This window comes from Streptomyces chumphonensis, from assembly GCF_014779715.1.
Lineage (GTDB): Bacteria > Actinomycetota > Actinomycetes > Streptomycetales > Streptomycetaceae > Streptomyces > Streptomyces chumphonensis.
The window spans coordinates 227,137-342,479 of sequence record NZ_JACXYU010000003.1 but is presented as its reverse complement, the minus strand read 5'-3'; the positions used below and the strand labels follow the sequence as shown (position 1 = coordinate 342,479).

Below are 115,343 nucleotides of genomic sequence, written 5' to 3'. Positions count from 1 at the left end.
GGGTCAGCCCCCCGCGCGGCACGGTGAACTCCCACTCCGGCAGGTACTCCGCGAGGGCGGACACCAGCGCGTCGCGGTTGACGCGGGCCTGGGCGCGGCGCACGGCGACGGCCCGGTCCCAACCGCCGTCGGCCAGCAGCCGGGCCACCGCGAGCTGCTCCAGGACCGGGCTGCCGAGGTCGGCCCAGGCCCGGGCGGAGACGAGGCTGCGGACGACCTCGGGGGCGGCCCGCACCCAGCCGATCCGCAGGCCCGCCCAGACCGCCTTGCTGGCCGAGCCGACGGTGATCACGGTGGCGCCGCCCGGGTCGAAGGCCGCCACGGGACGGGGCTGGTCGGCCGCCGTGGCCTCGTCCAGGGCCAGGTCCGCCATCGTCTCGTCGACGACCAGGGTGGTGCCGGCGGTGCGGGCGGCCGACACCAGGTCCCGGCGGCGTCCCTCGTCGGCCAGGGCTCCGGTCGGGTTGTGGAAGTCCGCGACGACGTAGGCCAGGCGTGGTGCGGCCGCGCGGAGCGTCTGGCGCCAGGCGGGCAGTTCCCAGCCGGCGAGCCGGTCGGCCATGGCCACGGGGACCAGCCGGGCGCCCGCGTCGCGCATGAGCTGGAGGACGTTGGCGTAGGAGGGGTGCTCGACGGCCACGCGCTCACCGCGCGGCACGAGCAGCTTGCAGATCGCGGCCACGGCGCCCATCGCCCCGGTGGTGACCATGATCTGCTCGGGCATGGTCGGCAGCCCCCGGGCGGTGCAGCGGTCGGCGATCGCCTGGCGCAGGGCGGGCAGCCCGGCCGGGTAGTCCCCGTGCGTCCGCGCGTAGGGCGGCAGGTCCTCCAGGGCGGTCCGCAGAGCCTGGCTCAGGTGCGGCTCGGGGGCCGGGAGGGCGGCGCAGGCCAGGTCGATGACGCCCCCGGCGGCCTCGGGGGGAAGCGGGTCCAGGCTGCGGGTGGGCAGCGGGTCGCCGGCCGGGACGGCCGTCCAGCTTCCGGCGCCCCGACGTGAGGCGAGGAACCCGTCGACGCGCAGCGCCTCGAAGGCCGCCGCCACCGTCGTGCGGCTCACGCCGAGGGCGGACGCCAGCTCCCGCTCCGCCGGCAGCCGCGCCCCGACGGGCACCCGGCCCTCCAGGACGAGCAGCCGGACGCCGTCGGCCAGGGCGCGGTAGGCGGGGGGACCGCCCCGGCCGGTACGGTCGGCCGCACGTTGGGAGCCGAGGAGCCGGACGAGTTGCGGGGCGCCGACGGCTGAGGTCCACTCGGGCATGATGCGGTCCACCTCTTGCACATTGGACATCGAATTGGCCTTGCCTTCCGGTCAGCATGTCATGCATTCGGCGATCAGTGCAGGGAGGGCCATCAGTGACGGCGACGGGGACGCGGGGCGGGGAACGACGACTGGGACGCCGCGTGGCGCAGCTGTACGGGGGGCTCCTGCTCTACGGCGTCAGCGCGGGTCTCATGGTGCGCGCGGAGCTGGGCCTCAGCCCGTGGGAGGTCTTCCACCAGGGCGTGTCCGAAAGGATCGGGCTCTCCATCGGGATCGTCTCCGTGCTCACGGGTGCGCTGGTGCTGCTGCTGTGGCTGCCCCTGCGGGAGAGGCCCGGCCTCGGGACGGTCTCCAACGTCGTCCTGGTCGGGCTCTCGCTGGACGCCACACTGGTGCTGACGCCGCAGTGGGAGGCCCTGGCGGTGCGGTGGCCGCTGCTGCTGTCCGGCATCGTGCTGAACGGGGTGGCGACGGGCCTGTACATCGCGGCCCGGTTCGGTGCCGGACCCCGGGACGGGCTGATGACCGGGCTGCACCGGCGCACCGGCGTCTCCCTCCGGGTGGCGCGGACGGGCGTCGAGCTGGTCGTCCTGGTGAGCGGCTACCTCCTCGGTGGTGGCGTGGGGGCGGGCACGGCGCTGTACGCGCTGTCCATCGGCCCCCTGGCGCAGCGGTTCCTGCGGGTCTTCGCCGTGGACGGGCCGCCGCCGGGGCCGCCCGCCGCACCCGGTGTTCCGGTGGCACCGGACGTCCGGTAGGGGTGCCGAGTCGGGCGGGTCGGCGGCGGCACGCGATACTGCGGCGGTGACGACTGCGGCCCACCCCTACTTCGACCACCCCCGCCCCTTCGCGTTCGCCCACCGGGGCGGCGTCGCCGGGGGCCTGGAGAACACCGAACGGGCGTTCCGCCGTGCCGTGGACCTCGGCTACCGGTACCTGGAGACGGACGTGCACGTCACGGCCGACGGGCGGCTGGTGGCCTTCCACGACGCGACCCTGGACCGGGTGACCGACGCCCGGGGCGCCATCGCCGACCTCCCGTGGTCGGAGGTGGCGCGGGCGCGCGTCGGCGGGCGGGAACCCGTCCCGCTCTTCGCGGACCTGCTCCGGGCCTTCCCCGGCACCCGGTGGAACGTCGACGTCAAGGCCGAGGGGGCGCTGCTGCCGCTGCTGCGCGTCCTCCAGGAGCAGGACGCCTGGGGCCGGGTGTGCGTGGGCTCCTTCGACGAGCGCCGCGTGGCCCGGGCCCAGGCGCTGGCGGGCAACCGGCTGGCCACGTCTCTGGGCACCCGCGGCGTCGTGGCTCTGCGGCTGCGTTCGTGGGGGCTGCCCGCCCGGCCGCGCCCGGACGCCCGGGCGGCGCAGGTCCCGGTGCGGCAGGCGGGGATACCGGTCGTCGACGGGGCCTTCGTCCGCTGTGCGCACCGGCTCGGGCTCCAGGTGCACGTCTGGACGGTCAACGAGGCGGACGCCATGCGGGCGCTGCTCGATCTGGGGGTGGATGGCATCATGACCGACCACGTGGAGCTGCTGCGCGGGGTGCTGGAGGAACGCGGCGCCTGGCCGGCGTGAGCACCACCGGTGCGTGCGGACGCTCCGCGCGGCGGGAACGAGGGGGACACAGGTGGACGCCAAGGTCGTGACCGAGCCGGCGGGCTCGGACGACGCGGGGAGCCGGCGCAGGGAGCAGCGCGGCTGGTACTGGTACGACTGGGCCAACTCGGTCTTCCAGACCAGCGTGCTGACCGTGTTCCTCGGCCCGTACCTCACCGAGATCGCGGAGGCCGCGGCGGACGCGGAGGGCTACATCCACCCGCTGGGCATCCCGGTGCGTGACGGCTCCTACTTCGCCTACGTCATCTCCGCGTCGGTGCTGCTGTCCGTCCTGGTGATGCCCGTGGTGGGCGCGCTGGCCGACCGCACGGGACGCAAGAAGCCCCTGCTGGGCGTCTTCGCCTACACGGGGGCGGCGGCCACGACGGGCATGTTCTTCCTGGACGGCGACCGCTACCTGCTCGGCGGGCTGCTGCTGATCCTGGCGAACGTGGCCTACGCCGCGTCGATCGTCGTCTACAACGCCTACCTGCCGCAGATCGCCGAGCCGCACGAGCGGGACGCGGTGTCCTCACGGGGGTGGGCCTTCGGCTACGGGGCCGGTTCGCTGGTCCTGGTGGCGAACCTCGCGCTCTTCCTCGGCCACGAGTCGCTGGGGGTCGAGGAGGGCACGGCCGTGCGGATCTGCCTGGCCTCGGCCGGGCTGTGGTGGGCGGTGTTCACCCTGGTGCCCCTGCGACGGCTGCGGGAGCGCCCGGGGACGGTGCGCGGGGCGCGGCTGTCGCTCGGCGGCGGGTTCCGGCAGCTCGGGCAGACGGTGCGGGAGCTGCGCCGCTACCCGCTGACGCTGATGTTCCTGCTGGCCTACCTGCTGTACAACGACGGCGTGCAGACGGTGATCACCCAGGCGTCCGTGTTCGGCTCCGAGGAACTCGGGATGGAGCAGGAGTCCCTGATCGGGGCGATCCTGCTGGTGCAGGTCCTGGCGATCTTCGGTGCTCTCGGCCTGGGCCGTCTGGCGGAGCGCTACGGGGCGAAACGGACGATCCTGGGTTCCCTGGTGGCCTGGACCGGGACGGTCGCCGCCGGCTACTTCCTGCCCTCGGGCGAGCCGCTGTGGTTCTTCGTGCTGGCCGCCGCGATCGGCATGGTGCTGGGCGGGACGCAGGCCCTGTCGCGGTCGCTGTTCGCCCAGCTCGTACCGCGCGGCAAGGAGGCGGAGTACTTCTCCCTGTACGAGGTGAGCGACCGGGGTACGAGCTGGCTCGGACCGCTGGTCTTCGGGCTGACGTACCAGTTGACCGGCAGCTACCGGGACGCGATCATCTCGCTCGTCGTCTTCTTCGTGCTCGGGTTCGTGCTGCTGCTGAGGGTGCCGGTGCGTCGGGCGGCGGCGGCCGTGGGCAACACGGACCCCGGCCGGATTTAGCCCGCCCGTGGCGGGAGCGGTAGTGTACGCCTTCGGCCCGCCCGGAGGGAGCGTTACTGCGCGTCCAGCGGAGAAGGACACCGGGTGACATCCATCCCCAGATGTGACAAAGCGGGCAACGGCGGGTACAACAAGGGGCGGCACGACGGGCGACGCATGTCCCGATACGGGAATCTTCACCGCCGACCGGACGTTGACCGGATGACGACGACAGCGACACCTGTCCTGTGGGCGACAAGCCCGGGAGGCACGATTCATGAGTGAGCGAGCTCTTCGCGGCACGCGACTCGTGGTGACCAGCTACGAGACGGACCGCGGCATCGACCTGGCCCCGCGCCAGGCCGTGGAGTACGCATGCCAGAACGGACATCGGTTCGAGATGCCGTTCTCGGTCGAGGCGGAGATCCCGCCGGAGTGGGAGTGCAAGGTATGCGGCTCTCAGGCCCTGCTGGTCGACGGCGAGGGCCCGGAAGAGAAGAAGACCAAGCCGGCGAGGACGCACTGGGACATGCTCATGGAGCGACGTACCCGTGAGGAACTGGAGGAGGTGCTGGCCGAGCGGCTGGCGGTCCTGCGTTCCGGTGCGATGAACATCGCGGTGCATCCGCGCGACAGCCGCAAGTCCGCGTAGGCGGACCGGCGCCGGGGCAGAACGGCCGACGGCCGGACACCTCTCGACGGCGCGGGGGCCTGGAGCGTCATCCACGGATGGCGGCCCAGGCTCCCGCGCCGTTGTCGTGCGCCCGCCCCCGGCGTGCACTCCCCCCGCCGGTGCGCGGTCCCCGTCCGGTGCGGGAGCCGTGCCACCGCCTCAACGGCGCGGACCGTCCTCGTCGGGCTCTTCCTCGGGGGTGACGACCTCGCCCGGGACGACCTTGCCGTCCGGGCGGTGCATGCGGGCCTGCTCGCCCGCGCGCTGGGCCTGGTGCAGCGCGTCGCCCAGGGTCCCGGGTCGGGAGTTGCGGGCCTGCCGGTCGAGCCAGCGGTCGGTGCGGCGGCGCAGCAGCTCGGCCGTCGGCGGGAAGACGCAGAGCAGCCCCGCCACGTCCGACAGCAGACCGGGCAGCATCAGCAGCAGGCCGCCGAGCATCGCCAGCGCGTTGCCGCCCCCGGAGCGCGACGGCGCCGACCGCCCGGCGCCGGGCTGCTGGAGGGTCTCGGCCAAGGAGCTCCACGCCCGTCGCCCCGCCCGCTTGATGACGACGGAACCGAGCACGAAGCCGGCCGCCAGCAGCAGGAAGACGGTGAGGCCGCCCGCCGCGTCCCCGACCAGGAGCAGCAGCCACAGTTCCAGCACGGCCCACAGGGCCACGGTCAGCGGCAGGAAGGTGCGCGGCCGGGAGCGGCGGCGGTCCGGGCCCGGGGGCCGGGGACCGCCGGGTCCCCGCCCGGGGGGCTCGTAGCGGCTGGGGTCACGACGGCTGGTCATGGGTTCCAGTGTGCCTGCGTTCGGCCAGCCGGGTCAGCCGGGACCGCACACCCCACGCCGTGACCCGCCACAGCGCCTCCACCACGATGTCGCGGCTCATCTTGCTGTCGCCCAGCTCCCGCTCCACGAAGGTGATCGGGACCTCGACGACGTGGTATCCCGCCCGCACGGACCGGTGCGCCAGGTCGACCTGGAAGCAGTACCCCTGGGAGGAGACGCCGTCGATGCCCAGCCCGCGCAGGGTCTCCGCGCGGAAGGCCCGGAAGCCGCCGGTGACGTCGCGGACGGGGATGCCGAGGACCATGCGCGAGTAGGTGCTGCCACCCCTTGAGAGGAACTTGCGGCCGGCCGGCCAGTTGACCACGCGGCCGCCGGGGACCCAGCGGGAGCCGAGGACGAGGTCGGCGTGGCGCAGCGCGGTGAGCAGCCGGGGCAGCTCCTCCGGTTGGTGGGAGCCGTCGGCGTCCATCTCGACGAGGACGCCGAAGCCGTGTTCCATGCCCCACTCGAAGCCCGCCAGGTAGGCGGCGCCGAGGCCCTCCTTGCCCCGCCGGTGCAGGACGCGCACCCGCTCGTCCTCGGCGGCCAGCTCGTCGGCCAGCTTGCCGGTGCCGTCGGGGCTGTTGTCGTCGGCGACGAGCACGTGGGCGTCGGGCACGGCGGCCCGGGTGCGGCTCACGACGGAGCGGAGGTTCTCGACCTCGTTGTAGGTCGGGATGATCACGAGCACGGTACCGAGCGGCGCGAAGCGGCGCACCTCTTCCTGATCGGTCACGGCCTGTTCCCCTTCTCGTCCGTACGGCTCCGGCGGCCGTGGAGGATGGCGGCGGCCCAGGAGAGGAGGCCCACCATAGCGAGAGTCCACTCCGGTGCCGAACCGACGCGGTCGGCGAGAGTGAGGCCGTCGCGCAGCGGCAGCCGCGCGGTGAGCACCTCCTGCGTGAACTCCTCGGTGCGCTGCTCGACCGTCCCGTCGGGGGCGACGACGGCGCTGATGCCGCTCGGAGCGGCGGTCACGACGGCCCGGCCGTGCTCGATGGCCCGCAGTCGGGACATGGCCAGCTGCTGCTCGGGCTGGCCGGTGTTGCCGTAGGTGGCGTTGTTCGTCTGGATCACCAGGGCGCGGGCGCCGGCCCGGACGGTGTCGCGCACGATCTCGTCGTAGGCCACCTCGAAGCAGATGACGTCGCCGAGGCGCGCGGGGCCCACCTGGAGGACCCCGGGCTCGTCCCCCGGCCAGAAGTCGCGCGGCACCCGTTCCAGGCGGCTGATGACCTTGCTGAGCTGCTCCCGGAAGGGCACGTACTCGCCGAACGGCACGGGGTGCTGCTTGGTGTAGGAGTCGCCGGGGCCGCTGACGGGGTCCCACACGATGCCCTGGTTCTCGACGTAGCCCTCCCGGGTCGGGTGGTCCACGAGGGCGCCCACGAGGATGGGGACGCCGATGGCCTTCGCCGCCCGGTCGATGGCCGCGTACGCCTCCGGGTAGCGGTACGGGTCGAGATCCGAGGCGTTCTCCGGCCAGATGACGAGGTCGGGGCGCTCCGCGCGGCCGGCGGCGACGTCCTCGGCGAGTTCCACGGTGGGCTCGACGTGGTTCTCCAGGATCATCATCGGGCGGCCGAGGAAGTCCATGCCCGGCTGCTGCACGTCGCCCTGGACGACCGCGATGTCCACGTGCTCGTCGGCGTCGGTCGGCACCGGCACGGCGTACCCGGCGAGCGTGACGGCCGTGGCGAGCCCCGCCGCCGCTGCGGCGGGCCGCAGCGCGCGGTGCGCCGGCCGGGCGGGGGTGTCCCCGGTGCCGGGGGCTTCCCGAGGTGCGGAGCGCCACCGCCACAGGGCGACGGCGGACGCGGCCGCCAGGGTGCCGGCCAGCGCGACGGCGAAGGTGACCAGCGGGGCCCCGCCCAGGGCCGCCAGGGGCGTGAAGGGCGATCCGGTGTTGGCGAAGGCGAGCCGGCCCCAGGGGAAGCCGCCCAGCGGCACGCGGTCGCGCGCCCACTCCTCGGCGACCCACAGACAGGCTCCCCACAGGGGCCACAGCGGCAGCCGGGAGGTCGCCGCGAGACCGCCGCCGAGCAGGGCGAGGAAGAGCGCCTGCAGGAGGGACAGACCGAACACGGTGTCCCAGCCGATGACGCGCAGCCACTGCAGCAGGCCGACGAAGAAGCCCAGGCCGAACAGGAGCCCCGCCCAGGCGCCCTGCCGGACGGTGCGCCCGCGCGTCAGGAGGCTCAGCGCGGCGACGGCGGCCAGGGACAGGGGCCAGGCGTCGACCGGGGGGAAGGCACCGGCCAGGGCCAGTCCGCCGAGGACGGCCAGACCCGGCCCGCGCAGCCGCCCGACGGGCCCCGGGCGGGCGGGGCCCGGGGCGGCCGCGTCGGCGCCGCCCGTCGTCCCGGAGCCGTGGGACGGCTCCGGGTCCCGTGCGCGCGCGGAGGACCCGGGTCCGGGCACGTCGGCGTGGGGCCCGGGGCGGGCCGCTTCGGCGGAGGTGTCGGAGCCCGGTGCCACGCTGGCGCCTTCCTGCAGATGGGCGGTCTGAGGTGACCGTACATCGGCACCCGGGGCAGTGGGCGCTCCGGGTGGAGGGGAACGGACGGGACCGGGGGGGGCGAGCCGCCGTCCGCGTCAGCGGATCGGGCCCGGCGCCCTTCGGGCCGACCCCGGGCCCGCTGGCTGCGGATCGACCGAGAGCCGTTGTCTACTGAGCGTCCGGGCCCCACCCGGGTCACACCTGCCGGCCGGACGAAACCTTCCGTCCCCGTACCGCGGGCGCTGGACCTGGCTCCCGGTGGTGGTGTGCCGGTGCGACGCACCACCCGTGGCCCAACGGCTCCAGGCGGTTGCGTGGGCGGACCCCCGACCGGACGTCCTGTGGTGGACTCGGCCGAACCTACCCGCCCGTGACAGCTGCCTGTCAACAGGCGTTTGACCTGCGTTTCTCGCGGTGCTGTCCTCGAACCAGCAGGTCAGTGGCGGAAATTCGGCGGTCGTGCGGGGCGCGTACGCCGCAACTTTCGGCCGTACCACCACGCCCGGGTATCACTCGTTCGGACGCTCGTGGACCGTGCGTCCGCCCACCACCGTCCGCAGGCACAGGGGCAGTTGACCGCCGGGGGTCAGGTCCGGCAGTCCGGGTGTGCCGGAGCGCGGGTCGGTGGACCAGTTCGCCACCCGGGTGTCGGGGGCCTGGACGAGCAGCTCACCGGCCCGCCAGACCGCGTAGTCGGCCGGCGCCCCGGGCACGAGGACCCCGGCGTCGTCCCGGCCGAGGGCCCGCCAGCCGCCTCGCGTGTGCGCGGTGAAGGCCGCACGGGCGGAGACGCGGTGGCCGGGGGTGCGGTGGAAGGCGGCGGCCCGCACGGCCGCCCAGGGGCCGAGCGGGGTGACGGGACTGTCCGAGCCGAAGGCGAGCGGCACCCCGGCGCGCAGGAGGTCCGCGAAGGGGTTGAGGGTGCGGGCCCGCTCCACGCCCAGCCGCTCCGCGTACATGCCCTCCTCCCCGCCCCAGGCGGCGTCGAAGCCCGGCTGCACGGAGGCGATGAGGGCCAGTTCGGCGAAGGCGTCGATGTGGCCGGGGGTGAGCATCTCGGCGTGCTCGACCCGGTGGCGCAGCGCCCGCACCCGTTCGGTGCCCAGACGTGCGGCCGCGGTGCGGACGCCGTCGGTGACGGCGGTCAGGGCGGCGTCGCCGATGGCGTGGAAACCGGCCTGGAGCCCGGCCTCGGTACAGGCGGTCACGTGCGCCGCGACCGCCGCCGCGTCCAGGTGGGCCGTGCCGGTGTGCGGCGCGTCGGCGTAGGGGGCGTGCAGGTGCGCGGTGTGTGAGCCGAGCGATCCGTCGGCGAACAGGTCCCCGGCGGCGCCCACGGCCCCGAGCTCGCGCACCCGTCGCGCGTCCTTCGCGTTCGTGACGGCTTCGGCCCAGTAGCCGAAGACCCGGGGGCCCGGTTCGTCGGCGGCCAGGGCCAGCAGTGCGGTCAGGTCCTCGGGGCTGGAGATCTCCGGGCCGGCGCACTCGTGCAGCGAGCCCACGCCCAGTTCGGCGGCGCGGCGCAGCGTGGCCCGCTGCGCCGCGGCGCGCTGGGCGGGCGTGACGGAGGCGTACGCGGCGGCACGGACGGCGTGGTGGGCGGCGGCGGTCAACGGGCCGTCGCCGGTGAAGCCGGCCAGCTCGCGCACTCCGGGCACGGCCTCCAGCAGCGCGGTGGTGACCAGCGCGGAGTGGACGTCGATGCGGGTGAGGTACAGGGGGCGTCCACCGGCGGCCGCGTCCAGTTCCGCGCGGGACGGCGGCCGACGCTCGGGCCAGCCCCCGGCGTCCCAGCCGTGGCCGAGCAGGACGCGGTCGCCGGGCCGGTCGCGCGCGTGGGCGCGGACGCGGGCGAGGGCGTCGCCGAGGTCGGCGGCGCCGCTGAGGTCGAGGCCGGTGAGGGCCAGGCCGGTCGGGGTCGCGTGGACGTGGGCGTCGGTGAAGGCGGGGGTGACCAGGGCGCCCTCCAGGTCGACGACGTCGTCGACACCGTCGGCGAAGGAGTCGGCGGCGCCTTCGGAGCCGACCCAGGCCACCCGGTCGCCCTCGGTGACCATCGCGGTGGCGAACGGATCGGCCGGGCTGTACACCTCCCCGCCGCGCAGGAGGACGGTACGGGGCTCGTCGCCGGACGCGGTGCGCTCGCTCATGGCTCCCAGTCTCGCGCCAGGTGCCGGTAGGGCTTCACCCGGGGTGGGCGGCACCGCGGGTCACAGACGCGGCGGGCGGGCCTCGTACGGCGTGGAGAGCACGACGGTGGTCCGGGTGGAGACGCCCGCGAGGCTGCGGATGCGGGCCAGCAGGTGCTCGAGCTCGATCGGTGTGGCCACCCGCACCTTGAGGATGTAGTTCTCGTCGCCGGCGACGCTGTGGCACGCCTCGATCTCGGGGACGTCGGCGAGTCGGTCGGCGATGTCGTCGGGCGCGCTGGGGTCGAAGGGCGCGACGGAGATGAACGCCGTCATGGGCAGCCCGACGGACCCCGCGTCCACGACGGCCGCGTACCCCTTGATGACACCGCGCTGCTCCAGCCGGCGGACACGCTGGTGCACCGCCGAGGTGGACAGGCCCGTGGCCTTGCCCAGGTCGGTGTAACTCATCCGCCCGTCCTCGACGAGCAACTGCACGATCTGCCGGTCCAGCTCCTCCACACCACGCAACCTACTGCGCCGGGCGTGCTCCGGCACAGCGGGGCGGGTGAAGAGCGCACTGTGGGCCTCTCGTGTGACGAAGGCCACAGGAATGCTCCCGCGCTCCCGGGAGTGGCGGAGATTACGCGCCCGTGTGGACGGGAAATGCTTGCTGTGGCCGAGACCGGCTTGTCGAAGGCGTCCGGCCGACCCATTTCGAGGGGGATGTATGCGCAAGGTGCAGTCGCTCCGTCCTGACGTCCCGGCCATGCGGGACGCGGGGAGCGCCGAGGACACCCCGGAGTCCGACGAACAGTACGACTCCGTGGAGATCTACCGCGTGCTGTGCCCGCAGTGCGCACAGCCCATCGCGTTGCTGGCCGACGAGGAGCGGCTCCCCGAGCACGCGCTGTGCGCCTCGCCGTGGAACCCGTTCGGACTGACGGTGTGCGACGGTTCCGGTCTGTCGGCCGCCGCCGCCCGCGACGCGGCCGACGGTGAGCCGCAGGAGGAGGACGCGGCGGCCCTGCTGACGCTTCCTGCCGGGCTGGACTGGCGGACGCAGCCGTTCTCCCACGCGGGAGGCCCCGTCGCGAGGCCGGCGCGGCCCGAGCGGACGGCCGCCGCCGCCCGCCGATGAGTGCTCGGGGATTCTTTGTCGGGGTGTGACTAACCTTCGACCTCCCCTCCGCACGGCGCACTAGCGTCCCCGACACCAAGGGTCGCCGGCGTGCCGAGGAGGGCTCATGCGCCATGTCAACGGAACGCCGGTCGCCTCCGCGAGGACGCTCGGCACCGCTTCGGTGGTGGCGGCGCTCGCCGCCACCCTCGTGGCGCTGCTGGTCCCGGTCCGGATGTTCGACGGCGCCGCCACGGCAGCCGCCGCGCGGGGCTGGGAGGACGACGGCCGGGGCACGGTGAGCACCGAGTACGGACCGCTCACCGCGCTCGACCGCGACTTCGTGCGCACGGTCCGGCTCGCCGGTCTGTGGGAGCTGCCCGCGGGGCGGCAGGCGCAGGAGCGCAGCGGTCGCGCGTCGGTCCGGTTGGCCGGTGACCACCTCGTCGAGGGGCACACGGAGCTGGACGGGCTGGCGATCGGGACCGCCCGGGCGCTCGGCATCGAGCTGGCCAACCAGCCGAACGCGCGGCAGCGGGAGTGGCTGGCCCGGCTGGACGGCGCGCGCGGAGACGCGTTCGACCGGCTCTTCGCGAACCTGCTGCGCGAGGCGCACGGCACGGTCTTCGCACGGGTCGCGGAGGTGCGCGCCACCACGCGCAACTCCATGGTGCGCTCCCTCGCCACCCGTGCCAACGCCGTCGTGCTCGACCACATCACGGTGCTGGAGAACACCGGTCTGGTGGACTTCGAAGCGCTGGCCGCACAGCCGACGGCCGCCGCGCGTCGGGCCCTTGGTCCTGCCCGGAGCGACGAAGTGGAGTCACCCGATGAGGAAACAAGGTCATCAGCGCAGCCGCCGGACCCTCCGAACGGTCGCCGGCGTCTGCGCCCTGGTGCTGGGCGGCGGCGGAACGGCCGTCGTGGCGGGCCACGCCGTCGCCGGGTTCGGCCCGGGGGACGGCGGGGACCGGCGGGACGGCGGGCGCGGGGAGGCCCGTCAGGTCGCCCGCACGATCGACTGCCCCGACGTGGGCATGGCGCTGCGCGAGGTGCCCGAGAGCGCCAAGCGCCCGGTGGGCCGGGAGCTGGCCGCCCTGGACGCGCAGATCGCCCACGCCTACGAACGGCTCAACTCGTCCCGTTGGAGGGCGGGTTCGGTGCTGGCCGGGCTGGAACGCGAGCGCGGGCGGACCATCGGGCTCATCACCTCGGACATCGAGCGTGCGGGGGGACGGGCCGGGGACCTGGAGCGGATGAGCCGCTGCGGTGTCCAGCGCGACGACACGGCCGAGCCGGTATCCGACGGAGCGCGCATGGCGCCGTGGAAGGGCGTCGAGAAGCCGGGCGGACCCGTGCCCGAGGACTTCGTCGACATCCGCACCGTGCGGCCGTCCGACCCGCCGCCGCGGCCCGGGGACGACGCCTCCACCGGGACGTTCACCACCGAGTGCGGCACCAACGGGGAGGAGCACTTCAACTCGGACAACGTCATCGCCAACCCCGGGGTGGCCAACGGCGCGCACCACGTGCACGACTACGTCGGCAACCTCGCCACCGACGCGTTCAGCGACGACGAGGAGCTGGCCCGGGCCGACACGACCTGCGAGAACGGTGACCGCTCCAGCCACTACTGGCCCGTGCTGCGGCAGTTGGACGGCCGCCGGGACGACCGCGGGACCCGGGACGGCGGCGCCGGCGGCCACCTGGACGGCAACCTCGGCAGCATCCTCCGGCCGGCCGACGTCGACCTCACCTTCCGCGGCAGCCCGGTCTCCGAGGTCACCGGCATGCCGCGCTTCCTGCGCGTCATCACCGGGGACGCGAAGGCCTTCACGAACGGCACGGACAACGCCAACGCCTCCTGGAGCTGCACCGGCTTCGAGGACCGGCAGCTGACCGACCGGTACCCGATCTGTCCCGACGGCAGCCGGGTGGTGCGGACCTTCGCGTTCCAGAGCTGCTGGGACGGCGAGAACACCGACAGCGCGAACCACCGCACGCACGTCGCGTTCGCCGAGGACGACGGCGGCTGCCCGGACGGGTTCCGGGCGATCCCTCAGCTCGTCCAGCGCATCGTGTACGACGTGCCGCCCGGTGCGGCGTTCGCGGTGGACAGCTTCCCCGAGCAGCTGCACAAACCCGTCACCGACCACAGCGACTTCATCAACGTCATGGACGAGGACCTGATGCGGAAGGTGGTGGCGTGCGTCAACGGCGGCCGTGACTGCGGCTGACGCGCCGCGCGCCGACCGGGCCCGTTCGCCGGCTCCCCCACCGGAGCGGGCGGGCGGGCCGAGGCGTGCGAAGCGGCGGCGGGAGGACGTCTCCCGCCGCCGCCGTGGCGCAGCACCCGCGGAGTGCTACAGCCCGTTCACGCGTGCCTCCCGGGCGATGCCGAGGGGACGCATGCCCGCCGCCACCGCCCGGGCCCGTCGCCCGGCCCGGGCCTGGCTGCGGCGCAGCTGCGCGAGGAGCCGTCGGCTGCGCAGCGTCATCTCCAGCTCGAAGCGGGTGCGCGGGTCGCGCAGCGCGGGGCCGAACAGCTTCTCGATCTGCCGCAGCCGGTAGCGGACCGTCTGCGGGTGGACCTGGAGGGTACGCGCGGCCTCCGGCGCGCCCCCGCTCTCCAGCCACGCCAGGAGCGTGACCTCCAGCCGCTCGCTCTGCCGGGGCGTCAGGTCGTCCAGCGGGCTGAGCCAGCGCCCGCTGAGGGCCCGGGTGAGCGACTCGTCCTGGAGCAGCAGGAGCAGGGTCAGGTGGTCGTCGACGAAGACGGGTTCGGGCGTGTGGGCGCCGCGCTGCGCGCGCAGCGGCAGCAGCCGCCGGGCCCAGTGCAGCGACGAGGCGGTCTCGGCCAGCGGCACGGCGTGGCCGACGGCCGCCGGTCGGCCACGCAGGACGTTCTCCAGGGTGTGACGCGTGCCCTGGCCCTCGTCGGCGACGAGCAGACAGGTCTCGCCGTCCGCCAGGCTCAGGAGGGTGTCGCCGAGGGCCGACGCGAGTTGCCCGGCCTCACCGGGAGAGGTGAGGACGACGGCCCGCACCGCGTCGGGCAGCGTCCACCGGGCCGAGCGGGCCAGCTCCACGAGGGAGTGCTCCGGGGCGCACGGGTCGCCGGTCAGGGCGGCGAACAGCTGGCGCCTGGCGCGGTCGATGGGCACGGCCGCCGGGAGGCGTCCGGGGCGCGGCGCGGGTTCCTCCGCACCCTCCTCGCGGTACCCGAGTGCGATCAACAGGGCGTTTTCCACGAACGATTTCGCGTCGTCCCGGTCGATTACCGATGGAAGGGTGGCAAACTCCGGAATACTGCGCTGAAGCACATCGACGACCTGGTCGGCGATGGCGGGCAGTTCCTTTCGCAGAACGCGCGTCCATTCGCCGCGCGGGCGGGCCCAGATGCGATGGGTCAGTTCACACATCTCTACCTCGTTCCTGCCGGGGTGGAGGCCGCCCGCTGCCGTGCCGGGCGGCCCGTGGATGTCCGAAGCCGTGCCGATTCCCCGAGTTGGCACGGGATTTAACCATCCGTCGGCGCCCTCACGGGAGGGGCGGCCACCTCCTGGCCGCGTCCCGGCCGCCGTGCACGGATCCGGCCAGGACCGCCTTGGAGGGGCATCATCCGCAGCCCCGCGCAGCGGTGCGACGCCGCGACCGGAATTTGTCACAGCGCGATAAATCCGACGAGTGGTGAACGGCGTTCAGCGATGCTCTTGGCGCCCGTCCCCGCGGCAATTGACCCCGCAAAGCGGCGACAGCGGAACCGGCGATCCCGGGTTAACTCCGGTAACACCATCTCGCGATTGCTGTCGAATTCGCTCACGAACGGCGGCGCGCGCGACCGGTGGCGCACAGGCGGCCGGTGCACCGCCCGGCGGGCCGCTCGCAACCGGATCGTACGGAGGTTCCGTTGACGCCCGACCCCCCGACCCCGAGGCAGCCGACCCGCGCTTCCTCCCCCGGCACGGCCCCGACTCGGCCCCGAGCCCGCCCGCGCGCCCGCTCCCACCGGCCGAGGACCGGCCCCGCGCGCGGGACGCCCCGCGGCGGTGCCCGCCGGGGGCCGCGCGGCCGGATCGACCACCGACGGCACGCCGGCGTCAGGCCGGTGCTCACCCGGTCTCGGCTCACACCCGGTCTGGGGCTCTCGGGCGTGCTGTCCCTGGCGGTCGCGGCGAGCGCCGGGGCGTTCCACCGCACCGTCGCGTTCCTGGACTTCGGGGCCGGTGTGCTCTCCCTGGTCGCGCTGACCGCCACGGTGCTGTGGGGCCTGGCGGCGACCGACCGGCTCGTCCTGTCCTCCGCGCACCGACTGCTGGCGCAGGGCGTGCACCGGGGCACGGCCGTGGCGGGGCTGGGCTTCCTCGCCCTGCACATCTGGGTGAAGGTGGCGGAGGGGCGGATCAGTCCTCTCGCCGCCGGTGTGCCGTTCGCCGACGGCACCCGGCCGGTGCTCCTCGGCCTGGGCACGCTCGCCGGCTACCTCTTCCTCGCCGTCGCGATCACCGGTGCGGTGCGCAGCGTGTTCGCCTCCGGGAGCGGGTCGCGCCGGTGGCGGGCGCTGCACATGTGCGCCTACCCCGCCTGGGGCGCCGCCCTGGTGCACGGCCTCAAGGCCGGACGGGCGGCGGACGGCTGGGTGACGGCGGCGTACGTCCTGTGCCTGCTCGGTGTCGCCGCCGCACTGGGGCTGCGGCTGTGGCCGCCCGGCGGCCGGGGTCCGGGGCCGGGCGGCCGGGCCGGAGGCGGGGCGGGCAGGTGGGCGCCGTGGCGGAGGTGACCCCCTCGGTGCTGTCCATCGGTCCGCCGCGGCTGCTCGCCGGCCTCGACCGGGTGGCCCGTCTGGACCGGGTGGCGCACCTGACCGTGCACGGCTCCCCGCCCCGGCTGCGGGCCGACGAACTGGTCGAGCTGGCCGCGAACATCGATCTGCGCGGAAAGGGCGGGGCCGGCTTCCCGTTCGCGCGCAAGGTGCGGGCCGTCGCCGACTCGGCCCGGCGGCGCGGCGGACGCTGCGTGGTCGTGGTCAACGGCAGCGAGGGGGAGCCGAGTTGCCTCAAGGACACGGCGCTGCTCCGGCACGCGCCGCACCTGGTGCTCGACGGTGCGGCCCTGTGCGCGCAGGCGCTGGGCGCCGAGGAGGTGTGGGTCGGCGTGACGCGCGTCGACGTCGAGCGGTCGGTGCGCGCGGCCGTCGCCGAGCGCGGTCCGCAGCCGCCGCGACCGCACGTGACCCGGCTGCCCGAGCGCTTCGTCACCGGGGAGGGCACGGCGCTGGTGAACGGCATCGCCCACGGGCGCGCCCTGCCCGCCGGACGCCGGGTGCGGTCGAGCGAGAGCGGACTGGGCGGACTGCCGACGCTGCTGTCGAACACCGAGACGTACGCCCAGATCGCCGTCGCCGCGCGGCTGGGGGCGCTGGAGTACCGGTCGGTGGGGCTGCCCGGCGAGCCGGGCACCGTCCTGCTGACCGTCGGCGGCACCCGGGTGGTGGAGACGCCCAGCGGCGTCCCGCTGCCGTACGTCCTGAAGGTCTGCGGCACCGATCCCGGTCAGGGCGTGCTGGTGGGCGGCTACCACGGCGGCTGGCTGGCCCCGCGGGCGGCGCGGACGGCGCTCGTCTCCCGGGAGTCCCTCGCGGACGCCGGGGCGGGGCTGGGGGCGGGCGCGGTCCTGCCACTGCCCGCGTCGACGTGCCCGGCCGGGGAGGCGGCCCGGGTGGCGCGCTGGATGGCGCGGGAGTCGGCCGGCCAGTGCGGGCCGTGCTTCGCCGGCCTCCCCGGCCTCGCCGACGACCTGGACCGGGTGGTGCGCGGCGGCGGCGAGCGGGCACTGGCGGACGTCGCCGCGCGCATGGACGCGGTGACCGGGCGGGGGGCCTGCGGTCACCCCGACGGCACCGTGCGGTTCGTCACCTCGGCGCTGACGGTCTTCGCCGGGCACTTCCGCGCGCACGCGCTGGGCGGGCCGTGCGGGCTGCCGGTGAGCGGGGTGCTGCCGCTCGGCGAGGAGGAGGCCCGCTCCCCCGGCTCCCCCCGAACCGGCGGCCGGTCGGACGGCGGGCGGGCGGACACCGAGCGACTCGTCGTGGACTGGACGCTGTGCCGGGGGCACGGCCTGTGCGCGGACATCGCCCCCGGAGTGCTGCGCCTGGGGCCCGACGGTTATCCGGAGCGGGCCGTCTCACACGTCCCCGGCCGCCTCCGACAGGACGCGCTGCGGGCCGTGCGCCGCTGCCCGGCGCTGGCGCTGCGCATCCAGGAGTGAACGGACCAGGCGTGCCCGAGGAGTTGTCACCCGCGCACAACTTCCGCGCACGCTGAGCCGGACGGCCGCCACCGGCCGTATGCCCACCACGACGGAGCCCGGAGGGGCTCGGTCCGGCCCCCGGGGCCGCAGTACAGGTCAGCCGAGGTGAAGGAGCGGTCATGAGGAATCGGCGGCAGCGGGTCGCGACGGGTACGGCGGTGGCGGCGGTCCTGGCGGTGACGTCGGCCTGCGGCGGGGAGGCGGGGACGACGGAGGACCGGGTGCGGCCCGCCGGGGACAGCTCCTCCCTCTCCCCCGGCTACGGCACCGGTGGAGGCTACGGGGACGACGGCTCCCGGCCGACCGGTGCCGAGGACCGCTCCGGCCCGGCGAAGACCCTCGCCCTGCGTGCCGACGCCGAACTGGGCGAGGTCGTCACGGACGGCGCCGGCTGGACGCTGTACCGCTTCGAGGAGGACTCGGCGAAGCCCCCGGCCGCCACCTGCGAAGGCGACTGCGCCGCCGCCTGGCCCCCGGTCCCCGCCGACGACGCCGAGGCGGCGGCCGGCATGGACGCGGAGCTGCTCGGCTCCGTGGACCGCGCCGACGGCACCCGGCAGCTCACGCTGGGCGGCTGGCCCGTCTACCGCTACGTGAAGGACGCCCGGCCGGGGGACGTCAGCGGCCACGGCGTCGGCGGCACGTGGAACGCGCTGGCCGCCGACGGCGGCAGGGCGGGCGCGGGAGCGCGGCCGGAGGACGGCGGTGAGGCCGCTCCGCCGGCCGGCGGAGCGCAGGAGTCGCGAGGACCGGAGCCCGGCGGCGACGCCGCGCTGAGCGCGGCGGAGGACCCGGAGCTCGGGCGGATCGTGCGGGACGCCGAGGGCCGCACCCTGTACCGCTTCGACCAGGACACCGCCTGGCCGATGGCGTCGAACTGCACCGGGTCCTGCCTGGAGACCTGGAAGCCGGCCGCGCCGGTGGACGTGCGGGCCCTGGAGGGCGTCGACCCGGAGCTGGTGACGACGTTGGAGCGGCCGGACGGGAGCGAGCAGCTGTCCATCGACTGCTGGCCCGTGTACTGGTACACGGGCGACGCGGAGCCGGGCGACACCGCCGGGCACGGCGTCGGCGGCACGTGGCACGCCGTCACGCCGGACGGCGGGCGGGCCCGGGCGGCGTCCTGACCGGCGCTCGCCGGGTGGGGCGGGGCCGACGCCGGGGCCCCGCCCCACCGCGCGTCAGCGGCTCTCCGGGCCGAGGAGCTGACGGGCGATGACGACCCGCTGGATCTGGTTGGTGCCCTCGACGATCTGCAGCATCTTCGCCTCCCGCAGGAAGCGCTCGACGGGGAAGTCCGTCGTGTAGCCGTAGCCGCCCAGGACCTGCACGGCGTCGGTGGTCACCTGCATCGCCGTGTCGGTGCAGGTCAGCTTCGCCATGGCGGCCTGGCGGGTGAAGGGCAGTCCCTCGTCGCGGCGGCGGGCGGCGGCCAGGTACAGCGCGCGGCCGGCCTCGATCCGGGTGGCCATGTCGGCGATGAGGAAGCGCAGCCCCTGGAAGTCGGCGAGGGGACGGCCGAACTGCCGCCGCTCGGCGGCGTAGGCGACGGCCTGGTCCAGCGCGGCCTGGGCCAGGCCGACGGCGCAGGCCGCGATCCCGAGCCGGCCGGCGTCCAGGGCCGCGAGGGCGACGGCGAAGCCCTGCCCCTCGTCCCCGATGCGGCGGGCGTCGGGGACCCGTACGTCGTCGAGGTTGATCTGCGCGGTGGGCGAGCCCTTCATGCCCATCTTCCGCTCGGGCGCGCCCGCGCTGAGGCCGGCGGCGTCACCCGGCACGAGGAAGGCGGTGATGCCGCGCGGGCCCTCGCCGCCGGTGCGGGCGAGCACCGTGTAGAAGTCGGCGATGCCGCCGTGGGTGATCCAGGCCTTGGTCCCGGTGAGCACCCAGTCGTCGCCGTCGCGCACGGCGCGGGTGCGCAGGGAGGCGGCGTCGGAACCGGACGAGGGCTCGGAGAGGCAATACGCGCCCAGCAGTCCGCCCCCGAGCATCGCGGGCAGGTGCTCGGAGCGCTGCTCCTTGCTGCCGAAGGAGGCCAGTGCGTGGCAGGCGAGGCTGTGCACGCTGACACCGAGGCCGACGGTCAGGCGGGCGGCCGCGAGCTCCTCCAGCACCTGGAGGTAGACCTCGTAGGGCTGGTCCCCGCCGCCGTACTCGGCCGGGTAGGGCAGCCCGAGCAGGCCGGAGCGAGAGAGCAGGGCGAACGTCTCCCGGGGGAAGCGGCCGGCTTCCTCCTCCTCCGCCGCGACCGGCTCGATCTCGCGCTGCACCAGGTCACGCACCAGGCTCAGCAGATCCTGGGCTTCCTCGGTGGGCAGCCGACGCTCCACCGGCTGGGGGCCGTATTCGGACATCGCGGCGCTCTCCTCCCTGTCGGGCGCTACGGCGACGGGCGCCGGGTGTGTGGCGGCGCCGCCAGAGGGATGTTGTGGCCCGGCCGATAGTGCCCCCTCGGGTCTCGAAGGTGGCTGACCAGCGGCTGTGGCGCAATGGAGTATGCCCGATCGGCGGCTTCCCGTCACGGTCCGAGCCTCACTCGTGAGGCGATCGTTGCTGGTGAGGACGGTCGACACGGGCAGCGGGGCGACGGGAGGTGGACCGGGGCGGGTCAGAGGCGGCGGAGCACGGCCCGCTTGGCGGCGGTGAACTCCTCGGCCGTCAGGACGCCGGACGTGTGCGGCTCTCCCCGCTCGCGCAGGCGTCCGCCAGGTGGCTCCGCTCCTCCCGCCGCTCCGGTGGCCGGATTAGGCCGGGCCGTCCACGGGAACCCGTGGACGGCCCGGCCGGCGCGGTCCGCGTCGGCCCGTGCGGTTGTTGAGGTCCGAGCGCCAGGAGAGCCGATGCACGCCCTGACCGTAGCCCCGCAGCAGCAGGACTCCCTGCGGCTGGAGACGCTGCCCGACCCGGCCCCGGCCGACCACGAGCTGCTCGTGGAAGGGCTGATGCTCGGGGTGTGCGGCACCGACCGGGAGATCGTCGCCGGGGACTACGGCTGGGCCCCGCCCGGCCGGGAGCGGCTGGTCCTCGGGCACGAGTCGCTGGGCCGGGTGCGGCAGGCGCCGCCGGGCAGCGGGTTCGCCGAGGGCGACCTGGTGGCCGGGATCGTGCGGCGCCCCGATCCGGTGCCGTGCGGCGCGTGCGCGCACGGCGAGTTCGACATGTGCCGCAACGGGCGGTACACCGAGCGCGGCATCAAGGAGATCGACGGATACGCGGCCACGCTGTGGACGGTCGAGGCCGACTACGCCGTGCGGGTCGACCCGTCGCTGGAACGTGTGGGGGCCCTGCTGGAGCCGACGACCGTCGTGGCCAAGGCGTGGGAGCAGGTGATGCGGATCGGGGGCCGGGCCTGGTTCGCGCCGGGTTCGGTGCTCGTCACCGGCGCCGGGCCCGTCGGCCTGCTGGCGGCGCTGCTCGGCCGCCAGCGGGGTCTGGAGGTGCACGTCCTGGACCGGGTCACCGGCGGGGTCAAGCCGGAGCTCGTCCGGGATCTGGGCGGCACCTACCACACCGGGGACGTCGAGGAGGTGCTGCGCGCGGTCCGGCCGGACGTCGTCATCGAGGCGACGGGCGCCCCCTCGGTGGCCTTCGGCGCGATGTGCGGGCTGTCGGCGTACGGTCTGCTGTGCCTGACCGGTGTCTCCGCGACGGGACGCACCCTGCGGCTGGACGCCGGGGCCCTCAACCGCGACCTGGTGCTGGAGAACTCGGCGGTGGTGGGCTCGGTGAACGCGGGCCGGGGGCACTACGCGGCGGCGGCCGAGGCGCTCGCCGCCGCCGACGTGGCGTGGCTGAACCGGATGATCACCCGCCGGGTGCCGCTGGCGGACTTCGCGCGGGCGTTCGAGCCGGACCCGGAGGGCGTCAAGACCGTGCTGGAGCTGGGCGGTTAGCCGGTCCGCGGGCAGTTCCGCCGCACGGCCGCGAGCGTCGTCGGGCACCCCGCGGCGCCGGGAACGCGGCGCCGGGAACGCGGCGTCGGGAACGCGGCGTCGGGAACGCGGGGCCGGTCGGTCAGGGCGCGGCGGCGAGCCGGACGGCGTTCTCCAGGAGCAGCGCGTGGACGAACGCCTGGGGCAGGTTCCCGCGCAGCTGGCGCTGGACGACGTCGTACTCCTCGGCGTACAGGCCCGGGGAGCCGCAGGCGCCGCGGGTGCGTTCGAACCACCGTCCGGCCGCGGCGGTGCGCCCCTCGGCGAGGCACGCGGCGGTCATGAAGTGCCCGCACAGCAGGAAGGCGCCCTCGGCCCGACCGAGCGGGTGGTCGCCGTGCTGGAAGCGGTAGACGTACCCCTCGCTGGTCAGGTCCCGTTCCACGGCCTCCCGGGTCGCGGTCAGGGCGGGGCCGTCGGCGAGGCGGCGGTCCATCGACAGCGGTCGGAGCAGGGCGGCGTCCAGGCGTGCGTCCTGCGGGGAGCGCTGCCAGCGGCCCGTGGGGTGCTTGCAGGTGCGCTCGGTCTCCCGCAGGACGGCGTCCGCGAGCTCCTCCCAGCGCCGGGCCGACGGTCCGGGCAGGGCCTCGGCCGCCGCCCGCAGCCCGGCGACGGCGGAGAGCCGGGAGTGGGTCCACCAGGCCGGCTCGATCTCCCACAGGCCGGCGTCGGGACGCCGCCAGGTCTCCTCGACGGCACGGGCGGCGATGTCCACCGCGCGGCGGGCGTCGTCGTCGAGCCGGTCCAGGCGCGCGGCGGCGGCGAACAGGGACAGGGCCTCACCGAAGACGTCGAGCTGGAACTGCGCGCCCGCCCGGTTGCCGATCCGGTTGCCGCCGCCGGGATACCCGGGCAGCGGCAGCGTCCTCTCGCGCGGGAGGGGGCCGCCGTCGACCCGGTAGGCCGGCCGCAGGTGGGGACCGTCCTCGTGCAGGCGGCGCGCCGTGAAGCGCACGGCGTCGTCGACGAGCCGGTGCGGGCCGTGCCGGGCGACGGCCGTGCCCGCGTAGGCCTGGTCGCGCAGCCACGCGTAGCGGTAGTCGTAGTCCCGGCCCGTGGCGGCCCGCTCGGGCAGCGAGGTGGTGGCGGCGGCGACCATCCCCCCGGATCGGCTGGTCAGGCCGGTCAGGACGGCGTACGCCTGGCGGACGTCGGCTGCGGCGGGCAGCTCCCGGCACTCCGGGACGGCCTGTGCCCACGCGCGTTCCGTCCGCTCCCACAGCCGCGCGGGGTCGAGCGGATCGTCGCGGGGGCCTGCGGAGATCTCCAGGACGAGGTCGTGGCCACCGCCCGCCGGGACGGCGACGGGAGCGGCGAGAGCGCCGTCCGGGCCGACCGCGGCGTGGGCGAGGCCGTGCAGCCGGACGTGCAGGGACCCGCTGCGGGCGTGCCAGACCCCGTCCCGGAGTCTGAGGTCCGTCATCGGACGCGTCCCGAAGTCGGCGCGCACGGCCAGCCGGACCTGCACCCGTGCCGCGCCCCGCACGGCGCGCACCCGGCGCAGGAGGACCGCCCGGTCCGCGTCGCCGGGCAGGGCGAGGGCCTCGCGGCACTCGGTCTGGGAGCCGGTCAGCGTCCACCGGCTGACCCGGATGAGGCTGCCGTCCTCGTAGCGGCCGCCCCACACCTGCCACGGGTCGTCGGGCCGGACGGTGAAGTCGCCGCTGCCGCCGATCAGGGCGGAGAAGACGGCGGCGTCGTGCCAGCGCGGTGCGCACATCCACACCACGGCGCCGTGCGGATCGATGAGGGCGCCCCGTTCGCCGTCGGCGAGCAGCGCGTAGCTCCGCAGCGTCCAGGGCACGTGGGTGCCCCGCAGCGCGGTGCCCCCGGCGTCCCTCGGCTGGTCGACGAAGGGCGGGTCAGCCATGGCCGCGACCGGGGAGGCGGCCGGCGAACTCGGTGAGCTTCTGACGCACGCCCCGGGCCGCGATCGCCGTGCGGTCGGGATCGCGGACCATCGCCTTCGCGGCCTTCTTTCCCTGGTCGACCCTGATGTGCGGCGGGATCGGGGCGATCTCGGCGTCCACCGTGAACTCCAGGACGACGGGCACCTCGCTGGCCAGCGCCGCGTCCCAGGCGGCCCCGACCTTCCTCGGCGTGTCGCAGCGGATGCCCTTGAGCCCGAGGAGCTCGGCGTACGCGGCGTAGGGCACGTCGGGGATGTCCTGCGAGCCGGGGTACTTCGGGTCGCCGCCCATGGCCCGCTGCTCCCAGGTGACCTGGTTGAGGTCCTGGTTGTTGAGCACGCAGAAGACCAGCGGCTGCTCGCCCGACAGGCGGTCCAGGTACCGCTTGACGGTGATCATCTCGTTCATGCCGTTCATCTGGAACGCGCCGTCCCCGATGAAGGCCACCACCGGGCGGTCGGGGTGGGCGAAGCGGGCCGCGATGGCGTAGGGCACGGCCGCGCCCATGGTGGCGAGCGTGCCGGACAGGGACGCCCGCATCCCCTCGCGCAGCAGGAGGTGGCGGGCCCACCAGTTCGTGCCGGAGCCGGAGTCCGCGGTCACGATGGCGTGGTCGGGCAGCCGGGGCGAGAGTTCGCTCGCCACCGCCTGCGGGTTGACGGTGCCGTCGAAGTGCTGGTCCGCGCGGCGTTCGCAGACGCGGTGCCACTCCACCACGTCCTTCTCGATCTGCTTGCGCCAGCTCCGGTCCTCCTTGCGGTGGAGCATCGGGATGAGCGCGCGCAGCGTCTCCTTGGAGTCGCCGACGAGGTGGGCGTCCATCGGGTAGCGCATCCCGATCATGCGCCCGTCGATGTCGATCTCCACGCCCCGGGCCTGTCCCTCGTCGGGGAGCCACTCCGCGTACGGGAAGCTCGTGCCGATCATGAACAGTGTGTCGCAGTGCTGCATCATCTCGTCGCTGGCCCTGCTGCCCAGCAGGCCGATGGGGCCGGTGACGTAGGGCAGGGAGTCGGGCAGCACCTCGCGGCCGAGGAGCGCCTTGGCGACGCCGGCGCCCAGCAGCTCGGCGACCTCCTTGACCTCGTCCTCGGCCTCGGCCGCGCCCTGCCCGATGAGGATGGCCACGCGCTCGCCCTCGTTGAGGACGCCGGCGGCCCTGCGCAGCTCCCGCTCGTCGGGCAGCATGCGCGGCCTGCTCCAGCCGACGCTGGAGAAGACCGAACCGTGCGCCTTGGGGGGCGAGGGCTGGGCCTCCTCCTCCTGCACGTCGTCCGGAATGATGATCGTGGCCACGCCTCGGCGGGTGAGTGCCGTCTTGTAGGCGCGGTCGATGACGTGCCGGGCCTGCCCGGGGTGCGTCACCATCTGGCAGAACTCGGAGACGTCGGCGAAGAGGTTCTCCAGCGCGATCTCCTGCTGGTAGTGCGAGCCGAGGCACAACCGCTTCTGCTGGCCGACGACGGCGACCACGGGCTGGTGGTCGAGCTTGGCGTCGTAGAGACCGTTGAGCAGGTGGACGCCCCCGGGGCCCGAGGTGGCGACGCAGACACCGACCTCACCGGTGAACTTGGCGTGGCCGCAGGCCATGAAGGCGGCCATCTCCTCGTGGCGGGCCTGGATGAACTCCGGGTCGCCCTGCGCCCGGTCGAAGGCTCCCAGGAGGCCGTTGATGCCGTCGCCGGGATAGCCGTACACACGGTGCGTGCCCCACGCCTTCAGGCGTTCGAGCACGTGGTCGGCGACCTGAGTCACGTCGTCCTCCGCAATCCTCGTCTCCACCGGGCGTGGGGCGGGTTACCCGGCAGTGGACGGTCAAACGGCCCGTCGGGCGGGGTGGGGCGGGCGGGTGACGCCGGTCGGACGCCGTGGCGCCCCACTGCCGCGACCATGTCCCCCGCCGCGCGTGACGGCCGGTCAGCGGGTGGACCCGGCGGTCGCACGTCCGGGCACGGCGGAGGACGGAGGGCGGAGGAGTGAGCGTTCAGGCGACGCCGAGGGAGCGCAGGACGTGGCGCTGACGGGGGGTGAGGCGGGTGGGGAAGTAGAGGTAGCACACGCCTCCGGTGCCGCCCCTGACGCGGCCGTCGGCGTCGAGGCGCTTGGTGCGCAGCCAGATGTTCTCGAACGCCCGCCGGGGGTAGACGCGGCGGACCTCGGCGTTGCCGTCGGCGTTCGGGTCGTTGGCGATGACGTCGCCGTCCCGGGTGAAGCCGACCACGGTCATCAGGTGGCCGGCGGTGCCGTACCCGGCGCCGGGCAGCTCCTCCTCCCGGAAGGACTGCGACGTGATCAGCGGGATGCCGGCGCGGACGAGCCGTTCGGCGTCGAGGAGGGAGTCCAGCCGGGTGACGACGGCCTGCAGGTCGTCGTAGGTGGCGGCGTAGGCCGCGTTGAAGGGCCAGTTCCCGCAGCCTTCGTACTGGTAGTCGTAGGTGCCCCGGGCCGCGTGGCACACCTGGGGGTCGTCGTAGGCGGGGTCGACCCAGGTGTAGTCGGCGGGGTCCGGCACCCGGCCCCAGGACTCGATGATCATCTGGGAGGACGTCGGGCTGCACCAGGCCTCGCCGCCGTTGTCGTACTCGGGGTAGCGGCCGATGTGGATGTTCTGCGAGTAGCGCGGCGCGTCCAGCTCGACACCGGCCGCCTCGCCGGGCGCGGTGGCGGGCACCTCGAACCGGTCGGGCACGTCGGAGGTCATGGCGCCCAGCCGCCACAGCGTCGGCGTCTCCCGGCTGCCCGGGGCGCGCAGCAGGGTGGCGCGGAGCTGGAACGCGGTGAGCTTCAGGCCCTCCTCGGTGACGGCCAGGGTGTCGGTCCACACCGTGCTGCGTCCGTCGCCCTGGCCGCTCACCGACGTGCGGCGGGGCACGTCGTCGCCGTCGCCGGAGGTCCACACGCCGAGCGTGTACCAGGGCGAGGACGTGCCGTCCGGGTAGGTCCCGCGGGCCTCGACCCGCAGCCAGGTGCCCTCGGGGGTGTCGGCGTTCCAGGAGGCGATGAGCTCACCGGCGGGGTGGTGCGGGCGCTGGACCGGGGAGAGCCACGTGCCGTACTCCCACCGCTCGCGCGCGGTGCCGCCGTGCGGGTCGCGGTAGGTCGACGTCCCGGCGGGGGTGCCGATGCGGAGGCCGGGGCGCGCACCCCGGTGCACGCGAAGACCGTCGGACGTGCCGTGCCGCCAGTCGCGGACCCCGCTCCACGCCCGGTGGGCGACGGTGGACGCGGTCCGTCCGCCACCGCCGGCCGGGGGCCGCGCGGGTACGGCGGCGGCCGGCACCGTGCTCGCCGCCGCGGTGGCGGCGACGGCCACGGAGGCCGCCAGGAGGGCTCGACGGGTCGGGACGGGTCGGCTCATGCGGGTGGTCCCCCAAGTCGCTCGGAGTCGGTCGCCGCGGTGGCGGCTGCGTCAACTATCGCCGGGAGGGGGGCGCCGGGCCAGAGGCCGCGCCCGGTGGGCGCCGGCCGTCATGGGCCTGGACCACTGACGGTCCAGCGGGCCGTAGGCTGGCCGGGTGACGTCCCCCTCCCCCGCCCTGGTCGCCCTCGCGGCGCGGCTGCGGGCGCTCCCGGCCTCCTGCGGGGCGGTGCGCCTGGTGGCCGTCGACGGGCACGCGGGGTCGGGCAAGAGCACGCTGGCCCGGAGCCTGGCGGCGGCGCTGGGCGACGCCCCGGTCCTGCACCTGGACGATCTGGCCTCGCACGCCTCGTTCTTCGGCTGGACGGCGCGGCTCGCCGACGACGTCCTCACCCCCTTCGCGCACGGGGCCACGGCCCGGCCTGCGGCGTACGACTGGGAGCGGCGGGCCTGGGGGCGGCGGCTCGCCCTGCCGCCCGCGCCCGTGGTGCTGCTGGAGGGGGTGGGCGCCGGCCGGCGGGCGGTGCGGCCCGCGCTGGCGGCGGTGGTGTGGCTCGACGTCGATCGCGAGATCGCCTGGGAGCGCGGGCGGCGCCGCGACGGCCCCGGGCTGGCGGCGTTCTGGGACGCGTGGACGGCGGCCGAACGCGCGCACTTCGCCGCCGACCCGACCCGTCCGTACGCGGATCTGCTCGTGCGGCAGGTGCCGCGCGGCTACGCGGCGCTGCCGGGGGCGAGGGCGTCCCGGCTCCACGACGGCCGTGACCCGGAGTAGTCACACGGGTCCGGTGTGCGGCCGGTACGGGCGGGGCCGGGCGAGCCCGGGGGCGGGTCGCTGACCGCGCCGGGCCACCGGCGGCGCGCACGGCGTGACGGGGTCACCGCGGGCGCGGGGACGTGCGTCCTCCTCGGTGCGCATATGCCTTGACCTGCGACGGGGTGAAGGATTACGTTCGCGGTACACGGTCCGTTCGGATCGTCTGCACACGCGGAGCCCTCGGTCGTTCCCCCGTGACCGGGGGCTCCGTCCTGCCCGGGGCGCGGCGCGGCCGGGCCGGTCGCCGAACGTCGGCTGCGGTCACCCTGAGTGAAATTCGCCCGGCGCCGGCGCCGGGCGTGCGCATACCGTCCGTACCGCGGCCTTCGACGCAGCGTGCGGCACGGGTACGATGCGAGACGTTGCGAGGCGCCGGGCGATCCCCGACCATGATTCTTCAGCGAGCTTCAACCGCCGTCCGTGATACGGCAGTTGGCCGGGCAGGGTGAGGCCCGGCGAGACCCGACGGGATCGGCCCTGGGGGACGGGATGGACTTCGGCACGCGGGACGCGGGAGAGCCGCGCGCACCGGCCGACCTGGCCTGGCTGCGCGGCGTGGACTCCTACACCGTGGGCAACTACCCCCGGGCCGAGGAGGAGTTCCGTGCTGCGGTGCGGCTGGACGTCGGCATGGCCGACGCCTGGCTGGGGCTGCACGCGCTGCGCGTGGACACCGTCACGGCGCTGCTGCGGATGTTCGAGTACCGCGACCGCTTCGGGGAGCAGCGCTCCCGGCACGGGCGGAAGCTCAACTCCTGGTACTGGCTCGGCTGGTGGGTCCAGCCGGTCCTGGAGAACGGCCGCGACCTGCTGCTCGCGCACGCCTCGCACTGGCTGGACGGCCGGCACCTGGCCGAGCTCGACCGCGCGCTGGCCGGGTGTCCGCCGCCGGACTCCGATCCACACGTCCGCTTCCTCCACGCCTGCCGCGCCTACCTCGCCAAGGACTGGGAGGGCCTGGTGGTCCACACCGAGCCGCTGGTCGACGATCCCCTGCTGGGGATAGAGGCCGGTCTGTTCGCGGGCATGGCCCGGGTGCGGCTGGAGATGTACGGGCAGGCCGAACCGCTCCTGGCCACCGCCCTGATGCGGTGCCGCAGCGAGCAGCCGCAGCGCAAGGAGCTGCGGTACTGGCTGGCACGGGCGCGGGAGGGCACCGGCCGCAGCGCGGCGGCCCTGCCGCTGTACCGCGCCGTGCACCGGGTGGACCCGGCCTTCATGGACACCGCCGCCCGGCTCACCGCCATCGCCGAGTCGGACGGTACGGCCGACGCGCTCACCTCCTCCTGGGCCGCTCCGCTGCGGACGGCCGGTGGCGGCATGCCGGACGGCACGGTGCCGGACGGCGGCGGCCCCCGCGAGACGGGGACCGAACCGGGCGGCCCGGACGGCGGCGGGGCCCCGGACGCCGTGCCGGAGGAGCTGTGGGACACGGCGCCGGGCGCCCCGATGGGGGTCGGTGCGGTACGGGACGGCGCCGCGCGGCGGACGGGCCGGGGGCCGGCCGAGCGCTGGCCCCGGGGACCGGCCGACCCGGACCTGCTGGCCCGGGCGCTGGACGAGCTGGCGGGCATGGTGGGGCTGGAGCCGGTCAAACGCCAGGTCCGGGCGCTCTCGGCGCAGCTGCACATGGCCCGGCTGCGGTCCCGTCAGGGGCTGCCGGTGCAGCCCCCCAAGCGGCACTTCGTCTTCTCCGGCCCGTCGGGCACGGGCAAGACGACGGTGGCGCGGATACTCGGGCGGGTGTTCTACGCCCTGGGCCTGCTGGGCGGGGACCACCTGGTGGAGGCCCAGCGCTCGGACCTGGTCGGGGAGTTCCTCGGCCAGACGGCCGTGAAGGCGAACGAGCTGATCGACTCCGCGCTCGGCGGGGTCCTCTTCGTGGACGAGGCCTACAGCCTGTCCAACTCCGGGTACGCCAAGGGAGACGCCTACGGTGACGAGGCCCTGCAGGTGCTCCTCAAGCGTGCGGAGGACAACCGGGACCGGCTGGTCGTCATCCTCGCCGGATACCCCGAGGGGATGGACCGGCTGCTCGCCGTCAATCCCGGGCTCGGCTCCCGCTTCACCACCCGCATCGACTTCCCGAGCTACCGACCGCCCGAGCTGACGGCGATCGGCGAGGTGCTGGCGGCGTCGAACGGCGACCGGTGGGACGAGGAGGCCCTGGAGGAGCTGCGCAGCATCAGCGGCCACGTCGTGGACGAGGGCTGGATCGACGAGCTCGGCAACGGCCGGTTCCTGCGCACGCTGTACGAGAAGAGCTGCGCCTACCGCGACCTGCGGCTGACCTCCTGGCCGGGCACCCCCTCGCGCGAGGACCTCGCGACGCTGCGGCTGCCCGACCTCATGCAGGCCTACGGCGAGGTGCTGTCGGGCCGGGGGGCCGCCGGCCCGCGCCCCGAGCCGCCGCCGGAGTGACGGGCCGGGTCAGCCGGCCTCGGGTCCGCCGGCCCGTCCGGTGCCGTACCGCTCGGTCAGCGACCGCAGCGCGGCGGCGTCCCGCACGGCCTGGGCGCGTGCGATGCCGGGCTGGATGCCCATGGCGGGCAGGCTCGTGCCGTCGGCGAGGTCGAGGTAGACCCACGGGTCGCCCGAGCGCAGGTTGACGGCGACGATCTCCGCCCACTCCAGCCGCCTGCTGCGGGTGAGGTTGACGACGGTGACCCCGTCGGCGTCCGCCGTGACGTGCGGGCGCGCCAGCAGCCACATCACCGCGAGGGCGAGCAGCCCGGTGGCGATGAAGCTGGCCCGCTCCCCCGCCGCCAGCCGGTCCAGGATCAGCGCGATGACCGTCAGGGTGACGAGCATCGCGACGCCGACCGCGAGCAGGACGACGCGGCTGCGGCGGGGGCGGAAGGTCACCGGCAGGCCGGGTACGTCGGCGGGGGGCACGGGCGGGTTCTCCCTCGAAGGTGGTGCGAGCCGTGGAGCGAGCCGTGGGCGGCGCCTAGACGCGGCAGGCGTGGATGTTCGTGGTGAGGATGGCGCGGGCGCCGAGGTCGTAGAGGTCGTCCATGATCCGCTGGGCCTCCCGCGCGGGAACCATGGAGCGCACGGCCACCCAGCCCTTGTCGTGCAGCGGGGAGACGGTGGGCGACTCCAGCCCCGGGGTCAGCTCGACGGCCTTCTCCACGTGCTCGGCGCGGATGTCGTAGTCCATCATCACGTACTTGCGGGCGACCAGGACGCCCTGCATGCGGCGCAGGAACTGCTGTACCTTGGGGTCGTCGGTCGCGGTGCCCCGGCCCCGGATGACGACGGCCTCGGAGAGCAGGATGGGCTCGCTGATGATCTCCAGTCCCGCGTTGCGCAGCGTGGTGCCCGTCTCCACGACGTCGGCGATGACCTGCGCCACCCCGAGCTTGATGGCCGTCTCCACCGCGCCGTCGAGCCGGACCACGGAGGCGTCGACGCCGTGGTCGGCCAGGTGCCGCGTGACCAGGCCGGGGAAGGACGTGGCGACCGTCATGCCACAGAACTCGGTGACGTCCGTCGCCGTGCCCGGCAGCGTGGCGTAGCGGAACGTGGAGCCGGCGAAGCCGAGTTGGAGGATCTCCTCGGCCTGCGCGCCCGAGTCCAGCAGGAGGTCGCGTCCGGTGATGCCGATGTCGAGCTTCCCGGAGCCGACGTAGACGGCGATGTCGCGGGGACGCAGGAAGAAGAACTCCACGTCGTTGGCCGAGTCCACCAGGACCAGTTCACGGCGGTCCTTGCGCTGGCGGTAGCCCGCCTCATGGAGCATCGCCGACGCAGGCTCGGACAGTGAACCCTTGTTGGGGACGGCGATGCGCAGCATGGTGCGGGGTTCCTTCACTCGTGGGGTGGGGACGGCGGTGGACGGGTGCGGTTCAGAGGTGAGCGTATACGTCGTCGAGCGTGACGCCGCGCGCGACCATCATCACCTGGAGGTGGTAGAGGAGCTGGGAGATCTCCTCGGCGGTGCGCTCGGCGCCCTCGTGCTCGGCGGCCATCCACACCTCGGCCGCCTCTTCGACGACCTTCTTGCCGATGGTGTGGACTCCGGCGGAGACCAGCTCGGCGGTGCGGGAGGTGGAGGGGTCGCCGGTGGCGGCCTTCTGCTGCAGCTCGGCGAAGAGCTCGTCGAATGTCTTGTTCGCCATGGTGGTGCTCACCCTACGGGGTGCGCCGGTGCGCGGGCGCACCGTGTCCGGGTTCTGGATGTGCGCACAGGTGCGGGCGGGCGTCAGGACCCGGCCTCCAGGGTGTCGAAGGGACGGCCCGTCGCGTCGTAGGCGGTGACGGTGTAGGAGGTGAAGCGGGGCAGGGAGCGGGTGTCGACGACGTACACGCCCCAGCCCGGCTCGCCGGGGAGGGTGTACAGGTCGGCCTCGACGGTGTGGCCGCCCGCCGTCAGCTCGATCCGGTCCGGCGGCTCGGGCAGCCGCCAGGCGCCGTGCACGCGGTGGATGCCGTCGGCCGCCGAGGAGGCGTGGCCCCCGCTGATGCCGCGTGGGCGGATGCTCGTGCCCATGTGCTCCGAACGGGCCGATTCCAGAGCCGCGGCGAAGGACCCGGGGCTCGTCAGCACGTAGTTCTGCCGGCCCTCCGGGAGGAGCGCCAGGCGCAGGCCCCCGGCGACGGGGACGGGCTCGTGGGGCGCCACGGTGTGCAGCCGGGGGACGGGGGCCGGCGGGGACGGTGCGGAGGCGGCCGGGGCCGGCCGGGCCGGGCCCGGAGAGGCGGGCCAGGCGGACAGCAGCGCGGGCACCGCCAGGACGGCGAGCACCGCGCCACCTGCCGCGGCCCGGCGGCGGGCCCGCCGGGCGCGTCCCGCACGGACGACGGCCTCCACCGGGGCCGGCCCGGTCGGCGCTTCGTGCGCCTCGCGGCGCAGTGCGGCGGCCAGCTCGCGGGCCGTGGACTCCTCGTGCGTCGGATGGTGCGTCATACGCGCTCGCTCGCTGTCAGTCGGGGCAGTTCGGCACGCAGTCTGCGCAGCGCCCGGGCCGTCTGGCTGCGGACGGTGCCCACGCCGGTGCCCAGGAGCGCGGCGACCTCCGCCTCACTGCGGTCCTCCAGGTAGCGCAGGACGACGGTCGCACGCTGCCGGGCGGGCAGGGCGCGCAGGGCGTCCAGCAGGACGCTGCGCTCGACCACCTGGTCCGCGCGGTCGGCCGCGGGCCGCTCGGGCAGCCAGTGGGTGAGCCACTCGCCGATCCGGCGGCGGCGCAGCCGGTCGGCGTTGGTGTTGATCAGGATGCGCCACACGTAGGCGTCCTGGTCGTGGGCGCCGCACACCTTCTCCCAGCGGGTGTAGGCCCGCGCCAGCGCGGCCTGGACGAGGTCCTCGGCGTCCTGGTGGTGCCCGGTGAGCAGGTAGGCGGTCCGCAGCAGACGTGGCCAGCGGCTGTGGACGAACCTGCGGAAGTCGTCCTCCGCGCTCTTCTTCACTCGTGTCCCATGGGTCGTCGCGGACCGGCCGGGCGCCCCCCAGCGCCCGGCCGGCGGGAGGAACCGTCAGCCCTGCGGCCAGGGCCGGTGCTCCACGACGTCGAAGACCTCTCCGTCGGCGTCGACGCCCTCGACGGTGAAGGCCGTCTTCGACAGCCCCCAGCCCTCGGCGTCGAAGTAGTACGTGCCCCAGCCGGGCCGGCCCGGCAGCCGCACGATCTGCGCGAGGTGGGAGAACGTATCGCCCTCGAAGGTCACCCGGATCTCGCGCGGGGCCTCGGCCAGCCGCCAGGCGCCGGTGATCAGGCGGACCTCGCCGTACTCGGACTGCACGCCGAGGCTCATGCTGTCGGGCCGGATGTCGTCACCGACGTAGCCCTTGGCGGTCTCGATGTCCGCCGCGTACCGCTCGGGCCGGGTGACGACGTGGTTCTGCCGGCCTTCCGGGAGCAGACCCATGTGCCAGGTGTCGGAGATCTCCACCGGCTCGTACGGCTGGACGACCTCGACCTCCAGGCCGCCGAGGACGGAGACGTCGCCGCTCGCGGCGGCCGGGGCGGGGCGCGCCTCCCCGGTGGCGGGGGCGGCCGCGGTGGCCGCCCCCGTCGCGGTCCCGGCGAGCAGGAGGGCGGCGACGGCCGCGAGGGCGGCGCGCTGTCCGGTGCGGGTCATGTGAGGACTCCTCGAAGGGGTGGGCGGCCGGCCGTTGTTCGTCACCGGCTACGGCCGCACGGTGTGCCGTGGTCACCCCTTCAGACGGCACCGGGTGTGCGGATCTATGTCACCGCCCGCACGTTCGGCGCACTTTTCCTCCCCACGGACCGCGTCAGCGCCAGGGCTCGGAGACCGTGCGGAGCGTCGCGGCGGTCGCGACGGCGGCGGTGACGGCCTCGTGGCCCTTGTCCTCCCGGGAGCCGGGCAGGCCCGCGCGGTCCAGGGCCTGCTCCTCGGTGTCGCAGGTCAGCACGCCGAAGCCGATGGGCACACCCGTCTCCACGGAGACCTGGGTGAGGCCCACCGTCACGCCCTGGCAGACGTAGTCGAAGTGCGGGGTGCCGCCGCGGACGACCACGCCGAGCGCCACGACCGCGTCGTAGCCCCGGGAGGCCAGCACCTTGGCGACGACGGGGAGTTCGAAGCTGCCCGGCACCCGCAGCAGCGTCGGCTCGTCGATGCCCAGCTCGCGGAGGGCGCGCAGGGCGCCCTCGACGAGACCGCCCATGACCTGCTCGTGCCACTGCGCGGCCACGACGGCCACCCGCAGGTCCTCGCAGTTCTTGACGGTCAGCTGGGGTGCGCCCTTGCCGCTCACGTGGTGCTCCTCGGTTGTTCGGTCCGCGCGGAACCGGTGGTCGTCTTCACGGGGTGGTACCGGATGGTGGGGGGGGTCGGTGGTGCCGGGGCGGGCCCCGGGCTACTGGGTGCCGCAGGCGGAGATGGCCGGCTCCTCCAGCCACGGAAGGTCGTGGCCCATGCGGTCGCGCTTGGTGCGCAGGTAGCGGATGTTGTGCTCACCGGCCTGGACGGGCATGGGTTCGCGCCCGGTGACGGCGACCCCGTGCCGGGTGAGCGCCTCGCTCTTGGCCGGGTTGTTGGTGAGCAGCCGCACCGAGCGGACGCCGAGGTCGGCCAGCATCCGGGCCCCGGCGGCGTAGTCCCGGGCGTCGGCGGGCAGCCCCAGTTCGAGGTTGGCGTCGAGGGTGTCGCGGCCGCGTTCCTGGAGCTCGTAGGCGCGCAGCTTGGAGAGCAGGCCGATGCCCCGGCCCTCGTGGCCGCGCAGGTAGACGACCACGCCCCGGCCCTCCTCCTGCACCCGGCGCAGGGAGGCGTCCAACTGCGGCCCGCAGTCGCACCGTTGGGAGCCGAAGATGTCGCCGGTCAGGCACTCGGAGTGCATGCGCACCAGGACGTCCTCGCCGTCGCCCAGCTCCCCGGCGACGAGGGCGATGTGCTCGACGCCGTCGAGCGTGGAGCGGTAGCCGTGCGCGCGGAAGGGGCCGTGGGCGGTGGGAAGCCGGGTCACGGCCTCCCGGGTGACGGCCGGCGGCGTCCCGACGGGCGCGGCGGCGTCGGTGCGGGACCGGCGGTAGGCGATCAGCGCCTCGATGGAGATGATCGACAGGGAGTGCTTGCGGGCGAACGGCACCAGCTCGGGCAGCCGCAGCATCGTGCCGTCCTCACCGGCGATCTCGACGATGGCCGCGGCGGGGCGCAGTCCGGCGAGCCGGGCGAGGTCGACCCCGGCCTCGGTGTGACCGGGGCGGGTGAGGACGCCCCCGGTGCGGGCGCGCAGCGGGAAGACGTGGCCGGGACGGACGAAGTCGTCCGCGTCGGCGGCCGGGTCGGTGAGCAGCCGGATCGTGGTGGCCCGGTCGGCGGCGCTGATGCCGGTGGTGACGCCGTGCCGGGGGGCCGCGTCGACGGAGACGGTGAAGGCCGTGCTCATGGACTCGGTGTTGCGCGCGACCATCTGCGGCAGGTCGAGGCGGTCCAGCTCCGGCTCCTCCATGGGCACGCAGATCAGGCCGCGGCACTCGTTCATCATGAAGGCGACGAGTTCGGGGGTGACCCTCTCGGCGGCGACGACGAGGTCGCCCTCGTTCTCCCGGTCCTCGTCGTCGACGACGACGACCGGGCGGCCCGCCGCGATGTCGGCGACGGCCCTCTCGACCGGGTCGAGCGCGAGGTCGTCGACGAGGGCCCCGGGGCCCGCCGCGTCGGACCAGCTCCACGTTGCGGTCATACGGCCACTCCTTCCGTTGCCCGCGCCGCCCGGGCGGCCGGCGCGGTCTGGTCGCGGGAACGCAGCCACCAGGCGCGCAGCCCCCACAGGACCAGGACGAGATAGACGAGGTAGACGAAGCCGGAGAAGGCGAGGCCGCTGGCGAAGGCGAGCGGCACGCCGACGATGTCGACCAGCAGCCAGGCGAACCAGAACTCGACCAGTCCGCGGGCCTGGGCGACCATGGCGGCGAGGGTGCCGACGAAGATGTAGGCGTCCGGCCAGGGGTTCCAGGACAGTTCGGGCACGGCCGAGAACAGCGCGCCGACGGCGGCGGTGCCCAGCGCCGTTCCGGCGAGGAGCAGCAGGCGCTCGCGGCCCGTGGCGAAGCGGACGGCGATGTGGCCGTCCGCCGTCTCCCGGCGGCCGTCCCGCCACCGCTGCCACCCCCACAGGCCCACCACGACGACCAGCATCTGCTTGCCGACGCCCCCGGCCAGGGAGGCCGAGAGGTAGGCCGCGACGAGCACGACGCCGGAGAGCACCTGCACGGGCCAGGTCCACACCGAGCGGCGCCAGCCCAGGGCGAGGGCGGTCAGCCCGAGCACGTTGCCGGTCATGTCCGACCAGATGACGTCCTGGCCGAGGACGGTGAAGGCCGTGTCGTCGAGGGCGCCGAGCACGCCGGTGAGGCTCACCGTGGATCCCCCGCCCCGGCCGGCCCCCCGCCGGCGGTCATCAGCCGCTCGACGTACTTGGCCAGCACGTCGACCTCCAGGTTCACCGGCTCGCCGGGCTGTTTGAACCCGAGCGTGGTGAGGTCGAGCGTGGTGGGGATGAGGCTGATGGTGAACCAGTCGGCTCCGGCCTCGACGACGGTGAGGCTGACGCCGTCGACCGTGATCGAGCCCTTGTCCACGACGTAGCGCGCGAGCGGGGCCGGCAGGGTGACGCGCACGAGTTCCCAGTGCTCGCCGGGGGTGCGGGCGGCGATGGTGCCGGTGCCGTCGACGTGGCCCTGGACGAGGTGGCCGCCGAGTCGGCCGCCGAGGGCCATCGGCCGCTCCAGGTTGACCCGGGAGCCGACGTCGAGCGCTCCGAGACCGGAGCGCCGCAGCGTCTCGGCCATGACGTCGGCGGTGAACTCGCCGTCGAGCACGGTGACCACGGTCAGGCACACGCCGTTGACGGCGATCGAGTCCCCGTGCGCGGCGTCCTTGGTGACGAGCGGTCCGCGCAGGGTGAGCCGGGAGGAGTCGCCCAGGTTCTCGATGGCGGTGACCTCGCCCAGTTCTTCGACGATTCCGGTGAACACTCAGCGCTCCTCGGTGCGGCGTGCGGTGGCGGGTGGGGTGGTCGTTTCCGTGGTGGTGGTGACGGGTGGGGCGGAGGCGGCGGGCTGCTCCGTCCGGGTGACGGCGGCGGTCACGCGCAGGTCCGGGCCGAGCCGGGCGGTGTCCGTCACCGTCAGCCTCAGCGCCTGCGCGATCGTCGTGATTCCCGCGTCGGACAGCGCCTGCGGGCCCGCGCCGAGCAGCGCGGGGGCGAGGTAGCCGGTCACCCGGTCCAGGAGGCCGGCGGCGACGAAGGCGCCGGCCAGGGTGGCGCCGCCCTCCAGCAGGACGGAGCGGACGTCGCGGGCGTGCAGGGCCGCCAGGAGGGCGGCCGGGTCCAGCCCGCGCCCGTCCCGGCCGCGCGGCAGCCGCAGGATCTCGGTGAGCGGCTCCAGTCCGGTCGTGTCGGCGTCCGGGGCGACGGCGACGAGCGTGGGGGCGGCGTCGTCGAGCACGCGGGCGCCGGGCCGCACGGCGCGGGCCTCGGTGTCCACGACGACGCGCAGCGGCTGGACGGCGCCGGGGACGCCGCGCACCGCGAGGTGGGGGTCGTCGGTGGCGGCCGTGCCGGAGCCGACGAGCACGGCGTCGGACTCGGCGCGCAGCCGGTGCACGTCGGCCCGCGCCTCGGGGGAGGTGATCCAGCGGCTGGTGCCGTCGGCGGCGGCGATGCGGCCGTCGAGCGTGGCGGCGTACTTCCAGTGCACGAGGGGGCGGCCGAGGCGCACGGAGGTGAGCCAGGCGCCGTTGACGTCCGCGGCCGCGTCGGCCAGCAGCCCGTCGTCCACCTCGACCCCGGCGGCGGCCAGCGTGGCGCCCCCGCCGCGCGCCACGGGGTTCGGGTCGGCGACGGCGTAGACGACGCGGGCGACGCCGGCGCGCAGGAGCGCCTGTGCGCAGGGGCCCGTGCGGCCGGTGTGGTCGCACGGTTCCAGGGTCACGACGGCGGTTCCGCCGCGCGCGTCGTCCCCCGCCTCGGCCAGGGCGTGTACCTCGGCGTGCGGGCCGCCGGCCCGCTTGTGCCAGCCCTCTCCGACGATGCGCCCGGCGGCGTCCAGGACGACGCAGCCGACGACGGGGTTCGGGCTGGTGGCACCGAGACCGCGGCGAGAGAGGTCGATCGCGCGGTGCATCGCGTCGCGTTCACGGCGCGCGGCTGCTGCGGTGGCCACCGGGTCTCTCCTGCCTCTGCGGGCGGACTCCGGGGCGTGGGAGGGAACAGGCGGGACGGCCGGTCCGGCGGACGCCCGACGCCCGCACGCCACCCCCCTCACAGGGGCGGGTACGACGCGGCGATCCGCTGCACCTCTGCCCGCCGCGCACTGCCTCCCATCCGGACTTTCACCGTCGGTCCAGGAGTTTCACCTGGTCAACCGGCCGCTGGCGGCGGACGGGTCGCGGACTGTAACCGCCGGTTCGGAATTGCACCGACCCCGGAGTGCGCTGACGTCACGTGTACGCGTCCAGTCTGCCACGCATCCCCTCGCGGCAGACTCGGCGCCCGCTGTGGAGTGACTCACAGCGGACGCCCGGTCCGCCGCCAGGACGGGTCCCGGCGATCCCAACGGGCGTGCCGCCGACCAGATTTCACTGATTGGTACAGACCTATTGACGCACTGGTCTAGTCCTCTTACGTTTGCGACACCTCCGAGGAGCGGTCCGGAGTGTGCGCACGCCCCGGACCAGGCACCACTCACCCCCCGCCTCCCATCCGCCTGCCCTCACCAGGAGGACACACCGTGTTGCCCAGAACCCGCGCGAGAGTGACACTCGCGGCCGCCGCGACGGCGGTCGCCGGGCTGTTGTTCGGGACGCTCTCCGCAACCCCCGCTCAGGCCCAGGACCAGCAGTCCTGCCGACCGGACGGCCTCTACACCACACCCGGTGTCGACGTCCCCTACTGCACCGTCTACGACAGCGCCGGCCGCGAGAAGATGGGCGCCGACCACCAGCGCCGCGTCATCGGCTACTTCACCAGCTGGCGCACCGGCGAGAACGGCCGCGACGCCTACCTCGCCGACGACATCCCGTGGGACAAGGTCACCCACCTGAACTACGCCTTCGCGCACGTCGACAGCGCCAACAAGCTGTCGGTGGGCCCCGACAGCCCCGGGAACCCGGCCACCGGCATGACCTGGCCGGGCGTCGACGGCGCCGAGATGGACCCCGCGTTCCCCTACAAGGGCCACTTCAACCAGCTCAACAAGTTCAAGAAGCAGCACCCGCAGGTCAAGACCCTGGTCTCGGTGGGCGGCTGGGCCGAGACCGGCGGCTACTTCGGCCCCGACGGCACGCGGGTGGACTCCGGCGGCTTCTACTCGATGGCCACCAACGCCGACGGCTCCGTCAACCAGGCGGGCATCAACACCTTCGCCGACTCCGCGGTGTCCTTCATCCGCGAGTACGGCTTCAACGGCGTGGACATCGACTACGAGTACGCGACCTCCATGAAGGACGCCGGCAACCCGCTGGACTGGTCGATCGCCAACCCGCGCCGCGCGGGCCTGAACGCCGGGTACGCGGCCCTGATGAAGACGCTGCGCGAGAAGCTCGACCGCGCCGGCGCCGCCGACGGCAAGCACTACCTCCTCACCGTGGCCGCGCCCTCCTCCGGCTACCTGCTGCGCGGCATGGAGACGTACCAGACGGCGAAGTACCTGGACTACGTCAACATCATGTCCTACGACCTGCACGGCGCCTGGAACGAGTACGTGGGCCCGAACGCCGCCCTGTACGACGACGGCAAGGACGGCGAGCTGGCGGCGGCCGGGGTCTACACCACCGGTCAGTACGGCGGCATCGGCTACCTCAACACCGACTGGGCCTACCACTACTTCCGCGGGTCCATGCCCGCCGGCCGCATCAACATCGGTCTGCCCTACTACACGCGGGGCTGGAAGAACGTCACCGGCGGCACCGACGGTCTGTGGGGCAAGGCGCCCAGCTCGAACTGCCCGGCCGGCTCCGGACTCACCAAGTGCGGTGACGGCGCCTCCGGCATCGACAACCTGTGGCACGACCTGGACACCGAGGGCGTCGAGTCGCCCGCCGGCTCCAACCCGATGTGGCACGCCAAGAACCTCGAAGAGGGCATCGTCGGCGACTACGTCACCCAGTACGGCTTCCCCGCCGACTTCAGCCTGACGGGCTCCTACGCGCGCAAGTACAGCAACACGATGGAGTCGCCCTGGCTGTGGAACGCCCAGAAGCGCGTCTTCCTGGCCACCGAGGACGAGCAGTCCGTGCGCGCCAAGGCGCAGTACGTCGTGGACCAGGGCATCGGCGGCACCATGATGTGGGAGCTCGCCGGCGACTACGCCTGGAACGCCGCCAAGGGCCAGTACGAGACGGGCGACACGCTCACCACGATCATGTACGACGCCTTCAAGGCGGCCACCCCCTACGGCGCCGAGCGCGCCACCCGGGCCATGCCGACGGAGACGATCGACGTGGACGTCGCCTTCACGGACTTCCCCCTCGGCGACTCCAACTACCCGATCAGCCCGAAGATGCGCATCACGAACAACTCCGACGTCACCCTGCCGGGCGGCACGGAGTTCCAGTTCGACTACGCGACCTCCGCACCCGGCAACGCCAAGGACCAGTCCGGGTTCGGCACCTCCATCGTGAGCAGTGACCACACCCGCAACGGCAACGTGGGCGGCCTCGACGGCAAGTACCACCGCGTCTCGCTCAAGCTGCCGGGCTGGCAGTCCGTGGCCCCGGGGGCGACCGTGACCGTCGACTTCGTCTACTACCTGCCGGTGTCCACGCCGTCCAACTGGACCGTGAAGGTCAACGGCACCGACTACGCCATCCCCGGCGACCACGCCCGCGGCACCACGCCCGGCAACCCGGGCGGCGGAACGGGCGGTGGTGACGGCGGCGGCGACAACGGCGGCGGTGGCGGCGGCGAGTGCACCGTCCCGGCGTGGGCCTCCGGCGAGACCTACGGCGGCGGCGACACCGTCTCGCACGCCGGCCACACCTGGCGGGCCAAGTGGTGGACGCAGGGCGACGAGCCCGGCACCACCGGCCAGTGGGGCGTCTGGGAGGACCTGGGCGCCTGCTGACACCCCTCCCCGACAGCGGTCCGGTGCCGCGCGACGTACGGTCGCGCGCCACCGGACCGCGCCATGCGTTCGACGTGCGGGCACTTTGTCCGGGAGGCTGTCCCCCATGGCGGGAGCGAACGGAGCGGACACGGTGAACGACCCCGGGGACGTCGGCCCCCGAGGGCCCGGCGGCCGGGACGACCGGCTGCGCCGGGCGCGCCTGGCCGTGGCGGCCGTCTTCGCCGTGCACGGCGCGGTGACCGGCAGCTTCGCCACGCGCGTGCCGTGGATCCAGGACCACGCGGGCCTCACCGCCGGACAACTCGGCCTCGCCCTGGCCTTCCCCGCGATCGGGGCGTCGGTCGCGATGCCCCTGGCCGGACGGATCAGCCACCGGTTCGGGTCCCGGAACGCGCTGCGCGGCCTGCTGGCCCTGTGGACGGCCTCCCTCGTCCTCCCGGCCCTCTCCCCCGGCCTTCTCACGCTGTGTGCCGCGCTCTTCTGCTACGGCGCGACGGCCGGCATGTCGGACGTGGCCATGAACGCCCTCGGCGTGGAGGTCGAGCGGCGCCTTCACCGGTCGGTCATGTCCGGCCTGCACGGCATGTGGAGCGCGGGCGCCCTGCTCGGGTCGGCGGCCGGCACCCTCGCGGCCACCGCCGGCACGGACGCCCGGGTGCACCTCGGTCTGGCGGCCGTCGTGCTGACGGCGCTCGGCACACTCGCCTGCCAGGGCGTGCTGGACGTCCGCAGCACCCCGGACGAGCACCCCCCGCCGCGCTTCACGCTGCCGCCGCGCTCCGCGCTCGTCATCGGCGCCGTCGGCTTCTGCGCCGTCTTCGCCGAGGCGGCCAGCCTCGACTGGTCCGCCGTCTACCTGCGGGACGTGCTCGGCACCTCCGCCGGCGTCGCCGCCGCCTCCACGACGGCGTTCGCCTGCACGATGGCGGTGGCCCGGTTCGCCGGGGACGCGGTCGTGGAGCGCTTCGGCCCGGTGCGCACCGTGCGGGCGGGCGGGGTGCTGGCCACGCTGGGCGGCGCCCTGGTCGTCACCGCCCCCGGACCCGCGGCGGCGCTGGGCGGCTTCGGGCTGCTCGGGCTCGGCATCGCCGTCGTCGTGCCGCTGGCCTTCGCCGCCGCGGCCCGTAGCGGCCCCGCCCCGAGCCAGTCCATCGCCGGAGTGGCGACGATCACCTACACCTCGGGCCTGATCGCGCCCTCGGCGATCGGTTCCGTCGCCGAGGTCAGCTCCCTCACCGTCTCCTTCGGCCTGGTCACCCTGCTGGCGTTCGGCCTGGTCCTCGGCGCGGGCGTGCTCCGCTCGGCCTCCGCCACCCCCAAGACCGCCCCCGTGCCCGTCGACGGAGCGCCCGCCCGCATCAGCGGACCCGACCCGAGGTGAGCAACCCGGTTCTGCGGAACCGGGTGTTCCGGGTCCGCCCCGAAGGGCGTGGGTGATGCCGGGTGGGAGCGCCGGCGTCGGCGCCCCCACCTCACGTCGCCACAGGACCTCTTCCCGCCCTGCTCTGCGCCGGGCCCCCGCGGGGGACGCCCGGTGCGGTCACGGGCACACGGCGCCCGACCGTTCAGTCGGCGGCGTTGCCGTAGGCGTACCGGGCGCGGAGGGTGCCGCTCGCGTCGCGCAGCTCGGCGACGTCGCCCTTGTCGTTCCAGATGGGGCGGTTGCTGTTGAAGGTGAGGCCGTACCAGCCGGGCGGCTGCTGCTGGTCGGAGGTGTAGACCCGGACGGTCCGTGCGGGGGCGAGGTAGCCGGTGGGGAAGGTGTAGTCCTGGCCGGTGTCGCCGGCGTTGATCGTCCATCCCGCGACGGGGACCATCGCTCCGCTGCGGTTGACGATCTCGATGTACTCGCCGTCCTGGGGGCGTCCGGTCTCGCCCTTGTGGTGCACCGAGCGGATGGCGATGTCCGGCCGGTCCCGGCGCACCAGCATGCCGAGCAGATCGACCGTGGTGGTCCGGCCCTCGGGGCCGCTGGTCGTGTTGGCCGGTGGTCCGTCGTCCGTCGCCGGGAAGCCCGCGAGGACGAGAGTGTAGGGGACGCCGCCGAGCGTGAGGGTCTCACCGCCGGGAAAGGGCAACGGCAGGTTCAGCGTGTCGGGGACGTCGCGTTCGTCGTCCCCGAAGGAGTAGTGCGTGAGGGCGAAGGTGAACTCGGCCTCCGGGCCTCCCTGCACGGACAGCCGCACCGTCAGGCGCAGGGTGCACGTGTGATACCGCTGACCGCCGCCCGGCTCGCGCAGGTAGTTGTCGTAGGTGATCGTGCCCACCGTGAACTCGTGGCCGTCCAGGAGCGCTTCGGTGGTGTGTCCGGTGAAGCCGTAACCGGTCTCGCGGTTCTCGCCGTCGGGCGCTCCCCAGGCGACGCGGTCGGTCCCCGCCCCCCTCATACCGTCGAACACCCGGTCCCGGGGCTCGGGCTGCCAGGTCGCCGACGTCGTCACAGTGGCCATGGATCTCCTTGTTCTCCTTGGGGCACACACCGCGGCACCCACCGCGGCGGACCGGTACCTACCCCCGGGCGAACCGATCGTGCGCGGACACCACCGGAGGGCCGGTACCCGCTGTTGTGTGTCCGACGGAGCCTTCTTGCGTACGATGCGGTAGCGCTTCTCGTGCACACGCACACCTCGGAAGCCGTCGTCCCTCCGGGCTCGGCATGCCGGTCGGCCTCCCGCCATGGCATCGGCCGTGGCCGTGCACCGCCCTTGCCGACTCCTCCGATCCGGCGCGAGGGGGCGTCCGGTCAGGAGCGGGAGGGCGGGCTCTCCGGGCCGGAGGCGCCGGGGGCCGTGGCGTCGAACAGGGCTCCGCCCTCGCGCAGGTGGGGTGGGGCGAGCCGGCGCAGGGCGTGGTAGCCGATCAGGACGATCAGCGTGCCGAGGGCGATGCCGCTGAGGGAGAAGGCGTCGGTGAACTCCAGCGTGACGTTCCCGATGCCCACGATGACGCCGGCCGCGACCGGGACGAGGTTGACGGGGTTGCCGAGGTCGACGCCGTTCTCGATCCAGATCTTCGCCCCGAGCAGGCCGATCATGCCGTAGAGGATGACCGTGATGCCCCCGAGGACCCCGCCGGGGACGGCCGCGACCACGGCGCCGAACTTGGGGCAGAGGCCGAAGAGGATCGCGAAGCCCGCCGCCGCCCAGTAGGCGGCCGTGGAGTAGACGCGGGAGGCGGCCATGACGCCGATGTTCTCGGCGTACGTCGTGGTGGCCGGGCCGCCCACCGAGGTGGACAGCACGGTGGCCGCGCCGTCGGCGGCGATGGCGGTGCCCATGCGGTCGTCCAGCGGGTCGCCGGTCATCTCCCCCACGGCCTTGACGTGCCCGGCGTTCTCCGCGATGAGCGCGACGACGACGGGCAGCGCCACGAGTACGGCCGAGAGCTCGAACCCCGGCGCGTGCAGCGTCGGCAGGCCGATCCATTCGGCCTCCGCCACGGCGGAGAGGTCGAGTCGCCAGTGCGCGGTGGTCTCGCCGGAGCCGGTCGGGGAGGTGATGCGGCCGAGGACGCGGTCCAGCCCCCAGGACAGGACGTACCCGAAGACGAGTCCGAGGAAGATGGCGACGCGGCTCCAGAAGCCCCGGAGCGCGACCAGGGCGAACCCGGTGAACAGCAGGGTGGCCAGGGCCGTCCACTGGTCCTGGGGCCAGTACGTCCCGGCCGCGACGGGGGCGAGGTTGAATCCGATCAGCATCACCACGGCGCCGGTCACGACCGGGGGGAGGACGGCGTGCACGACCCGCGCGCCCAGGGCCCGGACGACGAGTCCGGCGGCGAGCAGCACCACGCCGACGACCAGCAGCGCGCCGGTCAGTGTGGCGGGTGTGCCGCCCTCGGCGGCGATGATCGCCGCGACGCCGACGAACGACAGGCTGCTGCCCAGGTAGCTCGGGACCGCGCCCCGGGTGACCAGCAGGAAGAAGATCGTCGCCACGCCCGAGACCATGACGGCCAGGTTCGGGTCCAGGCCCATCAGGACGGGGGCGACGAACGTGGCGCCGAACATCGCCACGACGTGCTGCGCGCCGAGCCCGAGGGTGCGCCACCACGACAGCCGCTCGTCCGGCCGTACGACGGCGCCCGGCGCCGGGCTGCGCCCGTCTCCGTGCAGTGTCCAACCCACTCCGAGGCGCATCGTGCGTGCTCCACCCACCGACCGAACAAAACGAGCCAAGGGTAGTACCCGCCGGTAGGCGGAGCCGTGCCGGGGTCCCCACCCGCCGGCGGGACCCCGGCACGCGGGGCCGCTCAGTCCTCCGGCAGCTCCACCGGGGCGATCGCGTCGTAGACGTCGCCCGGGCCCGGGTTGGTGGGGTCGGTGGCACCGCCGAGCTGGTGCATGACGCCCCAGACGGCGTTGAGCGCGGTCTGCACGGCGCCCTCGGCCCAGCCGGCCGTCCAGGAGATGTCGTCCCCGGCGAGGAAGAGGCCCCGCTTGTCGGCGGGAAGGCGGTCCTGCATGAAGTGGGTGAACAACCGCCGCTGGTACCGGTAGTGGCCCGGCAGGTTGGCCTTGAACGCGCCCATGAAGTACGGCTCGTTCTCCCAGGAGACGGTGATCGGACTGCCGGTGATGTGCTTGCGGATGTCGACCTTCGGGTAGATCTCGCGCAGCGACTTGAGCATCACCTCCATGCGTTCGTTCGCGTCGAGCGGGAGCCACTTCAGGCTGTCGTCGCACCAGGTGTAGGACAGGCAGATGACGGCGGGCCGGTCCGGCCCGTTGTCCAGCAGGTAGGTGCCCCGGGTCATGCGGTCGGTGAGCGTCATGCTCATCACGTCCCGGCCGGTCTGCTCGTCGGTGTCCAGCCAGAACGGCCGGTCGACGGGGACGAACAGCTTGGACGACTCCATGTAGTGCGTGCGCTCGACGGCCGTCCAGTGGTCGATGGGCAGCAGGGCGTCGTCGCAGTCGATCTTCGACAGCATCATCCAGGACTGGGCGGTGAAGACGGCCGCCTTGTAGGTGCGGATGTCGCCGTGCGCGTCGGTGACGGTGATGCGGTTGCCGGCGGTGCGGTACAGCCGGGTGACGGCGGGCCGGGGGTCACCGCCGTGCAGCGAGGCGAGCGAGGTGCCCTTCGGCCAGTGCACCGGCTTGTCCGGTTCGCGCTCCCACAGCCGCAGGGGCAGCTGCTGGCTGCCGCCGACGATGCCGCGGTGGTCGTCGTCGGCCCCGGTGTAGACGACGCGGAGGATCTCCAGGATGGAGTTGGGGAAGTCGGTGTCCCAGCCGCCGGTGCCGAAGCCGACCTGGCCGAAGATCTCCCGGTGCCGGAAGGAGCCGAACGCCTCCGAGTCGCACAGGAAGCCGTAGAACGTCTGGTTGTCCAGCTTCTCCACGAGCCGGGACCAGATCTCCCGGATGCGCGGCACGTCGCGCTCCCGGATGGCGCGCTGCATGTCGGAGAAGTCGGCGCCCTCCTCCAGGCAGGCGTTCCAGGCGTCCATGACCTGGTGGTAGACCTCGGGCAGGTCGTCCACGGTGCGGGCGTAGTGGCTCTCGCCCTTGAGGTCCACGACGGTCGAGGGGGTGTCGGGGGCGAGCGGGTTGGGGAACGGTGTGGTCCGGAGCCCGACGAGGTCGACGTAGTGCTGGAAGGCCGTCGAGGACGGCGGGAAGCGCATGGCGCCCATCTCGGCGTTGAGCGGCGTGCCGGTGCCGTCGTCGGAGCCCGCGAAGTCGGTGGTGCGCAGCCGCCCGCCGATCTGGTCGGCCTCGTAGACGACGGGCCGCAGCCCCATCTTCATCAGCTCGTAGGCGGTGACGATCCCGGACAGGCCGCCGCCGACGACGGCGACCTCGGTGCCGTGCTCGGTGGCCGGGACCTGTCCCAGCCCGGCGGGCCCGGCCAGGTAGTCGTCGTAGGCGAAGGGGAAGTCCGGGCCGAACATGGTGATGGGCGGCGTGGACTGGGCCTCGGCGTGCTGCTCGTCGTGGACGGCGGCGGGCACGGTGGAGGTCATCGGCGCGGTTCTCCTTGCGGGGACAGGGACGTGTACAGCTCGGGGCGGCGGTCGGCGAGGTAGGTGTTCTCGGCCCGGGAGGCCCCCAGGAAGGCGGTGTCGACGTCCGCCACGATCAGGTCCTCTCCGCTTCCGGCGCGGGCGCGGACGGTGCCGTCGGGGGCCGCCAGGCAGCTCATCCCGGCGAAGGCGAAGTCGCCCTCGACGCCGTGGCGGTTGGCGTAGGCGATGTAGATCTGGTTCTCCCAGGCCCGTACGGGCACCACGGACCGCGGCACGATCTCGTAGGGGCGCATCAGGGCGGTGGGGACGAGCAGCAGCTCGCTCCCGGCCAGGGCGTGCGCCCGTACGGGTTCGGGGAACTCGACGTCGTAGCACGTCAGCAGTCCGATGCGGACGCCGTCGAGCTCGGCCTGGACGACGGCGTCCGCGACCGGGCCGGGCCGGAAGCACGCCTTCTCGTAGGCGCCGAACAGGTGCGTCTTGCGGTAGCCGGCCAGCGGGGCACCGTCGGGGGCGACGAGGCGCACGGCGTTGTAGACGGCGTCGCCGTCGCGCTCGGGGTAGCCGTAGTGGATGGCCAGGCCGTGCTCGGCGGCGATCGCGCCGACCGCCTCGGCGGAGGGACCGTCGGCGGGCTCGGCCGCTTCGGCGACGTCGTTCCCGAGGGCGTAGCCGGTCAGGGACAGTTCGGGGGTGACGAGCAGACGGGCCCCGGCCGCCGCCGCGCGCCCGGCCGCCCGGGCGAACGCGGCAAGGCTCTCCCCGGGGGCGGGGATGCCGCCGGGGCCTTGGTACAGCGCGATGCGCAGGGACGTCATGGGACCTCACGGGCGTGCGACGGGGCCTTGCAGGGGGTCGCTTCGACGGTACGGTCGCGGGCGTGGAGCGGACAAGGCGCCGTCCTTGCGCATCCACGGTGACTTCGTTGCGCCTTCCCGGCTATCGACGGCGATCTGTTGCGCTCGCCGTCGATCCGAAGGCGCGTGGCTGCGCGGGCGACCGTTGTTCAGCGGGCGACACCGGCCGCCTCCGGGGCACGGCGGGTGAGGAAGAAGGCCCGGACGTCCGCCGCGAGCAGTTCGGGGACCTCCATGGCGGCGAAGTGTCCGCCGCGCTCGAACTCCGACCAGTGCCTGATGTCGTAGAGCCGCTCGGCCAGCGGTCGCACCGACCGGGCGCCGCCGAGCGCTTCGTGACCGGGCGCCTGGCCACCGAGGGCGCGCACAAGTGGCACTTCGCCGTGCTGGTCGCCGACGCGCAGCGCGAGCTGCTCGCCCCCCCTCACGGACGTCCAGCGGGACGAGCTCACCCGCCTCCTCACGATCCTCTCCGAGCACCACGGGCCACCCCACCGGCGCGGCCCCGACGCGTCCTGAGCCGCGGGAAGGGGGACGGTGCCGCCCGAGGTGGCCGGCCGTCCCCCTCGTACCCGCCTCAGGTCGGGGAGCCGGCCGAGTAGCGGCGCAGCAGGGGCGAGAGCACCAGCACGGACTTCGTGCGCTCCACGAAGTGCTCCCCCGCGATGCGCTCCAGCACGCGTTCGAAGTGGCGCATGTCGGAGGCGAAGACCTGGACGACGGCGTCCGCGTCGCCGGTGACCGTGGACGCGGACGCCACCTCCGGGTAGCGCGACAGGCCCCGCCGGATGTCCTCGGGTGAGGTGTTGTGGCGGCAGTACATCTCGATGAACCCCTCCGTCTCCCAGCCGAGCGCGGCCGGGTCCACCCGCACCGTGAAGCCGGTGATGGCGCCGTCGGCGCGGAGCCGGTCCACCCGCCGCTTCACGGCCGGGGCGGAGAGCCCGACCTCCGCGCCGATGTCGGCGTAGGAGCGGCGGGCGTCCTCGGCGAGGGCGTGGACGATACGTTCGTCGAGTTCGTTCAGTCGCACGGGGGTCGGGTCACTTCTCACTCGGCACGGGAGGCGTGGCGGGCTCGTTCGCCAGCGTGGCGCGGCGCTGCCCGTAGAGGAAGTAGAACACGAGGCCGGCGGCCATCCAGAGACCGAAGACGAGCCAGGTGACGGCGGGCAGGTTCAGCATGTTGTACAGGCAGAAGCCGAGGCCCAGCAGCGGGACGAGCGGCGAGAGCGGGACCCGGAAGCCGCGCGGCATGTCGGGGCGGGTGCGGCGCAGCACGATGACGGCGACGTTGACCAGGCCGAAGGCGAACAGCGTGCCGATGCTCGTCGCGTTGGCCAGCTCCCCGAGCGGGATCGCGGCGGCCAGGATTCCGCAGAAGGCGGAGACCAGGAAGGTGTTGGCGCGCGGCGTGCCGGTGCGGGGGTGCACCTTGGAGAAGACCCGGGGCACCAGGCCGTCCCGGGACATGGCGAAGAGGATGCGGGTCTGGCCGTAGAGGACGGCGAGGACGACGCTGGCGATGGCGACGACGGCCCCCGCGGCGAGGATCGTGGCCCAGAAGTCCTGACCGGTGACGTCGCTGAGGACGCCGGCGAGCGCGGCCTCGGAGCCTTCGAAGCTCTCCCACGGGACGGCGCCCACGGCGACGGCGGCGACCATCACGTACAGCGCGGTGACGATGAGCAGGGACAGCATGATCGCGCGGGGCAGGTCGCGCTGCGGGTTCTTCGCCTCCTCACCGGCGGTCGAGGCGGCGTCGAAGCCGATGTAGGAGAAGAACAGGGAGGCGCCGGCGGCACTGACACCGGCCATGCCGAGCGGCATGAAGGGCTCGTAGTTGCCGGCGCGGATGCCGGTGAAGGCGACGGCGCAGAAGAGCAGGAGCGCGCCGATCTTCACGACCACCATGATCGAGTTGACCCGGGCGCTCTCCCGGGCGCCGCCCATGAGGAACGCCATGGCCAGGACCACGACGAAGAGGGCGGGGAGGTTGAAGTAGCCGCCGTCGCCGGGCGGGTTCGACAGCGCCGCCGGGATGGTGACACCGATCGTGCCGTCGAGCAGTTCGTTGAGGTACTGGCCCCAGCCGACGGCCACGGCCGCCACGGAGACGCCGTACTCCAGGATCAGGCACAGGCCGCAGATCCAGGCCACCAGCTCGCCCATGGTGGCGTAGGAGTAGGAGTACGAGGAGCCGGAGGCGGGGATCGTGCCGGCCAGCTCGGCGTAGGACAGAGCGGAGAACAGGGCCGTCAGGCCCGCGATGACGAAGGAGATCGTCACGGCGGGCCCGGCGTCGGGGACGGCCTCGCCGAGCACGACGAAGATGCCCGTGCCGAGCGTGGCACCGATGCTGATCATGGTGAGCTGCCACATGGTCAGCGTGCGGCGCAGCTCTCCGCCACTCCCGCGGCCGGTCTCGGCGACCAGTCGTTCCACGGGCTTGCGCCGCATGAACCGGGACATCCCGGTCGGTGGTGCGGAGGACGCTGCGGATCGGTCCAGCACGGGTGGGCTCCTTGCCATGTGATGCGGGTTCGCGGCGGGAGACCGGCACGGCTCAGGCCCGCACCCGGTGGGGGCGCGTCACACAGCGACTGAGACCGTCGAGCAGGCGGTCTCCGCCACTCCTCGTACAGCGCCCGACTCTAGGACCGGGACATGTCGGCACGTAATGCGTGATCCTTGCGCACCCGTGCCGATTCGTTGCGCGGGAACACCCTACCTCGTGCGTTCGTTTACTTCCCCTGCGCGGATTCTTGTGGTAACGGAGCGCCTCGGGGCCGGGAGCCGCGCGGCTCCCGGCCCCGAGGCACCGGTCCGGATCAACTCCAGCTGGCGTGCAGGGGCTTGCCCTCGGCGTACCCCGCGGCGCTCTGGACGCCGACGACCGCCCGCTCGGCGAACTCCGCCAGGGAGTCGGCGCCCGCGTAGGTGCAGGACGACCGCACACCCGCGATGATCGAGTCGATCAGGTCCTCCACGCCCGGCCGCGCGGGGTCGAGGAACATGCGCGAGTGCGAGATGCCCTCCTCGAAGAGGCCCTTGCGCGCCCGGTCGTAGGCGGACTCCTCCGCCGTGCGGTTGCGGACCGCCCGCGCGGAGGCCATGCCGAAGGACTCCTTGTACAGCCGACCGTCGGCGGCCTGCTGGAGGTCGCCCGGGGACTCGTACGTCCCGGCGAACCAGGAGCCGATCATGACGTTCGAGGCCCCGGCCGCCAAGGCCATGGCCACGTCACGCGGATGCCGGACGCCGCCGTCGGCCCAGACGTGCTTGCCCAGCCTGCGCGCCTCCGCGGCGCACTCCAGCACGGCCGAGAACTGCGGGCGTCCCACGCCCGTCATCATGCGGGTCGTGCACATCGCCCCCGGCCCGACGCCGACCTTGACGATGTCCGCCCCGGCCTCGACGAGGTCGCGCACGCCCTCCGCCGCGACGACGTTGCCCGCCACCACCGGAACCCGGGGAGCGAGCGCGCGGACCGAGCGCAGCGCCTCCAGCATGCCCTCCTGGTGCCCGTGGGCGGTGTCCACCACGAGCGTGTCCACCCCGGCGTCCAGCAGGGCCCGGGCGCGCCCGGCCACGTCCCCGTTGATGCCGACGGCGGCGGCGACGCGCAGCCGCCCCTGGTCGTCGGTGGCGGGCGTGTAGAGCGTGGCGCGCAGGGCGCCCTTGCGGCTGAGCACGCCGACGAGTCGGCCGTCCGCGTCCACGGCGGGGGCGAGCCGGCGGTGGGCCGCGTCCAGGCGGTTGAACGCGTCGCGCGGGTCGAGGCCGGCGTCCAGGAGCAGCAGGTCACGGGTCATGACCTGGCTGAGCTGGGTGAACCGGTCCACGCCGGCGAGGTCCGCCTCGGTGACCACGCCGACGGGACGCCTCTCGGCGTCGACGACGACGCCCGCGCCGTGCGCCCGCTTGGGCAGCAGCGAGAGCGCGTCGGCCACGGTCGCGTTGGGCGCGAGCACGATGGGCGTGTCCAGGACGAGGTGGCGCCGCTTGACCCAGGAGATCACCTCGGTCACGACGTCCAGGGGGATGTCCTGCGGGATGACGACGAGGCCGCCGCGCCGGGCGACCGTCTCCGCCATCCGCCGCCCCGCGATGGCCGTCATGTTGGCGACGACGAGGGGGACGGTCGTCCCGCTGCCGTCGGGGCTGGAGAGGTCCACGGCCTGCCGGGAGCCGACCGCCGAGCGGCTCGGGACCATGAAGACGTCGTCATACGTCAGGTCGTACGGGGGCCGCTGGTCGTTGAGAAATCGCACGTGCTGTACACCCAGTCGATCGGAGGAGGGCCTCGGGCCGCGTCGGCCGAGGAAAACGCACGTACTTCATTGTCCCACGGCGCCTTCCGGGCGGACCCCCGGACGATCCACCACACCGCGCGGCCCGCCCTCGGCGGAAGCTACGAACGCCCCGCCCCCACCTCGGCGCCGCCGCCCCCGGCCGGCGGCGGGAGGGGCCCGGCGGGAGGACCACCGCGCCCCAGCCCCCGCAGCCCGCGGACCACCGGCTCCGTCCAGCGGGCGGTGAGCGGCCCGGCGATGACCAGGATCAGGACGTAGGCCGTCGCCACCGGACGCAGCCCCGGCTGGGCCCCCGCCGCCAGCCCGGCGATGACGATGGAGAACTCCCCCCGCGCCACCAGCGCGCCCCCGGCCCTGAGCCGTCCCTTGGTACCGATCCCGGCCCGCCGGGCGGCGTACCACCCGGTGAGGATCTTCGTCGCGACGGACACCGCCGCCAGCGCCAGCGCGGGCAGCAGGACGGGCGGGATGTTCGCCGGAACGGTGGAGAGGCCGAAGAAGACGAAGAAGACGGCCGCGAAGAGGTCGCGCAGCGGCGTGAGGAGCGACCGCGCGCTGTGCGCCACCTCGCCGGAGATCGCGATGCCCACGAGGAACGCGCCGACCGCCGCCGAGACCTGGAGCCGCTGGGCGACCCCGGCCACGAGCAGGGTCAGCCCGAGGACGACCAGCAGCAGCATCTCCGGGTTCTCCGAGGAGACGGCGCGGCTGATGAGGCGGCCGTGGCGCAGCGCGAGGAAGAGCACGAGCGCGGCGGTGCCCAGCGCGATCGTCAGGGACAGGCTGGCCCCGGCCAGGCTCAGACCGGCCAGGAGGGCCGTCAGCAGCGGCAGGTACACCGCCATCGCCAGGTCCTCCATCACCAGCACGCCGAGGACCACCGGCGTCTCGCGGTTGCCCAGCCGCCCGAGGTCGGCGAGGACCTTGGCGATGACGCCCGAGGAGGAGATCCAGGTGATCCCCGCCAGGGCGATGATGCCGACCGGCCCCCAGCCCAGCGCCCACCCGGCGACCGCGCCCGGGGTGGCGTTCAGGACGAGGTCGACGATCCCGGTCGGGTACTGGGTGCGCAGGCTGGTGACGAGCTCCGAGGCCGTGTACTCCAGCCCCAGCATGAGCAGCAGGAGGATGACGCCGATCTCGGCGCCGACCTCGATGAACTCCTCACTGGTGCTGAGCGGCAGCAGACCGCCGTGGCCGAAGGCGAGCCCCACGAGGAGGTAGAGCGGGATCGGGGACATCCCGATCCGCCCGGCGAAGCGCGCCAGCAGCCCCAGACCGAGGATGACGGCGCCCAGCTCGATGAGCAGGACGGTGGTGTGGTGCACGGGTCAGGCCTCGTCCTCGTCGGCGCCCAGGGTCCCGGCGATCAGCTCGGCGGCGGCGTCCACACCCTGCCGCGTCCCGACGACGAGCAGCACGTCCCCGGCCTCCAGGCGGAAGTCCGGGCGCGGGGAGGGCACGGCCCCGGTCCGCCGCAGCACGGCGACGACGGACGCGCCGGTGCGGCGGCGGGCCCTGGTGTCGGCCAGGAGCCGGCCGCGATAGGGGGACTGGGGCCCGACGGTGATGCGCTCGCTGACCAGGTCCAGCTCGATGTCGCCGTGCTGGACCGTGGTGGACGCCGCCGCCTCGGGCGAGATCAGCTCCGCCAGCGCGCCGGCCTCGTCCGGATCCAGCGGGATGGTGGCCTGGCAGGCGTCCGGGTCGTCGGGACGGTAGAAGCCGAGGAAGCGCCGGCCGTCCTGGTGGGCGACGACGGAGATGTGCCGTCCGTCGCGCGTGCTGAGGTCGTACTGGACGCCGACTCCCGGCAGTGGGGTGCGTCGCGTGGTCATGGCCTACTCCGTTTCCGGTCGCTCACGCCTCGTCGGGGTCCGCGCGCTCCAGTGCCGGACGCCGCACGGGACGCCGGTCCTCCAGCAGCGCGTCGGCGGCCGCCGTGTCCGTCACCAGGCTGGTGACCAGGCCCGAGCGCAGGACGGCACCGATGGCGGCGGCCTTGCGGCGTCCGCCCGCGATGGCCACCACCTCCGGCACCCGGCGCAGCCGGGCCGCCTCGACGGTGATGCACCGCTCGCCCAGGTCCCGCCCGATGCGGCGGCCGTCCCCGTCGAACAGGTGGGCGGACATCTCGGCGGCGACGCCGAGGGAGGCGTAGTGCGCGCGCTCCCGTTCGGACAGCATGTCGTGGACGGTGGAGATTCCCGGCTCCCAGGAACCGATGGACACGGCCGCCACCGTCACCTTGTCGAAGTACTCGAAGGCGGCGGCGATGCCCGTCTGGTGGCGCAGCGCGGCCGCCGTGGCCGAGTCCGGCAGGAGCATCGGGGCGTAGATCGGGTGCGCCTCTCCCCCGGCGACCTCGGCGGCCCGCCGCACGGCCTCCACCGAGCCCCGGTCGGCCGTGCCCGCGTCGTACACGCCGGTGAGCTGGACGACCGTGCACGGCGGGAGCCGGCGCAGCGCGGTGGCCATGTGGATGGTCGAGCGCCCCCAGGCCAGACCGAGCACGTCCCCCTCGGTGACCAGCTCGCCGAGGAGGTCGGCGGCGACCTCGCCCAGGTTCTCCGGGTCGGCCACGTTCTCCACCGTCTCGGCGGTGTCGGCGGGGGACTCGGCGACGACGGCGTGCCGCAGGCCGAAGCGGGCCCGCAGCGCGTCGGAGCGCTCGGCGTCCAGCTCGGCGGGGACGCGGATCTCGATGCGGACCAGGTCGTGCTCCAGCGCCGTCTCCAGGACACGGGCCACCTTGAAGCGGCTGACGCCGAACTCGTCAGCGATCTGGATCTTGGACTTGCCCTCCAGGTAGAAGCGGCGTGCCATCGCCGCAGCCTGCATCAGCTCGGCGGGCCCCATCCTCGCTGCTGCCCGACCCGTCGACACCGCAACTCACCTCACTGTCAGCCATCATCACCTTCACGCCGCGGGTTCATCCTCGCAGATCGAACGGCGTCCTCGATCCGTCGCGTGCACGGCGCACCCACCGGGGACGGCGCAGCGCCGGTGCGCGGGGACGGCTTCAGTGGGCGCAGGCGCGCGCCGTCGCCTCCTCGGCCTGGCGGCGCAGCGCCCGGACGGCCGCGGCCGGGTCGTCGGTGCCGTAGACGGCGGAACCGGCGACGAAGACGTCGGCACCGGCCTCGGCGCACTGCTCGATGGTGGACGCGGACACGCCGCCGTCGACCTGCAGCCACATCTGCAGTCCGTGCTTCTCGATGAGCCGCCGGGTGCGCCGGATCTTGGGCAGCATGATGTCGAGGAACGCCTGACCGCCGAAGCCGGGCTCCACCGTCATCACCAGGAGCATGTCCAGCTCCGGCAGCAGGTCCTCGTACGGCTCGATCGGCGTGGCGGGCTTCAGCGCCATGGACGCGCGGGCGCCCTTGGCCCGGATCTCGCGCGCGAGGCGGACGGGGGCGGCGGCCGCCTCGGCGTGGAAGGTCACGGAACCGGCTCCCGCCTCGACGTACTGCGGGGCCCAGCGGTCCGGGTCCTCGATCATGAGGTGGCAGTCCAGGGGCGTGCCCGTGGCCTTGCCGAGGGCCTCGACGACGGGGACGCCGAGCGTGAGGTTCGGGACGAAGTGGGCGTCCATGACGTCCACGTGGAGCCAGTCGGCCCCTTCGACCGCCTTGGCCTCGTCGGCCAGGCGGGCGAAGTCGGCGGAGAGGATGCTGGGGTTGATCTGAGCCATGGCCCCAGTATGGCGCTCGGTACCGACGGGCCCTCGGGCGCCTCTCCCCGGCCCGCCGGGCCGCCCGGGCCTCAGCCCGTCCTGCGCAGCAGGGCGAGGTACATCGCGTCGGTGCCGTGGCGGTGCGGCCACAGCTGGACGTCGGGGCCCTCCCCCAGCGCGGGCACGCCGGGGAGCAGCGGGCGGGCGTCGATCCACTCCGCGCCCCCGGCCCGGGGTCCGCGCAGGACGTCCTCCACCACCGCGCGGGTCTCCGCCGGGTGGGGGGAGCACGTCGCGTAGCCGACGACGCCGCCGGGGCGGGCGGCGTCCAGGGCCTCCGCCAGCAGGGCCCGCTGGAGCGGCGCGAAGCCGTCCAGGTCCTCGGGGCGGCGGCGCCAGCGGGCCTCGGGGCGGCGGCGCAGCGCGCCCAGCCCGGTGCAGGGCACGTCGACGAGGACCCGGTCGAAGGTCCCGGGGCGCCACGCCGGACGCGTGCCGTCGGCGGTGACCACCTGGTAGGGGCCCGGGTTGCCCGCCAGGGCGCGGGCGACCAGGCGGGCCCGGTGCTGCTGCTTCTCGGCGGCCACCAGGGCGGCGCCCCGCCCGGCCGCCAGCGCGGCCAGGAGGGCCGCCTTGCCGCCCGGTCCTGCGCAGCCGTCCAGCCAGCGGGCGTCGCCGCCCGCCAGCGGCGCGTTCGCCAGCGCGAGGGCCACCAGCTGGCTGCCCTCGTCCTGCACTCCGGCACGTCCCTCGCGGACGGCCGGCACGGCCCCCGGTTCCCCGCCCTCGGTGAACCGGGCGGCGTAGGGCGACCAGTGGCCGGGCCGGGCCTGCTGCCCGTCCGGGCCCAGCAGCTCCTCGACGGTGGACCGGCCGGGGCGGGCGACCAGGGTGACCTCGGGGCGTTCGTTGTCGGCGGCCAGCAGGGCCTCGATCTCCTCCCGCCCGGCCCGGGGCCCGAGCGCGTCCCACAGCGCCGAGACGATCCAGCGCGGGTGGGCGTGGACGAGGGACAGGTGCTCGACCGGGTCGTCCTCGAAGGGCGGGGCGACGCGCGTCAGCCAGCCGTCCAGGTCGTGGGCGGCGATCCGGCGCAGGACGGCGTTGACGAACTTCGCCCGCCCGTCGCTCAGCACGAAGCGGGCGAGGTCGACGCTGGCGCTGACGGCGGCGTGCGGCGGGGTGCGGGTGCCGAGCAGCTGGTGGGCGCCCAGGGACAGCACGTCGAGCACCGGCGGGTCGACCTCCCGCAGGGGGCGGTCCACACAGGCGGCGATGACGGCGTCGTAGGTGCCCTGGCGGCGCAGGGTGCCGTAGACCAGTTCGGTGGCGAAGGCGGCGTCGCGCGCGTCGAGCTCCCCGGCGTCCCGGGCCCTGCGCAGCAGCGGGGGCAGGACCAGGTTGGCGTAGGCGTCCCGTTCGTCCACCGCGCGCAGCGCCTCGAAGGCCAGGACGCGCACCGGGTCCTTGCGCGGGCGGCGCCGGGGCGCGGGCGGACGCGGGGGGCGGCGACGGGTCGGGTCACTCACGTGGAAGGTGCTCCGGGGGTCGGGAACGGCTCGATCGGCGAAAGGTCCCAGCTTACGCGGGGCGGTGGGCCGCCCGTCCCGGTACCGGGGGGGGTGCGGCACCGGGGGCACGGGGGTGGCGCGCGGGTCGTCAGTCCCCGAGGTGCTCGCCCGCACTGGTGCGGGCGCCGCGGGCCCAGTCGGCGGCCTGCATGGGCTTCTTGCCCTGCGGCTGGACCCACCGCAGCTCGACGGCGTGGGAGCCGGTGCCGACGTGGACGCTGTGCTTGCCCGCACGCAGCTCGCCCGGCGCCAGGTCGGTGACCCGCGGGTCGGGCGCGGCCTGCACGAGCTTGAGCCGCTCGCCGCGGAAGACCGTCCAGGCGCCGGGCGCCGGGGAGCAGCCGCGTACGACGCGGTCCACGCGCAGGGCCGGGGCGCTCCAGTCGACCCGGGCGTCGGCCACGGTGAGCTTCGGGGCGTGGCTGACGCCCTCGGCGGGCTGCGGCACGGCGTGCAGCGTGCCGTCCTCGATGCCGTCCATCGTCGCGGCGAGCAGGCCCGCGCCGGCGAGCGCGAGCCGGGTCAGCAGGTCGCCGCTGGTGTCCGTGGGGCGGACCTCCTCGGTGACCACGCCGTAGACCGGCCCGGAGTCCAGTCCCCGCTCGATCTGGAAGGTGGACGCGCCCGTCAGCTCGTCCCCGGCGAGCACGGCGTGCTGGACGGGCGCCGCGCCGCGCCAGGCCGGCAGGAGCGAGAAGTGCAGATTGACCCAGCCGTGCGCCGGGATCTCCAACGCCGGCTCCGGCAGCAGCGCGCCGTAGGCGACGACGGGGCAGCAGTCCGGGGCGATCCGCCGCAGCCGCTCCTGGAAGGCGGGGTCGCGCGGGCTCGCCGGGCGCAGGATCTCGATGCCCTCCTCCTCGGCCCGCTCGGCGACCGGGCTCGCCACCAGCCGGCGGCCGCGTCCGGCCGGCGCGTCGGGCCGGGTGACGACGGCGGCGACCTCGTGCCGCTCGGAGGCGATCAGGGCGTCCAGAGCGGGCACGGCGACCTCGGGGGTGCCGGCGAAGACGAGCTTCATCGGTGGGGACTACCTCTCCGGGCTGCCTCTCCGGGCCGCGCCAGGACGAAGACGGGACGCGGGACGCGTCGTCGGACGGCGCATCAGTCTACGGCCGTCACGGACCGCGGCCCGGTGGGGCGTGCCCGGCCGCTGCGCGCCCCGTGGGACCCCCGCTCGCGCCCCGGCCGTGACCCCCGGCCCGGATCCGGCGTTGGGCAAGGCGATGTGACCGTAGGGGGCGCTGGACGGCCGGTCGTTCGGCGGCCCCTTCCACGCCGGTTCGAGAGGCTTGTCCATGGCCGACCACGCCACCCACGACGCCCAGGCACGCGCCAGCCTGCACCTCCTGGTACGGGACATCGAGCGGGTCCGCCGGCAGGTGGACGCGCTGCGCACCCTCACCGCCCAGTTGGGGAACGTCTACCGCCCGCGCCGCACCGGCCCGTCGGCCGGCTTCGTCGTCTACGGCCGGGCCCCCGCGCCGACCGTGCGGCTGGCGCAGGAGCTGCGCGAGAGCGTGGAGAGCCTGGTGACGGCCGCCGTCGAGTTCGACCGCTCGCTCGGGTTCTCCTGGGACGCGGTGGGCTCCGCGCTCGGCGTCACCAAGCAGGCGGTGCACCGGCGCTACGGAGGTTCGCGGCGTGCCGGTGACGCGGCGCCGGGGTCGGCCGACCGGTCGGCCGCGGCCGTGGGGGCGGCCCAGGACGTCATCGGGCCGGGCGCTCCGAGCGGGTCGGGCGGGCCGGGCGCGGCCCCGGTGACGCCGACGGTGCCGGCGGCCCGCAGCGTGCCGGGGGCGCGGCCGGGCGCCTTCCCCGGGCCGCGGGGCGGCTGAGCCCGGTGCCCGCGCGGCCGCCTCGGGGCGTGCGGCCGCTGTGCCGCGGCTCAGCCGAGGTCCGTCGGGTCGATCAGGATGCGGACGGGGGGGCCTTCACGGCGACTGAGCCGGGCCGCCTGCGCCGTGCGCAGCGCGGCGGCCAGCGCCGCGCCACTGCCGGGCGGGACGCGTACGAGCGCGCGCTCCCACGCCTCCCCCGGCGGCGGGTCGCCGGTGCGGCGGGGCTGTCCGGGCTCCCGGCGCGGCAGGGGCACCGGGCCCAGGATCTCGGCGTCGGGGGGCAGGCGGGCGGCCGCGAGGAACGCGGCGACGGCCTCCGGCAGCCCGCTGACGGCGGCCATGCGCGACACCGGCGGGTAGCCGAGCTCGGCCCGTTCGGCCAGCTCGCGCGCGGCGTGGCCCTCCGGGTTCCAGCGGACCAGCGCCTGCACCGGACGCAGGGTCGGCTCGGCGACGGCGACCACGGTGCCGCCCTCGGTGTGCGGGCGGACCAGGGCGGACGCCGCCAGCCAGCGGCGCAGGGCGTCCTCCTCGGCCCGCAGGTCGGCGCGGCCGAGCAGCGCCCACGCGTCCAGCAGGAGGGCGGCCGCGTAACCCGGCCCGTCGGCCACGGGCTCGGCCCCGGGCGTGCTCACGACCAGGGCCGCTCGGTCCTCGACGGTGGGGACGGCCTGGTCGCCCCCGCAGACGCGGACCGGTACCCCCTGGAAGGCCCGGCCCAGCTCCTCCGCCGTACGGTGCGCGCCCACCACGCTGGCCCGCAGCCGCGCGCCGCCGCAGGCCGGGCAGCGCCAGTGCGGTGAGGCCCGGCCGCACCAGCCGCAGGTGAGCTCCCGGGCGGCCCCGGGCGAGGTCAGCGGGCCGTGGCAGTGGGGGCAGCGCGCCGGTTCGCGGCAGCGCTCGCAGGCCAGCCGGGGGACGTAGCCCCGGCGCGGAACCTGCACCAGGACGGGCCCGAGCCGTAGGGCGTCCCGCGCGGCCCGCCAGGCGAGGCTGGGCAGCCGGGCGGTGCGGGCCGCGACGTCGCGGGCCTCGTCGAGGTCTCCCACGGTGCGCACGAGGGGGGCGGTCGCCCGCACGGTGGCCCGGTCGGCCGCCAGCGGACGGGCCCAGCCGGCGTCCACGAGGCGCTCGCCCTCCACCGTGCGGGTGTGGCCGCCGACCAGGAGCGCCGCGCGTTCGTGCACGGCGCGCAGCATCAGCACCTCCCGCGCGTGCGGCCGGGGCGCGTGCTCGTCCCGCAGCGCCTGGTCGCCGTCGTCCCACACGGCCACCAGGCCCAGGTCGCGCACGGGGGCGAACATGGCCGCCCGGGTGCCCACGACGACGCGGGCGCGGCCCCGGCTCACGGCGAGCCAGCGGCGGTAGCGGGCCTCGGGCCCGGCGTCGGCGGTGAGGAGGACGTGGAGGGGGTCGCGGCCGGGGTGCAGCGCGGCGAGGGCGGCGTTGACGCGGGCGGCGGCGCGGCCGTCGGGGACGACGGCGAGGGCGCCCCGGCCGGACGCGGCGGTCGTCAGCAGGGCGCGGGCCAGCTCCTCGGGCCACCGCGGGCCGGGCAGCGCCGTCCACACCGCCCTCGGCACGCCGCCCTCGCGGAGCGCGGTCAGGAAGGCGGGGCCGTCGGGGTACCGGGCCCAGCCGCCGGGTTCGGGCGCGGTCGGCGGCGGGGCGGGTGCGTCCGGCGGCGGCGGCGCGGTGCGTTCGGCCCGGGCCATCCGGGGCGGGACGGCGAGCTGGACGACGTCGGCGAGCGCACCGGCGTAGCGGTCGGCGACGGCCCGGCACAGGGCGAGCAGGGCGGGCGTGAGGACCGGCTCCGGGGAGAGCACCTGGGCGAGGGGCGCGAGGGCCCCGGGGTAGTCGCTCTCGGCCACCCGCTCGACGATGAACCCGTTGATGAGACCGCCGCCCTCGCGTCGGCCGCCCCGCTCCCCGGCGCCGAAGCGGACCCGGACCCGGACCCCGGGCCGTGCCTCGGCGTCCATGGCGGCGGGCACGGCGTAGTCGAAGTAGCGGTCCAGGTGGACGAGGCCCTTGTCGACGAGGACGCGGGCGACGGGGAGGTTCTCCGCGAGGGCCGCGCCGCGCCAGGTGCGGGGGCGCGCCCGTGGCGCCGTGCGCCGCACGGACTCGCGGATGAGGGCGAGCTGCTCGGCGGGCGGGGCCTGCCCGTCGCCGTCGGTGCCGTTGCCGCTGCTCACGCCCTCAGTCTTAGCAGACGGCGCCGACACCTCCGGGGGCCGGAACGTGCCGGGAGGTGGGCCGAGGACGCCGGACGCGGCTCCCCGACGGCGGGCCCGGGACCCGGCGCAGGGTGGGGCCCGCCACGGGCGGCGGGCCCCACCGTCAGGCGGTGCTCAGCGGCTCACAGGCCGGCGGCCGCGCGCAGGGCCGGCACGCGGTCGGTGCGCTCCCAGGTGAAGTCCGGCAGCTCACGTCCGAAGTGCCCGTAGGCGGCCGTCTGCGCGTAGATGGGACGCAGCAGGTCCAGGTCGCGGATGATGGCGGCCGGGCGCAGGTCGAAGACCTCGGAGATGGCCTCCTCGATCTTCGTGACGTCCACCGTGGCGGTGCCGAAGGTCTCCACGAACAGACCGACCGGCTCCGCCTTGCCGATCGCGTAGGCGACCTGCACCTCGCAGCGGGAGGCCAGTCCGGCGGCGACGACGTTCTTCGCCACCCACCGCATGGCGTAGGCCGCCGAGCGGTCCACCTTGGAGGGGTCCTTGCCCGAGAAGGCGCCACCGCCGTGCCGGGCCATGCCGCCGTAGGTGTCGATGATGATCTTGCGGCCGGTCAGCCCGGCGTCACCCATCGGGCCGCCGATCTCGAAGCGGCCGGTCGGGTTGACCAGGAGCCGGTAGCCCTCGGTGTCGAGCTTGAGGCCGTCCTCGACGAGCTGCTTCAGCACGTGGTCGACGACGAACTCGCGGATGTCGGGGGCGAGCAGCGAGTCGAGGTCGATGTCGGAGGCGTGCTGGCTGGAGACGACGATGGTGTCCAGGCGGACGGCCTTGTCGCCGTCGTACTCGATGGTGACCTGGGTCTTGCCGTCGGGACGCAGGTAGGGGATCGTCCCGTTCTTGCGGACCTCGGTGAGCCGCCGGGAGAGCCGGTGCGCCAGGGTGATCGGCAGCGGCATCAGCTCGGGGGTCTCGTCGCAGGCGTAGCCGAACATCAGGCCCTGGTCGCCGGCGCCCTGCTTGTCGAGCTCGTCCTCGGTCCCGCCCTCGGCGGCGCCCCCGACGCGCTTCTCGTAGGCGCTGTCGACGCCCTGGGCGATGTCGGGCGACTGGGCTCCGATGGACACCGAGACGCCGCAGGAGGCGCCGTCGAAGCCCTTCTTGGACGAGTCGTAGCCGATGTCGAGGATCTTGCCGCGGACGAGGGAGGCGATGGGGGCGTACGCCTTGGTGGTGACCTCTCCGGCGACGTGCACCAGACCGGTGGTGATGAGCGTCTCCACGGCCACACGCGAGGAGGGGTCCTCCCGCAGGAGGGCGTCGAGGATGGTGTCGCTGATCTGGTCAGCGATCTTGTCAGGGTGGCCCTCGGTCACGGACTCCGAGGTGAACAGGCGGCGGGACACATCGCTCCCTGGGGTTGCAGCGGCTGCTGGCTGATCTGTGGTGGCCCGGTCGGGGAGCTGCGCCCCGCGCGGGTCCGCTGACAGTTTATCCGCAGGCCCGGGTGGACGGGTCAAGGTGTCTCACCCACTGAGTTGCCCTCATCACTCCCCGGCGGGCGGTGCGCCTTGCCCCAGCCGCGCGGCGACGAGGTCCCACACGGTGTCGGCGAGGGCCTCCTTCGGGCCGTGCGGCACGGGTGTGCTGCCGCCGTCCGCCGCCAGGACCACGGCCTCGTTGTCCGGGGAGCCGAACGTCCGGTCCTCGCCGACCTCGTTGACGACGAGCAGGTCACAGCCCTTACGGGCGAGTTTGGCCCGACCGGCCGCCAGGACGTCGTCGGTCTCGGCGGCGAAGCCGACCACGACCTGCCCGGGGCGGGCGCGCTCCGCCGCGACCTCGGCGAGGACGTCGGGGTTGCGGACCAGGGCGACGGGCTCGGGGTCCTGGCCGTCCCGCTTCTTGATCTTGCCGCTCGCGTAGTGGGCGGGCCGGAAGTCGGCCACGGCGGCGGCCATGACGACGGCGTCCGCGTCGGGGGCGGCCTTCAGCACGGCCTCCCGCAACTGCCGGGCCGTGCCCACCGGGACGACGGTGACGCCCCCGGGGTCGGGCAGCGCGGTGTTGGCGGCCACGAGCGTGACCCGCGCACCCCGCGCGGCGGCGGTCGCGGCGAGCGCGTAGCCCTGCCGCCCGGAGGAGCGGTTGCCGAGGTACCGGACGGGGTCCAGCGGCTCGCGGGTCCCGCCGGCGCTGACGACCACGTGGCGGCCGGTCAGGTCCCGGGCGGGGACACCGCGGGCCAGGACCCGGCGGCACAGGGCGTAGATCTCCTCCGGCTCGGGCAGGCGTCCCTTGCCGGTGTCGGCTCCGGTGAGCCGGCCGGTGGCGGGCTCGATCACCACGGCCCCCCGGCGGCGCAGCGTCGCCACGTTCTCCCGGGTCGCCGGGTGCTCCCACATCTCGGTGTGCATGGCGGGCGCGAAGACGACGGGACAGCGGGCGGTGAGGAGCGTGTTGGTGAGCAGGTCGTCGGCGAGTCCGTGGGCGGCCCTGGCGAGGGTGTCGGCCGTCGCGGGGGCGACGACGACGAGGTCGGCGGCGCGGCCGATCGCCACGTGCGGCACCTCGTGGACGTCCGCCCAGACCTCGGTCGCCGCCGGACGGCCGGAGAGGGCGGCCCAGGTGGCCTCGCCGACGAAGTGGAGGGCGGAGGCCGTGGGCACGACGCGGACGTCGTGGCCGGACTCGGTGAACCGCCGCAGCAGCTCGCAGGCCTTGTAGGCGGCGATGCCGCCGCTCACGCCGAGGACCACCGTGGGCCGGTCCGTGGGGTCAGCCGTCTTCTGCGTACCGGCCGTGTCAGCCATGCTCGTGTCCGCCTCTGCTCGGGAAGGGGCCGTGGCACGGCGTGTCCGTGCGCTCTCCCCATGACACACCACCGGCCCGGCAGGGTGTCTGCCGGGCCGGTGAACGTGGTGCTCGCGACCTCCTGGCCGCCGGTGCCGCCGGTCTCAGCTGGGGGAGTCCACGGCCTCGGAGGTCAGCAGGCCGGCGTTGATCTCGCGGAGTGCGATCGACAGCGGCTTCTCGTGGACGTGGGTGTCCACCAGCGGGCCGACGTACTCCAGGAGGCCCTCACCGAGCTGCGAGTAGTACGCGTTGATCTGACGGGCGCGCTTGGCGGCGTAGATCACCAGGCTGTACTTCGAGTCAGTGGCCTCGAGCAGCTCGTCAATCGGCGGATTGATGATGCCCTCGGGCGTGGCGATGGAAGAGGACACGCTCTGCCTTCCGGAGTGGATGAGACGTTCGGACGGCCGACGGCGGAGCACGGGGCGGGCCGGCCTCGGGGCTCGGCCTCCGGCTGTGCCGTGTGACCCGACCCTCGGCTCGGCGTTCCGGCCCGGCCCTTCGGCCGGGCCGCCCGGGCGCACCGCCCACCGGACCAATCAGAGCAAGGCTAGCAGCTCCGCGGCGACGTCCTCGACGGAGGTGTTGACCAACGTGACGTCGAACTCCTCCTCGGCGGCCAGTTCCGTCCTGGCCGCCGAGAGCCGGCGTTCGATCACCTCCGGGGCCTCCGTGCCCCGCCCGGTCAGCCGTCGGACCAGTTCGTCCCAGCTCGGCGGGGCGAGGAAGACCAGCTGCGCCTCGGGCATCGAGGAGCGCACCAGCCGGGCGCCCTGGAGGTCGATCTCCAGCAGCACCGGCTCACCGGCCTCCAACTTGTCCAGCACGGCCCGCCGGGGGGTGCCGTAGCGGTTGCCCGCGAACTCGGCCCATTCGAGCAGTTCGCCGTTGGCGATCAGCTTGTCGAACTCCTCGTCGTCGACGAAGAAGTAGTGCACGCCGTGCTGCTCGCCCGGTCTGGGCCTGCGGGTGGTCGCCGACACGGACAGCCACACCTCGGGATGCACGGACCGCAGATGCGCGACGACCGTACTCTTGCCGACCCCGGAAGGGCCGGAGAGCACGGTCAGCCGGGGGTGTCTTTCCGGGGGAGCCGGGGTTTCCCCCCGGGAGACGGGAGTAGTCATGCAGTGATTATCCCGGTTTCCGGGAGTGCCCGGGCCACGGGGGCGGTCCGCCCGCCCGGTCCGTGACCCGGCACCCCCTCGGATCAGGAGGCGTTGCCGCCGAACTCGCGCTCCAGCGCGGCGATCTGGTTGGAGCCGAGCCCACGGACGCGACGGCTCTCGGAGATGCCGAGCCGCTCCATGATCTGACGGGCGCGGACCTTGCCGACGCCGGGCAGCGACTCCAGGAGCGCGCTGACCTTCATCTTGCCGATGACGTCGTTCTTCTGGCCCTGCTCGATGACGTCGTGGAGGGATGCGCCGGAGTGCTTGAGCCGGTTCTTGACCTCGGCGCGCTCCCGGCGAGCCGCGGCGGCCTTCTCAAGCGCGGCTGCGCGCTGTTCAGGGGTAAGGGGCGGAAGAGCCACGCCTTCGTCACCTCGGATGTCGAACTGGTCGGATACGGATCGCTGTGGAACCTAGTTGCCCCGCATCCGCGGAGCAACGAGCAACGCGCCTGTTCACGCCGCTCTGCTCGGAGACTAGCGGCCTGCGGCGTCACAGTCAGCGAGAACAGCGGAAAAGTCCTGGTCAGACTCAAGCTGAACAGGACTTTTCCGGACATTACCCAGGAGTAGCCGAGCTGCGCCACCTCGGGACACCCCCCGCGCGGCGCCGGGCGGCGTCCGGGTTCACCGCAGGACGGCGACCAGCGCCTCCGTCTCGGCACGGACCGCGGCCCGCAACGCCGACCCGTCCGGACCGTGCCGCAGCACGCCCCGGCTGACGGTGGGCAGGACGTTCGGCAGGGCGTCCCCGAAGACGCGCGGCAGGTCCGCCGCGCCCGCGCCCTGGGCGCCGAGGCCCGGGGCCAGCAGCGGGCCGTTGATCGCCAGGTCGGCGTCGGTGCGGCCGAGGGTGGCGCCCACGACGGCCCCGCACGAGCCGAGCGGCTCGGCCCCCGCGTTCTCGGCCGCGAGGTGGTCCAGGACCACCTGGGCCAGCGTGCGACCGTCCGCCACCGTCGCGTGCTGTACTTCGGGGCCCTCGGGGTTGGAGGTCAGGGCCAGGACGAAGACCCCGGCCCCGTTGGCGCGGGCCGTCTCAAGGGCCGGCCGCAGGGAGCCGAAGCCGAGGTAGGGGCTGAGCGTGACGGCGTCCGAGAACAGCGGGCTCGTGCGGTCCAGGTACGCGGCGGCGTACGCGCCCATGGTCGAGCCGATGTCGCCGCGCTTGGCGTCCATGAGCACCAGCGCCCCGGCCGCCCGCGCGTCGGCGACGGCGCGCTCCAGCACCGCCACGCCCCGCGAGCCGAACCGCTCGAAGAACGCCGACTGCGGCTTGAAGACGGCCACCTCCTCGGCCAGGGCGTCCACCACCGTGCGCGTGAAGCGCTCCAGCCCGGCGACGTCGTCACCCAGCCCCCAGGCGTCCAGCAGGGCGGCGTGCGGATCGATGCCCACGCACAGCGGCCCACGCGCGTCCGTGACGCGGCGCAGCCGCGCGCCGAAGGGCTCGGGCGGCTGGACCGTGGCGGGGCCCTCGGTCGGCTCGGCGGCGGCGCTCACGCGGTCTCCCGGTTTCCGGACGTACGGGTGTCGGCGCCGACGGCCTCGGCGAGCGTCGCGTACGGGCTGGCGGCCAGGTGGGCGGCCAGTCCCCGGTGGATGCGGCGCGGCCACAGCGGCCCCTGGTAGACGAACGCGCTGTAGCCCTGGATCAGGGTGGCGCCCGCGAGGATGCGCTCCCAGGCGTCGTCGGCGTTCTCGACGCCGCCGACGCCGACGAGGGTCAGCCGGTCCCCCACGCGTGCGTAGAGGCGGCGCAGCACCTCCAGCGAGCGTTCCCGCAGCGGCGCGCCGGAGAGGCCGCCGGCCTCGCCGGTGAGCCGCTCCGGGGAGGTGAGGCCGAGCCCCTCGCGGGCGACGGTGGTGTTGGTGGCGATGATCCCGTCCAGGCCCAGCTCGACGGCCAGGTCGGCGACGGCGTCGACGTCCGCGTCGGCCAGGTCGGGGGCGATCTTGACCAGCAGCGGCACCCGGCGGCCGCGCGTCACGCGGTCGGCGGCGGCGCGGACCGCCGTCAGCAGCGGGCGCAGCTGCTCGGTGGCCTGGAGGTCGCGCAGCCCCGGCGTGTTGGGCGAGGAGACGTTCACGACGAGGTAGCCGGCGTGGGGGGCCAGCCGCTCGGTGGAGGTCACGTAGTCCGCGACGGCCTCCTCCTCGGGCACGGCCTTCGTCTTGCCGATGTTGACGCCGACGAGCGCGCGGAAGGGCGGGCGCGCCGCGGCGCGGGCGGCCAGCCGCTCCGCCACGGCTGCCGAGCCCTCGTTGTTGAACCCCATGCGGTTGATCAGCGCCCGGTCCGGCACGAGCCGGAAGAGCCGCCGGGGCGGGTTGCCGGGCTGCGGCTCCGCCGTGACGGTGCCGATCTCCACGTGGTCGAAGCCGAGCATCGTCAGCCCGTCGACGCCGACGGCGTTCTTGTCGAATCCGGCGGCGAGCCCGAAGGGGCCGTGCATGCGGCGGCCGAGCGCGACGAGACGCAGGTCGCGGTGGCGGGGCGCGAGGTACGCGGCGGCGAACGTGCGCAGGACGGGAACGCGGGCGAGGGCCCGGATCCAGCCGAAGGCCAGGTGGTGGGCCTTCTCCGGGTCGAGGCGGCGGAAGAGGAGGTCGAACAGGAGGCGGTACATGCCGGTGGGTGCCTTCAGGTGGCGGGGGGCGGGTGGCGGGGATCGGACTGCGGGCGGGGGTGGGCGCCGGGACGGTCGCGGGTGCGGGGGACCTCGCCCGCGCACCCGCGACCGTCGCGCGGCTCTCAGCGGGTGCCGCGGGCCGCGTGCAGGTGCTCGGCGTGCTCCTGGAGCGAGCGGACGCCGACCTCGCCCCGGCCGAGGGCCTCGATGCCCTGGACGGCGGCGGCGAGGGCCTGGACCGTGGTCAGGCAGGGCACCGCACGGGCGACGGCGGCGGTGCGGATGTCGTAGCCGTCGAGCCGCCCGCCGGTCCCGTAGGGCGTGTTGACGATGAGGTCCACCTCGCCGTCGTGGATGAGCTGCACGATCGTCCGCTCCCCGTTCGGGCCCTCGCCCTCGCTCTGCTTGCGCACCACGGTGGCGCTGATGCCGTTGCGGCGCAGGACCTCGGCGGTGCCGGAGGTGGCGAGCAGCTCGAAGCCGTGGGCCACGAGCTCGCGGGCGGGGAAGATCATCGAACGCTTGTCGCGGTTGGCGACCGAGACGAACGCGCGCCCCTTGGTGGGCAGCGCGCCGTAGGCGCCCGCCTGGCTCTTGGCATAGGCGGACCCGAAGACGGTGTCGATGCCCATGACCTCGCCCGTGGAGCGCATCTCCGGGCCGAGGACGGTGTCCACGCCCCGGCCGTGCACGTCCCGGAAGCGGGTCCAGGGCATGACGGCCTCCTTGACGGAGATCGGCGCGTCCAGCGGCAGGGTGCCGCCGTCGCCCTCGGCGGGCAGCAGGCCCTCGGCCCGCAGCTCGGCGACGGTCGCGCCCAGCGAGATGCGGGCGGCCGCCTTGGCGAGCGGTACGGCGGTCGCCTTGGAGGTGAAGGGCACCGTGCGCGAGGCGCGGGGGTTGGCCTCCAGGACGTAGAGGATGTCCCCGGCCATCGCGAACTGGATGTTGATCAGCCCGCGGACGCCCACACCCCGGGCGATGGCCTCGGTGGAGGCCCGCAGCCGCTTGATGTCGTGGCCGCCCAGGGTGATCGGGGGAAGGGCGCAGGCGGAGTCGCCGGAGTGGATGCCGGCTTCCTCGATGTGCTCCATGACGCCGCCGAGGTAGAGCTCGTGGCCGTCGTAGAGGGCGTCGACGTCGATCTCGATCGCGTCGTCGAGGAAGCGGTCGATCAGCACCGGGTGCTCGGAGATGAGGCCCGCGTGCCGCTCCAGGTAGGCGCCGAGGGAGGGCTCGTCGTAGACGATCTCCATGCCCCGCCCGCCCAGCACGTAGGACGGCCGGACCATCACGGGGTAGCCGATCCCGGCGGCGATGGCCTTGGCCTCGTCGAAGGAGTAGGCGGTGCCGTACTTCGGCGCGGGCAGCCCGGCCTCGGTCAGCACCCGGCCGAAGGCGCCCCGGTCCTCGGCCGCGTGGATCGCCTCGGGCGGGGTGCCCACCACGGTGACGCCGTTGTCCTTGAGCGCCTGGGCCAGGCCGAGCGGCGTCTGGCCGCCGAGCTGCACGATGACCCCGGCCACCGGCCCGGCCTGCGTCTCGGCGTGCACGATCTCCAGGACGTCCTCCAGGGTGAGCGGCTCGAAGTAGAGCCGGTCGGAGGTGTCGTAGTCGGTGGAGACCGTCTCCGGGTTGCAGTTGACCATCACGGTCTCGTAGCCGGCCTCGCCGAGGGCGAAGGAGGCGTGGACGCAGGAGTAGTCGAACTCGATCCCCTGGCCGATGCGGTTCGGGCCGGAGCCGAGGATGATCACGGCCGGCTTCTCGCGCGGGGCGACCTCGGTCTCCTCGTCGTAGGAGGAGTAGAAGTACGGGGTGCGGGCGGCGAACTCGGCGGCGCAGGTGTCGACGGTCTTGTAGACGGGCCGGACGCCGAGCGCGTGCCGGACCTCGCGCACGACGTCCTCCCGCAGGCCGCGGATCGCCGCGATCTGGGCGTCGGAGAAGCCGTAGCGCTTGGCCTCGGCCAGCACCCCGGGGGTGAGCAGCGGGGCCTGCGCCACCTCGTCGGCGATCTCCTTGATCAGGAAGAGCTGGTCGGTGAACCAGGGGTCGATCTTCGTCGCGTCGAAGACCTCCTGCGGGCTCGCCCCGGCCCGGATGGCGAGCATGACGGTGTTGATCCGCCCGTCGGTCGGCCGGCCGGACTCGGCGAGGAGCGCGTCCTTGTCGCCCACCGGGGAGGTGAAGTCGAACTGGCTGCCCTTCTTCTCCAGCGAGCGCAGCGCCTTCTGGAGCGCCTCGGGGAAGTTCCGGCCGATCGCCATGGCCTCGCCGACGGACTTCATGGTCGTCGTCAGCGTGGAGTCGGCCAGCGGGAACTTCTCGAACGCGAACCGGGGCGCCTTCACCACGACGTAGTCGAGCGTCGGCTCGAAGGACGCCGGGGTCTGCTCGGTGATGTCGTTGGGAATCTCGTCCAGGGTGTACCCGACGGCCAGCTTGGCGGCGATCTTCGCGATCGGGAATCCGGTGGCCTTGGAGGCGAGTGCGGAGGAGCGCGAGACGCGCGGGTTCATCTCGATGACGATGACCCGGCCGTCCTCCGGGTTGACGGCGAACTGGATGTTGCAGCCGCCGGTGTCCACGCCGACCTCGCGGATGACGGCGATGCCGATGTTCCGCAGGACCTGGTACTCGCGGTCGGTGAGCGTCATCGCCGGGGCGACGGTGATGGAGTCGCCGGTGTGCACGCCCATCGGGTCGAAGTTCTCGATGGAGCAGACGACCACGACGTTGTCGTGCTTGTCGCGCATCAGCTCCAGCTCGTACTCCTTCCAGCCGAGGATGGACTCCTCCAGGAGCACCTCGGTGGTCGGCGAGAGGGTGAGGCCCTGTCCGGCGATGCGCCGCAGCTCGTCCTCGTCGTGCGCGAAGCCGGATCCCGCGCCGCCCATGGTGAAGGACGGGCGGACGACGACCGGGTAGCCGCCCAGCTCCTCCACCCCGGCGAGCACCTCGTCCATGGAGTGGCAGATCACCGAGCGGGCGGACTCGCCGTGGCCGATCTTGGTCCGGACGGCCTCCACGACGTCCTTGAACAGGTCGCGGTCCTCGCCCTTGTTGATGGCCTCGACGTTGGCGCCGATCAGCTCGACGCCGTACTTCTCCAGGGTGCCGGCCTCGTGCAGCGAGATCGCGGTGTTCAGCGCGGTCTGTCCGCCGAGGGTGGGCAGCAGGGCGTCGGGCCGCTCCTTGGCGATGATCTTCTCGACGTACTCGGGGGTGATCGGCTCGACGTAGGTGGCGTCGGCGATCTCCGGGTCGGTCATGATCGTGGCCGGGTTGGAGTTGACCAGGACGACCCGCAGGCCCTCGGCCTTCAGGACGCGGCACGCCTGGGTGCCGGAGTAGTCGAACTCGGCGGCCTGACCGATGACGATCGGGCCCGAGCCGATGACCAGGACGGACTGGATATCGGTGCGCTTAGGCACGCTGGCCCTCCATCAGGGAGACGAAGCGGTCGAACAGGTAGGCGGCGTCGTGCGGACCGGCCGCCGCTTCGGGGTGGTACTGGACGCTGAAGGCCGGACGGTCGAGCAGCCGCAGCCCCTCGACGACGTCGTCGTTGAGGCAGACGTGGCTGACCTCGGCCCGGCCGTAGGGGGTGTCGGAGGGTCCGTCGAGCGGCGCGTCGACGGCGAAGCCGTGGTTGTGGGCGGTGATCTCCACCGTGCCCGTCGCACGGTCCTGCACCGGCTGGTTGATCCCCCGGTGGCCGTACTTCAGCTTGAAGGTGCCGAAGCCGAGCGCCCGGCCGAGGAGCTGGTTGCCGAAGCAGATGCCGAACAGCGGCGTACCGCGCTCCAGGACGGCCCGGACCAGCGAGACGGGGTGCTCGGCGGTGGCCGGGTCACCGGGGCCGTTGGAGAAGAAGACCCCGTCGGGGGCGACGGCGTAGAGGTCCTCGACCGAGGACGTCGCCGGCAGGACGTGGACCTCGATCCCCCGCTCGGCCATCCGCCGCGGGGTCATCCCCTTGATGCCGAGGTCGACGGCGGCGACCGTGAAGCGCTTCTCGCCGATCGCCGGGACGACGTAGGGGGCGTCCGTGGCGACCTCGCCGCACAGGTCGGCGCCCTTCATCTGCGGGGCCTGCCGCACCTTCGCCAGCAGCGCGGCGTCGGAGTCCACGGCGGCGCCGGAGAAGATCCCCACCCGCATGGCGCCGCGCTCGCGCAGGTGGCGGGTGAGGGCGCGGGTGTCGACGCCGCTGATGCCGACGACGTCCTGCGCGGCCAGCTCCTGGTCGAGCGTGCGCACCGAGCGCCAGTTGGACGGGACGCGGGCGGGGTCGCGGACGACGTACCCGGCGACCCAGACGCGGCGCGACTCGGGGTCGTCGTCGTTCACGCCGGTGTTCCCCACGTGCGGTGCCGTCATGACGACGACCTGCCGGTGGTAGGAGGGGTCGGTCAGCGTCTCCTGGTAGCCGGTCATGCCGGTGGAGAACACGGCCTCGCCGAACGTCTCGCCCACCGCGCCGTAGGCCCGGCCGCGGAAGACGCGGCCGTCCTCCAGGACGAGCACGGCGGGCGCCGGTGCGGGCTTGCGGGTGGAGGTCGTCATCATGCGCCTTCCCGGTCGTGCTGAGCGGCGACGGCACTGTCGCCGGTTTCGGTGGTGACGGCCGCGACCGTCTCGACTGCTTCGACCCACGCCGCGTGCTCGGCGGGGTGGTCGGCCCGGAAGCCGGAGTCCAGGGTGCGCTCGCCGAGCTGCCAGGTGATCACCAGCAGACCGCCCTCGGTGAGGACCTTGCCGGCGATCCCCTTGTCCAGCCGGGCGCCGCGCAGGGCGTCGGCGGGGACGAAGAAGTCCCGCGCGCCGGGGCGCAGCACGGTGAGCCCCGCCTCGTCCAGCGTCAGCCGGACGCGGCTGCGGGTGCCCAGGCCGTGGGCGACGATGCGGTCGAGCCACTGCCCGGCGGTGGTGGAGCCGTGGTAGCGGCCGTCCAGGGCGAGACGCGCGGGGCCGTCCCGCTCGGGGACGGCGGCGGGCTCGGGCAGGTCGTGCTGGAGCGTGGCGCGCCACTTCCAGCCCTCACGCATCAGCCAGTACACGAGCGCGATGAACAGGAGGAGGCCGACGGTCCAGCCGATGCGGGCGGCCCAGTCGGTCACCTCCTGCGAGCGGCGCTCCGCCTCGGGCGCGGCGTCGGCGAGGAGGGTCAGTACGTTCACGTTCACGCCAGCTTTCCGTCGGTCACCGTGGCCCGGCCCCGCAGGAAGGTGTGCGTGACGCGGCCCGGCAGCTCGTTGCCCCGGTAGGGGGTGTTGCGGCTGCGGGAGGCGAAACCCGCGGGGTCCACCCGACCACGGTATGCCGGATCGACCAGGGTGAGGTTGGCGGGCTCACCCGGCGAGACGGGACGGCCCTGGCCGGTGAGCCGGCCGATGCGGGCGGGGCGGAAGGACATCCGCTCGGCGACCTGCTCCCAGTCCAGCAGCCCGGTGTCGACCATGGTGTGCTGCACGACGGACAGCGCGGTCTCCAGGCCGACCATGCCCATGGCGGCGGCGCCCCACTCGCAGTCCTTGTCCTCGTGCGGGTGCGGGGCGTGGTCCGTGGCGACGCAGTCGATCGTGCCGTCCGCGAGGGCCGCGCGCAGGGCGAGGACGTCGTCCCGGGTGCGCAGCGGGGGGTTCACCTTGTAGACGGGATCGTAGGAGCGCACCAGCTCGTCGGTCAGGAGCAGGTGGTGCGGGGTGACCTCGGCGGTGACGTTCCACCCCTTGGACTTGGCCCAGCGCACGATCTCCACCGAGCCGGCCGTCGACAGGTGGCAGATGTGCACGCGGGAGCCGACGTGCGCGGCCAGCAGCACGTCGCGGGAGACGATGGACTCCTCAGCGACGGCAGGCCAGCCGCCGAGCCCCAGCTCGGCGGAGACCACGCCCTCGTTCATCTGGGCGCCCTCGGTCAGCCGGGGCTCCTGGGCGTGCTGGGCGACGACGCCGTCGAACGCCTTGACGTACTCCAGGGCGCGCCGCATGATCACCGCGTCGTCGACGCACTTGCCGTCGTCGGAGAAGACGGTGACGCCGGCGGCCGACTCGTGCATCGCGCCCAGTTCGGCGAGCTGCTTCCCGGCGAGGCCCACGGTGACGGCGCCCACCGGCTGCACGTCGCAGTAGCCGGACTCGCGGCCCAGCCGCCACACCTGCTCCACGACGCCCGCGGTGTCCGCGACGGGGAAGGTGTTGGCCATGGCGTGCACGGCGGTGAAGCCGCCGCGGGCCGCCGCCCGCGTACCGGTGAGGACGGTCTCGGAGTCCTCCCGGCCGGGCTCCCGCAGGTGGGTGTGCAGGTCGACCAGGCCGGGCAGGAGGACCTGGCCCTCGGCCTCGACGACGCGGGCGCCGTCGGCGGACAGCCCGGTGCCGACCTCGGCGATCGTCTCGCCGTCGACGAGGACGTCCCGCGCGGGGCCGCCGAGGACGCGGGCGCCGCGGATCAGGGTCTTCTCGGTGTTCACGTGTTCTCCTCAGCGCTGTTCTCGGCGGCGTGCCCGGGTGCGCCGCCGAGCGCGGCTCCCCCGAGCAGCAGGTACAGGACGGCCATGCGGGTGCTGACCCCGTTGGTCACCTGCTCCACGGCGGTGCACCGGTCGGAGTCGGCGACGTCGGCGGTGATCTCCATGCCCCGGTTCATCGGCCCGGGGTGCATCACCAGGGCGTGCTCGGGCATCCGCGCCATGCGGCCGCCGTCCAGGCCGTAGCGGCGGGCGTACTCACGCTCGGTGGGGAAGTAGGCGGCGTTCATCCGCTCGCGCTGGACGCGCAGCATCATCACGGCGTCGGACGTGGGCAGGACGGCGTCCAGGTCGTAGGAGACCTCGCACGGCCAGGCGTGGACGCCGACGGGCACCAGGGTGGGCGGGGCGACGAGGGTGACCTCGGCGCCGAGGGTGCTCAGCAGGTGCACGTTGGACCGGGCCACGCGGCTGTGCAGGATGTCGCCGACGATCGTCACGCGGCGCCCCCCGAGGTCCCCACCCCGTCCCGTGCCCAGGCGCCGGCGCAGGGTGAAGGCGTCCAGGAGTGCCTGGGTGGGGTGCTCGTGCGTGCCGTCGCCCGCGTTGACGACGGACCCGCCGATCCAGCCGGAGGTGGCCAGGCGGTGGGGCGCGCCGGAGTCGTGGTGCCGGATGACGACGGCGTCGGCGCCCATCGCCTCCAGGGTCAGGGCGGTGTCCTTGAGCGACTCCCCCTTGGAGACCGAGGAGCCCTTGGCCGAGAAGTTGATCACATCGGCGGAGAGCCGCTTGGCCGCGGCCTCGAAGGAGATGCGGGTGCGGGTGGAGTCCTCGAAGAAGAGGTTGACGACGGTGCGGCCCCGCAGCGTCGGCAGCTTCTTGATCGGCCGGTCGGCGAGTCGGGCCAGCTCCTCGGCGGTGTCGAGGACGAGGACGGCGTCGTCGCGGGTGAGATCGGCGGCCGAGATGAGATGGCGCTCCATCTGTTGCCTTCCGTGGGTGAGGGCGGGCGTGCCGGGGTGCCGGGACGTGCGGGCGGGCCCGCCGGCGGCGGCCCGGCGGGGGCGTCGGTGCTCGGGCGCGGGTGGGCGCTAGCGCTCGTCGTCGGCCGCTGCGGCCGCGCGCAGACCGAGCAGCACGCCGTCGCGGCCGTCCTCCTCGGCGAGCTGGACGCGGACGGTCTCGCGCAGGGACGTGGGCAGGTTCTTGCCCACGTAGTCGGCGCGGATGGGCAGCTCGCGGTGGCCCCGGTCGACGAGGACGGCGAGCTGCACGGCACGGGGCCGGCCGAGGTCGCCGAGAGCGTCGAGGGCGGCGCGGATGGTGCGTCCGGAGAAGAGGACGTCGTCGACGAGGACGACCAGGGCGCCCTCGATGCCGTCGCCGGGGATCTCGGTGCGGGCGAGGGCACGGGCGGGGCGCAGCCGCAGGTCGTCGCGGTACATCGTGATGTCCAGCGAGCCGACCGGGGTGGGCCGCCCGGTGATCTCCGCGAGCTTGGCGGCGAGCCGCTGCGCCAGGTGGACGCCGCGGGTCGGGATGCCGAGGAGGACGACGTCGTCCGCGCCCTTGGCGCGCTCGACGATCTCGTGGGCGATGCGGGTGAGGACCCGCGCGATGTCCGGCCCTTCGAGGACGGGACGGCCGGGAGCGCCGTCGGCGGGCGGTGCGCCGCTGCCGGTGTTGTCCGTGTTACCCATGGGTAAAGGACCTCCTTCCCCGCCTCACGGGACGGGCCTTAAAGGACGCCTGGATGGTGCCGCTCCACGGTAGCAGGCCGGGTGGCGGGTGACGCCGGTGGCCCCCGGACGGCCCCTTGGGCTCCACACGGTTGGGGACCGGCGTTCGCGCTGGTCAGCGGGGGACGCTGGGGCGTGTGAGGCGTCTGGGACTCAGGTGGTCGACATCCTCGGCTTGACGCCGTACATTACGCTGCGTAACCTCACAGTGAGTTACCAACGCCTCTTTCCGGGGAGCCACATGTCCAGCGAATACGCCAAACAGCTCGGTGCCAAGCTCCGGGCCATCCGCACCCAGCAGGGCCTCTCCCTCCATGGCGTCGAAGAGAAGTCCCAGGGCCGCTGGAAGGCGGTCGTGGTGGGCTCGTACGAGCGCGGCGACCGCGCGGTGACCGTGCAGCGCCTCGCCGAGCTGGCGGACTTCTACGGCGTCCCGGTGCAGGAGCTGCTGCCGGGCAGCACGCCCGGCGGCGCGGCCGAGCCGCCGCCGAAGCTCGTTCTCGACCTGGAGCGCCTCGCACACGTCCCGGCCGACAAGGCCGGTCCGCTGCAGCGGTACGCCGCGACGATCCAGAGCCAGCGCGGCGACTACAACGGCAAGGTGCTGTCGATCCGTCAGGACGACCTGCGCACGCTCGCCGTCATCTACGACCAGTCGCCCTCGGTGCTGACCGAGCAGCTCATCAGCTGGGGCGTGCTGGACGCGGACGCCCGCCGTGCGGTCGCGCACGAGGACGCGTGACGGCCGGTTAGCCGAAGAAACGTCACCTCCGCCCCGCTCCCCCGGCCCACCGGGGGGCGGGGCGGAGGTGTCCTGACGCCCCCGCCCCGGGGGCCCACCTCTGAGACGCGGAAGGGCCCCGCGCCACCCGAGTGTCCTCGGGGTCGCGGGGCCTTCCCGGCGGAGGGGTCGTTCAGTCGCGCAGCGTGGGGCCGAGATCCTTCAACCGGCCGAGGAGGCCGTTGACGAAGGACGGCGACTCGTCCGTGGAGAACTCCTTGGCGAGCTGCACGCACTCGTCGAGCACCACCGCGTCCGGCGTCTCGTCCTCCCACAGCAGCTCGTAGGCGCCCAGCCGCAGCAGGTTCCGGTCCACGGCCGGCATGCGGTCCAGCGTCCAGCTCACGGAGTGCGCGGAGATCAGCGCGTCGATGCGGTCCGCGTGGCGCGCGTACCCCTCGACGAGCTGCATCGTGTACGCGCTCACCGGTGGCTGCCGGGTGTCGCTGCGGGCGTGCCGGACCCAGTCGGCCAGGACCGAGGCGACGTCCGCGCCGCGCTGGTCGGACTCGAAGAGGATCTGGAAGGCGCGCTTGCGTGCTTTCGTGCGAGCGGCCACGGTTAGCTGTTCACCCGGCCGAGGTACTCGCCGGAACGGGTGTCGACCTTGATCTTCTCGCCGGTCGTGATGAACAGCGGCACGCCGATCTCGTAACCGGTCTCCAGCCGCGCGGGCTTGCTGCCGCCGGTGGAGCGGTCGCCCTGCACGCCGGGCTCGGTGTGCTCGATGACGAGCTCGACGGAGGCGGGCAGCTCGACGAAGAGCACCTCGCCCTCGTACATGGCGACCGTGGGCTCGAAGCCCTCGATGAGGAAGTTCGCGGCCTCGCCGACGGTCTTGCGGTCGACGTGCAGCTGGTCGTAGGTGTCCATGTCCATGAACACGAAGTACTCGCCGTCCATGTACGAGAACTGCATCGTGCGGCGGTCGACGGTGGCGGTCTCGACCTTCGTGCCGGCGTTGAACGTCTTGTCGACGATCTTGCCGGACAGCACGTTCTTCAGCTTGGTGCGCACGAAGGCAGGGCCCTTGCCGGGCTTGACGTGCTGGAACTCGACAACGGACCAGAGCTGGCCCGCGTCGAGCTTGAGCACCATGCCGTTCTTCAGGTCGTTCGTGGTGGCCACGGTGGCGGAATCTCCTACAGACGCTGCTTGGAACCAAGGCCCGTCCCGGCCCGCTGGGCCCGGCCGGGACGCTACAGAGCCAGCAGCTCCTTGGTCGTGATGGTGAGTAGCTCCGGCCCGCCGTCCGACTGCGAGCGGACGACGAGTGTGTCATCGATCCGGACGCCGCCCCTGCCGGGGAGGTGAACCCCCGGTTCGACGGTGACCGGCACACAAGCGTCCAGTTTACCCACGCCCTGCGGCGACAGAACCGGGTCCTCTCCGATTTCGAGCCCGATCCCTCCCCCCACGGCCGGACCGAGGGCTTCCGCATAGCCCGCCGAGTCCAGGAGCTGCCGCGCCGCCCGGTCCACCTCCCGGAACGGGACCCCGGGCGCCAGTGCCTCGCGGGCGGCCCGCTGGGCGGCGAAGACCAGGTCGTACAGCTGGATCTGCCAGTCGGCCGGCGCGGTGCCGATGACGAAGGTGCGGCCGATGCGGCAGCGGTAGCCGCGGTAGGAGGCGCCGAGCCGCACGGTGAGGAAGTCGCCCTCCTCCACCCGGCGGTCGGTGGGCACGTGGTCGGCCAGTCCGGAGTGACGGCCGGTGGCCACACAGGTGGGGAAGGCGGGCCCGTCGGCGCCGTGGTCGATGAGTCGGCGCTCCAGCTCCAGCGCGAGGTGACGCTCGGTCCGCCCGACGAGGATGGACTCCAGGAGTTCCCCCAGGGCCTGGTCGGTGATCTCGGCGGCGATGCGCAGCGCCGCGATCTCCTCCTCGTCCTTGACCAGCCGCTGCTGCTCGACGGCCGGGCCGAGGTCGCTCAGCCGCAGCCGGGGCGCCGCCGCGGCCAGGGCGCGGTGGCGGGCCACGGTGAGGTGGTGCTCCTCCACGGCCAGCGTCCCGGCCCGGCCCCGGGCGGCGATCTCGCCCGCGGTCGTCACCGGGTCCTGGGCCGGCGGAGCCGCCGACCGGACGCGCAGGGCGTCGGAGCCGTCCGCGAGGCCGGGCGGCGGCACCGGGTCGGAGCGGGTCAGCAGGGTGTCGTGGCCGTCCGGGTCCAGCAGCAGGACCGCGCCGGGCGGCGCGCACCCGGTGAGGTAGCGCAGATTGGCCGGCGTGGAGACCAGGAGGGCCGTGCCGCCGCCCGCGCCGGACACCGTGGGCCGCTCCCGCAACCGGGAGCGTCGGGCCATGTGCACCTCGGACATGCCCCTGAGCGTACGGCTCCCCGGCGCCCCCGGCCGCTCACACGGGGCCGGACGGGGTGGTACCGCCCCGTCCCCCGCGGCCGGGACCCGTGCTACCAGGCGGGCGGGCTGGCGAGGCTGCGCGCCACGGCCTCGTCGAGCATGCGGGCGGTGGTCTCCACGTCGTGCCGGGTGTTGTCGATGATCGGGAGCCCGCTGCTGTACCAGCCGGCCATGCGCCCGTGGATGCGGGCCACCTCCTCGTCGGCGAGCCGACGGTTGCCGCCGCGCTCGGCGTTGCGTTCGAGGACGACGTCGAGCCCCGGCAGCAGGACCACGGGGATGAGCCCGGGCCCGACGTGCCGCTTCCAGCCGCCGAGCCCGACGACGGGCCAGTCGGGGAAGACGGCGTCGTCGAGGATGCAGGAGACGCCGTTGGCGAGGAAGTTGCGGGCGGCGAAGCCGCAGGTGCGGCGGGCCAGGCGGTACTGCGTCTCCGAGCCGTCGCTCCAGCCCTGCTGGGGGTCGGCGAAGCCGGAGCGCACCCACTCGCGGACGTCGTCGAGGCTGATGTGCGCGGTGGGCACGCGGCGGCGCTCGGCCCAGTGCCGTGCCACGGTCGTCTTGCCCGCTCCGGCCGGACCGATCAGCAGCACCGCCACGGGCACCTGGGTGGCGTCCGGCGGCCAGGTGCCGGGAGCCGCCCCCGGGGCGGGCTCGGACGGTGGCGTGGGGATCTGCACGGGGGCGCCGACGGGCAGCCGGATCTGCCCGGTGCCTTCGGACGGCGGAGGAGGCGCGGGGTGCGAGCCCCCGCCGGGAGCCCGGGGCGGCGGGGCCGGCGCCGGGTGCGGCGGAGCCGGCGCGGGGCCGGACGGCGCCGGGTGCGGCAGGGCCGGACGGTGCGGCGGGACGCCGGGGGGCGCGCCGTGCGGCGGCGGGCCGGCCCAGCCGGGCCCCGGGGCGGCGGCGGGCGGATGCGCCGGACGCGGCAGGGGACCGGGGGGAACGGGACGGTGGCCGCCCTGGGCGGACCCCGCGTACTGCTGCATCCGGTACCACTCCGTCGTCCACAGGCGCGATCTGCGCGCGCCCACCGGTCAGTTCACCGCACGGTACCGCCTTCGGGGCCGTGCCGTCGGCCAGGGTGTGAACGGTCGGGCCGGGCCGGAAGGCGCCCCGCCGCCGTCAGTCCGTCTGGTCGGCCAGGGCCCGCAGGGCGAGCCGGTAGGAGCCGATGCCGAACCCCGCGACCGTGCCGCTGGCGACGGCCGCGATGACGGAGGTGTGGCGGAAGTCCTCCCGTGCGTGCGGGTTGGAGATGTGCACCTCGATCAGGGGTGCCGTGCGCTGCGCGGCGGCGTCCCGCATCGCGTACGAGTAGTGCGTGAAGGCCGCGGGGTTGATGACGACGGGGATCGCCCCGTCGGCCGCCTCGTGCAGCCAGCGGACCATCTCGCCCTCGTCGTTGGTCTCGCGGACCTCCACGGCGAAGCCCAGCTCGGCGCCGAGCCGCGTGCACTCCCGCACGAGCCCGGCGTAGCTGGTCGAGCCGTAGACGTCCGGCTCCCGGGAGCCCAGCCGGCCGAGGTTGGGCCCGTTGAGGACCAGTACCGGGCGCGCGGTCCCGCTCACGCCGCGATCTCCGCGTGGGCGGCGAGCAGCATGGCCGGGTCGGGGCCCTCCAGGACGGCCGGGCGGCCCAGCCCGTCCAGGACGATGAAGCGCAGCCGGTCCCCCCGGGTCTTCTTGTCGACCTTCATCGTCTCCAGCAGCTTGGGCCACTGGTCGCCGCGGTAGGTGACGGGCAGGCCGACGGCCTCCAGCACGACGCGGTGCCGGTCGGCGGTGGCGTCGTCCAGCCGCCCGGCGATGCGGCCCAGTTCGGCGGCGAAGACCATGCCGACGGCGACGGCCGCGCCGTGCCGCCAGTTGTAGCGCTCGTTCTTCTCGATGGCGTGGGCGAGCGTGTGACCGTAGTTGAGGATCTCCCGCAGTCCCGACTCCTTGAGGTCGGCCGAGACGACGTCCGCCTTCACCCGGATCGAGCGCTCGATCAGCTCGGTGGTGTACGGACCGTCGGGACGCCGGGCCCCCTCGGGGTCCCGCTCGATGAGGTCGAGGATGACCGGGTCGGCGATGAAGCCCGCCTTGATGACCTCCGCCAGCCCGCTCACGTACTCGTTGACCGGCAGCGACTCCAGCGCCGCCAGGTCGCACAGCACTCCGGCGGGCGGGTGGAAGGCGCCCACCAGGTTCTTGCCCTCGGCGGTGTTGATGCCGGTCTTGCCGCCCACGGCCGCGTCGACCATGCCGAGCACGGTCGTGGGTACGGCGATCCAGCGCACGCCGCGCAGCCAGGTGGCGGCGACGAACCCGGCGAGGTCCGTCGTCGCGCCCCCGCCGACACCGACGACGACGTCGGTGCGGGTGAAGCCCGTCTGGCCGAGGGCCTTCCAGCAGTACGCCGCGACCTCGGCCGTCTTGGACTCCTCCGCGTTGGGGAGCTGGATCGCGATGGCCTCGTAGCCCTGGTCGGCCAGGTCCTGCCGGAGCACCTCGCCCGTCTCGGCGAGCGCTTCGGGGTGCAGCACCGCGACACGCTTGGCCTGCGGGCCGATGAGCCCGGGGAGCTCGGCCAGCAGCCGGCGTCCGACGAGTACGTCGTAGGGGTCGTGCCCGGCGCCCGCGACGGTGATCCGGGTGGGGGTCTCGGTGGTCATGCCTTCCTCAGCTCCAGGGCGTCCATGATGTCGTCGGCGACCTGCTCGGGCGTACGGCCCCCGGTGGGGACCACCGCCCGGGCGACCTCGGTGTACAGCGGGCGGCGCTCCTCCATCAGGGTCCGCCACTGCTGGCGCGGGTTGATGGCGAGCAGCGGGCGCGGGGCGTCCAGGCCGACGCGCCGGACCGCTTCGCCGACCTCCATCTCCAGGAAGGCGACGGGCCGCCCGGTGAGCAGCGCGCGGGTCTCGGCGGCCATGACGGCGCCGCCGCCGAGCGCCAGCACCCCGGCGTGGGTCTCGACGGCCGTCCGGACGGCCTCCCGCTCCAGGGCGCGGAAGTGCGGTTCCCCGTCGTCGAGGAAGATGTCGGCGACCGGCTTACCCGCCCGCTGGACGACGTCCGCGTCGGTGTCGCGGAAGCCGACGCCCAGTCGGTCGGCGAGGATGCGGCCGACCGTGGTCTTGCCCACGCCCATCGGCCCGACCAGGACGACGGCCGGGCCGCTCACCGGATCGCCAGGTGGTCGAGGAAGCCGCGCACGTTGCGCCGCGTCTCGGCGACGCTGTCCCCGCCGAACTTCTCCGCGACGGCGTCGGCCAGGACGAGGGCGACCATCGCCTCGGCCACGATGCCGGCGGCGGGCACCGCGCACACGTCCGAGCGCTGGTGGTGCGCCTGCGCCGGTTCACCCGTGGACACGTCGACGGTCGCCAGCGCGCGGGGCACGGTGGCGATCGGCTTCATCGCGGCCCGCACCCGCAGCAGTTCGCCCGTCGTCAGGCCGCCCTCGGTGCCGCCGGAGCGTCCGGAGGCGCGGCGGATGCCGTCGGGCGTGGTGAGGATCTCGTCGTGCGCCCTGGAGCCCGGGGTGCGGGCCAGGTCGAAGCCGTCCCCGACCTCGACCCCCTTGATGGCCTGGATGCCCATGAGCGCGCCCGCCAGCCGGGCGTCCAGCCGCCGGTCCCAGTGCACGTGGCTGCCCAGTCCGACGGGCACCCCGTGCGCGACGACCTCAACGACGCCGCCGAGGGTGTCGCCGTCCTTGTGGGCCTGGTCGATCTCGGCGACCATCGCCTTGCTCGCCGCCTCGTCCAGGCAGCGCACCGGGTCGGCGTCCAGCCGCTCCACGTCGGCGGGAACGGGCACCGTGCCCCGGGGAGCGCGGGCGGCGCCCAACTCCACGACGTGCGAGACGATCTCGACGCCCGCCGTCTCCCTGAGGTAGGAGCGGGCGACGGTGCCGAGCGCCACGCGGGCCGCGGTCTCCCGCGCGGAGGCGCGCTCCAGCACCGGACGGGCCTCGTCGAAGCCGTACTTCTGCATGCCGGCCAGATCGGCGTGGCCCGGCCGGGGGCGGGTGAGCGGCGCGTTGCGGGCCAGCGCGGCCAGCTCCTCCGCATCGACGGGATCGGCGGCCATCACCTTCTCCCACTTGGGCCACTCGGTGTTGCCGACCATCACGGCGACCGGTGAGCCCAGCGTGAGCCCGTGGCGGACGCCGCCGATGAACGTGACCTCGTCCCGCTCGAACTTCATCCGCGCGCCACGGCCGTAGCCGAGCCGCCGCCGCGCGAGTGCGTCCGCCACCATCTCCGTGGTGATCGGGACTCCGGAGGGCAGTCCCTCCAGTGTCGCGACGAGTGCGGGTCCGTGCGACTCCCCCGCGGTCAGCCAGCGCAACCTGCTCAACGGTGCTCCTCACTCCGCCAGTGCTTACCCCGATCCTCCCACGGACGGCGGTCACGGTCAGCGGCCGGTCCAGTACCCGGACGACTCAGGAACCCCGCAGGGCCGCCTCGCCCGCCTTGCGCATGGCGGCCAGCGGTGCGGGCGCGCGTCCGGTCATCTGCTCGACCTGGAGCACCGCCTGGTGGACCAGGAGGTCCAGCCCTCCCACGACCCGGCCCCCGGCGCCGGACCAGGCGGCGGCCAGCTTCGTCGGCCACGGCTCGTACAGCACGTCGAACAGCGTGCCGGGGGCGCCCGGCACGGCGTCGGCCAGCGCGTCCGTCGCCCCGGCCGGCGTCGTCGCGATCACCAGCGGCGCGGCCAGGCCCTGGGCCGCACGCTCCCAGGGGGCCGTGCGGACGGCCACGCCCAGCCGTTCGCCCCACACGCGCATCTCGGCGGCCCGCTCCGGGCTGCGGACGTACGCCGTCACGGTGCCGGAGCAGACCCGGGCCAGGGCGGCGAGCGCGGAGGAGGCCGTCGCCCCCGCGCCCAGCACCGCGGCCTCGGGCACCTGGGCGACATCGCGTTCCCGCAGCGCGGCGATCATGCCGGGGATGTCGGTGTTGTCGCCGCGCCGACGTCCGGAGCCGGTGAACACCACCGTGTTGACGGCCTCCACGGCCGCCGCCGTCGCGCTCACCTCGTCCAGCAGCGGGATGACCGCCCGCTTGAGCGGCATGGTCAGCGACAGCCCGGCCCAGCCGGGGCCGAGTCCGTCCAGGAAGCCGGCCAGCCCGGCCTCGTCGACCTCGAAGCGGTCGTAGCTCCAGTCGTCGAGCCCGAGTTCGGCGTAGGCGGCGCGGTGCAGCACCGGGGAGAGCGAGTGCGCGATGGGCGAGCCGAGGACGGCGGCGCGTGCGGGACCCGTGCTCACTCGTCCTCCTCCGCCCGCTTCTTGGCCTGCTCCGCGTTGAAGTCCTTCACGTGTTCCTGGTGTTCCTCGTACGTCTCGGTGAAGCGGGTGTCGCCGGGCTTGACGGTCACGAAGTACAGCCACTCTCCGTCCGCCGGGTTGAGCGCCGCCTCGATGGCCTGGTGGCCGGGATTGTCGATGGGGCCCGGGGGGAGGCCCGCGTGCTTGTAGGTGTTGTAGGGGTGGTCGAGGCTGGTGTCCCCGACCGAGACGTCCAGAGTGGAGCGGTCGAGCGCGTAGTTGATCGTGGAGTCGAAGTCCAGCTTGCCGTTCGTGGCGGTGTTGCCGGGCTTCAGGCGGTTGTAGACCACCCGGGAGACCTTCGCGAAGTCGTCCTTCTCCTGCGCCTCGGCCTGGATGAGCGAGGCGATGATCAGCACCTCGTAGGGGGTCTTGTCGACCTGTGAGGCCTGCCCCTCCAGGTCGACCCTCTCGAACTCGGACTTCGCGCGCTCCACCATCTCCTTCAGCACGGCCTCCGGGTCGGAGCCCTCGCTCACGGAGTACTTGGAGGGGAAGAGGAAGCCCTCGACGTTGCCCTCGGCCCAGGCGGGCAGACCCAGGTCGGCCGACTCGGCGATCTCCTCGGTGGCTCCCTCGGGCGAACCGGTCTGCTCGTCGACGAGCGCGTAGATCTGCGTCGCCCGCAGCCCCTCGGGGACGATCAGGCCCGTCTGGCTGGCCGGGTCGAGCATCAGCTCCAGCGCCTCGGCGGCCGACATCTGCTTGCGCAGGCTGTAGATGCCCGGCTGGATCGACTTGGACGCCTCGTCCGCGGCGGCGGCCTCGACGAACGCTCCCGGGCTCTTCACCACGTCGGCCGCCGCGAGGATCTTGGCCATGTCGCCCGCGAGCGCACCCGCGGGGATCTCGACCTGGACGGTGCCGGAGCCGGAACCGGAGTAGTCGGGCGCGGCGGCGAACCGGCTCTGGTAGAAGCTGTAGCCCGCGTAGGTGGCCCCGGCCGCCCCGCCCGCCAGGACCAGCACGACGACCAGGCAGGCCATCCGGTTCTTGCGCCGGGCGCCGTTGCGCCGGCCCTTGGCCGTCCGGCGTCCGGCACGGGTGGACGGCTCCTCACGGGGTTCGTCGGCGGGCTCGTCGGCCGGCCCCTCGGGGCCGTCGTCCGGAGCGCCCCCGGGGGACGGCGCGTGGAGGCGGTCCGCTCCGCCGTCGTCCGCCTCGCGCTCCCAGCCCTGTGTGTGCTCCATGCCGGGGTGTGCGGGTGGGGGGCCGTGGTGCTCGTGGTGCTGTTGATACGGCTGGTACTGCTGTTGCTCCTGGTAATGCTGTTGCTCTTGGTAATGCCCTTGGTCCCGGTACCGCTCCTGCTGGTCAGGAGCGTGCCGGCCGCCGTCTCCGTAGGGCGACGGGGCGTCGTAGCCGTACGGGGGCGGGGTCCCGTAGCCGTGCTGGGGCTGCGGCGGGGGGTAGGCGTCCGGCGCCGGGTAGTAGGCCGGGTACGCCGAAGACGGGCCGTACGGGTCGGCGGGCAGCTGGTCGTACGGGCCGCCGGCGGTGGCGTGCGGGTCGTGCCAGCCACCGTAGGGGTCGGGCTGCCGGGGGTACTGCGGCTGAGTCCCGTAGGCGTCCCAGCCGCCCGGCTGAGCACCGCCGTCCCCTTCCCGCTCCCCGTACGGGGGCTCCTCGGGGTGCCACGGTTGGGAGCCTGGGCCCCGGCCATACTCAGTCATCGATCCCCTATGCCGCGCTTCGGCAACGTGCCCGTGATCGTACGACGGTCGAACGTCCCGGAGGCCGCCGCATCGCGCGGAACGTTACCGTACGGCGATCAGACAACCACTTCGACGCACTCCCCCGGCGCCCGTCCTGACACCCGTTCGGTCTCCAGCGCGTTCTCCAGGATCACCACGGCCGCGGCCTGGTCGATCCGGGACCGGCCCTTCTTCGCGTTCACACCGGACGCCCGCATGGCCCGGGCGGCGGTGACGGTGCTCATCCGCTCGTCGACCAGGCGCACCGGTACCGGTGCCACGGCCCGGGCCGTCTCCCGGGCGAAGGCGCGCACCTTGGCCGCCGCCGGGCCCTCCTGGCCGCCGAGCGAGCGGGGCAGGCCGACGAGGACCTCCAACGGCTCGTACTCCGCCACGAGCTGGGCCAGGCGACGCTGCGCGGCGGGACGGTCCCTGCCGGGGACCGTCTCGACCGGGGTGGCGAGGAGCCCGTCGGGGTCGCACGAGGCGACCCCGATCCGGGCGTCCCCGACGTCGACGGCGAGCCGACGGCCCCGGCGCATGTCAGGCACCGGCCGCGCTCTCGCCGACCTGCCGCTCCACGGCGGCCAGCGCCTCGTCGACGGCGGCCGCGTTCTGGCCGCCGCCCTGGGCGATGTCGGGCTTGCCGCCCCCGCCGCCACCGAGGGTCTTGGCGGCGGTCCGCACCAGGTCGCCGGCCTTGAGCCCGCGCTCCCGGGCGGCCTCGTTGGTGGCGATCACGGTGAGCGGCCGACCGGCCACGACGCTGAACAGCGCCACGACGGCGGGCCGGTCCGCCGGGATGCGGCCGCGCACGTCCAGCACGAGCTTGCGCAGGTCGTCGGCGGTCGTCCCGTCGGGGACCCGGCCGGAGGCCAGCGCGACCCCGCGCACGTCCTGGGCTTGCCGGGCGAGCCCGGCGGCGGCCTGGAGCACCTTCTCGGCGCGGAACCGCTCGATCTCCTTCTCCGCGTCCCGCAGCCGCGTGAGCATGCCGGAGATCTTCTCCGGAAGCTCCTCGGGGCGGCCCTTGACGAGGTCGGTCAGCTGCGAGACGACGGTGTGCTCCCGGGCCAGGAACTGGTAGGCGTCCACGCCGACCAGCGCCTCCACACGGCGCACACCGGAGCCGATGGACGACTCCCCCAGCAGCTTGACGAGGCCGAGCTGGGCGGTGTTGTGCACGTGCGTTCCGCCGCACAGCTCCTTGGAGAAGTCCCCGATCGTCACGACCCGGACGCGCTCGCCGTACTTCTCGCCGAACTCGGCGATGGCGCCCTGCTTGCGGGCGTCGTCCATCGACATGACCTCGGCCGTGACGTCCAGCTCCCGCGCCAGCACCTCGTTGATCTTCTGCTCGACGTCGGTGAGCACCGTGCCCGGCACGGCGGTCGGCGAACCGAAGTCGAAGCGGAAGCGGCCCGGGGCGTTCTCCGAGCCGGCCTGGGCGGCCGTGGGGCCGAGCGCGTCCCGCAGGGCCTGATGGGTCAGGTGGGTGGCGCTGTGGGCCCGGGCGATGGCCCGGCGGCGCACGACGTCGATGACGCAGTGCCCGGCCGACCCCAGCGTCACCTCGCCGACCTGGACGACGCCCTTGTGGACGCTCACGCCCGGCACCGGCTGCTGGACGTCGCGCACCTCGATGACGGCGCCGTTGTCGATCCGGATGCGGCCGGTGTCGGCGAGCTGCCCGCCGCCCTCGGCGTAGAAGGGCGTGCGGTCGAGGACGACCTCGACCTCGTCGCCCTCGTGCGCGGCGGGTGCCGGGGCACCGCCGACGAGCAGGCCGACGATCGTGGCCTCACCCTCGGTGTGCAGGTACCCGGTGAACTCGGTGGCACCGGCGGCGTCGGCGACCTGGCGGTAGGCGGAGAGGTCGGCGTGACCGGTCTTCTTGGCCAGCGCGTCGGCCTTGGCCCGGTCGCGCTGCTCCTGCATCAGGCGGCGGAAGCCCCCCTCGTCCACGGAGAGGCCCTGTTCGGCCGCCATCTCCAGGGTGAGGTCGATCGGGAAGCCCCAGGTGTCGTGCAGCAGGAACGCCTGGTCACCGGAGAGCACCGAGCCGCCCTGGGCCTTGGTCTCGGTGACGGCGGTGTCCAGGATGTTGGTGCCGGACTTGAGCGTCTTGAGGAAGGCGGCCTCCTCGGCGAGGGCCACGGTCTCGATGCGCCGACGGTCGGTGATGATCTCCGGGTACTGCTTGCCCATCGTCTCGATGACGACGTCGACCAGGGTTCCGACGACCGGCTCCTGGGAGCCGAGGATGCGCAGATTGCGGATGGCGCGGCGCATGATGCGGCGCAGCACGTAGCCCCGGCCCTCGTTCCCCGGGGTGACGCCGTCGGCGATCATCATGACCGAGGTGCGCAGGTGGTCGGCGATGACGCGCAGGGAGACGTCGCTGTCCCGGGCGGCGCCGTAGCGCACACCCGTCAGCTCGGTGGCCTTGTCGATGACGACGCGCAGGGTGTCGGTCTCGTACATGTTCGGCACGTCCTGGAGGATCATCGCCAGGCGTTCCAGGCCGAGACCGGTGTCGATGTTCTTGGCGGGGAGGTCCCCGAGGATCGGGTAGTCCTCCTTGCCCGTGCCCTCGCCGCGCTCGTACTGCATGAAGACGAGGTTCCAGATCTCCACGTAGCGCTCGTCGTTGACGGCCGGGCCGCCCTCGACGCCGAACTCCGGGCCCCGGTCGTAGTTGACCTCGGAGCACGGGCCGCAGGGGCCGGGTACGCCCATCGACCAGAAGTTCTCGGCCTTGCCCAGGCGCTGGATGCGCTCGGCGGGGACGCCGACGACGTCGCGCCAGATGCGCTCGGCCTCGTCGTCGTCCTCGTAGACGGTGATCCACAGCCGCTGGGGGTCCAGCCCGTACCCGCCGTCGGCGACGGAGGAGGTCAGCAGCTCCCAGGCGAGCTTGCTGGCCCCTTCCTTGAAGTAGTCGCCGAAGGAGAAGTTGCCGCACATCTGGAAGAACGTGCCGTGCCGGGTGGTCTTGCCGACCTCCTCGATGTCGGGGGTCCGCACGCACTTCTGCACACTGACGGCCCGGTCGAAGGGCGGCTTGACCTCACCGAGGAAGTAGGGCTTGAACGGCACCATGCCGGCGTTGACCAGGAGGAGCGTCGGGTCGTCCGCGATCAGCGACGCCGACGGCACGACGGTGTGCCCACGCTCCTCGAAGAAGCTCAGCCAGCGGCGGCGGATTTCAGCCGACTCCATCAGTGGTCCTCTTTTCCAATCGTTCGACGGGGCAGGCCGCGCTCGGCCTGCGGACGGCTCCCGGGCAGCACCCGGGGGCTCGGGGCGGCGGACAGGTACGTCGGCGCCGGGGCGTCGGGGTCGTTCGCGAGCCCCAGCGCCTCGTTCAGTTCGCGCTCGCGCTGCGTCATCCCGGCCCGGACGTCGACCGCCAGCTCGCGGAGCCGGTGGCCGGCGTCGACCGCCTTGTCGGCGGCACGGGCCGCCAGGGATTCGGGGGTGAGGCCGCGCAGTGTGCGGTTGACCTTCGTGGTGGCCCAGACACCGGCGGCCGCGCCGGCGCCGAACCAGAACGTACGGCGGAACATGGGTGACTCAGTCCTTTCCACCCCGGTGCGGGCGGGGGCCGCGCCGGGCACCGGGCACGCGCAGGCCGACGACCGTCCGGGGCGCCTTCCCGGGCGACCCGCCGGAACGGCCGAGTGCCCGGCGGACGCCGTAGCCGAAGGCCGCGACCTTCACCAGCGGGCCGCCGAAGGTCGTCGAGACGGTCGAGGACAGCGCGGAGGCGTTGGCCGTGACCTCCTGGACGTCGGCGGCGATGGCGTCCACCCGGTCGAGCTGCGACTGCGCGGAGCGCACGGTCGCCGAGGCCTCGCCCAGCAGCGGAACGGCCTGCTCCGTCACGCCCGTCACGAGCCTGGTGGCCGCCTTCAGCGTCTGCGCGAGCCTCACCAGTACCACGGCGAGGAACGACACAAGGATCGCCCAGAAGACCGCCACGAGGAGACCGGCCACCTCACCACCGGACACAACTGCACCGCTTCCCTCGGGTTCACGTCCAAGGCACCGACCCTATCGCGCCGGACCCCGCCTCCCGTACCGCGTTTCGGGGCGCCGCACGGGCCGGCGGGGCACGCCGCGGCGACGCCGGCGGGGACGTGTGCGGGGACGGCACAGCCCCGCCCGCCGCGGACGTCGCGGCGGGCGGGGCTGTGACCGGTCGCCCGGGGCCGGGGGGCCGTCAGCGGGCGTAGTACTCGACGACGAGCTGCTCGTCGCAGATGACCGGGATCTCCTTGCGGTTCGGGTCGCGGTCCAGCCGGAACGCCAGGGCCTGGAGGTTGACCTCCAGGTAGCGCGGCGTCTCGCCGTCGGTCGCGTAGCCGCCCTCGCGCGCCACCTGGAACGGGTACTTCTCGCGGCTGCGCTCGCGGACCATCACCACGTCGTCCGGGCGGACCCGGAACGACGGCTTGTCCACCTTGCGGCCGTTGACCGCGATGTGGCCGTGCACGACCATCTGCCGGGCCTGGTAGATGGTGCGGGCGAGACCCGCCCGCAGGACGAGCGCGTCCAGGCGGCGCTCCAGCTCGACGATGAGCGCCTCGCCCGTCTTGCCGTCGACCTTCCGAGCGCGGTCGTAGGCACGGACCATCTGGCGTTCGCTGATGTCGTACTGGGCCCGCAGGCGCTGCTTCTCCAGCAGACGGACCTTGTAGTCGCTGTTCTGCTTGCGGCCGCGACCGTGCTCCCCGGGCGGGTAGGGACGCTGCTCGAAGTACTTGACGGCCTTGGGGGTCAGCGCGATGCCGAGCGCACGCGACTTCTTGACCTTGGGACGCGACTGGTTCACGTTGAACGAACCTCCGTGTAAGTTAGGTGAGGCTTACCTTAGCGGAGGAGAACGCTGTGTTTCGACCTGGGATCCCCCTGCCCGGCACCGATGACGACGCCGCGGCGGGTCAGCCGCGTCCCGCGGAAGAAAGCGCCGGCCGACCCTGTGCGGCCGAGCGCGTACGTACCCTCGTGGACTCCAGCGTATCCGCCGTCCTGGCCATTCCGGGCGCCGAGCCCGGCGGACTCGGCTCCACGCTGCCGCTGGCCCGTGCCGTCTCACCCGACGGCGACGTGTTCGTGCTGGTCAGCGCCGAGTCCTCGGCCGCCCGGGCCGCGGCCTACGCCCAGGACGACGACGTCGTGGCCGTGATGGACATCACGGACGTCGCCCCCGTCTCCGTGCCGCAGCGCGTGCGCGGACACGCCCAGATCGGCGGCTGGCTGACGGCGGTGCGCGGTGACGACCTCGCCCTGGCCGAGGGGCTGCTCGCCGACCGGCTGCCGCCCGAGCCGCCCGGCGGCGCGCCGCAGCGCATGACGCTGCGCCTGGAGTTCGGCGAGGCCGTCGTGGAGGACCTGTGGGGCGAGGGACACGTCGAGCCCGAGGAGTTCGCCGCCGCCCGCCCCGACCCCCTGGCGCGCCACGAGGCCGACCTCCTCCAGCACCTCGCCGCCGCCCACAGCGACCGTGTGGGCGGGCTGTGCGCCCTGCTCGGCGAGCGCGACCCCCGCTGCGCCGCCGCGTCCCTGCGGGCCGTGCCGCTCGCGCTGGACCGCTTCGGGCTGCGGGTGCGCTACCACGCCCCGGTCGGCGCGGCGGGCGAATCGTTCGACGTCCACTTCCCCTTCCCCCGGCCCGTGGCCGACGTCGCCGGGCTGCGGCGCGCGATGCACGGCCTCTTCGAGGCGGCCGAGGGCGCCTAGCGCCCGGGCCCCGCGCCCGCCGGTCGCCGCTCAGCCCTCCCCGGGCCCCTCCTCCCCGCGCAGCCGGGCGCGGACGCGGGCCGCGACGTCCGCGTAGCGGGCCTCGGCGCCGTACCGCGTGGGCTCGTAGTAGCGGGCGCCGTGCACCGCGTCCGGCGCGTACTGCTGCGCGGCGACGCCGCCGGGCAGGTCGTGCGGGTACTGGTAGCCCGCGCCGTGGCCGAGCTTCCTCGCACCGCCGTAGTGGCCGTCCCGCAGGTACGTCGGCACGGGCCCGGCCTTCCCGGCCCGGACGTCGGCCAGCGCGGCGTCGATCGCCTTGTACGCCGCGTTGGACTTGGGGGCGAGGGCCAGGGCGATCGTCGCCTGGGCGAGCGTGATGCGCGCCTCGGGGAATCCGATCATCGCCACCGCCTGGGCGGCGGCCACGGCCGTCTGGAGGGCACTCGGGTCGGCGAGGCCGACGTCCTCGCTGGCGGAGATCATCAGCCGCCGCGCGATGAACCGGGGGTCCTCGCCCGCCTCGACCATGCGGGCCAGGTAGTGCAGCGCGGCGTCCACGTCCGAGCCCCGGATCGACTTGATGAGGGCGCTGGCCACGTCGTAGTGCTGGTCCCCGTCCCGGTCGTAGGTCACGGCGGCCCGGTCGACCGTCTCCTCCAGCGTGGCCAGCGTGATCTCCGGCTCGGCCTTGGCCAGCGCCGCGCCGGCCGCCGCCTCCAGAGCGGTCAGCGCGCGCCGGGCGTCCCCCTGGGCGATGCGCAGGAGGTGCGCCTCGGCGTCCTCGGGCAGCGTGAGCGCGGCGGCGAGCCCGCGCTCGTCGGCCAGCGCGCGGCGGATCAGGCCGCGCAGGTCGTCGTCGGTGAGCGGCTCCAGCGTGAGCAGCAGCGAGCGGGACAGCAGCGGCGAGATCACCGAGAAGTACGGGTTCTCCGTGGTGGCGGCGACGAGCGTCACCCAGCGGTTCTCCACGGCGGGCAGCAGGGAGTCCTGCTGGGCCTTGGAGAAGCGGTGGATCTCGTCCAGGAACAGCACGGTGTCCTTGCCGTAGGCACCGGAGGAGCGGCGGGCGCCGTCGATGACGGCCCGGACCTCCTTGACGCCCGCCGTGATGGCCGACAGCTCGACGAAACGCTGGTCGGTGGCCTTGCTGACGACGTAGGCCAGCGTCGTCTTCCCGGTGCCCGGAGGCCCCCAGAGCAGGACCGAGGAGGCTCCGGCCGGGCCGCCGCCGCCCTCCCCCACCAGCCGGCGCAGTGGGGAGCCGCGCCGCAGCAGGTGCCGCTGGCCCACCACCTCGTCCAGCGTGCGCGGACGCATCCGCACCGCGAGCGGGCTCGCGGCGGGGTCCTTGGACTGGCGTTCCTCGGCGGCGGCGGTGAACAGATCGGGCTCCACCCTGGAAACCCTAGGTCACCCCACCGACAGCGCCGCCACGGGCGCCGCGCGGTCGCGGCCGGCGCACGGGCTCAGCCGAGCCAGAAGTCCCACCACTTGGTGAGGATCAGCATGCCGATGATCCCGACGTGCGCGGCGGGGAAGACCCAGGGGAACTCCAGCAAGGCGTTCCGCAGCCCCTCGGGGGCGGGGACGAGCCGGTGGCGCACGGTGTGCACGAGTGTGGCCCAGAACATCGTGAGCGTGGCCACCCAGGCCAGGCAGCACCACAGGCACAGGGCGTTGATGTTGTACAGGGACTGGTACATCAGCCAGGTGCAGAACGCGACGCCGAAGAACGTGCCGCCCAGGAGGCTGCGCCAGAACCACGGCCGGAAGTGCGCCCCGGCGAGTACGGCGGCACCGATGGCGACGACCGCGCCGTACATCACCAGGCCGAGCATCGGGTTCGGGAAGCCGAACGCCTCGGCCTGGTCGCTCTCCATGATGTCGCCGCAGGAGACGATCGGGTTGAGGCTGCAGCCGGGGGTGAACGTCTCCCCGGCGATCTCGGCCTCCATGAGCTTCTTCTTGTCCAGCGTGATGACCCAGGCGGCCAGCAGGCCCGCCAGGCCCGTCACGACGAGCAGCCAGGCGTACACCCGGCCCGCCGCGATCGTGGCCGGGCCGGGCCGCTCGTCGTCGGTGCCGTCCTCGGCGGGGGGTGCCGTCTGGGTCATCATGGCGCTCGTCGTCCCATCGTCTGAGGTCTGCTGCTCATTGTGGCCCAACGAGCCAGGCGTCAGCTCAGTTTCGCCCGGATTTCGGCCACGGCGGAAGAGAGCGCCACCGGGGCCTGCTCGCCGCTGTGGAGATCCTTGAGCTGGACGACGCCCTCGGCCAGGTCCCGCTCCCCGAGGACGAGGGCGTACCGCGCGCCGGAGCGGCCCGCCGACTTCATCGCGTTCTTCAGCCCCCTGCCACCGTAGGCGAAGTCGGCCGCCACGCCCGCCCGGCGCAGCTCGGTGAGCACCCCGAACAGGACGCCGCGCGCCTCCTCGCCCACCGGCACGGCGTAGACGTCCGTCGGCGACGGCGTGGGCAGCGTGACGCCCTCGGCGCGCAGCGCCAGGACCGTGCGGTCCACGCCGAGCGCCCAGCCCACCGAGGGCAGCGCCGGGCCGCCGATCATCTCGGAGAGGCCGTCGTAGCGCCCGCCGCCGCCGACGGCCGACTGCGCACCGAGGCCGTCGTGCACGAACTCGAAGGTGGTGCGGGTGTAGTAGTCCAGACCGCGCACCAGCCTCGCGTCGTCCTCGAAGGCGACGCCCGCCGCCGTCAGCAGCGTGCGGACCTGCTCGTGGTAGGCCGCGCAGCCCTCGCACAGGTGGTCCCGCATGAGCGGTGCCCCGGTCAGCTGCCGCTGGACGGCCTCGCGCTTGTCGTCGAGCACCCGCAGCGGGTTGATCTCGATGCGTTCGCGGGTCGCCTCGTCCAGGTCGAGGCCGCGCAGGAAGTCCTGGAGGGCGGCCCGGTAGGCCGGGCGGCAGGCGGCGTCACCGAGCGAGTTCAGCAGCAGGCGGACGTTCCGCAGGCCCAGCGACCGGTGGGCGTCGACGGCCAGGATGATCAACTCGGCGTCCAGCGCCGGGTCCTCGGCGCCCAGGGCCTCCGCGCCGACCTGCGAGAAGTGCCGGTAGCGGCCCGCCTGAGGACGCTCGTAGCGGTAGTAGGAGCCCGAGTACCACAGCTTCACCGGCAGGGCGCCCCGGTGCAGGTTCGCCTGGAGCGCGGCGCGCAGGACGGAGGCGGTGCCCTCGGGCCGCAGGGCCAGTTCGTCCCCGCCCTTGGTGGTGAGCGTGTACATCTCCTTGGTGACGATGTCGGTGGAGGCCCCGACACCGCGGGCGAACAGCTCCACCTGCTCGAAGCCCGGCGTCTCGACGTAGCCGTACCCGGCGCGCCGCAGCGGGGCGGAGATGGCCTCGCGGACGGCGAGGAAGTCGGCCGAGTCCGGCGGGATCAGGTCGTACGTGCCCTTGGGGGCGGAAAAGGTGCTCACGGAAGTCTGGTTCACATTCCTCGTCGTGGAGCCGTGATGATGTCGTCGGCTCCGTGGCCGGCGGCGACCTCCCGCAGGAAGGGGTTCGTCGCCCGCTCGCGGCCGATGGTGGTCTGGGGGCCGTGCCCGGACAGGACCACCGTCGAGTCGTCCAGCGGCAGGCAGACACGTGCCAGCGACCGCAGGATCTCGGCGGAGTCGCCACCGGGCAGGTCGGTGCGTCCGATGGAGCCGGCGAACAGCAGGTCGCCCGAGAAGAAGACCGGCGGGATGTCCGCCTGCTCGGGCATGCCGAAGGTCACCGACCCCCGGGTATGGCCGGGCGCGTGCGCGACGGTCAGCTCCAGGCCCGCCAGGCTCAGCCGGGCGCCGTCGGTCAGCTCGTGCACGTCGTCCGGCTCCCCCACGGTCAGCTCGCCCATGAGCTGCTGTCCGATGGCACGGCCCAGCGCCTTCTCGGGGTCGCTCATCATGTAGCGGTCGTCCGGGTGGATCCAGGCGGGGACGTCGTGCGCCCCGCAGACCGGCACCACGGAGGCCACGTGGTCGATGTGCCCGTGGGTGAGGACGACGGCGACCGGCTTGAGCCGGTGCTTGGCGACGGCCTCCTCGACGCCCGCGGTGGCCTGGTGGCCAGGGTCGATGATCACGCACTCCTCACCGGCGGCGGGGGCGACCAGGTAACAATTGGTCCCCCAGGCCCCGGCGGGGAACCCGGCAATGAGCACGATCGTCCTTCAGTCGTCCGGCGGTCGGGAAGTGTCCGCCCCGAGCCTACCGGCGCCGCCGGTGCCGTCGCGAACCCGTATACGGTACGGGCGGCGGCAGGTCAGGGCACCCACAGGCCGCACCACCCCCGCACGGCCCGAAGGAGAAGACCGTGGTCACCAAGGAGCAGCGCCGCAGACAGCTCGCCCGGCGGAAGCAGGAGCGCCGGGAGCAGCGGCAGGCCGTCGCCCGCCGCAGGCGGCGGCTGCGGAACGGCGTCGTCGCCGGCGTCCTGGTGCTCGCGCTCGGCGGCAGCGCGGTGGCCGTCGCCGCCGGCGTCTTCGAGGGAGAACCTCAGGGGCAGCCCGAGGACGTGGCGCAGACGCCGCCGCCGGACCCGTGCGAGGAGCCGGCCGAGGGCGAGCCGAACGGCAAGCAGTGGGAGAAGGAGCCCGAGATGTCGGTGGACACCGACGCCTCCTACACCATGCGGCTGGCGACCACCTGCGGCGACATCGAGATCGCGCTGGACGCCGCGCAGGCCCCGCGTACGGTGAACTCCTTCAACTTCCTGGCCGGGGAAGGCTACTTCGACCACACGCGCTGCCACCGCCTGGTCGACCAGGGCATCTTCGTCCTCCAGTGCGGGGACCCGGCGGGCACCGGCCAGGGCGGGCCCGGCTACACCATTCCGGACGAGAACCTGGAGGACCCGAAGGTCGAGGACGGCGTCTACCCGGCGGGCACGGTCGCCATGGCCAACACCTACAACGCCCAGACGGACGAGGGCCGGGACAGCGGCGGGAGCCAGTTCTTCCTCGTCTACCAGGACAGCGAGCTGCCGCCGCACTACACGCCGTTCGGGAAGATCACCGAGGGCATGGACGTCCTGGAGAAGATCGCGGACGCCGGTTCGACCGTGGACCCGCAGATCCAGGCCACCGTCCCGAACGCCACCGTGGTGATCGACGAGGCCACGGTGCGGGAAAGCTGAGGGCCAGGCCAGATCACCCGTGCGGGACCGGGACAGCCCGGCCGCCGGTCGCCTATGTTGGCGTTGTGCAGGGCACCCGCTCTCCGGCCGGGTGACCAGCACGGTGAACATCGGATGCCGGACGACAACCGTGGACGATGCCGGGGGCGCGCCGTGCCCCGCCGGTGTCATGTGGAGGAGGCGCTGTGAGCAGCGACCCGTGGGGCCGCGTCGATGAGACGGGGACCGTTTACGTGCGGACGGCCGAGGGCGAGCAGGTCGTCGGATCGTGGCAGGCCGGCTCCCCCGAGGAGGCCCTCGCGTACTTCGAGCGCAAGTACGAGGGCCTGGTCGTCGAGATCGGCCTCCTGGAACGCCGGGTGAAGACCACCGACCTGTCCTCGAAGGACGCCATGACCGCGATCGCGCACCTGCGCGAGCAGGTGGACGCCCACCACGCGGTCGGTGACCTCGACGCCCTCCGCACCCGGCTGGACGCCCTGACCTCCCGGGTCGAGGCCCGCAAGGAGGAGCGCAAGGCCCACAAGGCCCGGCAGGCCGAGGAGGCGCGGGAGGCCAAGGAGAAGCTCGTCGCCGAGGCCGAGGAGCTGGCCGGGAGCGAGCAGTGGCGGGTCGCGGGCGAGCGGCTGCGCGCCCTGGTCGACACCTGGAAGGGTCTTCCCCGGCTCGACCGGAAGTCCGACGACGAGCTGTGGCACCGCTTCTCCCACGCCCGGTCGGCGTTCTCCAAGCGGCGCAAGGCGCACTTCGCCGCGCTCGACGCGCAGCGGGAGCAGGCCAGGCAGCGCAAGGAGAAGCTGGTCACCGAGGCGCAGGCGCTGTCCGGCTCGACGGACTGGGGGGCCACGGCCGCCCGGTACCGGGAGCTGATGCAGGACTGGAAGGCGGCGGGTCGCGCGCAGCGGGAGCACGAGGAGGACCTGTGGCAGCGCTTCCGCGCGGCCCAGGACGTCTTCTTCCAGGCCCGTGGCGAGGTGTTCGCCGAGCGCGACTCCGAGCAGCGGGAGAACCTGACGAAGAAGGAGGAGCTGGCCACCGAGGCGGAGAAGCTGCTGCCGGTCACGGACCTGAAGGCCGCGCGCTCGGCGTTCCGTTCCCTCAACGAGCGCTGGGACGCCATCGGGCACGTGCCCCGGGACGCGCGGGCGCGCGTCGAGGGCCGGATGCGGGCGGTGGAGCAGGCGATCCAGGAGGCCGAGGAGGCCGAGTGGCGCCGCACGAACCCGGAGGCGCGGGCGCGGGCGGCGGGGCTCACGGGCCAGCTCCAGGACGCGGTGGACGCGCTGCGCGCCGACGTGGAGGCGGCGCGGGCGGCCGGCAACACGGCGAAGGCGGAGAAGCTGGAGAAGGAGCTCGCGGGTCGTCAGGCCCTGCTGGACCAGGCGCTCAAGGGCCTGCAGGAGTTCGGCGGCTGACCGCCCCGGTGCACTGGGTCGAAGGCCCCGGCGGTGCCGGGGCCTTCGACGTGCCTAGGGCCGGCGGGCGGAGGTGACGCGGTAGACGTCGTAGACGCCCTCCACGCCGCGGACCGCCTTCAGTACGTGGCCGAGGTGCTTGGGGTCGCCCATCTCGAAGGTGAAGCGCGAGGTGGCCACCCGGTCGCGGGAGGTCTGGACGGCGGCGGACAGGATGTTGACGTGCTGGTCGGAGAGGACCCGCGTGACGTCGGACAGCAGCCGGGAGCGGTCCAGGGCCTCCACCTGGATGGCGACGAGGAAGACCGAGGACTGCGTCGGCGCCCACTCCACCTCCAGCATCCGCTCCGGCTCCCGCGCCAGGGCGTCGACGTTGACGCAGTCGGCGCGGTGGACGGAGACGCCGCTGCCCCGGGTGACGAAACCGATGATCGGATCGCCGGGGACGGGCGTACAGCAGCGGGCGAGCTTCACCCAGACGTCCTCGGTGCCCTTGACGATGACGCCGGGGTCGGCCGTGGCCCGGCGCTTGGTGCGGCGGCGCAGCGGGGGTGCCGTCTCGGCGATGTCCTCGTTGGCGGCCTCCTCGCCGCCGAGCGCCTGGACGAGCTTCTGGACGACGTTCTGCGCGGTGACGTGCCCCTCGCCGATGGCGGCGTAGAGCGAGGAGATGTCGGGATAGCGCATCTCGTGGGCCAGGGTGACCAGCGAGTCGCCGGTCAGGATGCGCTGGATCGGCAGGTTCTGCTTGCGCATCTGCCGGACGATGGCGTCCTTGCCGTGCTCGATCGCCTCGTCGCGGCGCTCCTTGGAGAACCAGCCGCGGATCTTGTTCCGGGCCCGGGGGGACTTGACGAAGTTGAGCCAGTCCCGCGAGGGCCCGGCCCCGGGTGCCTTGGAGGTGAAGATCTCCACGGTGTCGCCGTGGTCGAGCGTGGACTCCAGTGGGACGAGACGGCCGCCCACCCGGGCGCCGATCGTCCGGTGGCCGACCTCGGTGTGCACCGCGTAGGCGAAGTCCACCGGTGTGGCACCGGCGGGCAGCGCTATCACGTCGCCCTTGGGCGTGAAGACGAAGACCTCGTTGCGGGAGAGGTCGAAACGCAGGGACTCCAGGAACTCGCCCGGGTCCTCCGTCTCCTTCTGCCAGTCGAGCAGCTGCCGCAGCCAGGCCATGTCGTTGACGGTGTCCTTGCCGCCCTTGCCCCGCCCGGGCACGTCCGTGCGGACCTTGGAGGCGCCGGCCACGGCCTCCTGCTTGTACTTCCAGTGCGCGGCGATGCCGTACTCGGCCCGCCGGTGCATGTCGTAGGTGCGGATCTGGAGTTCCACCGGCTTGCCGCCGGGCCCGATGACCGTCGTGTGCAGCGACTGGTACATGTTGAACTTGGGCATCGCGATGTAGTCCTTGAACCGCCCGGGGACCGGGTTCCACCGCGCGTGCACGGTGCCCAGGGCCGCGTAGCAGTCGCGGACGGTGTCGACGAGGACGCGGATGCCGACCAGGTCGTAGATCTCGGCGAAGTCCCGGCCCCGCACGATCATCTTCTGGTAGACGCTGTAGTAGTGCTTCGGACGGCCGGTGACGGTCGCCTTGATCCGCGCGCCGCGCAGGTCGGCCTGGACCTCGTCGATGACGGTGGCGAGGTACTCGTCGCGCTTGGGCGCGCGCTCGGCGACGAGCCGCACGATCTCGTCGTACATCTTGGGGTAGAGGATCGCGAACGCGAGGTCCTCCAGCTCCCACTTGATGGTGTTCATGCCCAGCCGGTGGGCCAGTGGGGCGTAGATCTCCAGCGTCTCGCGGGCCTTCTGCTCCTGCTTCTCACGGCGCAGGAAGCGCATGGTGCGCATATTGTGCAGCCGGTCGGCGAGCTTGATCACCAGGACCCGCGGGTCCTTGGCCATGGCGACGACCATCTTGCGGACGGTCTCGGCCTGCGCGGCCTCGCCGAACTTGACCTTGTCCAGCTTGGTGACGCCGTCGACGAGCAGGGCGACCTGGTCACCGAAGTCGCGGCGCAGGGTGTCCAGGCCGTACTCGGTGTCCTCCACCGTGTCGTGCAGCAGCCCGGCCATCAGCGTCGCCGGGTCCATGCCCAGCTCGGCGAGGATCGTCGTGACCGCGAGGGGGTGGGTGATGTACGGGTCGCCGCTCTTGCGCTTCTGGCCCCGGTGCCACCGTTCGGCGACCTGGTAGGCGCGCTCGATCTGCCGCAGCGTGGCGGTGTCGGCCTTCGGGTCGTTGCCCCGCACGATGCGCAGCAGCGGTTCCAGGACGGGGTTGTACGGGGTGGAGCGCTGCACGCCGAGGCGGGCCAGCCGGGCCCTCACCCGGTTGGAGGAGCCGTAGCGGCCCGAGACGCCGGAGATGGCCCGCGTCGGAGTGGCGCCGGTCCGGGCCGCGGACCCGGACTTGGGACGGTCGCCCCGACCCGAATCCGGCTGCGGCGCGGACGGGGCGTCCGCGCCGCTTGAGGGCCGGGGCTCCGCTTCGGGGCGCTGCGCGGTACCGGCGTCCGGCCGCGCCGGGGCACCCGTGTCCCGCCGCTGGGCGGCGGTGAGTCGCTGGGCCTCGTCTGGCAAGAGCTCTCCTCGGACGGTCCGGCCAGGGAACGGTCGGACTGCCATGGTATCGAGCCGCGCCGGTCCCGGGCCGCGCCGGTGACCGGCGCCACCGCCGCGCCCGCTACACCGTGACCAGCGCGTCGAGCGGAGCGCCTTCGAGCGCGGCCTCCACGCGGGTGCGCCCCGCGAGGAAGCCCAGCTCCATCAGCACGCTGACGCCCGCCACCGCGGCCCCGGAGCGCCGCAGCAGGTGGACGCTGGCCTCGGCGGTCCCGCCGGTGGCCAGGACGTCGTCGACGACGAGCACCCGGTCCTCGGGGCGCAGGTCCTCCGCGTGGATCTCGATCTCGGCGCTGCCGTACTCCAGGTCGTAGGCCTGGCCGAGCGTCGCCCCCGGCAGCTTGCCCGCCTTGCGGACGGGCACGAAGCCCACGCCCGCACGGACGGCGGCCGGCGCGCCCAGGATGAACCCCCGCGCCTCCAGGCCGACGACCTTCGTGGCCCCCAGCTCCGCGCAGCGGGCGGCGAGCGCGTCGGTGAGGGCGGCGAAGGCCACCGGGTCGGCGAGCAGCGGGGTGATGTCCTTGAACATCACCCCCGGCTCGGGGTGGTCCGGTACGTCCCGGATGCGGCTGAGGAGCAGCTCGGAGAGGCCGTCGGCCCGCTGCGGCGCCCTCGTCCCGCTCATGTCCGTCACCGCCGCTTCCTGGTTCCGCTGCTGCCGCGGCCGTCCCGGGGGGCCCGCGGACGGGGAGCGCCGACGGCCGCGGTCTCCTGCGCCTCGGCGGGCCCGGCGTCGTCGGTGCGGTGCTCCCCCGGGTTCCCGGAGTGCCCGTCTCCGCCGTGCGCGTCCTCGCCCTCGGTGTCGGCCGCCTCGTCGGCGCCCTCGCCGCCCGCCGTGCCGTCACGGCGCTTGGACAGCACCCGGCGGTCGTGCCGGACCACCTCGGGCTGCCGCTTCTTCAGGTCGACGACGACCGGGGTCGCGAGCATGATCGAGGAGTAGGTACCGGCGGTGAGGCCCACGAACAGCGACAGGGCGATGTCCTTGAGCATGCCGCCGCCGAGCAGCCCGGCTCCGATGATCAGCAGGGCGCCGACGGGCAGCAGCGCCACGACGGAGGTGTTCACCGAGCGGATGAGCGTCGCGTTCAGGCCGCGGTTGGCCAGCTCCGGGAACGTCCAGCGGTTCTGCTTGTTGAGGGTGCTGGTGTTCTCGTTGACCTTGTCGAAGACGACCACGGTGTCGTAGAGCGAGTACCCGAGAATCGTCAGGACGCCGACCACCGTGCCCGGGGTGACCTCGAACCCCACCAGCGCGTACACGCCGACGGTGATGACGAGGTCGTGCAGCAGGGCGGCGAGGGCGGCGACCGCCATGCGCCACTCGAAGGTGATGGCCAGGTACACGCTGACAAGGACCAGGAAGATCACCATGCCGGTGAGCGCCTTGCTGGTCATCTGCTCGCCCCAGCTGGGTCCGACCAGCTGCGCGTCCAGGTCGCCGGCCTCCAGGCCGAGACCCTCGGCCAGCTCCCCGCGCGCGGCGTTGGACGCGTCGCTGTCCAGCCCGGTCACGGTGATGCGCAGGGCGTCGTTGCCGAGCCGCTGCACCCGCGCGTCGTTCCCGGTGGCCTCCTCGGCCATCGTCCGGGCCTCCTCGATGGAGGTCTGGGTGGGCGGGGTGGTGAAGACGGCTCCGCCCTGGAACTCCACGCCCATGTACAGGCCCTTGCCGCCCAGGCCGGCCAGCGAGATGGCGATCAGGAGGAGGGAGATCGCGTACCAGAGCTTGCGGCGGCCCACGAAGTCGTAGGCGGCCTCGCCGCGGTACAGCTTGGCGCCGAGCGCACCGATGCGGGACATCTCAGGCCTCCTTCGGCTCGACCGTGCTCGACGCCCGGCGGCGTCCGCGGATGGGTGGCCGGGCTCCCAGCCGTTTGGGGTCCAGCCCGGACCAGGGGTGGCCGCTGCCGAAGAAGGGCCGGGCGGCCAGCAGGCTCGTCAGCGGCTTGGTCAGCAGGAAGACCACGACGACGTCGAGCAGCGTGGTCAGGCCGAGCACGAACGCGAAGCCCTGCACGGAGCCGACGGCCGCGAAGAACAGTACGACGGCGGCCAGGAACGAGACGACGTCCGAGATGAGGATCGTGTGCCGGGCGCGGGGCCAGGCCCGCTCGATCGCCGGTCGCACGGAACGGCCCTCGCGCACCTCGTCGCGGATGCGTTCGAAGTAGACGATGAACGAGTCCGCCGTGATGCCGATGGCGACGATGGCGCCGCAGACGGCCGGCAGGCTCAGTGCGAAACCGATCGCCGGCCCGAGCAGCGACATCACCACGTACGTCAGCCCGCCCATGAGCAGCAGGCTGCCGATGGCGACCGCGGCCAGCGCCCGGTAGTAGACGATCAGGTAGATGGCGACCAGGGCGAGACCGATGGCTCCCGCGATCAGACCGGCCTTGAGCTGCTCCCCGCCGAGCGACGGCGAGATCGTCAGGACGTTCGCCTCCTCGAAGGTGATCGGCAGCGCGCCGAACTTCAGGACGTTGGCCAGGTCGGACGCGGACTCCTGGTTGAAGCTGCCGGTGATCTCGGCCTTGCCACCGCCGATGCGGGAGGACACCGACGGCGCGGAGACGACCTCGCCGTCGAGGGTGATCGCGAACTGGTTCTGCGGCTGGGGCAGGGCGGAGATGCGCTCGGTGACGTCGGCGAACTTCTTGCCGCCGCCGTCCGTGAAGTCCATGGTGACGAGCCAGATGCCGCGCTGCTGGTCGAAGAGGGCCTCCGCCCCGTCGACCTGCGTGCCGGGCACCTCGACGGGGCCGAGCACGTACTTGGAGGCACCCTCGCGGTCACAGGCGACGACCGACTCGTCGGACTCGGCGGCGGCCACGGCCTGGCCGGCCTCGGCACGGGCCTCGGGGGTCGAGCAGTCGAGCTCCTGGAGGCGCTGCGCCAGCTGTGCGGCGTCGGCGTCCTCGGCCGGCGGCTCCGGGCTCTCCTCCGGCTGCTCCTCCTCGTCGGCGGGGGCGCTCGCGTCGGGCGAGGGCGACTCGTCCGCGACGGGACCGTTGCGGCCGCCCTGCGGCTCCGGCTCGTTGGACGCCTCGCCGTCGCCGGGCTCCGTGGCCTGCTCCTCCGGCTGCTGCTCGTCCTCCGTCCCGGCCTCGTCCTCCGCGTCGGCCTCGGGCGAGGGGGAGGTGCTCGGCTCCGGTGCGGGGGCGCCGGCCGGGACGGCGTTCAGCACGGCGCGGAAGCCCAGCTCGGCGGTGGTGCCAACCTGCTCACGCGCCTGCTTCTCGTCGGTTCCCCGGGGGATGTTGACGATGATGTTGCGCTCGCCCTGGGTCTTGACCTCGGCCTCCGAGACGCCGAGACCGTTGACGCGACGGTCGATGATCGACACCGCCGTGTTCATGTTGGCCTCGTTGACCGCGCTCTTCTTCCCCGGCTGGTCCACGGCCGTGAGCGTGATGCTCGTGCCTCCCGCGAGGTCGATGCCCAGCCGGGGCGTGGTCGCCCCGGAGAGGAACATCCCGCCCGTGAGCAGCGCCGTGAGTACCAGGATGAGCGTCAGCGCGCGCCATGGTTTCCCCTGCGCCCGTGGGGACCTCCGGCGCTTCTGCGGTGTTGCCACCTTGTCGTTTCTCCCTGTCCGGCCGCCCGCGCGCGGCGGTCACCGCGCGGCACGCGAAGTGGTGTGCGGAACGTGCGACGCCGCCGGACCGGCCGGGTCCGGCGGCGGGTGTGGCTACTTCTGGCCGTCGTCGCCGTCGCGCTTGGTCTCGTCCTTGGGCTCCCCGGCCTCGTCAGCGGCGTGGTCGGGGCCGCTCTCCTTGCCGAGACCGATCTTTCCACCGGTGGTGGCCTCGGCGGAAGCCTCGTGCGTGGTCAGGGAGGAGGCGTCGTCCGGCACCACGGGGGCGTCCTCGTCCGCCTCCGGGGAGCCGTTCACGATGCGGTCGTACTCCTCGTCCTCGAGGACGGCGCCGACCGCGTTCTTCGCGTAGAGCGCGTGCACACCGGGCGCGACCTCAAGGAGCACCGTGTCGTCGCCGACCTCCTTGACGCGGCCGTACATGCCGCCGATCGTGCGGACGCCCGTGCCCGGCTGCATCTGGTCACGCATCTGCATGGCCTGCTGCTGCTTCTTCTTGGCCGAGCGCGTCATCACGAACATGAAGCCGATCAGGATGACCAGGGGGAGGAGAAATGCGATATCCACGGCGGAAGAGTGTCCTTTGCAAGGCCGCGAACGACCTGGGGGGGGTATGGATGGGTGCACCGGCCGAAGGGTCGGCATCGGCGGAGTCTAGGCGAGGCCCCACCGGTGGAACAACGTCCAGCATGGCACCCGGGTTCCGGTCCTGACGAAAACCGGAGGTCTCAGCCTTCGAACAATCCGCGCTGCCCGGGCGGCGTCGTGGACGGCGCCCCGGACCGCGGAGGCGTCAGGCCGAGGTGCTCCCAGGCCGCCGGGGTGGCGACGCGACCCCGGGGTGTGCGGGCCAGCAGCCCCTCGCGGACCAGGAACGGCTCGGCCACCTCCTCGACGGTCTCCCGCTCCTCCCCCACCGCCACGGCCAGGGTGGAGAGGCCGACCGGACCGCCGCCGAACAGCTTGAGCAGGGCCTGGAGGACCGAGCGGTCCAGCCGGTCCAGTCCGCGCTCGTCGACCTCGTACACCGCGAGGGCCTGCCGGGCGATCTCCCGGGTGACGAAGCCGTCGGCCTTGACCTGCGCGTAGTCGCGCACCCGGCGCAGCAGGCGGTTCGCGATGCGGGGGGTGCCCCGGGACCGCGAGGCGATCTCGGCGGCGCCCGGGGCGTCCGCCTCCACCTCCAGCAGCCGGGCGGAGCGGTGCACGACGCGTTCCAGCTCGGCCGGCTCGTAGAACTCCATGTGCGCGGTGAAGCCGAAGCGGTCCCGCAGCGGGGGCGGGAGCAGTCCGGCCCGCGTCGTGGCCCCGACCAGGGTGAACGGCGGGAGTTCGAGCGGGATGGCGGTGGCACCCGGCCCCTTGCCGACGACGACGTCGACGCGGAAGTCCTCCATCGCCATGTAGAGCATCTCCTCGGCGGGCCGCGACATCCGGTGGATCTCGTCGAGGAAGAGGACCTCGCCCTCCTGGAGGGAGGAGAGGATCGCGGCGAGGTCGCCGGCGTGCTGGATGGCGGGCCCGGAGGTGATGCGGATGGGGGCGCCCATCTCGGCCGCGATGATCATGGAGAGGGTCGTCTTGCCCAGCCCGGGGGCGCCGGAGAGCAGGACGTGATCGGCCGTGGCGCCGCGCTGCCGCGCGGCCGTGAGGACCAGGTCGAGTTGCTCGCGCACCGTGGGCTGGCCGACGAACTCGGCGAGCGACTTGGGCCGCAGGGCCGCTTCGACGGCGCTGTCCTCCACGTCGGCGCCCGCCCCCACCAGACGGTCGGAGCGGTCGGAGGCGTGCGGGTGGGTGTCACCGGCCGGGTCGGCGGACGGCTCTGCGCGGTGGTCGTCCCAGGTCATGCTCGTACGTCTCTCCTCGGGCCTCGGCGGCGGGCGCGTCAGCGGGTGCGGTTGAGGGTCTGGAGTGCGGCCCGCAGCAGTGAGGCGACCTGCGGCCGGCCGCCGTCGGCCGCCTGCTCCTCGGCGAGCGGGGCGACGGCGGCCACGGCCTCGTCCGCCTCGCGCGCCGCGTACCCGAGGCCGAGCAGCGCGCTGTGCAGCTGGTCGTTCCACGGGCTCGGAGCGCCGGACGCCGGGCCCGCCGACGGCCGGGCCGGGCCGCCCACCGGTGCGCCGAGCCGGTCCTTCAGCTCCAGCAGCAGCTTCTGCGCGCCCTTCTTCCCGATGCCGGGCACGGCGGTCAGGGCCTTCTCGTCCCCGGCGGCCACGGCGCGCCGCAGGGCGTCGGGCCGGTGGACCGCGAGCATGGCCTGCGCGAGACGGGGGCCGACGCCGCTGGCGGTCTGGAGCAGCTCGAAGACCTGCCGCTCGTCGTCCTCCGCGAAGCCGTAGAGGGTAAGGCTGTCCTCCCGCACGACCAGCGACGTCGCCAGCCGGGCCGGCTCGCCGACGCGCAGCCCGGCGAGGGTCGCGGGGGTGCACTGGAGCGCCATGCCGACGCCGCCGACCTCGACGACGGCCGTGTCGGGGGCCAGCGCGGCCACGGAACCCTGGACGAACGCGATCATCGGACGGGGCCTTTCGCGGAGTGCAGACGCCGGGCCTGCTGGAGGCGGTTCAGCGCGGGGGCGCGCCAGATGTGGCAGATGGCGAGGGCGAGGGCGTCGGCCGCGTCGGCCGGACGGGGCGGCGCGTCCAGCCGGAGCAGGCGCGTCACCATCGCGGCGACCTGCGCCTTGTCGGCGCGTCCGCTCCCGGAGACGGCCGCCTTGACCTCGCTGGGCGTGTGCAGGGCGACGGGCAGCCCACGCCGCGCGGCGCAGAGCATGGCGACGGCGCTGGCCTGCGCGGTGCCCATGACCGTGCGCACGTTGTGCTGGCTGAAGACCCGCTCCACCGCGACGGCCTCGGGCCGGTGCTCGTCCAGCCACTCCTCGATGCCGCGCTCGATGCCCACGAGCCGCTGCGGCACCTCCGCGTCGGCCGGTGTGCGCACGACGCCGACGGCGACCATCCGCAGCGGACGTCCCGCCGTCCCGTCCACGACGCCCACGCCGCAGCGGGTGAGCCCCGGGTCCACCCCGAGCACGCGCAACGCGCCCACGCCCCTTCCGGTCCTGCCCGTCGATCTTCGGACACCTGCCCGGCAGCGTAGCGGCCGGTACCGACAGCGCGACGGGCCGCACCGGAGTGTCGCTCCCTCCGGTGCGGCCCGTCGCGCCGCTGCTCCCGCCGGGCGGATCAGGCGTCGACCTTGGCCATGACCTCGTCCGGTACGTCGAAGTTGGCGAAGACGTTCTGCACGTCGTCGCTGTCCTCCAGGGCGTCGATCAGCTTGAAGATCTTCTTCGCGCCCTCCTCGTCCAGCTCCACCTGCATGGTGGGGACGAAGTTGGCGTCGGCGGAGTCGTAGTCGATGCCGGCCTCCTGGAGGGCGGTGCGGACTGCGACGAGGTCGGTCGCCTCGCTGAGCACCTCGAAGGACTCGCCGAGGTCGTTGACCTCCTCGACACCGGCGTCGAGCACCGCGCCGAGGACGTCGTCCTCGGTCAGCTCGGCCTTGGGGACGATCACGACGCCCTTGCGGTGGAAGAGGTAGGCGACGGAGCCCGGGTCGGCCATCGAGCCGCCGTTGCGGGTCATCGCGACGCGGACGTCGGAGGCGGCGCGGTTGCGGTTGTCCGTCAGGCACTCGATCAGCACGGCGACGCCGTTGGGCCCGTAGCCCTCGTACATGATCGTCTCGTAGTCGGCGCCACCGGCCTCAAGACCGGCGCCGCGCTTGACCGCGCTGTCGATGTTCTTGTTGGGGACCGACTGCTTCTTCGCCTTCTGGATGGCGTCGTAGAGCGTGGGGTTGCCGTCCGGGTCGGCGCCGCCCATCCGCGCCGCGACCTCGATGTTCTTGATCAGCTTGGCGAAGAGCTTGCCGCGCTTGGCATCGATCACGGCCTTCTTGTGCTTGGTGGTTGCCCACTTACTGTGGCCGGACACAGCCTTGCTCCTTCACAGTCACCAACGGATGTACAACGCGCCGATCCTACCGCCGCCGCGTCAACGCTCGGCGCGCACCATCGCGGTGAACAGCTCGTGCACCCGGTGGTCGCCGGTCAGTTCGGGGTGGAACGAGGTGGCCAGGAGGTTGCCCTGGCGGACGGCGACGGGGTGCCCGTCGATCGCGGCCAGCGTCTCCACCCGCGCGCCGGTGGACTCCACCCACGGAGCCCGGATGAACACGCCCTGCACCGGGCCGCCCTCGATGCCCCTCACCTCCAGCGCGGCCTCGAAGGACTCGTTCTGGCGGCCGAACGCGTTCCGGCGCACGATCATGTCGATGCCGCCGACCGTCTCCTGACCGGAGCGCGGGTCGAGGATCTTGTCGGCCAGCATGATCATGCCCGCGCAGGAGCCGTAGGCGGGCATCCCCGCCCGGACCCGCTCGCGCAGGGGTTCCAGCAGGCCGAAGATGCCGGCCAGCTTGGAGATGGTGGTGGACTCGCCGCCGGGTATGACCAGGCCGGCCACGGCGGCGAGCTCCTCGGGACGCCGGACGGCGCACGCCGTCGCGCCCGCGCCCTCCAGCGCGGCGAGGTGCTCGCGGACGTCGCCCTGGAGGGCCAGGACGCCGATGGGGGTGTTGCTCACGGGATACCTCTCACAGCGTGCGGCGGGCGGCCCGGGCCGCGTGGTGGGGCCCGGGCCGCCCGGTCACGAAGGCGGCCGTCGCGACGCCGTCGTCACGAAGCGGTCGTCACGACGCGGTCGTCACCAGCCGCGGCCGGCGTAGCGCTCCGACTCGGGAAGGGTGTCGCAGTTGATGCCGACCATGGCCTCGCCCAGGTTGCGGGAGGCGTCGGCGATGATCTTCGGATCGTCGTAGAAGGTGGTGGCCTTCACGATGGCGGCGGCGCGCTTGGCCGGGTCGCCGGACTTGAAGATGCCGGAGCCGACGAAGACGCCCTCGGCGCCGAGCTGGCGCATCAGCGCGGCGTCGGCGGGGGTGGCGACACCACCGGCGGAGAAGAGCACGACGGGCAGCTTGCCCAGCTCCGCCACCTCGGCGACGAGCTCGTAGGGCGCGCGGAGCTCCTTGGCGGCGGCGTACAGCTCGTGGTTGTCCAGGCCCTTCAGCCGGGCGATCTCGCCCTTGATCTGGCGCATGTGCCGCACGGCCTCGACGACGTTGCCGGTGCCGGCCTCGCCCTTGGAGCGGACCATTGCCGCGCCCTCGGCGATCCGGCGCAGGGCCTCACCGAGGTTGGTGGCACCGCAGACGAACGGCGTGGTGAAGGCGAACTTGTCGCTGTGGTTGACCTCGTCGGCCGGGGTGAGGACCTCGGACTCGTCGATGTAGTCGACGCCGAGTGCCTGGAGCACCTGGGCCTCCACGAAGTGGCCGATGCGCGACTTCGCCATGACGGGGATGGAGACGGCCTCGATGATGCCCTCGATCATGTCCGGGTCGGACATGCGGGCCACACCGCCGTCCTTGCGGATGTCGGCGGGGACACGCTCCAGGGCCATGACCGCGACAGCACCGGCGTCCTCGGCGATCTTCGCCTGCTCGGGCGTGACCACGTCCATGATCACGCCGCCCTTCAGCTGCTCGGCCATGCCGCGCTTGACGCGCGCGGTGCCGGTCTCGGGGCCGGTGGATGTGCTGGGAGACGTGCTGGACACGGTTGACCTCACTCGACGGTACGACGACAGGAACTGCACGGGCTCGGCCGACGGCGGCCGTCACGACCGCGCGGGCGGGCCGCTGACACGGGCCCGCGCCGACGGCGCGGACGGAGTCGACGGCACTGCGGCGCCACAGGGCGACGACGATGTGTGACGGACGACGGCCGGCGGGCCGCCGTCACCATCGTAGGCCCGTTCGGTTCGCCGCCCGTCCGGCCGTCAGGTCCACTTCGCGGCCGAGCGTGCTCCAGAATTGATGAAAACCCGCCGGGGCCCGCCGGCAAAGGGCCAATCCGGGGGCAGTGGCCCGCTTCGGCCTCAGTGGCCCGGGCCGCCGCCGTTCGCGCGGTCCACCAGGGCCTCCGGGGGGCCGTCGTCCATCTCGAACGCCAGCGGGAACGGGGCGTGCCCGGCGAGCCGCAGCCAGCGCACCGTGCGGTGGCGGCGCAGCGCGCGCGCCGCCCGGACGGCGTCGTTGTGGAAGCGCCGCGCCATGGGCACCCGGCGTACGGCGGCGGCCAGCTCGTCGGCGGACTCCTCGCCCCCGGGCGCGGCGCGGACGGCCTCCACCTGCTCGGCGTCGGCGAAGACGGCCCGCAGCGCCTGGGTCAGCTCGCTCTCGGCGACCTCCCGCTGCTCCTCGGCGGCGAGGCGGGCGTCATGGGCGCTCTGGTAGAGCAGCATCGAGGCAGCCGGGTCGAAGACGCCGGAGGTGGCGAGCTCCTGCGCCACCGAGGCGCGGCGCAGCAGTTGGGCGTCCAGGGCGGCCCGTGCGGCGTCGATGCGGGCGTGCAGCCGGTCCAGCCGGCCGGCGGTCCAGCTCAGGTAGAGGCCGACGAGCACCAGCGCGACGGTGGTCCAGATGATCCAGGCGAGGGCGGTCACGACCGCTCACCCTACTGGGGGTCAGCCGCGCAGTCGGAAGGTGCGGGACCGGTCGTCGGCCGCGACGGCTCCGGCGCCCTCGGTCACGGTCTCGTAGACGGCCAGGATGTCCGCCCCGACCGTGGACCAGTCGAAGCGGCGCACGTGCCGGCCCGCCCGCTCGGTCAGGTGCTTGCGGCGCAGGGGGTCGGCCAGGAGCCGCACGGCCGCCGCCGCGAGCGCCTCCGCGTCCTCGTTCGCGAACACCTCCCCGGCCCGGCCGCCGTCCAGCACCTGCACGAACGCGTCCAGGTCGCTGGCCAGCACCGGGGCCCCGGCGGACATCGCCTCGACCAGGATGATGCCGAAGCTCTCCCCGCCGGTGTTGGGCGCGACGTAGACGTCGACGCTGCGCAGCAGGCGCGCCTTGTCCTCGTCGCTGACCATGCCGAGGAACTCCACCCGCTCGCGCATCGCCGCCGGGAGCGGGGCGACGGCCTCCTTCTCGTCGCCGCGTCCGGCGACCAGCAACCGGGTCTGCGGGCGCGCCTCCAGGATGGCGGGCAGGGCGCGCATCAGCACGGGCAGCCCCTTGCGGGGCTCGTCGATGCGGCCGATGAAGCCGATCGTGTCCCCCTGCCACTCCGGCGCGGGCTCCGCGTCGGCGAAGAACCCGACGTCGACGCCGTTGGGGATGACGACGGCGTCCCCGCCCAGGTGCTCCACGAGGGTGCGCCGCGCGTACTCGCTGACGGCGATGCGCGCGCTGATCTTCTCCAGCGCGGGCTGGAGGATCGGATAGGCGGCGATCATCGCCCGGGAACGCGGGTTGGAGGTGTGGAAGGTGCCGACGATCGGTCCCCGGGCGGCCCAGCACGCCAGCAGGGCGAGCGAGGGGGCGGCGGGCTCGTGGATGTGCAGGACCTCGAAGTCGCCGTCGGCGAGCCACCGGCGCACCCGGGCGGCGGAGAGCAGTCCGAAGTTGAGCCGGGCCACCGAGCCGTTGTAGGGCACGGGGACGGCGCGCCCGGCGGAGACGACGTAGGACGGCAGCGGGGTCTCGTCGTCGGCGGGCGCGAGCACCGAGACGTCGTGGCCGAGCCGGATCAGGTGCTCGGCCAGGTCGCGGATGTGGAACTGCACCCCGCCGGGGACGTCCCAGGAGTACGGGCAGACGATGCCGATTCTCACCGGCGCTCCGTTCCCGGGCCTGCGCCCGTGCTGTCGGGCAGGTCGCGCGGGGGCAGGTCGGCGAGCCACAGGCGTTGCAGCATGTGCCAGTCCTCGGGGTGGGCGGCGATGCCCTCGGCGAAGGCGTCGGCGAGGTGCTGGGTCATCACGGCGGCCCGCTCCTTCCGCGTGCCGCTCTCCGGCACCCCGATCGCGGGGTGGACCCGGCAGCGCAGCACGGGGGTGTCGTCGAACCACAGGCTGACCGGCAGCAGGAGCGCGCCCGTCTGCTGGGCGAGCAGGGCGGGACCGGCGGGCATCGAGGTGCGCTCGCCGAAGAACGTCACCTCGACACCGGACGCGGACAGGTCGCGGTCGGCGACGAGGGCGACGACGCCGCCCGCCCGCAGCCTTCGGGCGAGGACGCCGAAGGGCGTGCCGCCGTCGTGCGGCAGCACCTCCATGCCGAGGGACTCGCGGTAGGCGACGAACCGGTCGTAGAGGGACTCGGGCTTCAGCCGTTCGGCGACGGTCGTCAGCCGCAGGCCGAGGTGGGTGGTGGCGTAGGCGCCGGCGAGATCCCAGTTGCCCAGGTGCGGCAGGGCGAGCACGACGCCCTGACCGCGTTCCTGGGGTTCCGTCAGCCGGTGCACGTCCTCGATCGTCACCCCGGCGGCGATGCGCTCGCGGCTCCAGGCCGGAAGCCGGAAGGACTCCATCCAGTAGCGCAGGTAGGAGCGCATGCCGGCGCGGGACAGCTCGCCCAGCCGCTCCGGGGAGGCGTCCGGCACCACGCGCGCCAGGTTCGCCTCCAACTGCCGCACGCCCGGTCCGCGCCGCTTCCAGGCGGTGTCCGCGATGCGGCGCCCGAGCCGGACGGCGACGCCCTCAGGAAGCCGTTTGACGGCCGTCCAGCCGAGTCCGTAGAGACCGTCGGTGAGCCGTTCCCTCATGCTCGGTTCCCCCTCCTCCGGTCGGTGCCGTTCGACGTGGCGTCGGCGGCGTCGGCGGCGTCGGCCTCAGCGGCCTCGCGGCGCACCGTGACCACCCGCTGCACCAGCGTGACGAGGCTGCCCACGGCGACGATCCACAGGGCGGCGGGCAGCAGGACGTCGATGTGCGGCACCCCGAACCCGGACAGCCCGGCGAGGCCGGTGAGGACCAGGGTGATCACGAGGCGTTCGGCCCGCTCGACGAGCCCGTTGACGTTCACCGGCAGGCCGATGCTCTCCCCGCGCGCCTTGGTGTAGGAGACGACCTGGCCGCTGGCGAGGCAGAAGATCGCCAGCGCGCACAGCAGGACGCTGTCCCCCCTCCCGGCGAACCACAGCGCCAGGCCGCCGAAGACGGCGGCGTCGGCCACCCGGTCGAGCGTGGAGTCCAGAAAGGCCCCCCAGCGGCTGCTGCGGCCCAGTTGCCGGGCCATGTTGCCGTCGACGAGGTCGGAGAAGACGAACAGCGTGATGGTGACGACGCCCCAGAAGAACTCCCCGAGCGGGAAGAAGACCAGCGCACCGGCCACGACGCCGCCCGTGCCGACGAGGGTGACGGTGTCCGGACTCACCCCCCAGCGCAGCAGGAGCGCGGCGAACGGGGTGAGGACACGCGTGAAGAACGCACGCGCGTACTTGTTCAGCATGGTCGTCCCGGAGGTCGATGCGGTCCGGCGGCCTCTCCTGCCACCGGCCGCCCCATCGTAGCCAGCGCCCGGACCCCGGCCGCGCACGGATCACCACCGGGGTACCCGACGGTAGGCCGGTGGGCGGACCGGTGCCGTATGGACGGGTCCGGGCGCCGGTGCGAAGCTCGAAACGGCATGCTGCCGACCTTCGAGCGCAAGAGGCGGGACGTCATGGGCGACAAGGCGCACACACCCCCGGGAGCCGCCGACAGGGCGACGGCTCCCGACCACCCCGGTGCCCTGCGCAACGTGGTGCTGGTCGGACCGAGCGGAGCCGGGAAGACGACCCTGGTCGAGGCGCTGGCCCAGGCCACGGGCGCCGTGCAGCGCGCCGGCCGGGTGGAGGACGGCGCCACCCTGTCCGACCACGACGCGATCGAGCAGCGCCGGCACCGCTCGGTGCAGCTCTCCCTGGTGCCGCTGGAGTGGGAGGGGGTGCGGATCAACCTGATCGACACGCCCGGCTACGCCGACTTCGTCGGGGAGCTGCGGGCCGGGCTGCGGGCGGCGGACGCGGCGCTCTTCGTGGTGTCGGCGGCGGACGGCGTGGACGTCCCCACGCGGACGCTCTGGGCGGAGTGCGCGGCGGTGGGGATGCCCCGGGCCATCGTCGTCACCCATCTGGACGCGTCGCGGTCCGACTTCGGGGAGATGACGCGCCGGTG

The 115,343-nt window shown here is 74.0% G+C and carries 104 protein-coding genes, 1 pseudogene and 1 riboswitch (2 of these 106 only partly in view); of the genes and pseudogenes, 21 read left to right on the top strand and 84 right to left on the bottom strand.

The features are described 5' to 3' along the window. Positions 1–1,258 carry the 5' portion of an SCO1417 family MocR-like transcription factor gene (locus IF129_RS09275; protein WP_191209157.1) on the bottom strand. The gene continues 245 nt to the left of window position 1, outside the view, so the window shows 1,258 of its 1,503 coding nt (coding positions 1–1,258); it begins with the start codon at positions 1,256–1,258; the stop codon falls past the left edge of the window. A gap of 56 nt (positions 1,259–1,314) precedes the next feature. Here IF129_RS09275 and yczE point away from each other — a divergent pair, with 56 nt between their 5' ends. The 4 genes from yczE (at position 1,315) to IF129_RS09255 (ending at position 4,875) form a co-directional block, all read left to right on the top strand. After that, positions 1,315–2,019 (top strand): membrane protein YczE, encoded by a 705-nt coding sequence (yczE, locus tag IF129_RS09270; protein WP_224754617.1) that lies wholly within the window; start codon positions 1,315–1,317, stop codon positions 2,017–2,019. 46 nt (positions 2,020–2,065) lie between these two features. After that, positions 2,066–2,833: a glycerophosphodiester phosphodiesterase gene (locus IF129_RS09265; RefSeq protein WP_191209033.1), complete on the top strand. Its 768-nt coding sequence runs from the start codon at positions 2,066–2,068 to the stop codon at positions 2,831–2,833. A gap of 52 nt (positions 2,834–2,885) precedes the next feature. Further along, on the top strand, positions 2,886–4,244 hold the full coding sequence (locus IF129_RS09260; protein WP_318153640.1) for an MFS transporter: 1,359 nt from the start codon (positions 2,886–2,888) through the stop codon (positions 4,242–4,244). 256 nt (positions 4,245–4,500) lie between these two features. Continuing rightward, on the top strand, positions 4,501–4,875 hold the full coding sequence (locus tag IF129_RS09255; protein WP_191209032.1) for an RNA polymerase-binding protein RbpA: 375 nt from the start codon (positions 4,501–4,503) through the stop codon (positions 4,873–4,875). Between the two features lie 180 nt (positions 4,876–5,055). On the opposite strand, the gene fxsA is transcribed toward IF129_RS09255, so the two are convergent. The 5 genes from fxsA to IF129_RS09230 form a co-directional block, all read right to left on the bottom strand. Beyond that, positions 5,056–5,673, bottom strand: coding sequence for an FxsA family membrane protein (fxsA, locus tag IF129_RS09250; protein WP_191209031.1), 618 nt, complete (start codon positions 5,671–5,673; stop codon positions 5,056–5,058). Continuing rightward, complete coding sequence (locus IF129_RS09245; RefSeq protein WP_191209030.1) at positions 5,657–6,448, bottom strand: polyprenol monophosphomannose synthase; 792 nt, start codon at positions 6,446–6,448, stop codon at positions 5,657–5,659. The genes fxsA and IF129_RS09245 overlap by 17 nt, the downstream gene beginning before the upstream one ends. Then, on the bottom strand, positions 6,445–8,190 hold the full coding sequence (gene lnt / locus IF129_RS09240; RefSeq protein WP_191209029.1) for an apolipoprotein N-acyltransferase: 1,746 nt from the start codon (positions 8,188–8,190) through the stop codon (positions 6,445–6,447). Before lnt ends, IF129_RS09245 begins: the two co-directional genes overlap by 4 nt. Positions 8,191–8,721: 531 nt before the next feature. Continuing rightward, positions 8,722–10,362 (bottom strand): amidohydrolase, encoded by a 1,641-nt coding sequence (locus IF129_RS09235; protein ID WP_191209028.1) that lies wholly within the window; start codon positions 10,360–10,362, stop codon positions 8,722–8,724. 60 nt (positions 10,363–10,422) lie between these two features. Further along, positions 10,423–10,863, bottom strand: coding sequence for an Lrp/AsnC family transcriptional regulator (locus tag IF129_RS09230; RefSeq protein ID WP_191209027.1), 441 nt, complete (start codon positions 10,861–10,863; stop codon positions 10,423–10,425). A gap of 247 nt (positions 10,864–11,110) precedes the next feature. On the opposite strand from IF129_RS09230, the gene IF129_RS09225 reads away from it, so the two are divergent. From IF129_RS09225 to IF129_RS26200, 3 genes and pseudogenes are all read left to right on the top strand, one after another. Continuing rightward, a complete protein-coding gene (locus IF129_RS09225; protein WP_191209155.1) occupies positions 11,111–11,482 on the top strand; it encodes a hypothetical protein in 372 nt (123 codons plus the stop codon). A 106-nt stretch (positions 11,483–11,588) separates the two neighbouring features. Then, positions 11,589–12,170: pseudogene (locus IF129_RS26205) on the top strand (DUF4142 domain-containing protein); the annotation flags it as partial. Positions 12,171–12,291: 121 nt separating this feature from the next. Then, positions 12,292–13,698, top strand: coding sequence for a DUF1996 domain-containing protein (locus IF129_RS26200; RefSeq protein ID WP_224754616.1), 1,407 nt, complete (start codon positions 12,292–12,294; stop codon positions 13,696–13,698). Positions 13,699–13,824: 126 nt separating this feature from the next. Here the strand turns inward: IF129_RS26200 and IF129_RS09215 are convergent, their stop codons facing one another. Continuing rightward, positions 13,825–14,697: a PucR family transcriptional regulator gene (locus tag IF129_RS09215; protein ID WP_318153639.1), complete on the bottom strand. Its 873-nt coding sequence runs from the start codon at positions 14,695–14,697 to the stop codon at positions 13,825–13,827. Positions 14,698–15,569: 872 nt separating this feature from the next. Between IF129_RS09215 and IF129_RS09210 the strand changes: the two genes are divergently transcribed. The 3 genes from IF129_RS09210 (at position 15,570) to IF129_RS09200 (ending at position 18,897) form a co-directional block, all read left to right on the top strand. Beyond that, positions 15,570–16,241, top strand: a complete 672-nt coding sequence (locus IF129_RS09210) for a hypothetical protein (protein WP_191209025.1) — start codon at positions 15,570–15,572, stop codon at positions 16,239–16,241. Continuing rightward, a complete protein-coding gene (locus IF129_RS09205) occupies positions 16,220–17,728 on the top strand; it encodes an NADH-ubiquinone oxidoreductase-F iron-sulfur binding region domain-containing protein (RefSeq protein WP_381480378.1) in 1,509 nt (502 codons plus the stop codon). Before IF129_RS09210 ends, IF129_RS09205 begins: the two co-directional genes overlap by 22 nt. Positions 17,729–17,889: 161 nt before the next feature. Further along, a complete protein-coding gene (locus tag IF129_RS09200) occupies positions 17,890–18,897 on the top strand; it encodes an SCO0930 family lipoprotein (RefSeq protein ID WP_191209024.1) in 1,008 nt (335 codons plus the stop codon). A 54-nt stretch (positions 18,898–18,951) separates the two neighbouring features. Here IF129_RS09200 and IF129_RS09195 read toward each other — a convergent pair whose 3' ends face one another. After that, complete coding sequence (locus tag IF129_RS09195) at positions 18,952–20,124, bottom strand: acyl-CoA dehydrogenase family protein (protein ID WP_191209023.1); 1,173 nt, start codon at positions 20,122–20,124, stop codon at positions 18,952–18,954. Between the two features lie 486 nt (positions 20,125–20,610). On the opposite strand from IF129_RS09195, the gene IF129_RS09190 reads away from it, so the two are divergent. Next, positions 20,611–21,663, top strand: coding sequence for a glucose 1-dehydrogenase (locus IF129_RS09190; protein WP_191209022.1), 1,053 nt, complete (start codon positions 20,611–20,613; stop codon positions 21,661–21,663). 121 nt (positions 21,664–21,784) lie between these two features. Here IF129_RS09190 and IF129_RS09185 read toward each other — a convergent pair whose 3' ends face one another. The 3 genes from IF129_RS09185 to IF129_RS09175 form a co-directional block, all read right to left on the bottom strand. Next, entirely contained in the window at positions 21,785–23,572 is a 1,788-nt protein-coding gene (locus tag IF129_RS09185) for a glycoside hydrolase family 15 protein (protein WP_191209021.1), read from the bottom strand. Continuing rightward, complete coding sequence (locus IF129_RS09180; protein WP_191209020.1) at positions 23,565–25,367, bottom strand: thiamine pyrophosphate-requiring protein; 1,803 nt, start codon at positions 25,365–25,367, stop codon at positions 23,565–23,567. The genes IF129_RS09185 and IF129_RS09180 overlap by 8 nt, the downstream gene beginning before the upstream one ends. A 229-nt stretch (positions 25,368–25,596) precedes the next feature. Then, positions 25,597–26,970 carry a peptidase C39 family protein gene (locus tag IF129_RS09175; protein WP_191209019.1) on the bottom strand — a complete coding sequence of 458 codons (1,374 nt, stop codon included), beginning with the start codon at positions 26,968–26,970 and terminating at the stop codon, positions 25,597–25,599. 157 nt (positions 26,971–27,127) lie between these two features. Here IF129_RS09175 and IF129_RS09170 point away from each other — a divergent pair, with 157 nt between their 5' ends. Further along, positions 27,128–27,745, top strand: coding sequence for a uridine kinase family protein (locus tag IF129_RS09170; protein ID WP_318153637.1), 618 nt, complete (start codon positions 27,128–27,130; stop codon positions 27,743–27,745). A 531-nt stretch (positions 27,746–28,276) separates the two neighbouring features. Next, positions 28,277–30,208 carry an AAA family ATPase gene (locus IF129_RS09165; protein WP_191209018.1) on the top strand — a complete coding sequence of 644 codons (1,932 nt, stop codon included), beginning with the start codon at positions 28,277–28,279 and terminating at the stop codon, positions 30,206–30,208. Between the two features lie 9 nt (positions 30,209–30,217). Here IF129_RS09165 and IF129_RS09160 read toward each other — a convergent pair whose 3' ends face one another. The 11 genes from IF129_RS09160 to ribD form a co-directional block, all read right to left on the bottom strand. After that, positions 30,218–30,682: a PH domain-containing protein gene (locus IF129_RS09160; protein ID WP_318153636.1), complete on the bottom strand. Its 465-nt coding sequence runs from the start codon at positions 30,680–30,682 to the stop codon at positions 30,218–30,220. 55 nt (positions 30,683–30,737) lie between these two features. Further along, positions 30,738–31,586 (bottom strand): ATP phosphoribosyltransferase, encoded by an 849-nt coding sequence (hisG, locus tag IF129_RS09155; RefSeq protein ID WP_191209017.1) that lies wholly within the window; start codon positions 31,584–31,586, stop codon positions 30,738–30,740. Positions 31,587–31,638: 52 nt separating this feature from the next. Then, positions 31,639–31,911, bottom strand: coding sequence for a phosphoribosyl-ATP diphosphatase (locus IF129_RS09150; RefSeq protein WP_191209016.1), 273 nt, complete (start codon positions 31,909–31,911; stop codon positions 31,639–31,641). A gap of 83 nt (positions 31,912–31,994) precedes the next feature. After that, positions 31,995–32,699: a hypothetical protein gene (locus IF129_RS09145; RefSeq protein ID WP_191209015.1), complete on the bottom strand. Its 705-nt coding sequence runs from the start codon at positions 32,697–32,699 to the stop codon at positions 31,995–31,997. Further along, on the bottom strand, positions 32,696–33,202 hold the full coding sequence (locus tag IF129_RS09140; RefSeq protein WP_191209014.1) for a SigE family RNA polymerase sigma factor: 507 nt from the start codon (positions 33,200–33,202) through the stop codon (positions 32,696–32,698). Before IF129_RS09140 ends, IF129_RS09145 begins: the two co-directional genes overlap by 4 nt. 66 nt (positions 33,203–33,268) lie before the next feature. After that, positions 33,269–33,874 carry a hypothetical protein gene (locus IF129_RS09135; protein ID WP_191209013.1) on the bottom strand — a complete coding sequence of 202 codons (606 nt, stop codon included), beginning with the start codon at positions 33,872–33,874 and terminating at the stop codon, positions 33,269–33,271. A gap of 154 nt (positions 33,875–34,028) precedes the next feature. Then, positions 34,029–34,514, bottom strand: coding sequence for a 6,7-dimethyl-8-ribityllumazine synthase (gene ribH / locus IF129_RS09130; protein WP_191209012.1), 486 nt, complete (start codon positions 34,512–34,514; stop codon positions 34,029–34,031). A 102-nt stretch (positions 34,515–34,616) separates the two neighbouring features. Then, the gene (locus IF129_RS09125) at positions 34,617–35,945 is read right to left on the bottom strand and encodes a bifunctional 3,4-dihydroxy-2-butanone-4-phosphate synthase/GTP cyclohydrolase II (RefSeq protein WP_191209011.1); all 1,329 of its coding nucleotides are present in this window, start codon (positions 35,943–35,945) and stop codon (positions 34,617–34,619) included. Beyond that, on the bottom strand, positions 35,942–36,622 hold the full coding sequence (locus IF129_RS09120; protein ID WP_381480373.1) for a nicotinamide mononucleotide transporter family protein: 681 nt from the start codon (positions 36,620–36,622) through the stop codon (positions 35,942–35,944). Before IF129_RS09120 ends, IF129_RS09125 begins: the two co-directional genes overlap by 4 nt. After that, positions 36,619–37,239: a riboflavin synthase gene (locus IF129_RS09115; protein WP_191209010.1), complete on the bottom strand. Its 621-nt coding sequence runs from the start codon at positions 37,237–37,239 to the stop codon at positions 36,619–36,621. The genes IF129_RS09120 and IF129_RS09115 overlap by 4 nt, the downstream gene beginning before the upstream one ends. Next, a complete protein-coding gene (ribD, locus tag IF129_RS09110) occupies positions 37,240–38,430 on the bottom strand; it encodes a bifunctional diaminohydroxyphosphoribosylaminopyrimidine deaminase/5-amino-6-(5-phosphoribosylamino)uracil reductase RibD (protein ID WP_191209009.1) in 1,191 nt (396 codons plus the stop codon). 143 nt (positions 38,431–38,573) lie between these two features. Beyond that, positions 38,574–38,704: riboswitch (FMN riboswitch) on the bottom strand. Between the two features lie 293 nt (positions 38,705–38,997). On the opposite strand from ribD, the gene IF129_RS09105 reads away from it, so the two are divergent. Together IF129_RS09105 and IF129_RS09100 are read left to right on the top strand one after the other, a co-directional pair. Beyond that, complete coding sequence (locus IF129_RS09105) at positions 38,998–41,331, top strand: chitinase C-terminal domain-containing protein (RefSeq protein WP_191209008.1); 2,334 nt, start codon at positions 38,998–39,000, stop codon at positions 41,329–41,331. A 106-nt stretch (positions 41,332–41,437) separates the two neighbouring features. Continuing rightward, positions 41,438–42,715: an MFS transporter gene (locus tag IF129_RS09100; RefSeq protein WP_191209007.1), complete on the top strand. Its 1,278-nt coding sequence runs from the start codon at positions 41,438–41,440 to the stop codon at positions 42,713–42,715. Between the two features lie 184 nt (positions 42,716–42,899). Here IF129_RS09100 and IF129_RS09095 read toward each other — a convergent pair whose 3' ends face one another. The 14 genes from IF129_RS09095 to fmt form a co-directional block, all read right to left on the bottom strand. Then, a complete protein-coding gene (locus IF129_RS09095; protein WP_191209006.1) occupies positions 42,900–43,784 on the bottom strand; it encodes a lamin tail domain-containing protein in 885 nt (294 codons plus the stop codon). Between the two features lie 293 nt (positions 43,785–44,077). Then, a complete protein-coding gene (locus IF129_RS09090) occupies positions 44,078–45,472 on the bottom strand; it encodes a uracil-xanthine permease family protein (RefSeq protein WP_191209005.1) in 1,395 nt (464 codons plus the stop codon). A 113-nt stretch (positions 45,473–45,585) separates the two neighbouring features. Continuing rightward, complete coding sequence (locus IF129_RS09085; RefSeq protein ID WP_191209004.1) at positions 45,586–47,304, bottom strand: flavin monoamine oxidase family protein; 1,719 nt, start codon at positions 47,302–47,304, stop codon at positions 45,586–45,588. Continuing rightward, entirely contained in the window at positions 47,301–48,125 is an 825-nt protein-coding gene (locus IF129_RS09080; protein ID WP_191209003.1) for a carbon-nitrogen hydrolase family protein, read from the bottom strand. The genes IF129_RS09085 and IF129_RS09080 overlap by 4 nt, the downstream gene beginning before the upstream one ends. Positions 48,126–48,313: 188 nt before the next feature. Beyond that, positions 48,314–48,616 (bottom strand): hypothetical protein, encoded by a 303-nt coding sequence (locus tag IF129_RS27070; RefSeq protein ID WP_381480370.1) that lies wholly within the window; start codon positions 48,614–48,616, stop codon positions 48,314–48,316. A gap of 125 nt (positions 48,617–48,741) precedes the next feature. Further along, positions 48,742–49,197 carry an Lrp/AsnC family transcriptional regulator gene (locus IF129_RS09070; protein WP_191209002.1) on the bottom strand — a complete coding sequence of 152 codons (456 nt, stop codon included), beginning with the start codon at positions 49,195–49,197 and terminating at the stop codon, positions 48,742–48,744. A 10-nt stretch (positions 49,198–49,207) separates the two neighbouring features. Further along, positions 49,208–50,635: an amino acid permease gene (locus IF129_RS09065; RefSeq protein WP_224754688.1), complete on the bottom strand. Its 1,428-nt coding sequence runs from the start codon at positions 50,633–50,635 to the stop codon at positions 49,208–49,210. A gap of 359 nt (positions 50,636–50,994) precedes the next feature. Next, complete coding sequence (locus IF129_RS09060) at positions 50,995–52,437, bottom strand: GuaB1 family IMP dehydrogenase-related protein (RefSeq protein ID WP_191209000.1); 1,443 nt, start codon at positions 52,435–52,437, stop codon at positions 50,995–50,997. A 140-nt stretch (positions 52,438–52,577) separates the two neighbouring features. Next, positions 52,578–53,807 (bottom strand): cation:proton antiporter, encoded by a 1,230-nt coding sequence (locus IF129_RS09055; protein ID WP_191208999.1) that lies wholly within the window; start codon positions 53,805–53,807, stop codon positions 52,578–52,580. 3 nt (positions 53,808–53,810) lie between these two features. After that, positions 53,811–54,317, bottom strand: a complete 507-nt coding sequence (locus tag IF129_RS09050; RefSeq protein WP_191208998.1) for a cation:proton antiporter regulatory subunit — start codon at positions 54,315–54,317, stop codon at positions 53,811–53,813. 22 nt (positions 54,318–54,339) lie between these two features. Then, positions 54,340–55,338, bottom strand: coding sequence for a sugar-binding transcriptional regulator (locus IF129_RS09045; protein ID WP_191208997.1), 999 nt, complete (start codon positions 55,336–55,338; stop codon positions 54,340–54,342). A 163-nt stretch (positions 55,339–55,501) separates the two neighbouring features. Beyond that, positions 55,502–56,176: a ribulose-phosphate 3-epimerase gene (gene rpe / locus IF129_RS09040; protein WP_191208996.1), complete on the bottom strand. Its 675-nt coding sequence runs from the start codon at positions 56,174–56,176 to the stop codon at positions 55,502–55,504. Positions 56,177–56,247: 71 nt separating this feature from the next. Beyond that, a complete protein-coding gene (locus tag IF129_RS09035; RefSeq protein ID WP_191208995.1) occupies positions 56,248–57,687 on the bottom strand; it encodes an RsmB/NOP family class I SAM-dependent RNA methyltransferase in 1,440 nt (479 codons plus the stop codon). A gap of 130 nt (positions 57,688–57,817) precedes the next feature. Continuing rightward, positions 57,818–58,750: a methionyl-tRNA formyltransferase gene (gene fmt, locus IF129_RS09030; protein ID WP_191208994.1), complete on the bottom strand. Its 933-nt coding sequence runs from the start codon at positions 58,748–58,750 to the stop codon at positions 57,818–57,820. A gap of 277 nt (positions 58,751–59,027) precedes the next feature. On the opposite strand from fmt, the gene IF129_RS09025 reads away from it, so the two are divergent. Beyond that, entirely contained in the window at positions 59,028–59,567 is a 540-nt protein-coding gene (locus IF129_RS09025; protein ID WP_191208993.1) for a hypothetical protein, read from the top strand. Between the two features lie 50 nt (positions 59,568–59,617). Here IF129_RS09025 and IF129_RS09020 read toward each other — a convergent pair whose 3' ends face one another. The 14 genes from IF129_RS09020 to pyrR all read right to left on the bottom strand — a co-directional run bounded on the left by IF129_RS09020 (position 59,618) and on the right by pyrR (position 76,594). Then, entirely contained in the window at positions 59,618–61,771 is a 2,154-nt protein-coding gene (locus IF129_RS09020; protein WP_191208992.1) for a primosomal protein N', read from the bottom strand. 164 nt (positions 61,772–61,935) lie between these two features. Continuing rightward, positions 61,936–63,159 carry a methionine adenosyltransferase gene (metK, locus tag IF129_RS09015; RefSeq protein ID WP_191208991.1) on the bottom strand — a complete coding sequence of 408 codons (1,224 nt, stop codon included), beginning with the start codon at positions 63,157–63,159 and terminating at the stop codon, positions 61,936–61,938. Positions 63,160–63,300: 141 nt separating this feature from the next. After that, a complete protein-coding gene (gene coaBC, locus IF129_RS09010) occupies positions 63,301–64,566 on the bottom strand; it encodes a bifunctional phosphopantothenoylcysteine decarboxylase/phosphopantothenate--cysteine ligase CoaBC (protein ID WP_191208990.1) in 1,266 nt (421 codons plus the stop codon). A gap of 144 nt (positions 64,567–64,710) precedes the next feature. Then, positions 64,711–64,980, bottom strand: a complete 270-nt coding sequence (rpoZ, locus tag IF129_RS09005) for a DNA-directed RNA polymerase subunit omega (protein ID WP_191208989.1) — start codon at positions 64,978–64,980, stop codon at positions 64,711–64,713. 168 nt (positions 64,981–65,148) lie between these two features. Beyond that, complete coding sequence (gene gmk, locus IF129_RS09000) at positions 65,149–65,736, bottom strand: guanylate kinase (protein ID WP_191208988.1); 588 nt, start codon at positions 65,734–65,736, stop codon at positions 65,149–65,151. Positions 65,737–65,819: 83 nt separating this feature from the next. Beyond that, complete coding sequence (mihF, locus tag IF129_RS08995) at positions 65,820–66,143, bottom strand: integration host factor, actinobacterial type (RefSeq protein ID WP_191208987.1); 324 nt, start codon at positions 66,141–66,143, stop codon at positions 65,820–65,822. Positions 66,144–66,407: 264 nt separating this feature from the next. Then, positions 66,408–67,283, bottom strand: a complete 876-nt coding sequence (gene pyrF, locus IF129_RS08990) for an orotidine-5'-phosphate decarboxylase (RefSeq protein ID WP_191208986.1) — start codon at positions 67,281–67,283, stop codon at positions 66,408–66,410. Then, positions 67,280–68,410 carry a quinone-dependent dihydroorotate dehydrogenase gene (locus IF129_RS08985; protein ID WP_191208985.1) on the bottom strand — a complete coding sequence of 377 codons (1,131 nt, stop codon included), beginning with the start codon at positions 68,408–68,410 and terminating at the stop codon, positions 67,280–67,282. Before IF129_RS08985 ends, pyrF begins: the two co-directional genes overlap by 4 nt. A gap of 125 nt (positions 68,411–68,535) precedes the next feature. After that, complete coding sequence (carB, locus tag IF129_RS08980) at positions 68,536–71,850, bottom strand: carbamoyl-phosphate synthase large subunit (RefSeq protein WP_191208984.1); 3,315 nt, start codon at positions 71,848–71,850, stop codon at positions 68,536–68,538. Further along, a complete protein-coding gene (carA, locus tag IF129_RS08975) occupies positions 71,843–72,985 on the bottom strand; it encodes a glutamine-hydrolyzing carbamoyl-phosphate synthase small subunit (RefSeq protein ID WP_191209149.1) in 1,143 nt (380 codons plus the stop codon). The genes carB and carA overlap by 8 nt, the downstream gene beginning before the upstream one ends. After that, positions 72,985–73,599 carry a PH-like domain-containing protein gene (locus IF129_RS08970; protein ID WP_191209148.1) on the bottom strand — a complete coding sequence of 205 codons (615 nt, stop codon included), beginning with the start codon at positions 73,597–73,599 and terminating at the stop codon, positions 72,985–72,987. Before IF129_RS08970 ends, carA begins: the two co-directional genes overlap by 1 nt. Positions 73,600–73,601: 2 nt before the next feature. Then, entirely contained in the window at positions 73,602–74,894 is a 1,293-nt protein-coding gene (locus IF129_RS08965; RefSeq protein ID WP_191208983.1) for a dihydroorotase, read from the bottom strand. Continuing rightward, on the bottom strand, positions 74,891–75,877 hold the full coding sequence (locus IF129_RS08960; protein WP_191208982.1) for an aspartate carbamoyltransferase catalytic subunit: 987 nt from the start codon (positions 75,875–75,877) through the stop codon (positions 74,891–74,893). Before IF129_RS08960 ends, IF129_RS08965 begins: the two co-directional genes overlap by 4 nt. A gap of 108 nt (positions 75,878–75,985) precedes the next feature. Further along, entirely contained in the window at positions 75,986–76,594 is a 609-nt protein-coding gene (gene pyrR / locus IF129_RS08955) for a bifunctional pyr operon transcriptional regulator/uracil phosphoribosyltransferase PyrR (protein WP_191208981.1), read from the bottom strand. A gap of 280 nt (positions 76,595–76,874) precedes the next feature. Between pyrR and bldD the strand changes: the two genes are divergently transcribed. Further along, a complete protein-coding gene (gene bldD / locus IF129_RS08950) occupies positions 76,875–77,375 on the top strand; it encodes a transcriptional regulator BldD (protein WP_191208980.1) in 501 nt (166 codons plus the stop codon). A 172-nt stretch (positions 77,376–77,547) separates the two neighbouring features. On the opposite strand, the gene nusB is transcribed toward bldD, so the two are convergent. From nusB to rpsD, 15 genes are all read right to left on the bottom strand, one after another. Continuing rightward, positions 77,548–77,973: a transcription antitermination factor NusB gene (gene nusB / locus IF129_RS08945; protein WP_191208979.1), complete on the bottom strand. Its 426-nt coding sequence runs from the start codon at positions 77,971–77,973 to the stop codon at positions 77,548–77,550. 2 nt (positions 77,974–77,975) lie between these two features. Then, a complete protein-coding gene (efp, locus tag IF129_RS08940) occupies positions 77,976–78,542 on the bottom strand; it encodes an elongation factor P (RefSeq protein WP_191208978.1) in 567 nt (188 codons plus the stop codon). Positions 78,543–78,613: 71 nt separating this feature from the next. Further along, entirely contained in the window at positions 78,614–79,732 is a 1,119-nt protein-coding gene (locus tag IF129_RS08935; protein ID WP_191208977.1) for a M24 family metallopeptidase, read from the bottom strand. A gap of 92 nt (positions 79,733–79,824) precedes the next feature. Beyond that, complete coding sequence (locus tag IF129_RS08930; protein ID WP_191208976.1) at positions 79,825–80,763, bottom strand: AAA family ATPase; 939 nt, start codon at positions 80,761–80,763, stop codon at positions 79,825–79,827. A 136-nt stretch (positions 80,764–80,899) separates the two neighbouring features. Beyond that, complete coding sequence (aroQ, locus tag IF129_RS08925; protein ID WP_191208975.1) at positions 80,900–81,346, bottom strand: type II 3-dehydroquinate dehydratase; 447 nt, start codon at positions 81,344–81,346, stop codon at positions 80,900–80,902. After that, the gene (gene aroB / locus IF129_RS08920; protein ID WP_191208974.1) at positions 81,343–82,434 is read right to left on the bottom strand and encodes a 3-dehydroquinate synthase; all 1,092 of its coding nucleotides are present in this window, start codon (positions 82,432–82,434) and stop codon (positions 81,343–81,345) included. Before aroB ends, aroQ begins: the two co-directional genes overlap by 4 nt. Continuing rightward, positions 82,431–82,946, bottom strand: coding sequence for a shikimate kinase (locus tag IF129_RS08915; RefSeq protein ID WP_191208973.1), 516 nt, complete (start codon positions 82,944–82,946; stop codon positions 82,431–82,433). Before IF129_RS08915 ends, aroB begins: the two co-directional genes overlap by 4 nt. Next, positions 82,943–84,127 (bottom strand): chorismate synthase, encoded by a 1,185-nt coding sequence (aroC, locus tag IF129_RS08910; RefSeq protein ID WP_191208972.1) that lies wholly within the window; start codon positions 84,125–84,127, stop codon positions 82,943–82,945. Before aroC ends, IF129_RS08915 begins: the two co-directional genes overlap by 4 nt. An 85-nt stretch (positions 84,128–84,212) precedes the next feature. Beyond that, on the bottom strand, positions 84,213–85,043 hold the full coding sequence (locus IF129_RS08905; RefSeq protein WP_191208971.1) for a shikimate dehydrogenase: 831 nt from the start codon (positions 85,041–85,043) through the stop codon (positions 84,213–84,215). Beyond that, complete coding sequence (mltG, locus tag IF129_RS08900; protein WP_191208970.1) at positions 85,040–86,776, bottom strand: endolytic transglycosylase MltG; 1,737 nt, start codon at positions 86,774–86,776, stop codon at positions 85,040–85,042. The genes IF129_RS08905 and mltG overlap by 4 nt, the downstream gene beginning before the upstream one ends. Positions 86,777–86,874: 98 nt before the next feature. Beyond that, positions 86,875–87,339: a Holliday junction resolvase RuvX gene (ruvX, locus tag IF129_RS08895; RefSeq protein WP_191209147.1), complete on the bottom strand. Its 465-nt coding sequence runs from the start codon at positions 87,337–87,339 to the stop codon at positions 86,875–86,877. Between the two features lies 1 nt (position 87,340). Next, complete coding sequence (gene alaS / locus IF129_RS08890; RefSeq protein WP_191208969.1) at positions 87,341–90,019, bottom strand: alanine--tRNA ligase; 2,679 nt, start codon at positions 90,017–90,019, stop codon at positions 87,341–87,343. Beyond that, positions 90,019–90,366 (bottom strand): DUF6167 family protein, encoded by a 348-nt coding sequence (locus IF129_RS08885; protein ID WP_191208968.1) that lies wholly within the window; start codon positions 90,364–90,366, stop codon positions 90,019–90,021. The genes alaS and IF129_RS08885 overlap by 1 nt, the downstream gene beginning before the upstream one ends. A 7-nt stretch (positions 90,367–90,373) precedes the next feature. Then, positions 90,374–90,811, bottom strand: a complete 438-nt coding sequence (locus IF129_RS08880) for a DUF948 domain-containing protein (protein WP_191208967.1) — start codon at positions 90,809–90,811, stop codon at positions 90,374–90,376. Between the two features lie 211 nt (positions 90,812–91,022). Further along, a complete protein-coding gene (gene rpsD, locus IF129_RS08875; protein WP_191208966.1) occupies positions 91,023–91,634 on the bottom strand; it encodes a 30S ribosomal protein S4 in 612 nt (203 codons plus the stop codon). Between the two features lie 173 nt (positions 91,635–91,807). On the opposite strand from rpsD, the gene IF129_RS08870 reads away from it, so the two are divergent. After that, entirely contained in the window at positions 91,808–92,542 is a 735-nt protein-coding gene (locus tag IF129_RS08870; RefSeq protein ID WP_318153635.1) for a DUF2470 domain-containing protein, read from the top strand. 30 nt (positions 92,543–92,572) lie between these two features. Here the strand turns inward: IF129_RS08870 and IF129_RS08865 are convergent, their stop codons facing one another. From IF129_RS08865 to IF129_RS08850, 4 genes are all read right to left on the bottom strand, one after another. Further along, positions 92,573–93,940: a replication-associated recombination protein A gene (locus IF129_RS08865; protein WP_191208964.1), complete on the bottom strand. Its 1,368-nt coding sequence runs from the start codon at positions 93,938–93,940 to the stop codon at positions 92,573–92,575. Between the two features lie 71 nt (positions 93,941–94,011). After that, positions 94,012–94,659 carry a vitamin K epoxide reductase family protein gene (locus IF129_RS08860; protein WP_191209146.1) on the bottom strand — a complete coding sequence of 216 codons (648 nt, stop codon included), beginning with the start codon at positions 94,657–94,659 and terminating at the stop codon, positions 94,012–94,014. A gap of 62 nt (positions 94,660–94,721) precedes the next feature. Further along, a complete protein-coding gene (gene hisS, locus IF129_RS08855) occupies positions 94,722–95,981 on the bottom strand; it encodes a histidine--tRNA ligase (RefSeq protein WP_191208963.1) in 1,260 nt (419 codons plus the stop codon). Positions 95,982–95,992: 11 nt separating this feature from the next. Further along, entirely contained in the window at positions 95,993–96,709 is a 717-nt protein-coding gene (locus IF129_RS08850) for an MBL fold metallo-hydrolase (protein WP_191208962.1), read from the bottom strand. A gap of 152 nt (positions 96,710–96,861) precedes the next feature. On the opposite strand from IF129_RS08850, the gene IF129_RS08845 reads away from it, so the two are divergent. After that, complete coding sequence (locus tag IF129_RS08845; RefSeq protein ID WP_191208961.1) at positions 96,862–97,683, top strand: peptidylprolyl isomerase; 822 nt, start codon at positions 96,862–96,864, stop codon at positions 97,681–97,683. Positions 97,684–97,868: 185 nt separating this feature from the next. Then, positions 97,869–99,098 carry a DUF349 domain-containing protein gene (locus IF129_RS08840; protein ID WP_191208960.1) on the top strand — a complete coding sequence of 410 codons (1,230 nt, stop codon included), beginning with the start codon at positions 97,869–97,871 and terminating at the stop codon, positions 99,096–99,098. Between the two features lie 54 nt (positions 99,099–99,152). On the opposite strand, the gene IF129_RS08835 is transcribed toward IF129_RS08840, so the two are convergent. From IF129_RS08835 to pgsA, 15 genes are all read right to left on the bottom strand, one after another. After that, positions 99,153–101,684: a RelA/SpoT family protein gene (locus IF129_RS08835; protein WP_191208959.1), complete on the bottom strand. Its 2,532-nt coding sequence runs from the start codon at positions 101,682–101,684 to the stop codon at positions 99,153–99,155. Between the two features lie 103 nt (positions 101,685–101,787). After that, positions 101,788–102,354: an adenine phosphoribosyltransferase gene (locus IF129_RS08830; RefSeq protein WP_191208958.1), complete on the bottom strand. Its 567-nt coding sequence runs from the start codon at positions 102,352–102,354 to the stop codon at positions 101,788–101,790. Between the two features lie 5 nt (positions 102,355–102,359). Beyond that, positions 102,360–103,532, bottom strand: a complete 1,173-nt coding sequence (secF, locus tag IF129_RS08825; protein ID WP_191208957.1) for a protein translocase subunit SecF — start codon at positions 103,530–103,532, stop codon at positions 102,360–102,362. A gap of 1 nt (position 103,533) precedes the next feature. Further along, positions 103,534–105,309 (bottom strand): protein translocase subunit SecD, encoded by a 1,776-nt coding sequence (gene secD, locus IF129_RS08820; RefSeq protein ID WP_191208956.1) that lies wholly within the window; start codon positions 105,307–105,309, stop codon positions 103,534–103,536. A 114-nt stretch (positions 105,310–105,423) separates the two neighbouring features. Next, positions 105,424–105,897, bottom strand: a complete 474-nt coding sequence (gene yajC, locus IF129_RS08815; protein WP_191208955.1) for a preprotein translocase subunit YajC — start codon at positions 105,895–105,897, stop codon at positions 105,424–105,426. A 161-nt stretch (positions 105,898–106,058) separates the two neighbouring features. Beyond that, positions 106,059–107,180, bottom strand: a complete 1,122-nt coding sequence (gene ruvB / locus IF129_RS08810) for a Holliday junction branch migration DNA helicase RuvB (protein WP_224754615.1) — start codon at positions 107,178–107,180, stop codon at positions 106,059–106,061. A 38-nt stretch (positions 107,181–107,218) separates the two neighbouring features. Further along, positions 107,219–107,848, bottom strand: coding sequence for a Holliday junction branch migration protein RuvA (ruvA, locus tag IF129_RS08805; RefSeq protein ID WP_191208954.1), 630 nt, complete (start codon positions 107,846–107,848; stop codon positions 107,219–107,221). Next, a complete protein-coding gene (gene ruvC, locus IF129_RS08800) occupies positions 107,845–108,375 on the bottom strand; it encodes a crossover junction endodeoxyribonuclease RuvC (protein WP_191209144.1) in 531 nt (176 codons plus the stop codon). Before ruvC ends, ruvA begins: the two co-directional genes overlap by 4 nt. A gap of 146 nt (positions 108,376–108,521) precedes the next feature. Then, a complete protein-coding gene (locus IF129_RS08795; RefSeq protein ID WP_191208953.1) occupies positions 108,522–109,274 on the bottom strand; it encodes a YebC/PmpR family DNA-binding transcriptional regulator in 753 nt (250 codons plus the stop codon). Positions 109,275–109,334: 60 nt separating this feature from the next. Next, a complete protein-coding gene (gene pdxT, locus IF129_RS08790) occupies positions 109,335–109,925 on the bottom strand; it encodes a pyridoxal 5'-phosphate synthase glutaminase subunit PdxT (RefSeq protein ID WP_191208952.1) in 591 nt (196 codons plus the stop codon). 120 nt (positions 109,926–110,045) lie between these two features. Further along, the gene (gene pdxS / locus IF129_RS08785; protein ID WP_318153634.1) at positions 110,046–110,960 is read right to left on the bottom strand and encodes a pyridoxal 5'-phosphate synthase lyase subunit PdxS; all 915 of its coding nucleotides are present in this window, start codon (positions 110,958–110,960) and stop codon (positions 110,046–110,048) included. Between the two features lie 321 nt (positions 110,961–111,281). Next, positions 111,282–111,848: a LemA family protein gene (locus tag IF129_RS08780; RefSeq protein ID WP_318153633.1), complete on the bottom strand. Its 567-nt coding sequence runs from the start codon at positions 111,846–111,848 to the stop codon at positions 111,282–111,284. A 21-nt stretch (positions 111,849–111,869) separates the two neighbouring features. Further along, a complete protein-coding gene (locus IF129_RS08775) occupies positions 111,870–113,018 on the bottom strand; it encodes a glycosyltransferase family 4 protein (protein ID WP_191208950.1) in 1,149 nt (382 codons plus the stop codon). Beyond that, positions 113,015–113,950, bottom strand: a complete 936-nt coding sequence (locus tag IF129_RS08770) for a phosphatidylinositol mannoside acyltransferase (RefSeq protein ID WP_191208949.1) — start codon at positions 113,948–113,950, stop codon at positions 113,015–113,017. The genes IF129_RS08775 and IF129_RS08770 overlap by 4 nt, the downstream gene beginning before the upstream one ends. Beyond that, complete coding sequence (pgsA, locus tag IF129_RS08765; RefSeq protein WP_191208948.1) at positions 113,947–114,636, bottom strand: phosphatidylinositol phosphate synthase; 690 nt, start codon at positions 114,634–114,636, stop codon at positions 113,947–113,949. The genes IF129_RS08770 and pgsA overlap by 4 nt, the downstream gene beginning before the upstream one ends. 213 nt (positions 114,637–114,849) lie before the next feature. Between pgsA and IF129_RS08760 the strand changes: the two genes are divergently transcribed. Next, a protein-coding gene (locus tag IF129_RS08760) for an elongation factor G-like protein EF-G2 (protein WP_191209142.1) crosses the window boundary here: on the top strand, positions 114,850–115,343 show its start. The gene runs 1,705 nt beyond the window's last position; the window shows 494 of its 2,199 coding nt (coding positions 1–494); the start codon lies at positions 114,850–114,852; the stop codon falls past the right edge of the window.

Bases quoted from the DNA above. Each gene is read 5' to 3' on its own strand.
- IF129_RS09165 (WP_191209018.1), top strand. From the start codon at position 28,277: ATGGACTTCGGCACGCGGGACGCGGGAGAGCCGCGCGCACCGGCCGAC.
- IF129_RS08930 (WP_191208976.1), bottom strand. From the start codon at position 80,763: ATGCAGCAGTACGCGGGGTCCGCCCAGGGCGGCCACCGTCCCGTTCCC.
- secF (WP_191208957.1), bottom strand. From the start codon at position 103,532: ATGTCCCGCATCGGTGCGCTCGGCGCCAAGCTGTACCGCGGCGAGGCC.
- IF129_RS09095 (WP_191209006.1), bottom strand. From the start codon at position 43,784: ATGGCCACTGTGACGACGTCGGCGACCTGGCAGCCCGAGCCCCGGGAC.
- IF129_RS08960 (WP_191208982.1), bottom strand. From the start codon at position 75,877: ATGGAGCGCCATCTCATCTCGGCCGCCGATCTCACCCGCGACGACGCC.
- fxsA (WP_191209031.1), bottom strand. From the start codon at position 5,673: ATGACCAGCCGTCGTGACCCCAGCCGCTACGAGCCCCCCGGGCGGGGA.
- IF129_RS09090 (WP_191209005.1), bottom strand. From the start codon at position 45,472: ATGCGCCTCGGAGTGGGTTGGACACTGCACGGAGACGGGCGCAGCCCG.
- IF129_RS08830 (WP_191208958.1), bottom strand. From the start codon at position 102,354: ATGAGCGGGACGAGGGCGCCGCAGCGGGCCGACGGCCTCTCCGAGCTG.
- gmk (WP_191208988.1), bottom strand. From the start codon at position 65,736: ATGACTACTCCCGTCTCCCGGGGGGAAACCCCGGCTCCCCCGGAAAGA.
- IF129_RS09065 (WP_224754688.1), bottom strand. From the start codon at position 50,635: ATGTCCCGGTTCATGCGGCGCAAGCCCGTGGAACGACTGGTCGCCGAG.
- IF129_RS09185 (WP_191209021.1), bottom strand. From the start codon at position 23,572: ATGGCTGACCCGCCCTTCGTCGACCAGCCGAGGGACGCCGGGGGCACC.
- IF129_RS26200 (WP_224754616.1), top strand. From the start codon at position 12,292: ATGAGGAAACAAGGTCATCAGCGCAGCCGCCGGACCCTCCGAACGGTC.
- IF129_RS08860 (WP_191209146.1), bottom strand. From the start codon at position 94,659: ATGACCCAGACGGCACCCCCCGCCGAGGACGGCACCGACGACGAGCGG.
- IF129_RS09025 (WP_191208993.1), top strand. From the start codon at position 59,028: ATGGCCGACCACGCCACCCACGACGCCCAGGCACGCGCCAGCCTGCAC.
- carA (WP_191209149.1), bottom strand. From the start codon at position 72,985: ATGACGACCTCCACCCGCAAGCCCGCACCGGCGCCCGCCGTGCTCGTC.
- mltG (WP_191208970.1), bottom strand. From the start codon at position 86,776: ATGACTGAGTATGGCCGGGGCCCAGGCTCCCAACCGTGGCACCCCGAG.
- IF129_RS09195 (WP_191209023.1), bottom strand. From the start codon at position 20,124: ATGTCCGAATACGGCCCCCAGCCGGTGGAGCGTCGGCTGCCCACCGAG.
- IF129_RS09255 (WP_191209032.1), top strand. From the start codon at position 4,501: ATGAGTGAGCGAGCTCTTCGCGGCACGCGACTCGTGGTGACCAGCTAC.
- IF129_RS08885 (WP_191208968.1), bottom strand. From the start codon at position 90,366: ATGTTCCGCCGTACGTTCTGGTTCGGCGCCGGCGCGGCCGCCGGTGTC.
- ruvA (WP_191208954.1), bottom strand. From the start codon at position 107,848: ATGATCGCGTTCGTCCAGGGTTCCGTGGCCGCGCTGGCCCCCGACACG.
- IF129_RS08770 (WP_191208949.1), bottom strand. From the start codon at position 113,950: ATGAGGGAACGGCTCACCGACGGTCTCTACGGACTCGGCTGGACGGCC.
- hisG (WP_191209017.1), bottom strand. From the start codon at position 31,586: ATGCTGCGCATCGCCGTCCCCAACAAGGGTTCACTGTCCGAGCCTGCG.
- IF129_RS09175 (WP_191209019.1), bottom strand. From the start codon at position 26,970: ATGAGCCGACCCGTCCCGACCCGTCGAGCCCTCCTGGCGGCCTCCGTG.
- IF129_RS09235 (WP_191209028.1), bottom strand. From the start codon at position 10,362: ATGAGCGAGCGCACCGCGTCCGGCGACGAGCCCCGTACCGTCCTCCTG.
- IF129_RS09150 (WP_191209016.1), bottom strand. From the start codon at position 31,911: ATGGCGAACAAGACATTCGACGAGCTCTTCGCCGAGCTGCAGCAGAAG.
- IF129_RS09080 (WP_191209003.1), bottom strand. From the start codon at position 48,125: ATGACGTCCCTGCGCATCGCGCTGTACCAAGGCCCCGGCGGCATCCCC.
- alaS (WP_191208969.1), bottom strand. From the start codon at position 90,019: ATGGAGTCGGCTGAAATCCGCCGCCGCTGGCTGAGCTTCTTCGAGGAG.
- bldD (WP_191208980.1), top strand. From the start codon at position 76,875: ATGTCCAGCGAATACGCCAAACAGCTCGGTGCCAAGCTCCGGGCCATC.
- IF129_RS09225 (WP_191209155.1), top strand. From the start codon at position 11,111: ATGCGGGACGCGGGGAGCGCCGAGGACACCCCGGAGTCCGACGAACAG.
- pyrR (WP_191208981.1), bottom strand. From the start codon at position 76,594: ATGGGTAACACGGACAACACCGGCAGCGGCGCACCGCCCGCCGACGGC.
- fmt (WP_191208994.1), bottom strand. From the start codon at position 58,750: ATGAAGCTCGTCTTCGCCGGCACCCCCGAGGTCGCCGTGCCCGCTCTG.
- IF129_RS09125 (WP_191209011.1), bottom strand. From the start codon at position 35,945: ATGACCGCAACGTGGAGCTGGTCCGACGCGGCGGGCCCCGGGGCCCTC.
- IF129_RS08935 (WP_191208977.1), bottom strand. From the start codon at position 79,732: ATGTCCGAGGTGCACATGGCCCGACGCTCCCGGTTGCGGGAGCGGCCC.
- IF129_RS09050 (WP_191208998.1), bottom strand. From the start codon at position 54,317: ATGACCACGCGACGCACCCCACTGCCGGGAGTCGGCGTCCAGTACGAC.
- IF129_RS09190 (WP_191209022.1), top strand. From the start codon at position 20,611: ATGCACGCCCTGACCGTAGCCCCGCAGCAGCAGGACTCCCTGCGGCTG.
- aroB (WP_191208974.1), bottom strand. From the start codon at position 82,434: ATGACCACCGAGACCCCCACCCGGATCACCGTCGCGGGCGCCGGGCAC.
- IF129_RS09045 (WP_191208997.1), bottom strand. From the start codon at position 55,338: ATGGGGCCCGCCGAGCTGATGCAGGCTGCGGCGATGGCACGCCGCTTC.
- ruvB (WP_224754615.1), bottom strand. From the start codon at position 107,180: ATGACCTGGGACGACCACCGCGCAGAGCCGTCCGCCGACCCGGCCGGT.
- IF129_RS09145 (WP_191209015.1), bottom strand. From the start codon at position 32,699: ATGACGCACCATCCGACGCACGAGGAGTCCACGGCCCGCGAGCTGGCC.
- IF129_RS09135 (WP_191209013.1), bottom strand. From the start codon at position 33,874: ATGACCCGCACCGGACAGCGCGCCGCCCTCGCGGCCGTCGCCGCCCTC.
- yczE (WP_224754617.1), top strand. From the start codon at position 1,315: ATGTCATGCATTCGGCGATCAGTGCAGGGAGGGCCATCAGTGACGGCG.
- IF129_RS08985 (WP_191208985.1), bottom strand. From the start codon at position 68,410: ATGTACCGCCTCCTGTTCGACCTCCTCTTCCGCCGCCTCGACCCGGAG.
- IF129_RS09100 (WP_191209007.1), top strand. From the start codon at position 41,438: ATGGCGGGAGCGAACGGAGCGGACACGGTGAACGACCCCGGGGACGTC.
- pgsA (WP_191208948.1), bottom strand. From the start codon at position 114,636: ATGCTGAACAAGTACGCGCGTGCGTTCTTCACGCGTGTCCTCACCCCG.
- IF129_RS09200 (WP_191209024.1), top strand. From the start codon at position 17,890: ATGAGGAATCGGCGGCAGCGGGTCGCGACGGGTACGGCGGTGGCGGCG.
- IF129_RS09085 (WP_191209004.1), bottom strand. From the start codon at position 47,304: ATGACCTCCACCGTGCCCGCCGCCGTCCACGACGAGCAGCACGCCGAG.
- rpe (WP_191208996.1), bottom strand. From the start codon at position 56,176: ATGGCTCAGATCAACCCCAGCATCCTCTCCGCCGACTTCGCCCGCCTG.
- coaBC (WP_191208990.1), bottom strand. From the start codon at position 64,566: ATGGCTGACACGGCCGGTACGCAGAAGACGGCTGACCCCACGGACCGG.
- ruvX (WP_191209147.1), bottom strand. From the start codon at position 87,339: ATGCGCCGGGGCCGTCGGCTCGCCGTCGACGTCGGGGACGCCCGGATC.